96 protein-coding genes and 8 tRNA genes (2 of these 104 only partly in view) are annotated in these 115,343 nt (G+C 66.3%); 81 read left to right on the forward strand and 23 right to left on the reverse strand.

Annotation, left to right across the window (positions count from 1 at the left end; translation table 11 throughout):
- The 35 genes from fabG to ASD55_RS10560 form a co-directional block, all read left to right on the forward strand.
- Positions 1-647: the 3' portion of a 3-oxoacyl-ACP reductase FabG gene (gene fabG, locus ASD55_RS10390; RefSeq protein WP_056765913.1), read on the forward strand. 97 nt of this gene lie to the left of the window's left edge; only the last 647 of its 744 coding nucleotides appear in the window; the start codon falls outside the window, past its left edge; its stop codon occupies positions 645-647.
- Positions 648-844: 197 nt separating this feature from the next.
- The gene (gene acpP, locus ASD55_RS10395; protein WP_007805185.1) at positions 845-1,084 is read left to right on the forward strand and encodes an acyl carrier protein; all 240 of its coding nucleotides are present in this window, start codon (positions 845-847) and stop codon (positions 1,082-1,084) included.
- 242 nt (positions 1,085-1,326) lie between these two features.
- A complete protein-coding gene (fabF, locus tag ASD55_RS10400) occupies positions 1,327-2,565 on the forward strand; it encodes a beta-ketoacyl-ACP synthase II (RefSeq protein WP_007805186.1) in 1,239 nt (412 codons plus the stop codon).
- A 10-nt stretch (positions 2,566-2,575) separates the two neighbouring features.
- Entirely contained in the window at positions 2,576-3,922 is a 1,347-nt protein-coding gene (locus ASD55_RS10405) for an aminodeoxychorismate synthase component I (RefSeq protein ID WP_056765915.1), read from the forward strand.
- A complete protein-coding gene (gene pabC / locus ASD55_RS10410) occupies positions 3,922-4,749 on the forward strand; it encodes an aminodeoxychorismate lyase (RefSeq protein ID WP_056765916.1) in 828 nt (275 codons plus the stop codon). The genes ASD55_RS10405 and pabC overlap by 1 nt, the downstream gene beginning before the upstream one ends.
- Positions 4,746-5,780: an endolytic transglycosylase MltG gene (mltG, locus tag ASD55_RS10415; protein WP_056718833.1), complete on the forward strand. Its 1,035-nt coding sequence runs from the start codon at positions 4,746-4,748 to the stop codon at positions 5,778-5,780. Before pabC ends, mltG begins: the two co-directional genes overlap by 4 nt.
- Entirely contained in the window at positions 5,777-6,415 is a 639-nt protein-coding gene (gene tmk / locus ASD55_RS10420; RefSeq protein ID WP_056765918.1) for a dTMP kinase, read from the forward strand. Before mltG ends, tmk begins: the two co-directional genes overlap by 4 nt.
- A complete protein-coding gene (gene holB / locus ASD55_RS10425; RefSeq protein ID WP_056765920.1) occupies positions 6,412-7,347 on the forward strand; it encodes a DNA polymerase III subunit delta' in 936 nt (311 codons plus the stop codon). The genes tmk and holB overlap by 4 nt, the downstream gene beginning before the upstream one ends.
- Positions 7,344-8,297 (forward strand): PIG-L family deacetylase, encoded by a 954-nt coding sequence (locus ASD55_RS10430; RefSeq protein WP_056765922.1) that lies wholly within the window; start codon positions 7,344-7,346, stop codon positions 8,295-8,297. The genes holB and ASD55_RS10430 overlap by 4 nt, the downstream gene beginning before the upstream one ends.
- Positions 8,298-8,488: 191 nt before the next feature.
- Positions 8,489-11,338, forward strand: coding sequence for an EAL domain-containing protein (locus ASD55_RS10435; RefSeq protein ID WP_056765924.1), 2,850 nt, complete (start codon positions 8,489-8,491; stop codon positions 11,336-11,338).
- Between the two features lie 84 nt (positions 11,339-11,422).
- Positions 11,423-11,776 (forward strand): PilZ domain-containing protein, encoded by a 354-nt coding sequence (locus ASD55_RS10440; RefSeq protein ID WP_007805201.1) that lies wholly within the window; start codon positions 11,423-11,425, stop codon positions 11,774-11,776.
- 285 nt (positions 11,777-12,061) lie between these two features.
- A complete protein-coding gene (locus ASD55_RS10445; RefSeq protein WP_007805203.1) occupies positions 12,062-12,418 on the forward strand; it encodes an NADH-quinone oxidoreductase subunit A in 357 nt (118 codons plus the stop codon).
- Positions 12,409-12,966, forward strand: a complete 558-nt coding sequence (locus ASD55_RS10450; protein WP_007805204.1) for an NADH-quinone oxidoreductase subunit B — start codon at positions 12,409-12,411, stop codon at positions 12,964-12,966. The genes ASD55_RS10445 and ASD55_RS10450 overlap by 10 nt, the downstream gene beginning before the upstream one ends.
- Positions 12,967-12,989: 23 nt before the next feature.
- Positions 12,990-13,718, forward strand: coding sequence for an NADH-quinone oxidoreductase subunit C (locus tag ASD55_RS10455; protein WP_056718838.1), 729 nt, complete (start codon positions 12,990-12,992; stop codon positions 13,716-13,718).
- A 2-nt stretch (positions 13,719-13,720) separates the two neighbouring features.
- Complete coding sequence (locus ASD55_RS10460) at positions 13,721-14,974, forward strand: NADH-quinone oxidoreductase subunit D (protein ID WP_056718839.1); 1,254 nt, start codon at positions 13,721-13,723, stop codon at positions 14,972-14,974.
- 21 nt (positions 14,975-14,995) lie between these two features.
- On the forward strand, positions 14,996-15,565 hold the full coding sequence (nuoE, locus tag ASD55_RS10465) for an NADH-quinone oxidoreductase subunit NuoE (protein ID WP_007805207.1): 570 nt from the start codon (positions 14,996-14,998) through the stop codon (positions 15,563-15,565).
- Positions 15,565-16,890 (forward strand): NADH-quinone oxidoreductase subunit NuoF, encoded by a 1,326-nt coding sequence (nuoF, locus tag ASD55_RS10470; RefSeq protein ID WP_056765926.1) that lies wholly within the window; start codon positions 15,565-15,567, stop codon positions 16,888-16,890. The genes nuoE and nuoF overlap by 1 nt, the downstream gene beginning before the upstream one ends.
- A gap of 265 nt (positions 16,891-17,155) precedes the next feature.
- Entirely contained in the window at positions 17,156-19,477 is a 2,322-nt protein-coding gene (gene nuoG, locus ASD55_RS10475) for an NADH-quinone oxidoreductase subunit NuoG (protein ID WP_056765929.1), read from the forward strand.
- A 4-nt stretch (positions 19,478-19,481) separates the two neighbouring features.
- Positions 19,482-20,510, forward strand: a complete 1,029-nt coding sequence (gene nuoH / locus ASD55_RS10480) for an NADH-quinone oxidoreductase subunit NuoH (protein WP_056765931.1) — start codon at positions 19,482-19,484, stop codon at positions 20,508-20,510.
- A 7-nt stretch (positions 20,511-20,517) separates the two neighbouring features.
- Positions 20,518-21,009, forward strand: a complete 492-nt coding sequence (nuoI, locus tag ASD55_RS10485; protein ID WP_007805211.1) for an NADH-quinone oxidoreductase subunit NuoI — start codon at positions 20,518-20,520, stop codon at positions 21,007-21,009.
- Positions 21,010-21,017: 8 nt separating this feature from the next.
- Positions 21,018-21,662, forward strand: coding sequence for an NADH-quinone oxidoreductase subunit J (locus ASD55_RS10490; RefSeq protein ID WP_056765933.1), 645 nt, complete (start codon positions 21,018-21,020; stop codon positions 21,660-21,662).
- Positions 21,659-21,964: an NADH-quinone oxidoreductase subunit NuoK gene (gene nuoK / locus ASD55_RS10495; RefSeq protein ID WP_007805214.1), complete on the forward strand. Its 306-nt coding sequence runs from the start codon at positions 21,659-21,661 to the stop codon at positions 21,962-21,964. Before ASD55_RS10490 ends, nuoK begins: the two co-directional genes overlap by 4 nt.
- A 4-nt stretch (positions 21,965-21,968) precedes the next feature.
- The gene (gene nuoL / locus ASD55_RS10500) at positions 21,969-24,011 is read left to right on the forward strand and encodes an NADH-quinone oxidoreductase subunit L (protein WP_056765935.1); all 2,043 of its coding nucleotides are present in this window, start codon (positions 21,969-21,971) and stop codon (positions 24,009-24,011) included.
- Between the two features lie 13 nt (positions 24,012-24,024).
- On the forward strand, positions 24,025-25,533 hold the full coding sequence (locus ASD55_RS10505) for an NADH-quinone oxidoreductase subunit M (protein ID WP_056765937.1): 1,509 nt from the start codon (positions 24,025-24,027) through the stop codon (positions 25,531-25,533).
- 12 nt (positions 25,534-25,545) lie between these two features.
- Positions 25,546-27,000 carry an NADH-quinone oxidoreductase subunit NuoN gene (gene nuoN, locus ASD55_RS10510; RefSeq protein ID WP_056765939.1) on the forward strand — a complete coding sequence of 485 codons (1,455 nt, stop codon included), beginning with the start codon at positions 25,546-25,548 and terminating at the stop codon, positions 26,998-27,000.
- Positions 27,001-27,077: 77 nt separating this feature from the next.
- Positions 27,078-27,154: transfer RNA gene (locus tag ASD55_RS10515), tRNA-Met, on the forward strand.
- 197 nt (positions 27,155-27,351) lie between these two features.
- Positions 27,352-27,882, forward strand: a complete 531-nt coding sequence (gene rimP / locus ASD55_RS10520) for a ribosome maturation factor RimP (RefSeq protein ID WP_056718847.1) — start codon at positions 27,352-27,354, stop codon at positions 27,880-27,882.
- Between the two features lie 118 nt (positions 27,883-28,000).
- A complete protein-coding gene (gene nusA / locus ASD55_RS10525; RefSeq protein ID WP_007805223.1) occupies positions 28,001-29,506 on the forward strand; it encodes a transcription termination factor NusA in 1,506 nt (501 codons plus the stop codon).
- 131 nt (positions 29,507-29,637) lie between these two features.
- On the forward strand, positions 29,638-32,451 hold the full coding sequence (gene infB, locus ASD55_RS10530) for a translation initiation factor IF-2 (protein ID WP_056765940.1): 2,814 nt from the start codon (positions 29,638-29,640) through the stop codon (positions 32,449-32,451).
- 148 nt (positions 32,452-32,599) lie between these two features.
- The gene (gene rbfA / locus ASD55_RS10535) at positions 32,600-32,983 is read left to right on the forward strand and encodes a 30S ribosome-binding factor RbfA (RefSeq protein ID WP_056765942.1); all 384 of its coding nucleotides are present in this window, start codon (positions 32,600-32,602) and stop codon (positions 32,981-32,983) included.
- A gap of 27 nt (positions 32,984-33,010) precedes the next feature.
- A complete protein-coding gene (gene truB / locus ASD55_RS10540) occupies positions 33,011-33,937 on the forward strand; it encodes a tRNA pseudouridine(55) synthase TruB (protein ID WP_056765945.1) in 927 nt (308 codons plus the stop codon).
- A 167-nt stretch (positions 33,938-34,104) separates the two neighbouring features.
- Positions 34,105-34,374, forward strand: a complete 270-nt coding sequence (gene rpsO / locus ASD55_RS10545) for a 30S ribosomal protein S15 (protein ID WP_007513234.1) — start codon at positions 34,105-34,107, stop codon at positions 34,372-34,374.
- Positions 34,375-34,457: 83 nt separating this feature from the next.
- Positions 34,458-36,566 (forward strand): polyribonucleotide nucleotidyltransferase, encoded by a 2,109-nt coding sequence (gene pnp, locus ASD55_RS10550; protein WP_056718851.1) that lies wholly within the window; start codon positions 34,458-34,460, stop codon positions 36,564-36,566.
- Positions 36,567-36,663: 97 nt separating this feature from the next.
- Positions 36,664-37,752, forward strand: a complete 1,089-nt coding sequence (locus tag ASD55_RS10555) for a poly(R)-hydroxyalkanoic acid synthase subunit PhaE (protein ID WP_235577780.1) — start codon at positions 36,664-36,666, stop codon at positions 37,750-37,752.
- A gap of 12 nt (positions 37,753-37,764) precedes the next feature.
- Positions 37,765-38,835 (forward strand): class III poly(R)-hydroxyalkanoic acid synthase subunit PhaC, encoded by a 1,071-nt coding sequence (locus ASD55_RS10560; protein WP_056765946.1) that lies wholly within the window; start codon positions 37,765-37,767, stop codon positions 38,833-38,835.
- A gap of 162 nt (positions 38,836-38,997) precedes the next feature.
- On the opposite strand, the gene ASD55_RS10565 is transcribed toward ASD55_RS10560, so the two are convergent.
- On the reverse strand, positions 38,998-39,957 hold the full coding sequence (locus ASD55_RS10565) for a PD40 domain-containing protein (RefSeq protein WP_082542742.1): 960 nt from the start codon (positions 39,955-39,957) through the stop codon (positions 38,998-39,000).
- 109 nt (positions 39,958-40,066) lie between these two features.
- On the opposite strand from ASD55_RS10565, the gene mtnA reads away from it, so the two are divergent.
- The gene (gene mtnA / locus ASD55_RS10570) at positions 40,067-41,092 is read left to right on the forward strand and encodes an S-methyl-5-thioribose-1-phosphate isomerase (RefSeq protein ID WP_056718854.1); all 1,026 of its coding nucleotides are present in this window, start codon (positions 40,067-40,069) and stop codon (positions 41,090-41,092) included.
- A gap of 302 nt (positions 41,093-41,394) precedes the next feature.
- Positions 41,395-44,007 carry a DNA gyrase subunit A gene (gyrA, locus tag ASD55_RS10575; protein WP_056765948.1) on the forward strand — a complete coding sequence of 871 codons (2,613 nt, stop codon included), beginning with the start codon at positions 41,395-41,397 and terminating at the stop codon, positions 44,005-44,007.
- Between the two features lie 74 nt (positions 44,008-44,081).
- Here gyrA and ASD55_RS10580 read toward each other — a convergent pair whose 3' ends face one another.
- Positions 44,082-44,570, reverse strand: a complete 489-nt coding sequence (locus ASD55_RS10580) for a peroxiredoxin (protein WP_056765949.1) — start codon at positions 44,568-44,570, stop codon at positions 44,082-44,084.
- A gap of 136 nt (positions 44,571-44,706) precedes the next feature.
- On the opposite strand from ASD55_RS10580, the gene ASD55_RS10585 reads away from it, so the two are divergent.
- Together ASD55_RS10585 and ASD55_RS10590 are read left to right on the forward strand one after the other, a co-directional pair.
- Positions 44,707-45,159 carry an Hsp20/alpha crystallin family protein gene (locus ASD55_RS10585; RefSeq protein WP_056718857.1) on the forward strand — a complete coding sequence of 151 codons (453 nt, stop codon included), beginning with the start codon at positions 44,707-44,709 and terminating at the stop codon, positions 45,157-45,159.
- Positions 45,160-45,227: 68 nt separating this feature from the next.
- A complete protein-coding gene (locus ASD55_RS10590; RefSeq protein ID WP_056718858.1) occupies positions 45,228-46,127 on the forward strand; it encodes a J domain-containing protein in 900 nt (299 codons plus the stop codon).
- A gap of 69 nt (positions 46,128-46,196) precedes the next feature.
- Here ASD55_RS10590 and pilH read toward each other — a convergent pair whose 3' ends face one another.
- The 9 genes from pilH to ASD55_RS10635 all read right to left on the reverse strand — a co-directional run bounded on the left by pilH (position 46,197) and on the right by ASD55_RS10635 (position 57,293).
- Positions 46,197-46,562: a twitching motility response regulator PilH gene (gene pilH / locus ASD55_RS10595; protein WP_056718859.1), complete on the reverse strand. Its 366-nt coding sequence runs from the start codon at positions 46,560-46,562 to the stop codon at positions 46,197-46,199.
- A 69-nt stretch (positions 46,563-46,631) separates the two neighbouring features.
- Positions 46,632-47,630 carry a YhdH/YhfP family quinone oxidoreductase gene (locus ASD55_RS10600; protein WP_056766082.1) on the reverse strand — a complete coding sequence of 333 codons (999 nt, stop codon included), beginning with the start codon at positions 47,628-47,630 and terminating at the stop codon, positions 46,632-46,634.
- Between the two features lie 14 nt (positions 47,631-47,644).
- Positions 47,645-48,241 (reverse strand): TIGR00730 family Rossman fold protein, encoded by a 597-nt coding sequence (locus ASD55_RS10605; protein WP_056765951.1) that lies wholly within the window; start codon positions 48,239-48,241, stop codon positions 47,645-47,647.
- Positions 48,242-48,355: 114 nt separating this feature from the next.
- Positions 48,356-49,780 (reverse strand): dihydrolipoyl dehydrogenase, encoded by a 1,425-nt coding sequence (gene lpdA / locus ASD55_RS10610; RefSeq protein WP_056765953.1) that lies wholly within the window; start codon positions 49,778-49,780, stop codon positions 48,356-48,358.
- Positions 49,781-49,897: 117 nt separating this feature from the next.
- Positions 49,898-51,103, reverse strand: a complete 1,206-nt coding sequence (gene odhB, locus ASD55_RS10615) for a 2-oxoglutarate dehydrogenase complex dihydrolipoyllysine-residue succinyltransferase (protein ID WP_056765955.1) — start codon at positions 51,101-51,103, stop codon at positions 49,898-49,900.
- A gap of 83 nt (positions 51,104-51,186) precedes the next feature.
- On the reverse strand, positions 51,187-54,027 hold the full coding sequence (locus tag ASD55_RS10620; RefSeq protein WP_056765956.1) for a 2-oxoglutarate dehydrogenase E1 component: 2,841 nt from the start codon (positions 54,025-54,027) through the stop codon (positions 51,187-51,189).
- Between the two features lie 325 nt (positions 54,028-54,352).
- Positions 54,353-55,303, reverse strand: a complete 951-nt coding sequence (locus tag ASD55_RS10625) for a GNAT family N-acetyltransferase (protein ID WP_056765958.1) — start codon at positions 55,301-55,303, stop codon at positions 54,353-54,355.
- Between the two features lie 10 nt (positions 55,304-55,313).
- Complete coding sequence (locus ASD55_RS10630; RefSeq protein ID WP_056765960.1) at positions 55,314-56,510, reverse strand: cupin domain-containing protein; 1,197 nt, start codon at positions 56,508-56,510, stop codon at positions 55,314-55,316.
- A 30-nt stretch (positions 56,511-56,540) separates the two neighbouring features.
- Positions 56,541-57,293 (reverse strand): sulfite exporter TauE/SafE family protein, encoded by a 753-nt coding sequence (locus tag ASD55_RS10635; RefSeq protein ID WP_056765961.1) that lies wholly within the window; start codon positions 57,291-57,293, stop codon positions 56,541-56,543.
- A 159-nt stretch (positions 57,294-57,452) separates the two neighbouring features.
- On the opposite strand from ASD55_RS10635, the gene ASD55_RS10640 reads away from it, so the two are divergent.
- The 4 genes from ASD55_RS10640 to ASD55_RS10655 are packed head-to-tail and all read left to right on the forward strand — an operon-like array spanning position 57,453 to position 63,602.
- Positions 57,453-59,306 carry an assimilatory sulfite reductase (NADPH) flavoprotein subunit gene (locus ASD55_RS10640; RefSeq protein ID WP_056765962.1) on the forward strand — a complete coding sequence of 618 codons (1,854 nt, stop codon included), beginning with the start codon at positions 57,453-57,455 and terminating at the stop codon, positions 59,304-59,306.
- A 23-nt stretch (positions 59,307-59,329) separates the two neighbouring features.
- A complete protein-coding gene (cysI, locus tag ASD55_RS10645; RefSeq protein WP_255357477.1) occupies positions 59,330-61,069 on the forward strand; it encodes an assimilatory sulfite reductase (NADPH) hemoprotein subunit in 1,740 nt (579 codons plus the stop codon).
- Positions 61,066-61,788 carry a phosphoadenylyl-sulfate reductase gene (locus ASD55_RS10650; RefSeq protein ID WP_056765966.1) on the forward strand — a complete coding sequence of 241 codons (723 nt, stop codon included), beginning with the start codon at positions 61,066-61,068 and terminating at the stop codon, positions 61,786-61,788. Before cysI ends, ASD55_RS10650 begins: the two co-directional genes overlap by 4 nt.
- A gap of 56 nt (positions 61,789-61,844) precedes the next feature.
- Entirely contained in the window at positions 61,845-63,602 is a 1,758-nt protein-coding gene (locus tag ASD55_RS10655; RefSeq protein ID WP_056766084.1) for a bifunctional sulfate adenylyltransferase/adenylylsulfate kinase, read from the forward strand.
- A 39-nt stretch (positions 63,603-63,641) separates the two neighbouring features.
- On the opposite strand, the gene ASD55_RS10660 is transcribed toward ASD55_RS10655, so the two are convergent.
- Positions 63,642-64,631: a LysR substrate-binding domain-containing protein gene (locus ASD55_RS10660; RefSeq protein WP_056765968.1), complete on the reverse strand. Its 990-nt coding sequence runs from the start codon at positions 64,629-64,631 to the stop codon at positions 63,642-63,644.
- Positions 64,632-64,938: 307 nt separating this feature from the next.
- Here ASD55_RS10660 and cysG point away from each other — a divergent pair, with 307 nt between their 5' ends.
- The 12 genes from cysG (at position 64,939) to ASD55_RS10720 (ending at position 77,537) form a co-directional block, all read left to right on the forward strand.
- Positions 64,939-66,420 (forward strand): siroheme synthase CysG, encoded by a 1,482-nt coding sequence (gene cysG / locus ASD55_RS10665; protein WP_056765970.1) that lies wholly within the window; start codon positions 64,939-64,941, stop codon positions 66,418-66,420.
- Positions 66,421-66,481: 61 nt separating this feature from the next.
- Complete coding sequence (gene cysK, locus ASD55_RS10670; protein WP_056718873.1) at positions 66,482-67,423, forward strand: cysteine synthase A; 942 nt, start codon at positions 66,482-66,484, stop codon at positions 67,421-67,423.
- 173 nt (positions 67,424-67,596) lie between these two features.
- The gene (gstA, locus tag ASD55_RS10675; RefSeq protein ID WP_056765973.1) at positions 67,597-68,214 is read left to right on the forward strand and encodes a glutathione transferase GstA; all 618 of its coding nucleotides are present in this window, start codon (positions 67,597-67,599) and stop codon (positions 68,212-68,214) included.
- 293 nt (positions 68,215-68,507) lie between these two features.
- Positions 68,508-68,592: transfer RNA gene (locus ASD55_RS10680), tRNA-Leu, on the forward strand.
- A 90-nt stretch (positions 68,593-68,682) separates the two neighbouring features.
- Positions 68,683-69,975: a trigger factor gene (gene tig / locus ASD55_RS10685; protein WP_056765975.1), complete on the forward strand. Its 1,293-nt coding sequence runs from the start codon at positions 68,683-68,685 to the stop codon at positions 69,973-69,975.
- 68 nt (positions 69,976-70,043) lie between these two features.
- Positions 70,044-70,667, forward strand: coding sequence for an ATP-dependent Clp endopeptidase proteolytic subunit ClpP (gene clpP / locus ASD55_RS10690; protein ID WP_200946149.1), 624 nt, complete (start codon positions 70,044-70,046; stop codon positions 70,665-70,667).
- A 109-nt stretch (positions 70,668-70,776) separates the two neighbouring features.
- The gene (gene clpX, locus ASD55_RS10695; protein ID WP_007805279.1) at positions 70,777-72,069 is read left to right on the forward strand and encodes an ATP-dependent Clp protease ATP-binding subunit ClpX; all 1,293 of its coding nucleotides are present in this window, start codon (positions 70,777-70,779) and stop codon (positions 72,067-72,069) included.
- A 169-nt stretch (positions 72,070-72,238) separates the two neighbouring features.
- Positions 72,239-74,710: an endopeptidase La gene (lon, locus tag ASD55_RS10700; RefSeq protein ID WP_056718879.1), complete on the forward strand. Its 2,472-nt coding sequence runs from the start codon at positions 72,239-72,241 to the stop codon at positions 74,708-74,710.
- A 332-nt stretch (positions 74,711-75,042) separates the two neighbouring features.
- A complete protein-coding gene (locus ASD55_RS10705; protein WP_007511239.1) occupies positions 75,043-75,315 on the forward strand; it encodes an HU family DNA-binding protein in 273 nt (90 codons plus the stop codon).
- Between the two features lie 19 nt (positions 75,316-75,334).
- Positions 75,335-75,409 (forward strand) — tRNA-Val (locus ASD55_RS10710).
- A 10-nt stretch (positions 75,410-75,419) separates the two neighbouring features.
- Positions 75,420-75,496, forward strand: a tRNA-Asp gene (locus tag ASD55_RS10715).
- 139 nt (positions 75,497-75,635) lie between these two features.
- Positions 75,636-77,537 (forward strand): SurA N-terminal domain-containing protein, encoded by a 1,902-nt coding sequence (locus ASD55_RS10720; protein ID WP_056718881.1) that lies wholly within the window; start codon positions 75,636-75,638, stop codon positions 77,535-77,537.
- Positions 77,538-77,642: 105 nt separating this feature from the next.
- Here the strand turns inward: ASD55_RS10720 and ASD55_RS10725 are convergent, their stop codons facing one another.
- Positions 77,643-78,638, reverse strand: a complete 996-nt coding sequence (locus ASD55_RS10725) for a transglycosylase SLT domain-containing protein (RefSeq protein ID WP_056765978.1) — start codon at positions 78,636-78,638, stop codon at positions 77,643-77,645.
- A 200-nt stretch (positions 78,639-78,838) separates the two neighbouring features.
- Positions 78,839-79,603: a hydroxyacylglutathione hydrolase gene (gene gloB / locus ASD55_RS10730; protein ID WP_056765980.1), complete on the reverse strand. Its 765-nt coding sequence runs from the start codon at positions 79,601-79,603 to the stop codon at positions 78,839-78,841.
- A 249-nt stretch (positions 79,604-79,852) separates the two neighbouring features.
- On the opposite strand from gloB, the gene ASD55_RS10735 reads away from it, so the two are divergent.
- From ASD55_RS10735 to dnaQ, 3 genes are read left to right on the forward strand one after another with little or no spacing between them, the layout of a single operon-like run.
- Positions 79,853-80,572 (forward strand): methyltransferase domain-containing protein, encoded by a 720-nt coding sequence (locus ASD55_RS10735; protein ID WP_056765982.1) that lies wholly within the window; start codon positions 79,853-79,855, stop codon positions 80,570-80,572.
- Positions 80,565-81,008: a ribonuclease HI gene (rnhA, locus tag ASD55_RS10740; RefSeq protein ID WP_056718888.1), complete on the forward strand. Its 444-nt coding sequence runs from the start codon at positions 80,565-80,567 to the stop codon at positions 81,006-81,008. The genes ASD55_RS10735 and rnhA overlap by 8 nt, the downstream gene beginning before the upstream one ends.
- A complete protein-coding gene (gene dnaQ / locus ASD55_RS10745; protein WP_056765983.1) occupies positions 81,005-81,709 on the forward strand; it encodes a DNA polymerase III subunit epsilon in 705 nt (234 codons plus the stop codon). Before rnhA ends, dnaQ begins: the two co-directional genes overlap by 4 nt.
- A gap of 344 nt (positions 81,710-82,053) precedes the next feature.
- Here the strand turns inward: dnaQ and ASD55_RS10750 are convergent.
- Positions 82,054-82,143 (reverse strand) — tRNA-Ser (locus ASD55_RS10750).
- Positions 82,144-82,254: 111 nt separating this feature from the next.
- Here ASD55_RS10750 and ASD55_RS10755 point away from each other — a divergent pair.
- Complete coding sequence (locus ASD55_RS10755; RefSeq protein WP_056765985.1) at positions 82,255-82,956, forward strand: protein phosphatase 2C domain-containing protein; 702 nt, start codon at positions 82,255-82,257, stop codon at positions 82,954-82,956.
- 68 nt (positions 82,957-83,024) lie between these two features.
- Here the strand turns inward: ASD55_RS10755 and ASD55_RS10760 are convergent, their stop codons facing one another.
- From ASD55_RS10760 to ppsA, 3 genes are all read right to left on the reverse strand, one after another.
- Positions 83,025-84,413: an outer membrane protein transport protein gene (locus ASD55_RS10760; RefSeq protein ID WP_056718895.1), complete on the reverse strand. Its 1,389-nt coding sequence runs from the start codon at positions 84,411-84,413 to the stop codon at positions 83,025-83,027.
- Between the two features lie 116 nt (positions 84,414-84,529).
- Positions 84,530-85,588, reverse strand: coding sequence for a TetR family transcriptional regulator (locus tag ASD55_RS10765; RefSeq protein WP_235577781.1), 1,059 nt, complete (start codon positions 85,586-85,588; stop codon positions 84,530-84,532).
- Between the two features lie 39 nt (positions 85,589-85,627).
- Complete coding sequence (gene ppsA, locus ASD55_RS10770; protein WP_056718899.1) at positions 85,628-88,000, reverse strand: phosphoenolpyruvate synthase; 2,373 nt, start codon at positions 87,998-88,000, stop codon at positions 85,628-85,630.
- A gap of 303 nt (positions 88,001-88,303) precedes the next feature.
- Between ppsA and ASD55_RS10775 the strand changes: the two genes are divergently transcribed.
- Both ASD55_RS10775 and ASD55_RS10780 read left to right on the forward strand, forming a co-directional pair.
- Positions 88,304-89,119, forward strand: a complete 816-nt coding sequence (locus ASD55_RS10775) for a pyruvate, water dikinase regulatory protein (RefSeq protein WP_056765987.1) — start codon at positions 88,304-88,306, stop codon at positions 89,117-89,119.
- A gap of 37 nt (positions 89,120-89,156) precedes the next feature.
- A complete protein-coding gene (locus ASD55_RS10780) occupies positions 89,157-89,642 on the forward strand; it encodes a DUF1249 domain-containing protein (RefSeq protein ID WP_056765988.1) in 486 nt (161 codons plus the stop codon).
- 106 nt (positions 89,643-89,748) lie between these two features.
- Here the strand turns inward: ASD55_RS10780 and ASD55_RS10785 are convergent.
- The 3 genes from ASD55_RS10785 to ASD55_RS10795 form a co-directional block, all read right to left on the reverse strand.
- Positions 89,749-89,825: transfer RNA gene (locus tag ASD55_RS10785), tRNA-Asp, on the reverse strand.
- Between the two features lie 36 nt (positions 89,826-89,861).
- Positions 89,862-89,937 (reverse strand) — tRNA-Glu (locus ASD55_RS10790).
- A 9-nt stretch (positions 89,938-89,946) separates the two neighbouring features.
- Positions 89,947-90,022, reverse strand: a tRNA-Ala gene (locus tag ASD55_RS10795).
- A gap of 170 nt (positions 90,023-90,192) precedes the next feature.
- Here ASD55_RS10795 and ASD55_RS10800 point away from each other — a divergent pair.
- From ASD55_RS10800 to ASD55_RS10820, 5 genes are all read left to right on the forward strand, one after another.
- A complete protein-coding gene (locus ASD55_RS10800) occupies positions 90,193-91,941 on the forward strand; it encodes a cation:proton antiporter (RefSeq protein WP_056765990.1) in 1,749 nt (582 codons plus the stop codon).
- A 192-nt stretch (positions 91,942-92,133) separates the two neighbouring features.
- Positions 92,134-92,883, forward strand: a complete 750-nt coding sequence (locus ASD55_RS10805; RefSeq protein WP_056718905.1) for an FKBP-type peptidyl-prolyl cis-trans isomerase — start codon at positions 92,134-92,136, stop codon at positions 92,881-92,883.
- Between the two features lie 166 nt (positions 92,884-93,049).
- Complete coding sequence (locus tag ASD55_RS10810; RefSeq protein WP_056766085.1) at positions 93,050-94,393, forward strand: UDP-glucose/GDP-mannose dehydrogenase family protein; 1,344 nt, start codon at positions 93,050-93,052, stop codon at positions 94,391-94,393.
- Positions 94,390-94,614, forward strand: coding sequence for a SlyX family protein (locus ASD55_RS10815; RefSeq protein WP_007805312.1), 225 nt, complete (start codon positions 94,390-94,392; stop codon positions 94,612-94,614). The genes ASD55_RS10810 and ASD55_RS10815 overlap by 4 nt, the downstream gene beginning before the upstream one ends.
- A gap of 36 nt (positions 94,615-94,650) precedes the next feature.
- Positions 94,651-95,247: a DUF2058 family protein gene (locus ASD55_RS10820; protein WP_056765992.1), complete on the forward strand. Its 597-nt coding sequence runs from the start codon at positions 94,651-94,653 to the stop codon at positions 95,245-95,247.
- A 65-nt stretch (positions 95,248-95,312) separates the two neighbouring features.
- On the opposite strand, the gene ASD55_RS10825 is transcribed toward ASD55_RS10820, so the two are convergent.
- Positions 95,313-97,400 carry a 3-hydroxyacyl-CoA dehydrogenase NAD-binding domain-containing protein gene (locus ASD55_RS10825; RefSeq protein WP_056765994.1) on the reverse strand — a complete coding sequence of 696 codons (2,088 nt, stop codon included), beginning with the start codon at positions 97,398-97,400 and terminating at the stop codon, positions 95,313-95,315.
- A gap of 303 nt (positions 97,401-97,703) precedes the next feature.
- Between ASD55_RS10825 and ASD55_RS10830 the strand changes: the two genes are divergently transcribed.
- The 11 genes from ASD55_RS10830 to recO all read left to right on the forward strand — a co-directional run bounded on the left by ASD55_RS10830 (position 97,704) and on the right by recO (position 110,029).
- A complete protein-coding gene (locus ASD55_RS10830) occupies positions 97,704-98,198 on the forward strand; it encodes a hypothetical protein (RefSeq protein WP_056718912.1) in 495 nt (164 codons plus the stop codon).
- Between the two features lie 12 nt (positions 98,199-98,210).
- Positions 98,211-100,781 carry a bifunctional diguanylate cyclase/phosphodiesterase gene (locus ASD55_RS10835; RefSeq protein ID WP_056765996.1) on the forward strand — a complete coding sequence of 857 codons (2,571 nt, stop codon included), beginning with the start codon at positions 98,211-98,213 and terminating at the stop codon, positions 100,779-100,781.
- A 215-nt stretch (positions 100,782-100,996) separates the two neighbouring features.
- Positions 100,997-101,590, forward strand: a complete 594-nt coding sequence (gene rpoE, locus ASD55_RS10840; RefSeq protein WP_007805322.1) for an RNA polymerase sigma factor RpoE — start codon at positions 100,997-100,999, stop codon at positions 101,588-101,590.
- Positions 101,587-102,279, forward strand: coding sequence for a sigma-E factor negative regulatory protein (locus tag ASD55_RS10845; protein WP_056765998.1), 693 nt, complete (start codon positions 101,587-101,589; stop codon positions 102,277-102,279). The genes rpoE and ASD55_RS10845 overlap by 4 nt, the downstream gene beginning before the upstream one ends.
- Before the next feature lie 191 nt (positions 102,280-102,470).
- Positions 102,471-103,946, forward strand: a complete 1,476-nt coding sequence (locus ASD55_RS10850; protein WP_056766000.1) for a Do family serine endopeptidase — start codon at positions 102,471-102,473, stop codon at positions 103,944-103,946.
- A gap of 199 nt (positions 103,947-104,145) precedes the next feature.
- Positions 104,146-105,939 carry a translation elongation factor 4 gene (gene lepA, locus ASD55_RS10855; protein WP_056719174.1) on the forward strand — a complete coding sequence of 598 codons (1,794 nt, stop codon included), beginning with the start codon at positions 104,146-104,148 and terminating at the stop codon, positions 105,937-105,939.
- 44 nt (positions 105,940-105,983) lie between these two features.
- A complete protein-coding gene (gene lepB / locus ASD55_RS10860) occupies positions 105,984-106,880 on the forward strand; it encodes a signal peptidase I (protein WP_056718921.1) in 897 nt (298 codons plus the stop codon).
- 186 nt (positions 106,881-107,066) lie between these two features.
- A complete protein-coding gene (locus ASD55_RS10865; protein WP_056718923.1) occupies positions 107,067-107,450 on the forward strand; it encodes a DUF4845 domain-containing protein in 384 nt (127 codons plus the stop codon).
- A 3-nt stretch (positions 107,451-107,453) separates the two neighbouring features.
- Positions 107,454-108,113, forward strand: coding sequence for a ribonuclease III (gene rnc, locus ASD55_RS10870; protein ID WP_056718925.1), 660 nt, complete (start codon positions 107,454-107,456; stop codon positions 108,111-108,113).
- A gap of 126 nt (positions 108,114-108,239) precedes the next feature.
- Positions 108,240-109,172: a GTPase Era gene (era, locus tag ASD55_RS10875; protein ID WP_056718927.1), complete on the forward strand. Its 933-nt coding sequence runs from the start codon at positions 108,240-108,242 to the stop codon at positions 109,170-109,172.
- Between the two features lie 107 nt (positions 109,173-109,279).
- The gene (gene recO, locus ASD55_RS10880; RefSeq protein ID WP_056766002.1) at positions 109,280-110,029 is read left to right on the forward strand and encodes a DNA repair protein RecO; all 750 of its coding nucleotides are present in this window, start codon (positions 109,280-109,282) and stop codon (positions 110,027-110,029) included.
- Here recO and ASD55_RS10885 read toward each other — a convergent pair.
- A complete protein-coding gene (locus ASD55_RS10885; protein WP_343123500.1) occupies positions 110,026-110,772 on the reverse strand; it encodes a response regulator in 747 nt (248 codons plus the stop codon). The two genes, recO and ASD55_RS10885, sit on opposite strands and share 4 nt — an antisense overlap.
- A gap of 45 nt (positions 110,773-110,817) precedes the next feature.
- Between ASD55_RS10885 and ASD55_RS10890 the strand changes: the two genes are divergently transcribed.
- The 4 genes from ASD55_RS10890 to ASD55_RS10905 form a co-directional block, all read left to right on the forward strand.
- Positions 110,818-112,839 (forward strand): hypothetical protein, encoded by a 2,022-nt coding sequence (locus ASD55_RS10890; RefSeq protein ID WP_056766004.1) that lies wholly within the window; start codon positions 110,818-110,820, stop codon positions 112,837-112,839.
- A 49-nt stretch (positions 112,840-112,888) separates the two neighbouring features.
- Positions 112,889-113,488, forward strand: a complete 600-nt coding sequence (locus ASD55_RS10895) for a YdbL family protein (RefSeq protein WP_056766005.1) — start codon at positions 112,889-112,891, stop codon at positions 113,486-113,488.
- Positions 113,489-113,564: 76 nt separating this feature from the next.
- Positions 113,565-114,908, forward strand: a complete 1,344-nt coding sequence (rlmD, locus tag ASD55_RS10900; protein ID WP_056766007.1) for a 23S rRNA (uracil(1939)-C(5))-methyltransferase RlmD — start codon at positions 113,565-113,567, stop codon at positions 114,906-114,908.
- Between the two features lie 93 nt (positions 114,909-115,001).
- Positions 115,002-115,343: the 5' portion of a CYTH domain-containing protein gene (locus ASD55_RS10905; protein ID WP_056766009.1), read on the forward strand. Its footprint extends 180 nt past the window's final position; 342 of the gene's 522 nt are visible here — the first part of the coding sequence; its start codon is at positions 115,002-115,004; its stop codon lies off the right edge, out of view.

Genomic DNA, 115,343 nt, shown 5'->3' on the forward strand with positions numbered 1-115,343 from the left:
CCGTCATCGGCACGGCCACCAGCGACGGCGGTGCCGCCGCCATCGGCGAGCGCATGGCCGCCCACGGCGGTCACGGCCGCAAGCTGGACGTCACCGACGGCGCGGCCGTCGAGGGCCTGGTCGAGGCGATCGCGAAGGAGTTCGGCACGGTCTCGATCCTGGTCAACAACGCGGGCATCACCCGCGACCAGTTGTTGATGCGCATGAAGGAAGAGGACTGGCAGGCGATCATCGACACCAACCTCACCTCGGTCTACCGCACCTCGAAGGCGGTGATGCGCGGCATGATGAAGGCGAAGAAGGGTCGCATCATCTCGATCGCCTCGGTGATCGGCCTCACCGGCAATCCGGGGCAGGCCAATTACGCGGCGGCCAAGGCGGGCATCATCGCGTTCTCCAAGTCGCTGGCCCGCGAGATCGGCAGCCGCGGCATCACCGTCAACGTGGTGGCGCCCGGCTTCATCGATACCGACATGACCCGGGCACTGCCCGAGGACGCCAAACAGGCGATGCTGGGGCAGATCGCGCTGGGGCGGCTGGGCGAGGCGCAGGACATCGCCAGCGCGGTGGGCTTCCTGGCCTCGCCGGCGGCCGCCTACATCACCGGAGAGACACTGCACGTCAACGGCGGCATGTACATGCCGTAGCGTGGGTTGACGCAGTTGTCGCCAGCAGCTTCGTTTTAGGCGACAATTGCGCTTTCGTGCCGGTCAGCGGGGGTCTCTTCCCCGTGATGCCGGCCCATCGTGGCAGCCTTGCGGTTTAGCCACTACAATGCGCCGGCCTTTTGCAGGCTTTGAGCCGGCACAGACAAATCAATTACTCCTTGAGAGGTATGGGCAACATGAGCACCATCGAAGAGCGCGTCAAGAAAATCGTCATCGAGCAGTTGGGCGTGAAGGAAGATGAAGTCACGGCGAACGCTTCGTTCGTTGACGACCTGGGCGCAGATTCGCTGGACACGGTGGAACTGGTGATGGCACTCGAAGAAGAATTCGAGACCGAGATTCCGGATGAAGATGCCGAGAAGATCACCACCGTGCAGCAGGCCGTCGATTACATCAAGGCCCACTCCAAGGATTGATCGGCAGTGAATTGACCGCCGTTGAGCGGATGGGCTCGCCTGGTGCGGGCCGGTTCGTTCACACGGCGGTACCGAAGGCTGCGCCATCTTGGCGCAGTTTTCGTTTCTGCATTTTGTAACGTCCGATCCCGTATGGTCGTCGGGGAATCCGGCGGCCCGGATGAGTCGCGGACCGGACGAGTCAGGGCTTTACCTGCGCTGTCGGCAGCGGCAGATCCGCGCAATCACGTAAGGAAATCAGCATGAGCAAGCGACGTGTGGTAGTGACCGGCATGGGCATCATCTCGCCGGTCGGCAACGACATCGCCAGCGCCTGGGATCGCGTCGTCCAGGGTGTCAGCGGGATCGGCCCGGTCACGCATTTCGACACCTCCGCTTATTCCACGCGCATTGCCGGCCAGGTCAGCGGCTTCGATCCGGCTGACTGGATGGCGGCGAAAGACGTCAAGAAGATGGACCCGTTCATCCACTATGGCGTGGCTGCCGGCACCCAGGCCCTGCGCGATTCCGGGCTGGAAGTGACCGAGGCGAATGCGCCGCGCATCGGCGTGGCGGTGGGCGCCGGCATCGGCGGCCTGTACACGATCGAGGCGACCGCACTGGAGCTGGCCGCCAAGGGCCCGCGCCGCGTCTCGCCGTTCTACGTGCCCAGCTCGATCATCAACATGGTCTCGGGCCAGCTGTCGATCATGTTCGGCCTGAAAGGCCCGAACATCGCCTGCGTGACGGCGTGCACCACCGGCACCCACAACATCGGCCTGGCCGCGCGGATGATCCAGTACGGCGATGCCGACGCGATGATCGCCGGCGGCGCCGAGTTCGCCACCACCGGCACCGCGATGGCCGGCTTCTGCTCGGCCAAGGCGATGTCCACCCGCAACGACGAGCCGACCAGGGCCAGCCGTCCGTGGGACAAGGACCGCGACGGCTTCGTGCTGTCCGACGGTTCCGGCGTGCTGATGCTGGAAGAGTACGAACACGCCAAGGCCCGCGGCGCCCGCATCTACGCCGAGCTGGTCGGTTTCGGCATGAGTGGCGACGCGTACCACATGACCGCACCCAGCGAGGGCGGCGAAGGCGCGGCGCGCTGCATGCAGACGGCGCTGGACGATGCACGCCTGAACCCCGCCGAAGTGCAGTACGTCAATGCGCATGGCACCTCCACGCCGCTGGGCGACCTGGGCGAGGTGATGGCGGCGAAGAAGGTGTTCGGCGACCACGCCTACAAGCTGGCGATGAGCTCGACCAAGTCGACCACCGGCCACCTGCTGGGTGCGGCCGGCGGCGTCGAGGCGATCTTCACCATCCTGGCGCTGCGCGACCAGGTGCTGCCGCCCACGATCAACCTGGACAATCCCGGCGAAGGTTGCGATCTCGACTTCGTGCCGAACACCGCGCGCGAGGCGAAGTTCGACGTGGCGATCTCCAACTCGTTCGGCTTTGGCGGCACCAACGGCACGCTGGCCTTCCGTCGCGTCTGACGCGCCACGCGTGACCTGCCATCGCCGCATCCTGGCCGGCCGGCGCGACCTGCTCGCGCCGGCCGCTTCATTTCCCGCGCGCTATCCCTGCCTGCTGGAAAGCGTGGTGCATGGCACCGCGCAGTCGCGCTACGACATCCTGTTCGGATTTCCCGAAGACTCGCTGAGCCTGCACGCGGACGGGAGCCTGCGCGACCACGACGGACGGCAGCGGGAAGGGCGCTTCCTCGACGCGCTGGATGAGGACTGGCGCGCCGCCCGCCTGCCGCCCGCGGACGACGACCTGCCGTTCCATGGCGGCTGGGTGCTGCTGCTGGCCTATGAACTGGCCGGCGAAATCGAGCCGGGCCTGCGCCTGCGCCCGCCCGCCGAGCTGCCCCTGGCGCTGGCGCTGCGCTGCCCGGCGGCGGTGATCGTCGACCATGCACGTGACTGCACGATCCTGGTCGCCGAGGCGTGGCGGGAGGATCTTCTCGACCGGCTCGAAGCGGATCTTTGCGCGGAATCCTCGATCCCGCCGCTGGCCGGACCGTGCGGTTGGGACGAGGACGCGCCGGAACATTTCCTCGAAGGCGTGGCGCGCATCCACGAGCATCTCCATGCCGGCGACATCTTCCAGGTGAACCTGTCGCGCGCCTGGCGCGCCCGTTATGCGCAGCCGCCCACCGCGGCCTCGCTCTACGCGGTATTGCGCCGTGCCAACCCGGCGCCGTTTGCGGGCCTGCTGCAGCAGCCGGGCTGGGCGGTGGTGAGCTCGTCGCCGGAACGGCTGGTCGAAGTGCGCGGCGGCGTGGCGCAGACCCGGCCGATCGCCGGCACCCGTCCACGCGTGCCCGGTGACGACGATGCGGCGCGCATCCGCGAGCTCAGCGCGCATCCGAAGGAGCGCGCCGAGCACGTGATGCTGATCGACCTGGAGCGCAACGACCTGGGTCGGGTCTGCGTGCCGGGCACGGTCGCGGTCGACGAGCTGATGGTGGTGGAGAGTTACGCCCACGTTCACCACATCGTCTCCAATGTACGCGGGCGACTGCGCAGCGAGGTGACGCCCGGCGAGGTGATTGCCGCGACCTTCCCGGGCGGCACCATCACCGGTTGTCCCAAGGTGCGCTGCATGGAAATCATCGCGGCGCTGGAAGACGCGCCACGCGGCGCCTATACCGGCGCGCTGGGTTATCTCGATCGCAACGGTGAGCTCGACTTGAACATCCTGATCCGCACGCTGACCCTGCTGGGCAACGAAGTGAGCCTGCGCGCCGGCGCCGGCATCGTGGCCGATTCGGTGGCAGCCAGCGAGCTGGCGGAAACCCGTGCCAAGGCGCGCGGGCTGCTGCGCGCGCTGGGAGTGCCGGACTGATGCCTGCGCGCATCCTGGTCGACGGCGCAGCGGCGCAGCAGGTTTCGGTGCTGGATCGTGGCCTGGCCTACGGTGACGGCCTGTTCGAAAGCATTCGCCTGGTCGGCGGCGTCGCGCCCCTGTGGTCGCGTCACATGCAACGACTGGCCGATGGCTGCGCGCGCCTGCGGATTCCCGCGGCTGACCCGCAGCAACTTTGGCGCGAGGCGTTGCAGGTCAGCGCCGGCATGCCGCAGTCGGTGGTCCGCATCACGCTCAGCCGCGGCCAGGGTGAGCGCGGCTACGCGCTGCCGGTCCACGCGCAACCCACCCGCGTGGTGGCTGCATTCGCACCACCGCAAGTGGACCGGGACGTGTATGCGCAAGGCGTGCGCATGCGCGTCTGCGCCATCCGCCTGGCGGAACAGCCCCTGCTGGCCGGCATCAAGCATCTGAACCGGCTGGAGCAGGTCATGGCGCGGGCCGAGTGGGATGATCCGGCGATCGCCGAAGGCGTCCTGCTGGATAGCCACGAGCGGGTGATTTCGGCGACCATGGCCAATCTGTTTGCGGTGATCGATGGTCAGTTGCTGACGCCATCGCTGGACCGTTGCGGCGTGGCCGGGGTGGCGCGAGCCGAGGTGCTGGCGTGCTGTCCCGCGGCGCGAGTGGGTGACATGACGCTGGCGATGCTGCATGCGGCGGACGAGTTGTTCCTCAGTTCGAGTGTGCGCGGCATCGTGCCGGTGCGTTCGCTCGATGGGCGCGACCATCGGCCCGGTGCACTCACGCGCCGGTTGCAGCAGCATTGGCAGGATCTGGGTTTCACGATGGAGCAGGCTGGATGAGTGACAAACGGGTGCGCGGCCGCGCATGGCTCAAGCTGCTGGTGCTCCTGTTGCTGGCGGCGGCCGGCGCCGTGTTCTATCTCGGCAACGCCTATACGCGGTTCAATTCGACGCCGCTGAACGTGGCGGCCGGCGGTGGCAGCATCGAGGTGGCCCGGGGCAGCAGCTTCAGGGACATCGTCGCCGACCTGCGCCGGCAGGGCCTGAGCACGGCCAACCCGCTGTACTGGCGGGCGCTGGCGGCGCAGATGCGAGTGGCCGGCAAGCTGCATGCCGGCGAGTACGCGCTCGAGCCGGGCATCACGCCGCGCCAGCTGCTGGCCAACATGGCGGCAGGCAGGGTGCTGCAGCGCAATTTCACCATCGTCGACGGCTGGACCTTCGCCGAGCTGCGCCAGGCGCTGGCCAGGGCGGAGAAGCTGCAGCACGACAGCGCCAACCTGGATGACGCTGCCCTGATGCAGAAGATCGGTGCGGGCGGCGAGGCGCCGGAAGGGCGTTTCCTGCCCGAGACCTATGCCTATGTGAAGGGCGACAGCGATCTGGACATCCTGCGCCGTGCGCACGCCGCGATGGTGAAGACGCTGGATGAATTGTGGCCGGGCCGCGCGCCGGACCTGCCGCTGGCCACGCCGTACGAGGCGCTGATCCTGGCCTCGATCGTGGAAAAGGAAACCGGCCTTCCCGTCGAGCGGGCGCAGATCGCCGGGGTGTTCGTGCGGCGGCTGCAGAACCACATGCTGCTGCAGACCGACCCCAGCGTGATCTACGGCATGGGTGCGAACTACGCCGGCAATATCCGCAAGAGCGACCTGACCACCGACACGCCGTTCAACACCTATACCCGGGCCGGCCTGCCGCCGACGCCGATCGCCTTGCCCGGCAGGCCCGCGCTGGTCGCGGCCCTGCATCCGGCCGCCGGCGACGCGCTGTATTTCGTGGCGCGTGGCGATGGCGGCCATGTGTTTGCGCGCTCGCTGGAAGAACACAATCGCAATGTCGACTGCTACCAGCGGAAGCGTTGCCGATGATCGCGCGAGGGAAGTTCATCAGCCTCGAAGGCGGCGAGGGCGCGGGCAAGAGCACCTTGCTGGCCGGCCTGCGCGAACACATCGAACGAAACGGCGTGTCGCTGGTGCAGACGCGCGAACCCGGCGGAACCACCGTGGGCGAGGCCGTGCGTGCCATCGTGCTCGATCCGGCCCAGCGCGGCATGGCCGCGGAAACCGAACTGCTGCTGATGTTCGCCGCGCGTGCGCAACTGGTGCGCGAGGTGATCGAGCCGGCCCTGGCGGCGGGGCGCTGGGTACTGTGTGACCGCTACGCCGATGCCAGCCATGCCTACCAGGGTGGCGGTCGCGGCCAGCCGACCGAACGCATCGCGGAGCTGGAACGCTGGGCCTGCATGGGCGTGCAGCCGGACCTGACCCTGCTGCTCGACTTGCCGGTAGCCACCGGGCGGGCGCGCGCCGCCGGACGCGGCGACGCCGACCGCATCGAAGTCGAGGCGGATGCCTTCTTCGAACGCGTGCGTGCCCGTTATCGCGAGCGTGCCGCGGCCGAACCCGAACGTTTCCGGACGCTCGACGCCGGCCAGTCGCCGGCCCAGGTGCTGGCTGCCGCCACGATGGCAGTGGAAGACCTGCTGGCCGGGGCGCGGGCATGAGCGTGTTGCCCTGGCAGGTTCCGCACTGGGCGCGGCTGCAGGCGAGTCGCCAGCGCGGGGCACTGGCGCACGCCCTGCTGGTCTGCGGCGCCGCCGGCCTGGGCAAGCGCGCGTTCGTCCAGCATTTCATGCAGGGCCTGCTGTGCAGTGAGCCGGTGGACGGCGAGCCCTGCGGCCATTGCCGCAGCTGCCTGCTGATCGCCGCCGGTTCCCATCCGGACCTGGTCACCTTGAGTTTCGGGCTGCGCAAGGACGGCGTGCAGCGCAGCGAGATCGTGGTCGACCAGATCCGCGAACTGTCCGCGCGGCTGGCGATGAACAGCCAGTTTGGCGGCTGGCAGGTGGCGGTCATCGACCCTGCCGACGCGATGAACGCGGCTGCCGCCAATGCGCTGCTGAAGACGCTGGAGGAGCCGGCCGCGCAGACCATGCTGATCCTGCTGGCCGATGCGCCCTGGCGCCTGCCGCAGACGATTCGCAGTCGCTGCCAGCGGGTCGAGTTCCAGCTTCCGGCCGAAGCCGATGCGCTGGCCTGGCTGCAGGACGAAGGCGTGCGCCACCCCGCGGAGGCGCTGGCGGCGGCTGCCGGCAATCCCGGCCTGGCCCGGGCCTGGGCCGGCGAGGGCGCGCTGGAGCGCCGGCAGGAAGTACGCAAGGACCTGGCTGCGCTGGCGGCCGGCCGCGGCCAGCCGACCGAAGTGGTCAAGCGCTGGCTGGACAACGAGCCGGCGCAGCGGCTGTGGTTCGCCGCCCAGGCCACCGCGGACGAGATCCGTGCGCGTTCATCAGCCAGCGCCGCGCCGTTGGCCAGCGCCATGGACGTCGAGGCGCTGGCGCACTGGTATGACGCGGTCAATCGTACCCGCGAGGCCTTGCGCGGGCCGCTGCGTGGCGACCTGTTGCTGCTCGAACTGCTCGCGCAGTGGCGATGACCCCGGCTGGCGGCATCTCGCTGACGTCGGCGGCGATGGATGGCCTGCCGGAGTTTTCCGGGCAGACCCGGTTGCTGGTGGTCGCGCCGCATCCGGATGACGAAACCATCGCCACCGGCCTGCTGATCCAGCGGGTGCGTGCGGCGGGCGGCGAGGTGCGCATCCTGCTGCTCACGGCCGGCGACAACAATCCCTGGCCGCAGCGCTGGCTGGAGCGGCGCATCCGCATCGGCGCCGACGATCGCAGGCGCTGGGGCCAGCGCCGTCGTGGCGAAATGTTGCAGGCGCTGCAGCAGCTTGGCCTGGCTGATTCGAGCCTGCAGTCGCTGGGCTGGCCGGACATGGGACTGACCGAGCTGCTGTTGCAGTCGCCCGAGGCCTCCGTGGCGACGCTGGCGGCGGCCATCGATGCGTTTCGCCCCAGCCTGGTGCTGGCGCCGGCGCTGTCCGACCATCATCCGGATCATGGCTCGGCGCATGTGCTGGTGCGCCTGGCCCTGGCCGGGCAGGCCGACCCGCCGCCCCTGCTGGGCTACCTGGTGCACGGGGAGCGTGGCGACGAGTCCTTCGAAGTGGCCGGCAGCACCTTGCAGCTCGCCCGCAAGCTCGCGGCGCTGGAGGCGCATCGCAGCCAGATGGCACTCAGCGGCACGCGCATGCGGCATCTGGCTGGCCGGCCGGAGTGCTGGGCCTGGCCAGCCCCGCCACTGGCGGCCTTGCCCTGGCGGCCGCCAGCCTGGTTGAACCCGTGGCTGCGGCTCAGCGTGGTCAGTGCAGCGGGGGTGGAACGCTGGCGCTGGGCACAGGCCCCGCTGCAACGCGACGATACCGGAAGCTGGCGCCTGCTGCCCTCCGCCGTGGCACGGCCGGCGCCGGTCTTCGCGCGCCTGACCCTGGCCTTGCCCACGCCGTGGATTTTCGACCACTGGGGCTGGTGCGAACTTTCCTGATCGGCTGCCCGTACAGGACGGCTCTTGCGCGCCCCGGTTGACCGGGCTAGCTTGAGGCAGGGGGAAGATGACGGTGGCCTGGTCCGTCATCACGTCCGGTCACGCAATCCGGTGACGGCAATTCCAGTGGTTCCAGCAGCTGCCTGGAAGGGCAGACGTCATCGCAGCCGGCCCATCCGGCGGACATCCGAATGCACATATCGGAGCAGGACTCGACGCAGGTGGCAGCCGATGCCGCGTCAGGCGAGAGTTTCCATGCCGCGTTGTCCGAGATCGGGCAGCTGCTGGTGCGTGCGCTGGAGCCGGCAGTCCTGTACGAGGCGGTGATCGAGGTCCTGCAGCGCCGGATCGGCGCGCGGCTGGTGATGGTGGGCGAACTGGACCACCGCAGCGGCTGGCTGCAGCGCATCGCGCCCGCCGACGTGGCTGCCGGGATGGCCGACATCTACCCCGAACGCATCCCGTTTTCGGCGGCGCAGCCCGCGTTCTGGCGCGGCGAGCCGCAACTCGAAGCCGACATCCGCCACAGCGAGGCCCTGCAGATGTTCCGGCCCGCCTACGCAAGGCACGAGGTAGGTGCCGCGCTGGCCGTGCCGGTGCTGAAGTTTGGCGAAGTCTGCGCGGCGCTGATGATACGGGCCGCGCACGCCGACTATTTCTCGCCGCGGATGATCGAGCTGCTGCAGCAGGCGGCGATCAGCATCGGGTTCGGTCTCGAAGCGCACGAGCAACGCACGCGGCTGCTGCTTTCGGTGCAGGACGAGGCGCGGCAGCGGCGTGCGCTGCGCCTGCTCAGTGAGATGATCAAGCTGGTCACCCACAGCGAAAGCGAACCGTCGCTGTTGTCCGGCGCCTGTCGCGTGCTGCGTGCCACCGGTGGTTACAGCGCTGCCTGGATCGGCCTGCTCGAAGCCGGTGATCCAGGTCGCCTGCTGCAGCAGGCGCACGAAGGGCTGGACGCCGGCTTGCTGCAGGACCTCCAGTCGAGCCCGCTCGATCGCACGCCTGCGGGCGTCATGGTGGCCAGGGCGCTTGCACTGGGTCAGCCTCAGTCGAGCCATCGAGGCGCGGCGCAGTCCAGGTGTGCAGACGTGCAGTCGCTGCTGGCCTTGCCGCTGCGTGTGGCCGGGGCGATCGCCGGTTGCCTGGTCGTCGGCGCGGCCACTGCGGATGCCTTCGGCGACATCGAGATCCAGGCCTTCGCCGAGATGGCGGTGGAGCTGGGGCTGGGTATCCAGGTGCAGCGCGCCCAAACGGCCAGGCTGGCGGCGGAACAGGAACTGCGCTTCAACCTGCAGTATTTCCGCACGGTGCTGTCCACCCAGCATGCCGGCATCCTGGTGGTGTCCGAGGACGATCGCGTGGGGTTTGCCAACGAGGCCTTCTGCACCCTGTTCGGCCTGCCCGAATCGCCCGCCGAGCTGGAGGGCAGGGCGGCGGACTGGCTCTACGCACGACTGCTTTCAACTTATGCCGATCCGGCATCCGCCGAGCGGCGAATCGGCCAGATCCTGCAGCAGGACCTGCCCGTCAAGGGCGATGAAGTGACCATGGGCGACGGGCGCATCTTCCTGCGCGACTTCACCCCGGTGCGGGTCGGCGAGGTTGCCAGTGGACGCCTCTGGCATCACCGCGACATCACCCGGCAGAAGATGCACGAGGCACGTGTCGAGCGGCTGGCCTTCTATGACGTGGTGACCGGATTGCCGAACCGCCGCCTACTGTTCGAGCTACTGGAACAGGCTCGTACCCGCGCCGGCACGCAAGGCAGCCTGCTGGCCGTGGGCGTGCTGGACCTGGATCGCTTCAAGAGCGTCAACGACACGATCGGCCATGGTGGCGGCGACCATGTGCTGGCGGAGGCCTCGGCGCGGGTCGTGGGCATGTTGCGCGAGGCGGACGTGCTGGCCCGCTTCGGCGGCGACGAGTTCGCCCTGGTCATCCCGGGGCTGGACAGCCGCGAGCAGCTCGACGTGATCAGCCGCTGCATCCTCCAGGTCCTGCGCGCGCCATTCAACCTGATGGGCGAGCAACTGTACCTGTCGGCCAGCATCGGCTGGACCCTGTTTCCGCTGGACGAATCGGATGCGGAGGGCCTGGTACGTCATGCCGACCTGGCGATGTATCAGGCCAAGGACGAGGGCAAGGATCGCGGCATGTTGTACGAGCCGGCGATGGAGCTCGAGCAGGTCCGCCTGCAGGCGATGCGCGAGCGGATCGCGCAGGCCCTGCAGCAGGATCAGCTGCTGCTGCTGTTCCAGCCGATCGTCTATATCGACGGCCTGCCGGGCCTGCACGGCGTGGCCGGCATGGAAGCCCTGCTGCGACTGAGCGACAGCGATCCGCTGGTCGAGCCGGGCAATTTCATGCACGTGCTGGACGACCCGCAACTGGCTCGCCCGATCGGCCGCTACGTGCTGGAAGAGGCGCTGCGCTGCTGCCAGTCGTGGATCCGCGCGGGCGTTTCGATCCCGGTGTCGGTCAACATCAGCACCCGCCACCTGCTGCATCCGGCCTTCTTCACCGACATCGACGCCGTGCTGGAGAATTATCCCGACGTGATGGACGTGGGCTTCGGCATCGAGGTGACCGAGACCGGGCCGAGCATGGACCACGCCCGCGCCAAGGAGGTGATCGAGGAATGCCGCCGCCGCGGCATCCGCGTGGGCCTGGACGACTTCGGCACCGGCAGCGCCTCGCTGAGCCACATCCAGAAGCTCGACATCGAACACATCAAGCTGGACCAGAGCTTCGTGCGCGACATCATCAGCAACGACCGGAACATGGCGATCGCCGCGGGGGTGATCACCACGGCGCGCATGCTGGCCAAGGCGGTGATCGCCGAGGGCGTGGAAACCTCCGATCAGGGCGACCTGCTGGCCTCGCTCGGCTGCCATCAGTTGCAGGGCTTCTGGATATCCCGGCCCATGCCGGCCGCGCAGGTGCCGGGCTGGGTTGCCGGCTGGGTTCCGCCGGGGTCCTGGGGCAGCCTGGTGAACGAGCGCCAGTCGCTGCTGGCGAGCCAGCAGGGCATTGCGTGACGACGCCCGGTGGTATGCGCCGCTGACAGCCTCTAAGATCCGTCCCATCGACCGGAGGTGTCACACGTCCGGCAGGAGCCAAGCATGAAACCCATGGGCGCCCGGCAGGGCATCATCTCGCTGAAAATCAAGGATGCGGCGTCGCTGTACAACGCGTACATGCCGTTCCTCAAGCACGGCGGCCTGTTTGCCGCCACCGCGCAGTCCTATTCGCTGGGCGACGAGGTGGTCCTGCTGGTGACCCTGGCGGAGGAAACCGAGCGCATCTCGGTGGTCGGCAAGGTGGTCTGGGTCAGCCCGGTCGGTGCCCAGGGCAATCGCACTGCCGGCATCGGCATCCACTTCAACGAGTCGGGCGATGCGGAAGCCGCCCGCAGCCGGATCGAGAACATCCTGGCCGGCACCCTCAACTCCGAGCGCCCCACGCATACGATGTGATGCGTGGGCGTCGCCGCGTCCGTACTTTGTGACGGGCATGTGTGGTGCGGTTAGTCGGCACGCAATCAGCCGTCAAGGCTTGTTGTACCCCTTCGCACTGATACAATGGCGGGATTCGCGAAATCTTTTCGCGAGACGTCGGACGTCCATGGCAGCAACGCCTGCGGACGGGGCTGGAAAGCCCAGGGTCCCAGCGGCCTGCCGAATCGAAATCGCCGGACCGTGAGTTGCCCGATCACACCCACGGTCACTGATGCGCCCAACGGCGCGGAGGTAAGTTGCATCGTGCTTGCCGAATACTGGCCTGTCCTGTTGTTCATCGGCGTCGCTGCCGGCCTTGGCGTGGTGCTGCTGGCCATTGGCCTGCTGGCAGGCCCGCGTCGTCCCGAGGCGGAGAAGCTGGCGCCGTACGAGTGCGGCTTCGAGGCGTTCGAGGACGCCCGCATGCGCTTCGACGTGCGCTACTACCTGCTTGCCATCTTGTTCATCATCTTCGATCTGGAAATCGCCTTCCTGTTTCCGTGGGCGGTGGTCTTCCAGCAGCTCGGCGTGATCGCGCTGATCGAGATGGGCCTGTTCCTGCTGTTGCTGGTCATCGGTTTCGCCTACGTGTGGAAGAAGGGAGCACTCGAATGGGAGTGATGGATTCCGTCAGCCGGGTGATGCACAACCCGGAGCCGTTGAACCTGGTCGACGACATCCTGCTGCCCGCCGGCGACAATCCGGTGGTGCAGCGTGGCTTCGCCACCACCAGCATCGACGCGCTGATGAACTGGGCGCGCACCGGCTCGATGTGGCCGATGACGTTCGGCCTGGCCTGCTGCGCGGTGGAGATGATGCATGCCGGCATGTCGCGACTGGACCTGGACCGCTACGGCGTGATCTTCCGTCCCAGCCCGCGCCAGTCCGACGTGATGATCGTGGCCGGCACCCTGGTCAACAAGATGGCCCCGGCGCTGCGCAAGGTCTACGACCAGATGCCCGAGCCGAAGTGGGTGATCTCGATGGGCAGCTGCGCCAACGGCGGCGGCTATTACCACTACTCCTATTCCGTGGTGCGTGGTTGCGACCGCATCGTGCCGGTGGACATCTACGTGCCAGGCTGCCCGCCCACGGCCGAAGCGCTGATCCACGGCATCCTGCAGTTGCAGAAGAAGATCCGCCGCACCAGCACCATCGCGCGCTCTTGAGCGGCACATCCGAAGGCGCAGCCATGACCGATACCCCCAAGACCTCGCTGGCCACCCAGCTGATCGCGCGATTCGGCGACACGCTGAGCATCAGCACGGTTCGCAATGAAACCGTCGCCGAACTCGCAGCGGCCGACCTGATCGCCGTGGCCACCGCGCTGCGCGACGAGCCGGCGTTCCGCTTCAGCGAACTGATCGACCTGTGCGGCATCGACTATCTCGGCTACGGCCAGACCGAGTGGGATACTGATACCGTCTCCGGCACCGGCTTTTCCCGCGGTGTGGAAGGCGAAGCCCAGGGTCGCTTCGACTGGGCCGGACGTCCCCGCGGCGGAAGCCAGCCGCGCCGGTTCGCCGCGGTGATCCAGTTGCTCTCGCTCGAACACAACCGGCGCCTGCGACTGCGCGTGTTCTGCGCGGACGACAGCCTGCCGGTGGTGCCTTCGCTGACCCTGGTGTGGCCGGGCGTGAACTGGTTCGAGCGCGAGGCGTTCGACCTGTACGGCATCATCTTCGATGGCCATCCCGACCTGCGCCGCATCCTCACCGACTATGGCTTCGTCGGCCATCCGTTCCGCAAGGACTTCCCGCTGATCGGCAACGTCGAAGTGCGCTACGACCCGCTGCAGAAGCGGGTGATCTACGAGCCGGTGTCGATCGAACCGCGCGTGCTGGTTCCACGCACCATTCGCGACGATGCCGACCTGATGCAGGCCAAGGCCGAAGCCGCCGATCACTGGCGGGAGAATTGAGCATGCAAGAGATCCGCAACTACACGATGAATTTCGGCCCGCAGCATCCGGCCGCCCATGGCGTGCTGCGCCTGATCATGGAGATGGACGGCGAGACCATCGTCCGCGCCGATCCCCACGTGGGCCTGCTGCATCGCGGTACCGAAAAGCTCGCCGAGTCCAAGCCTTTCAACCAGTCGATCGGCTACATGGACCGGCTCGACTACGTGTCGATGATGTGCAACGAGCACGCCTACGTGCGCTCGATCGAGACCCTGCTGGGGATCGCGGCGCCGGAGCGTGCGCAGTACATCCGCACCATGTTCGACGAGATCACCCGCATCCTGAACCACCTGATGTGGATCGGCTCGAACGCGCTCGACCTGGGCGCGATGGCGGTGATCCTGTACGCGTTCCGCGAACGCGAGGAACTGATGGACGTCTACGAGGCGGTGTCGGGCGCGCGCATGCACGCCACGTACTATCGCCCCGGCGGCGTCTACCGCGACCTGCCCGAACAGATGTCGAAGTACCGCGAGTCGCCGTGGCACAAGGGTGCCGACCTGAAGCGCATCAACAGCTGGCGCGAAGGGTCGATGCTCGACTACCTCGAGGCGTTCACTGCCGACTTCCCGTCCAAGGTGGACGAGTACGAGGAACTGCTCACCACCAACCGCATCTGGAAACAGCGCACCGTCGGCATCGGCGTGATCAGCCCGGAACTGGCCCAGCAATGGGGCATGACCGGCGCGATGCTGCGCGGCTCGGGCGTCGAGTGGGACCTGCGCAAGAAGCAGCCGTACGCGAAGTACGCCGAGATGGACTTCGACATCCCGGTCGGCGTCAACGGCGACTGCTACGACCGTTACCTGGTGCGCGTGGAAGAGATGCGCCAGTCGAACCGGATCATCCGGCAGTGCGTGCAGTGGCTGAAGGCCAACCCCGGCCCGGTGATGGTGAAGAACTTCAAGGTCGCCCCGCCGTCGCGGGTCGAGATGAAGGAGGACATGGAAGCCATGATCCATCACTTCAAGCTGTTCACCGAAGGCTATTGCGTGCCGGCCGGCGAGACCTATTGCGCGGTCGAGGCGCCCAAGGGCGAGTTCGGCTGCTACCTGGTTTCCGACGGCGCCAACAAGCCGTTCCGCGTGCACCTGCGCGCACCGGGCTTCGCCCACCTGTCATCCATGGACACCATCGTGCGCGGCCACATGCTCGCCGACGTGGTGGCCATGATCGGTACCTATGACCTCGTGTTCGGCGAAGTGGATCGCTGAGCCGGCACGACGGAGAAACCCATGAAAGCCACCGGACATTTCGAGCAGGTCAGGAACGTCGACCCGTTCGCCGTACTCACCGAACACACCCGCCGGCACATCGATGCCTGGGCGGCCAAGTTCCCGCCGGACCGCAAGCGCTCGGCGCTGATCCAGGCGCTGTTTGGCGCGCAGGAGCAGAACCATGGCTACCTCACCGACGAGCTGATCACCGCGGTGGCCAAGTATCTCGAGCTGCCGGCGATCTGGGCGTACGAGGTGGCCAGCTTCTACTCGATGCTGGAAACCAGGCCGGTCGGCCGCAACAACGTGGCGATCTGCACCAACATCTCGTGCTGGCTCAACGGCGCGGAAGACCTGCTGCGCCACTGCGAGACCAAACTCGGCATCAAGGCGGGCGAAAGCACGCCCGATGGCCGGATCTATCTGAAACTGGAAGAAGAATGCATCGCGGCGTGCGTCTACGCACCGGCGATGACGGTGAACGGTCATTACCATGAGCGCCTGACCGTCGAGAAGATCGACGCGATCCTCGATGGCCTGAGCATGGATGGCCCTGCGCACGGCCACGACGCCGAGGGGAACCACTGATGGCTGTCGGACCCGCACCCCAGGACCACCAGGTCGTCTACACCACGCTGCATTTCAACAAGCCGTGGTCGATGGAAAGCTACGAGAAGGTCGATGGCTACAAGGCGTGGAAGAAGATCCTCGCCGAAAAGCCCGATCCGGCCTCGCTGATCGACGAGATCAAGAAGAGCAGCCTGCGCGGCCGTGGCGGCGCGGGCTTCCCGACCGGCCTGAAGTGGTCCTTCATGCCCAAGGGCGACATGCAGAAGTACATCCTGTGCAACTCGGACGAGTCCGAGCCGGGCACGGCGAAGGACCGCGACATCCTGCGTTACAACCCGCATGGGGTGATCGAGGGCCTGGCCATCGCCTGCTATTGCACCGGTTCCACCGTGGCCTACAACTACCTGCGCGGCGAATTCCATCACGAGCCCTACGAGCACATCGAGGAGGCGCTGAAGGAAGCCTACGCCGCCGGCCTGCTCGGCAAGAACGTGCAGGGCAGTGGCATCGACGTGGACATCTACAACGCGCTCGGCGCGGGCGCCTATATCTGCGGCGAAGAAACCGCGCTGATGGAGTCGCTGGAAGGCAAGAAGGGCCAGCCGCGCTTCAAGCCGCCGTTCCCGGCCGGTTTCGGCCTGTATGGCAAGCCGACCACGATCAACAACACCGAGACCTATGCCTCGGTGCCGGCGATCCTGCGCAACGGCGCCGACTGGTTCCTCAATATCGGCAAGCCGAACAACGGCGGCCCGAAGATCTTTTCCGTCTCCGGCCACGTCAACAACCCCGGCAATTTCGAGATCCGCCTGGGCACGCCGTTCTCCGAGCTGCTGGCGATGGCCGGCGGCGTGCGCAACGGCCACAAGCTCAAGGCGGTGATCCCCGGCGGCTCGTCGATGAAGGTGCTGCCGGCCGACGTCATGCTCGACAGCACGATGGACTACGACTGCCTGCAGAAGGCCGGTTCGGGCCTGGGTTCCGGCGCGGTGATCGTGATGGACGAGACCACCTGCATGGTCAGGGTCTGCCACCGCATCTCGCGCTTCTACAAGGCCGAGTCGTGTGGCCAGTGCACGCCGTGCCGCGAGGGCACCGGCTGGATGCACCGTGTGCTGACCCGCATCGTCGAGGGCAGGGGCACCGAGGAAGACCTGCATCGGCTGAAGGCGATCGCCGGCCAGATCGAGGGCCACACCATCTGCGCCTTCGGCGAAGCCGCCGCGTGGCCGGTGCAGGGCTTCCTGGCCCGCTTCTGGAATGAATTCGAATACTTCGTGCAGCACGGTCGCTCGATGGTCGAGGACAAGCTTGCACAAGCCAACTCTGGAGTTGCTGCATGAGTGCGCAGCCGAGGAGCCAGAATTCATACGCCGAGCACCTCGCGTTGCGCCTGAGCGGTCGTCAGGTGGTAGCGCGTGGCGCAGTGCCAGACTGGGTGTCTGGCCAAGCCGCGGGCTGCCGCATGGCGGCCGCTCAGGCGCAACCCTCCGGGCCGGGTCTGTTTGCCCGCAATCCTGCGTCATTGCTCAGTCATGTATCGACATACAATCCTTCGCGCTTCCTTGTCTTGCGCGCAAACAGCTCCCGGCGCGAGGTGCTCGGCGTATGAATTCTGGCTCTAACACCGCGCCGGACCTGATCAACATCGAGGTCGACGGCAAGCCGACGCAGATCCGCAAGGGCGCGATGATCATCGAGGCGGCCGACGCGATCGGCGTATCGATCCCGCGTTTCTGCTATCACCGCAAGCTGCCGATCGCCGCCAACTGCCGCATGTGCCTGGTCGACGTGGAGATGGGCGGCAAGCTGATGCCCAAGCCGCAGCCGGCGTGCGCCACTCCGGTGGCCGAAGGCATGAAGGTGATGACGCGCTCGGACAAGGCGCTGAAATTCCAGAAAGACGTGATGGAATTCCTGCTGATCAACCATCCGCTGGACTGCCCGGTCTGCGACCAGGGCGGCGAGTGCGAATTGCAGGACGTGGCGCTGGGTTATGGCCGCAGTGTGTCGCGCTACACCGAGCGCAAGCGCGCCGTGGCCGACGAGAACATCGGGCCGCTGGTCGCCACCGAGATGACCCGCTGCATTCACTGCACCCGCTGCGTGCGTTTCACCAGCGAGATCGCCGGCAGCTATGAGCTCGGCGGCATGGGGCGTACCGAAGACCTGCAGATCGGCACCTATATCGGCAAGACGATCGAGACCGAGCTGTCCGGCAACATCATCGATGTCTGCCCGGTCGGCGCGCTGACCAACAAGCCGTTCCAGTTCAAGGCACGTGCCTGGGAGCTGGTCGCCAAGCCGTCCGTCGGCTACCACGATGCACTGGGTTCCAACCTGTGGCTGCACGTGCGCCGTGGCGAGGTGCTGCGCACCGTGCCTCGCGACAACGAGGCGGTCAACGAGTGCTGGCTGTCCGATCGCGACCGCTACAGCCACCAGGGCATGTATGCCGACGACCGCATCGGCAAGCCGGAGATCAAGCGCAACGGCCAGTGGCAGGTGGTTGGCTGGGAAGAGGCGCTGGAATTTGCCGGCGAGGCACTGAAGAAGGCGCCGGGCAGCGAGCTGGGCATGCTGGTTCATCCGGCCAGCTCGAACGAGGAAGGCGATCTGCTGATGCGGCTGGCCCGCGGCCTGGGCAGCGCCCACGTCGATCATCGCCTGCGCCAGCTCGATTTCGCCGACAACGCCGTGGCGCGCCCGTTCGGCTTGCCGGTGGCGGAAGTCGGCCAGGTCCGCGCAGCGCTGCTGGTCGGTTCGGACCTGCGCCACGAGATGCCGCTGCTCAACCACCGCATCCACCAGGCGACCAAGAAGGGCGCCAGGATCTACGCGATCAATCCGGCGCGTTTCGATTTCAATTACAAGCTGGCCGGTGAGGCGATCGTTGCCCCGTCGGCCATGGTCGACGCCCTGATGACGCTGGCCAGGGCGGCAGTCGCCGCGGGCGCTTCGGCGCCGGCGGCGCTGGCCGACGCCATTGCTGCGGTAGCGGGCGACGACGCCGGCAACGACACGATCGCGGCGCTGAAGTCGGGCCCGGCGGTGGTGATCCTGGGCGAGGCGGCGGTAACCCATCCGCAGGCGTCCTGGTTGCGTGCCATCGCCCGTTTCATTGCCGACGCCACGGGCGCCGGCTACGACGAGTTGCCGGTGGGCGCCAATGCGGTGGGCCTGGCCCAGCTCGGCGTGGTGCCGGGCAATGGCGGGCTGGACGCGCAGGCGATGCTGGCGCAGCCGCGCAAGAGCTATGTGTTGTACGGTGTCGAGCCGCCGCACGATTTCGCCGATGGCGCAGCGGCCCTGAACGCCTTGCGCGCGGCCGAGCAGGTGGTGGCGTTCAGCGCCTACGCCAGCCCGGCGCTGCGCGAGGTAGCCGACGTGATCCTGCCGATCGCCTTGCTGCCGGAAAGCGAGGCCACCCTGGTCAACGTCGACGGCCTGGCCCAGGGCGTGGCTGCCGGCGCGAAGGCGCCGGGAGAGGCCCGGCCGGGCTGGAAGGTGCTGCGTGCGCTGGGCGGCGCGCTGCAACTGGCCGGTTTCGAATTCGACGATCTTGCCGGTCTGCGCGAAGGTATCGCCGGGCGGGCGGTTTCCGGACGCCAGGGTCTGGCGGCGCGCGCCACGACGGGCGGCCTGAGCCGTCTGGCGACCTGGCCGATCTATCGCATGGATGCCGTGCTGCGTCGTGCCACGGCGCTGAATGCGCATCCGCTCAATCGTGCCCCGGCGGCGCGGATGAATGCCGCCGAGGCGACCCGCCAGGGCCTTGCCGCTGGCGACACCGTACGTGTGGCCGAGGCCTCGTTGCCGCTGGTGATCGATGCGGCCGTGCCTGATGGCGCGGTCTGGATCGAGGCTGCGCATGACCTCACCGCCACGCTGCCGCCGTACGGCGCGTCCATCACCCTGAGCAAGGCTTAAGCAGATGCTTGATCAACTCATCCATCAGCTCGTCGTGCCGGTCCTGTACATCCTGGCGATCGTGTTGCCGCTGGTGCTGGCGGTGGCGATGTTCGTCTACTGGGAGCGCAAGGTTCTCGGCTGGATGCACGTGCGCATGGGACCGAACAAGATCGGCCCGTTCGGCGTGCTGCAGGCCTTCGCCGACGTGGTGAAGCTGCTGATCAAGGAAGTGATCCTGCCGACCAAGGCGAATCGCTTCCTCTACTACATGGCGCCGATGATCGCCCTGGTGCCCGCGCTGGCGGTGTGGGCGGTGGTGCCGTTCAGCAGCTCGATGGTGCTGTCCAACGCGAACGCCGGCGTGCTGTACCTGCTGGCGATGACCTCGATGGGCGTGTACGGCATCATCATCGCCGGCTGGGCGTCCAACTCGCGCTATGCGTTGCTCGGCGCGATGCGTTCGGCCGCGCAGGTGATCTCCTATGAGCTGGCGATGGGCCTGTGCCTGGTCTGCGTGCTGGTATTGGCCGGTTCGCTGAACCTCACCGAGATCGTCAACGCGCAGGCTGGCAGCAAGGGCATCCTCGACTGGTTCTGGCTGCCTCTGCTGCCGGTGTTCGTGATCTATTTCATCTCCGGCGTGGCCGAGACCAACCGCGCCCCGTTCGACGTGGCCGAAGGCGAGTCGGAGATCGTGGCCGGCTTCCACGTGGAGTACTCCGGCTCGGCGTTCGCGCTGTTCTTCCTGGCCGAATACGCCAGCATGATCCTGGTCAGCTTCCTGGCCGCGATCCTGTTCATGGGCGGCTGGCTGTCGCCGTTCCCGGCCTCGTGGGGCTTCATCGGACACGGCGGTTTTCCGTGGCTGCTGCTCAAGGCCTTCCTGTTCTCCTTCATGTTCCTGTGGTTCCGCGCCACCTTCCCGCGCTATCGCTATGACCAGATCATGCGGCTGGGCTGGAAGGTGTTCATTCCCATCGCCATCGCGTGGGTTTTCGTGGCGGGCCTGATGAAGTACTACGGCCTGGTCAGCATCGGCACGGGGGCCTGAGGATCCAATGAATCGCATTTCCGCCTATTTCAAGAGCCTGCTGCTGATCGAGCTGCTGCAGGGCATGGCGCTGACCATGCGCTACATGTTCAAGCCCAAGTACACGATGCGCTACCCGATGGAGCACATCCCCAAGTCGAACCGCTTCCGCGGCCTGCACGCGCTGCGCCGCTACGCGAACGGCGAGGAACGCTGCATTGCCTGCAAGTTGTGCGAGGCGGTGTGCCCGGCGCTGGCGATCACGATCGACTCGGCGCCCCGCGAGAGCGACGGCCAGCGTCGCACCACGCGCTACGAGATCGACCTGTTCAAGTGCATCTTCTGCGGCTTCTGCGAAGAAAGCTGCCCGGTGGACTCGATCGTCGAGACCTCGATCCACGAGTACCACTTCGAGAACCGCGGCGAGAACGTGGTGGACAAGCAGAAGCTGCTTGCCATCGGCGACCGCTTCGAACAGCAGATCGCCGCCGACCGCGCACAAGACGCGGCGTACCGCTGAGGCCCACGATGAATCCCCAACTGCTTCAACTCATCTGCTTCTACGCCTTCGGCTTCGTCACCGTGGCCGCCGCGCTGTCGGTGATCACGCTGAAGAATTCGGTGCACGCGGTGCTGGCGCTGGTGCTGACCTTCTTCAGCGCCGCCTGCCTGTGGCTGCTGCTGGAGGCCGAGTTCCTCGCCCTGGCGCTGATCGTGGTCTACGTCGGCGCCGTGATGGTGCTGTTCCTGTTCGTGGTGATGATGCTCGACATCGACCAGGAGAAAATGCGCGAGGGCTTCGTGAAGTTCCTGCCGATCGGCCTGTTCGTGGCCGCGATCATGCTGGCGGAAATGCTGGGCCTGATCGGCGTGCGCGCGATGCAGGCGCACGTGATGGGCGCCGATCCGGCGGTGGCCGCCGGTGTGTCCAACACCGCCTGGCTGGGCCGCGCGCTGTACACGAGCTTCCTGCTGCCGTTCGAGATTGCGGCGCTGATCCTCACCGTGGGTATCGTGGCCGCCGTGGCGCTGACCCTGCGCGAGCGTCGCGACGCCCGCTACGAGTCGGCCAGCCAGCAGGTCAGGGCGGACCCGAACCGTCGCGTGCGCATCGTGAAGATGGCCGCTGTCCGTCCCGACGAATCGACCGAATCACAGGAGCCGCAGCCATGATCACGCTTGCGCACTACATCGTGCTGGGCGCGGTGCTGTTCTGCATCGCCGTCGCCGGCCTGTTCATCAACCGCAAGAACGTGATCGTGCTGCTGATGTCGATCGAGTTGATGCTGCTTGCCGTGAACATGAACTTCGTGGCGTTCTCGCGCTTCCTCGGCGACGTGTCGGGGCAGGTGTTCGTGTTCTTCATCCTCACCGTGGCCGCGGCAGAAGCTGCCATCGGCCTGGCGATCCTGGTGCTGCTGTTCCGTACGCGCAGCACGATCAATATCGCCGACATCGACAGCATGAAGGGTTGATCCGATGCAGCTTTCAACATCCATCCTGCTGACGATTGCGCTGGCGCCACTGGTCGGCTGCCTGCTGGCCGGCTTCTTCGCCCGCTTCATCGGCCGTGCCGGTTCGCACAGCGTGACCATCCTGGGTCTGCTGGTGTCCTGCGCGCTGTCGTTCTACGTCCTGTACCAGCTCACCCTGGGCGGCGCGGCCGAGTACAACCAGAACCTCTACACCTGGTTCCAGATCGGTCCGTTCAATGCCAGCGTCGGCTTCATGGTCGACCGCCTGACCGCGATGATGCTGGTGGTGGTGAGCTTCGTGTCGCTGCTGGTGCATGTCTACACCATCGGCTACATGCGCGACGATCCGGGCTATACCCGCTTCTTCAGCTACATCTCGCTGTTCACCTTCTCGATGTTCATGCTGGTCATGAGCAACAACTTCATGCAGCTGTTCTTCGGCTGGGAAGCGGTGGGCCTGGTGTCGTACCTGCTGATCGGCTTCTGGTACAAGCGGCCGACCGCGATCTTCGCCAACCTCAAGGCGTTCCTGGTCAACCGCGTGGGCGATTTCGGCTTCCTGCTCGGCATCGCCGCGGTGCTGTATTTCCTGGGCACGCTTGATTACGCCACCGCGTTCAACGCGGCGCCGGGGCTGGTCGGCAAGACCCTGCAGATCACCGCGCACACGCAGTGGGATGCGGCCACGGTGATCTGCATCTGCCTGTTCGTCGGCGCGATGGGCAAGTCGGCCCAGGTGCCGCTGCACGTGTGGCTGCCCGACTCGATGGAAGGCCCGACCCCGATCTCCGCGCTGATCCATGCGGCGACCATGGTCACCGCCGGCATCTTCATGGTGGCGCGCATGTCGCCGCTGTTCGAGCTGTCGTCGACGGCGCTGAGCTTCGTGCTGGTGATGGGCGCGACCACGGCGCTGTTCACTGGCTTGATCGGCATCGTGCAGAACGACATCAAGCGGGTGATCGCGTACTCCACGCTGTCGCAGCTGGGCTACATGACGGTGGCGCTGGGCGTGTCGATGTATTCGGGCGCGGTGTTCCACCTGATGACCCACGCGTTCTTCAAGGCGCTGCTGTTCCTCGGCGCCGGCTCGGTGATCATCGCGATGCACCACGAGCAGGACATGCGCTACATGGGCGGCCTGCGCAAGTACATGCCGATCACCTGGATCACCATGTGGATCGGTTCGCTGGCGCTGGTGGCGATTCCGTTCACCTCGGGCTTCTACTCCAAGGACGCGATCATCGAGGCGGTCGGCGAGTCGCATCGCTGGGGCGCGCATTACGCCTACTTCTGCGTGATGGCCGGCGCACTGGTGACGGGGCTGTACACGTTCCGCCAGATGTACCTGACCTTCCACGGCAAGGAGCGCTTCACCGTGGCCGACCATCACGGTCATGGCCACGACGGGCATGACGATCATGGCCATCACGAGCCGGGCGTGCTGGCGCATGCGCCGCACGAGTCTCCGTGGGTGGTGACCCTGCCGTTGGTGCTGCTGGCGATTCCGTCGCTGCTGGTGGGCTTCTTCACGGTCGGCCCGATGCTGTTCGGCAACTGGTTCGGCAACGCGATCCACGTGGAAGAGGCCAACAACGTGCTGGCCGAACTCGGTCACGAGTTCCACGGTGCGGCGGCGATGGCCCTGCATGGCTTCACCCAGCTGCCGTTCCTGCTGGTGGTGATCGCGTTCGTGACCTGCACGTACATCTACCTGTTCAATCCCGCGCTGGCCGGCCGGATCAAGTCCGCGCTGAAGCCGCTGTGGACGGTGCTCGATCGCAAGTACTGGGTCGACAACGTGTACTTCGCGCTGTTCGCCCGCGGTGGCGTGATGCTGGGCCGGGTGTTCTGGAAGGCCGGCGAGACGGCGGTGATCGATGGCGCGATGGTCAATGGCTCGGTGGGCCTGGTGCACCGTATCGCTGCCACGACGCGCCGGCTGCAGTCGGGTTACCTCTATCACTACGCGTTCGCGATGATTCTCGGCCTGATCCTGCTGCTTGGCGGGTACTGGTTCATCGGCTCCGTGCCGGTCGGGCAATAAGGGAAACAGATCCATGTTCAATCATTTGCTCAGCCTGTTGATCTGGCTTCCCGTCATCGGCGCCATCCCGGTGCTGCTTGCCGGCTCGGCCCGTCCGAACCTGGCCCGCTGGCTGTCGCTGCTGGTGGCGGTGCTGACCTTCGTGGTCAGCCTGTTCCTGCTGGTGCAGTACGACCCTGCCGGCAATGCCATGCAGCTGGTCGAAAGCCATCTGTGGATCGCCTCGTGGGGCGTCCATTACGGACTGGCGGTCGACGGCATCTCGGTGGCGCTGATCGTGATGACCACCTTCGTCGGCATCCTGGTGATCGTGGGCGCCTGGGAAGTCATCCAGGACAAGCCGCACCAGTACATGGCCGCGATGCTGATGCTGGAAGGCCTGCTGATCGGCGTGTTCTGCGCCACCGACGCGCTGCTGTTCTATGCGCTGTTCGAGGCCATCCTGATCCCGATGTTCATCCTGATCGGCATCTGGGGTGGTCCGCGCCGCGTGTATGCCACGCTGAAGTTCTTCATCTACACGTTCTTCGGCTCGGTCTTCATGCTGATCGCGCTGCTGTACCTGTACCAGAAGGCGCACACGTTCGACCTGGCCACGCTGGCGGCGCTGCCACTGACGTTCAAGGAGCAGGCCTGGATCTTCTTCGCGTTCCTGATCGCGTTCGCGATCAAGGTACCGATGGTGCCGGTGCACACCTGGTTGCCGGACGCCCACGTCGAGGCGCCCACCGGCGGCTCGGTGGTGCTGGCGGCGGTGATGCTGAAGGTGGGCACGTACGGCATGTTGCGCTTCATCCTGCCGATCGTGCCGGACGCGGGCGCGCATTTCGCGTGGATCATCATCGTGCTGAGCCTGGTCGCGGTGGTCTACATCGGCTATGTCGCACTGGTGCAGGAAGACATGAAGAAGCTGGTGGCGTATTCGTCCGTGGCGCACATGGGCTTCGTCACGCTGGGCATCTTCATCGCGTTCGCGCTGGTGCGCGAGCAGGGCAATACCGACATGGCGCTGCTCGGCATGCAGGGCGCGATGATCCAGATGATTTCGCACGGCTTCGTCTCCGGCGCCATGTTCACCTGCATCGGCGTGATGTACGACCGCCTGCATACCCGGGCGATCAAGGATTACGGCGGCGTGATCAACGTGATGCCGTGGTTCGGCTTCTTCTACGTGCTGTTTGCCATGGCCAACTGCGGCCTGCCGGGCACCAGCGGTTTCGTCGGCGAGTTCATGGTGATCCTGGCCAGCTTCAGCGCCAATCCGTGGATTGCGCTGTTTGCCGCCTTCACCCTGATCATCGGCGCGGGCTACACGCTGTGGCTGGTCAAGCGCGTGCTGTGGGGCGAGATCACCAACCCGCACGTGGCCGAGATGAAGGAAATCAACGGCCGCGAAACCTTCGTGCTGGCGTCCTTCGCCGCCGCCGTGCTGGCGCTGGGCATCTGGCCGCAGCCGCTGGTCCACCTGATGGATGGCTCGGTGGCGCAGCTGGTGCAGCAACTCGCCATTCACAAGATTTGATCGGGACCGAACATGCCAACACTGAATGACATCCTGATCCTGCTGCCGGAGTTCTACCTGGTCGCAGCGGCGTGCCTGCTGTTGCTGCTGGACGCCTTCATGAAGCCCGCGCAGCGCCCGCTGCTGCACTGGCTGTCGATCGCCGTGCTGCTGGTGGCGATCTACCTGGTGATCGCCGGTCAACCCACGGAGGCGAGGAGCGCCTTCGGCGGCATGTTCCTGCGCGACGACGTGGCCGAGATCCTGAAGGTGTTCGCGCTGGCCACCACCGCGCTGGTCTTCGTCTACGCCCGCCCGTACCTGATCGACCGCAAGCTGCTGGGCGGCGAGTTCTACACGCTGATGATCTTCGCGGTGATCGGCATCATGCTGCTGGTCTCGGCCGGCAACCTGGTCACGATCTATCTGGGACTGGAGCTGCTGTCGCTGTCGTCCTACGCGCTGGTGGCGCTGAACCGCGACGCGAAGCTGCCGCCGGAGGCGGCGATCAAGTACTTCGTGCTGGGCGCACTGGCCTCGGGCATGCTGTTGTACGGCATGTCGATGGTCTATGGCGCTTCCGGCATGGGCGGCACGCCGACGCTGGACCTGGCCCAGTTGCACAACGTGATGAGCTACACCACGGCACCGACGCTGCTGCTGTTCGGCCTGATCTTCATGATCGTCGGCATCGGCTTCAAGCTGGGTGCGGCGCCGTTCCACATGTGGATTCCGGACGTCTACCAGGGCGCGCCCACGCCGGTCACCACCTTCATCGCCTCGGGTTCGAAGCTGGCCGCATTCGGCATGGCCTGGCGCCTGCTCGATGGCGGCATGGGCGACCTGTCGCAGCACTGGCAGCTGATGCTGGCGGTGCTGGCGGTGTTGTCGCTGGCGATCGGCAACCTGGTCGCCATCGTGCAGACCAACCTCAAGCGCATGTTGGCGTATTCGACCATCTCGCACATGGGCTACCTGCTGCTGGGCTTGGCGGCTGCCGGCCCGGAAGGCTATGCGGCGGCGATGTTCTACGCGATCTGCTATGCGCTGATGGGCGTGGCCGCGTTCGGCGTGATGCTGGCGATGAGCCGGGCAGGGTTCGAGTGCGAGGAAATCGCCGACCTGAAGGGCCTCAACCAGAAGTCGTCGTGGATGGCCTTCCTGATGCTGCTGGCGATGTTCTCGCTGGCCGGCGTGCCGCCGCTGTTCGGCTTCTGGGCCAAGGTGCTGGTGCTGGAAGCGGCGATCCACGCGGACATGCTGTGGCTGGCGATCGTCGGCATCGTGTTCGCGATCATCGGCCTCTACTACTACCTGCACGTGGTCAAGGTGATGTACTTCGACAAGCCGGCCGAAGGCAGCCAGTTGCAGGCGCAGGCGGACAAGCCGCTGCGCGTGGTGCTGTCGATCAATGCGCTGTCGTTGCTGGCGCTGGGCCTGTACTGGGGCCCGCTGCTGGGATGGTGCCGTCGCGCATTCGGTTTGTGAATCGTCGATGGATGCCGTTGCCGAACGATTGAGGCTTGCAAGAAACCGGCCACCCCGGTAAACTCTTCGGACTCTGATGCGGGGTGGAGCAGTCTGGCAGCTCGTCGGGCTCATAACCCGAAGGTCGCAGGTTCGAATCCTGCCCCCGCTACCAGATCTTTCTTGATGCAAGAAAGCCTCCTCGTGAGGCTTTTTTGTTGGGCGCACGGATGCGTCGTGCCTGGCGGCTCCGGCTGTCGAGCGCACCGGAAAGAGCTGCACGAGGAGGACATCGGCGTGATAAGGAAATGGGCCGTTGGAGCCCATTTTTTGTTTCTGCCGTTCTGACGGCAGTGAGTCGGGAAGACGATCATGGATACACAGGCACTGGCACAACGCTTCACCGAGGTACTGGCCGATCTGGGCCTGGAATGCCTTGGCGTGGAGTTCAATCCGTCGCATGGGCAGAGTACCCTTCGCGTCTACCTGGACCTGCTGGACAAGACGACCGGCGACGGCGAACGCCGCGAAGTGGGTATCGAGGATTGCGAATCCGCCAGTCGTGAATTGTCCGCCATGCTCGACGTGGAAGATCCGATTCCGGGCCATTACGTGCTGGAGGTTTCCTCGCCGGGTCTGGATCGTCCGCTGTTCACCGCGGAACAGTTTGCGCGGGTCGACGGACAGGAAGTGAAGTTGCTGCTGAAGGCGCCGCTGGAAGGGCGTCGCCGCTTGCGCGGCAAGCTGGTTTCGGTGGAAGGCGAGCACATCGTGCTGGAAGCCGAAGGCAAGACATTCGAATTCGATCACGCGCTGGTGGAAAGTGCGCGTGTGGTGCCGGACTGGGTGGCGCTCGGTTATGCGCCGCAGCCCAAGCGCGGCGGCAAGAAACCGGCCGGTTGAGGCCAGTCGGAAACAAATTGAGAGTGCGGCCATGGACGGCCGCTTTTTGATCCTGGCGTTCAGGGATGAACGCAAAAGTTAACCTTCGGGTGCCGTCGGCATCTATGGAGCAGCTGCAATGAGCAAAGAACTTTTGCTGGTCGTCGACGCGGTCGCCAATGAAAAGGGCGTGCCGGAAGAAGTGATTTTCGAGGCGATGGAGGCCGCGCTGGCCTCGGCCGCGAAGAAGCGCTATCCCGACGAGGAGCCTGATGTTCGGGTGTCGATCAATCACGACACCGGCGAGTACGAGACCTTTCGTCGCTGGGAAGTGATTGCCGACGATGGCGAGATGGAATCGCCGTCCTACCAGCTGCGCCTGATGGATGCGCTGGACGAGCGCGCCGATGCCCAGGTGGGTGAATACATCGAGCAGCAGGTCGAGAACGCCGAATTCGGCCGCATCGCGGCGCAGGCCGCCAAGCAGGTGATCGTGCAGCGCGTGCGCGAGGCCGAGCGCCAGCAGGTGGTCGATGCCTTCGCCGATCGCGTCGGCGAGCTGGTCACCGGCATCGTCAAGCGCGTCGAGCGCGGCAACATCTACCTCGACCTGGGCAGCAACGCCGAGGCGTTCATCCCGCGCGACAAGACGATTCCCCGTGAATCGGCCCGCGTCGGCGATCGCGTGCGCGGCTACCTTTACGAAGTGAAGTCCGAAGCCCGCGGCCCGCAGCTGTTCGTGTCGCGCGCGGCACCGGAATTCATGATCGAGCTGTTCAAGCTGGAAGTGCCGGAAGTCGGCCAGGGCCTGGTGGAGATCAAGGGCTGCGCCCGCGATCCGGGTGACCGCGCCAAGATCGCCGTGCTGGCCCACGACAGCCGCACCGATCCGATCGGCGCCTGCATCGGCATGCGCGGTTCGCGCGTGCAGGCGGTGTCGAATGACCTCAACGGCGAGCGCGTCGACATCATCCTGTGGCACGAGAACCAGGCGCAGTTCGTCATCAACGCGATGGCGCCGGCCGAAGTGCAGTCCATCATCATGGACGAGGAAAAGCACTCGATGGACATCGCGGTGGCCGAGGACAAGCTGTCCCAGGCGATCGGCCGTGGCGGCCAGAACGTGCGCCTTGCCAGCAAGCTGACCGGTTGGCAGCTCAACGTGATGACCCAGGACCAGGTCACCGCCAAGAGCGAATCCGAGCAGGAGGCTGCACGCACCCTGTTCATGGACAAGCTCGAAGTCGACCAGGAAATCGCGGTCATCCTGGTGCAGGAAGGTTTTTCCAGCATCGAGGAAATCGCCTACGTGCCCAGCGCCGAGCTGCTGGCGGTCGAGGGCTTCGACGAGGACATCGTCGAGGAACTGCGCGCCCGCGCCCGCGATGCGTTGCTGACCGAGGCACTGGCGGTGGAGGAGGGCGTGGAAGAGCATCAGCCTTCCGACGAGCTGCTGGCGCTCGACGGCATGGACGAGGCCACCGCTTATGCGCTGGCCGCGCGTGAAGTGGCCACGGTCGACGACCTGGCCGACCTGGCGGTGGATGACCTGATCGATATCGAAGGCATGGACGAGGATCGCGCGGCAGCGCTGATCATGGCTGCCCGGGCACCCATGATTGCGCGACTGGAGAAAGGCGGCTAACCGCGGACGGCAACACCCCGGATGGGTGTGCCGCGAAAGGCTTCTCGCAAGCCTTTCACCACGGATGGAGGTGGCGGTGGCGACAATGCCGCACAGACGATAAGCGCGGGAACGGCGGAGCAAAGAACACGATGTCGGACGTCACGATCAAACAACTCGCCCAGGTACTGGGCATGCCGGTCGACAAGCTGCTGACGCAGCTTGGCGAGGCGGGCATGAAATTCTCCGACCAGGAGCAGGTCATCAGCAGCACCGAGAAGGTGAAGCTGCTTGGCTTCCTGCGCCGCACGCATGGCAAGAGCGAGGCGGTGGCCGAGGTCGATGACAGCGCTCCTCGCCAGATCACCCTCAAGCGACGCACGGTCGGCGAGCTCAAGGTCGCCACGCCCGGCGGGCGCGGCGCCGCCGCCACGGCCAAGACGGTCAACGTCGAAGTGCGCGCCAAGCGCACCTACGTCAAGCGCAGCGTGATCGCCGAGGAAGCCAGCGCCGAGCCCGAGCGCGAGGATGCCGTGCGCAAGCTGCAGGAATCGCAGCAGCAGCGCGAGCAGGAAGAGCGCGAGCGCATCGAGGCCGAACAGCGTCGGCAGGCGGAAGCGCAGCAGCGTGCCCTGGACGACCAGCAGCGCAAGGCCGAACAGGAGCAGCGCGAGGCGGAAGCCGCTGTTCCCGAGGTCGAGCCTGTCACGTCCGGAAAGGTCGAGGCGGCAGCCGAGCCGGAATCCGCCCCCGAGGCGCCGTCCGCGGTGGCTGCGGCCGACGATGCGTCGGTCGTGCAGCGCATCGATCAGCGCGAGCTGGGCATGATCCTGCCGCGCATCCACGAGCCGCGCAAACGCGAAAAGCTGGTCAAGCCGGCCGCGGCACCTGCCGCGCCGGCCGCTGCCGCGGCAACGCCAGCCCGTGCCACGACGGCAGCAACGCCGGCGACGGCGGCCAGCGATGCCGCCCGCGGCAAACCCAAGCACTCGCGCGAGCGCGCCGAACTACCGGGCAACAAGGAAGATCGCGAGGCAGGCAAGCGTTTTGCCGGTGGCCAGATGCATCTGAGCGAAGCCGACCGTGCCCGCCGTTCCTCCTCCAGCGGCAAGCGTGGCAAGCCCGGCCGCAGCGGCGGCCGCGAGATGTCGCGCAGCAGCGCGCCGAGCGGTCCGCACGGGTTCTCGCGTCCCACCGCACCGGTGGTGCGCGAAGTGGTCATCAGTGACAGCAACGTCGTCGCCGACCTGGCCCAGAAGATGGCGGTCAAGGGTTCCGAGGTGGTCAAGGCGCTGTTCAAGATGGGCGTGATGGCGACCATCAACCAGACCGTAGACCACGACACCGCCGTGCTGGTGGTCGAGGAGCTCGGCCACACGCCGGTCGCCGACAACCAGAACAACGCCGAGGAAACGCTGGCGGCGCACACCCAGAACGTCGAACTGGAAGGCGAGAAGATCACGCGCCCGCCGGTGGTCACGATCATGGGTCACGTCGATCACGGCAAGACCTCGCTGCTCGATTACATCCGCCGCACCAAGGTTGCCTCCGGCGAAGCCGGCGGCATCACCCAGCACATCGGCGCGTACCACGTGGAAACGTCGAAGGGCGTGATCACCTTCCTGGACACCCCGGGCCACGCGGCGTTCACCTCGATGCGTGCCCGTGGCGCGCAGTCGACCGACATCGTGATCCTGGTGGTGGCGGCCGATGACGGCGTGATGCCGCAGACCGTGGAAGCGGTGAAGCATGCGCGCGCCGCCAAGGTGCCGCTGATCGTCGCGGTCAACAAGATGGACAAGGACGGCGCCAACCCCGACAACGTCAAGCAGGGCCTGGTGCAGTACGAAGTGGTGCCGGAAGACTGGGGCGGCGACGTCCAGTTCATCCCGGTGTCGGCCAAGACCGGTGCCGGCGTCGAGGATCTGCTCGATGCGATCTCGGTGCAGGCCGAGGTGATGGAATTGAAGGCCGTTGCCGATGGCCGCGCCTCCGGCGTGGTGATCGAGTCCAGCCTGGACCGCGGTCGTGGTCCGGTGGCGACCGTGCTGGTGCAGCAGGGCACGTTGCGCAAGGGCGACTTCGTGGTCTGCGGCGTCGAATACGGCCGCATGCGCGCGCTGATCGACGAAACCGGCAAGCAGGTGACCGAAGCCGGTCCGTCGATTCCGGTGCAGGTGCTGGGTCTGTCCGGCGTGCCGGAGACCGGTGACGACTTCGTCGCCGTCGAGGACGAGCGTCTGGCTCGCGAGGTCGCCGAGGAGCGTCAGCAGAAGCGCCGCGAGACGCGCATGGTCAGCAAGAGCAACCGGCTCGAGGACATCATCGCCAAGATGGGCCAGGGCGTGGAGCAGCAGACGCTCAACATCCTGGTCAAGGGCGACGTGCAGGGCTCGGTCGAAGCCTTGCGCGAGTCGCTGACCCAGATCGGCAACGATCGGGTGCGGGTCAACGTGGTGGCCTCCGGCGTGGGCGGCATCACCGAGTCTGACGCCACCCTGGCGGCCGCGTCCAAGGCGTTGATCATCGGTTTCAACGTCCGCGCCGACGCGTCGGCGCGCAAGGTGATCGAGACCAGCGGCCTGGACGTGCGCTACTTCTCGATCATCTACGACGTGATCGACCAGGTGACCCAGGCAGCCACCGGCCTGCTCGGCATGGAAGTGCGCGAGGACATCATCGGCACCGCCGAAGTCCGCGACGTGTTCCGCAGCTCCAAGTTCGGCGCCGTGGCCGGTTGCATGGTCACCGAAGGCACGGTCAAGCGCAGCAAGCCGATCCGCGTGCTGCGCGACAACGTGGTGATCTTCGAGGGCGAGCTGGAATCGCTGCGCCGCTTCAAGGAACTGGTCGACGAAGTGCGCAACGGCATGGAGTGCGGCATCGCCGTCAAGCAGTACAACGACGTCAAGCCGGGCGACCAGATCGAGTGCTTCGAGCGCACCGAGGTGGCACGCACGCTTTGACCTTGAGCCCCTCTCCCCTTGGGAGAGGGGTTGGGGTGAGGGTCCACGACCTGCGTGAAGTTTCATACAGGGTCGTGAACCCTCATCCGCCCCTCGCGGGGCACCTTCTCCCAAGGGGAGAAGGGATATCGTCCTTCGGAGTTTTCCTATGCCTTCCCGCGACTTCAAACGTACTGACCGCATCGGCGCCGAATTGCGTCGCGAGCTGGGCTTGCTGGTGCACGCGGCCGTGCGCGATCACGGCTTGCCGTCGGTCAGCGTGTCGGACGTGGAGATCACCCGCGACCTGGACTGGGCGACGGTGTGGGTCACCGCGATGCTGCCCGAGCAGGGTCTGCCCGCGGTGAAGGCGCTCAATGCCATCAGCCATGAGATCCGTCATTCGCTGGCGCACAGCGGCATGCGCATGCGCCGGGTGCCGGAGCTGAAGTTCAAGTACGACGATTCGGTCGACAAGGGCGAGCGGATCGAGTCGCTGCTGCGCGAGCAGGCCCGCACCATCGCGCCGCCGGACAGCGACGCCGAGGACTGAGCGGTTGCAAGGATCGTCGCTGAATCCATGAGTCGCCAGTCCCGCATCCAGTTCCGTGACCTGCACGGGATCGTCCTGCTCGACAAGCCGCTGGGTCTGAGTTCCAACCAGGCGCTGCAGGCCGTGCGTCGCCTGCTGCGTGCGTCCAAGGGCGGCCACACCGGTGCGCTTGATCCGCTGGCCACCGGACTGTTGCCGCTGTGTTTCGGCGAGGCCACCAAGCTGGCCGGCAGCCTGCTCGGCGCGCGCAAGGCGTATCTGGCCGAATGCCGGCTGGGCATCACCACCGATACGGCTGACAGCGAAGGCGAGATCGTTCGCCAGTTGCCGGTGCCGCCGCTCGACGCTGCGGCGATCGAGACGGCGCTGGCCAGGCTTCGCGGCCGCATCCTGCAGGTGCCGCCGATGTATTCGGCGCTGAAGCACGACGGCGAGCGGCTTTACGCCAAGGCGCGCCGGGGCGAGGTAGTCGACGTGCCCGCGCGTGAAGTGGACGTGCACCGCCTGGAATTGCTCGAGCGCGACGGGGAAACCCTGCGCCTGCTGGTGGAATGCGGTTCGGGCACCTATGTCCGCTCGTTGGCGGTCGATCTGGGCGAGGATATCGGCTGCGGCGCCCACCTGACCGCACTGCGGCGGATCTGGGTCGAGCCGTTCCGCGAGCCGCAGATGGTGACCCTGGCGCAGCTCGAGCAGGCCGCGGAGCAGGGTGACGAAGCGCTGCTGGCATGGCTGCTGCCGGTATCGGCGGGCCTGTCGGATCTGCCGGTCCTGCACCTGGACGAAGCGCAGAGCATGGCGGTTTCACGTGGTCAGCAGATCAGCCTGCCGGGGTTGCCGGAAGCCGGTCGCTGCGCGGCCTACGCCAGCGACGGTGCGCTGCTGGCGCTGCTGGAAAGCGATGCGGAAGGACGTGCTCGCGTCATTCGCGGCTTCAACTTGCCGCCGGACTGACCGATTTGCCCGCAAAACGCCTTGCGCACTTGTTGTAATAGCACTCCCATCAGTAGAATAGACAAGTTATTTCAACGCTTTCACTCAACTAGGCGAAGCTTGCGCTTGCGTCATCGCCGATGATGCAAGCGCAAGCTTCGCATCGCCTTATCAAGGAAACGTACTCCATGTCCCTTACCGCAGAACAGACCGGCAAGATCATCGCTGATTTCGGCCGCGTGCCGAACGACACCGGTTCGACCGAAGTCCAGGTGGCGCTGTTGTCCGCCCGCATCGACCACCTCACCGGCCACTTCAAGGAACACAAGCAGGATCACCACTCCCGCCGTGGCCTGCTGAAGCTGGTCAATCAGCGCAAGCGCCTGCTCAGCTATCTGAAGGATCGCGATCTTGCGCGCTATCAGACCCTGATCGAACGCCTCGGCCTGCGCCGGTAATTTCGTGCGTTCCACCGTGAACGCAAAGATCAAGAGGCGCCCATCCGTGGGCGCACTTCTCAATCAGATCAGGAATTAAGCACGTGGCAAAAGTAACCAAGTCATTCCAGTACGGTAATCACGAAGTCACACTGGAGACGGGCGAAATTGCCCGCCAGGCGTCCGGTGCGGTCATGGCCAGCATGGGCGGCACCGTGGTGCTGGTCACCGCTGTCGCTGCGACCAAGCAGAAGGAAGGCCAGGATTTCTTCCCGCTCACCGTCGACTACGTCGAGAAGTTCTATTCCGCCGGCCGCATCCCCGGCGGCTTCTTCAAGCGCGAAGGCCGTCCGACCGAGAAGGAGACGCTGACCTCGCGCCTGATCGATCGCCCGGTGCGCCCGCTGTTCCCGGAAGATTTCAAGAACGAAGTGCAGGTCATCGCGCAGGTCGTCTCGCTGAACCCGGAAGTCGACGGTGACATCGTGGCCTTGCTCGGCGCCTCTGCCGCGCTGAGCCTGGCCGGCATCCCGTTCAAGGGCCCGATCGGCGCCGCCCGCGTCGGCTACGCCAATGGCAAGTACCTGCTGAACCCGTCGCAGACCGAGCTGAAGACTTCGCAGCTGGACCTGGTCGTCGCCGGTACCGCGGGCGCCGTGCTGATGGTGGAATCCGAAGCGCAGCTGCTGTCCGAGGACGTGATGCTCGGCGCGGTGATGTTCGGTCACCAGCAGATGCAGACCGCGATCCGCGCGATCGCCGAACTGGCCACCGAGGCCGGCAAGCCGTCGTGGGACTGGAAGGCTCCGGCCCGCAACGAGTCGCTGGTTGCCGCCGTCAAGGGCGCGGTCGGCGATCAGCTGGCTGCAGCGTTCCAGGTGCGCGACAAGCTGGAGCGTCGCGACGCGATCTCCGCGATCAAGGCCGACGTGCTGGCTGGCCTCAAGGCGCAGGCCGAAGAGAACGGCTGGTCCACCGGCGCGATGGCCAAGGAATTCGAGGAACTCGAATACCACACCATGCGCGACAGCGTGCTGAAGACCAAGGTGCGCATCGACGGCCGCCAGCTGGACGACGTGCGCGCGATCACCGCCCGCGTCGGCGTGCTGCCCCGCACCCACGGTTCGGCGCTGTTCACCCGCGGCGAGACCCAGGCGCTGGTCGTCATCACGCTGGGCACCACGCGTGATGCGCAGATCATCGACGCGCCCGGCGGCGAGTCGAAGGACCCGTTCCTGTTCCACTACAACTTCCCTCCGTTCTCGGTGGGTGAAGCCGGTCGTTTCGGCGCGCCGAAGCGTCGCGAGATCGGTCATGGCCGCCTCGCCAAGCGTGGCGTGCAGGCGGTCAAGCCGAGCATCGAGGAATTCCCGTACGTGGTGCGCGTGGTCTCGGAAATCACCGAGTCCAACGGTTCCTCGTCGATGGCCTCGGTGTGCGGTTCCTCGCTGGCGATGATGGATGCCGGCGTGCCGCTGAAGGCACCGGTCGCCGGTATCGCCATGGGCCTGGTCAAGGAAGGCAACGACTTCGTCGTGCTGTCCGACATCCTGGGCGACGAGGATCACCTCGGCGACATGGACTTCAAGGTGGCCGGCAGTGCCGAAGGCATCTCCGCGCTGCAGATGGACATCAAGATCGACGGCATCACCGAAGAGATCATGAAGGTGGCGCTGGCCCAGGCCAAGCAGGGTCGCCTGCACATCCTCGGCGAAATGGGCAAGGCGCTGACCACCGCCCGCACCGAAATGAGCGAGTTCGCCCCGCGCCTGATCACCATCAAGATCCACCCGGACAAGATCCGCGAAGTGATCGGCAAGGGCGGCGCCACGATCCGCTCGATCACCGAAGAGACCGGCACCACGATCGACATCAGCGACGACGGCACCATCATCGTCGGCTCGGTCAATCGCGAGGCGGGCGAAGCGGCGAAGAAGCGCATCGAGCAGATCACCTCCGACGTCGAGCCGGGCCGCATCTACGAGGGCAAGGTCGCCAAGCTGATGGACTTCGGCGCGTTCGTGACGATCATGCCGGGCAAGGATGGTCTGGTCCACGTGTCGCAGATCTCCGACGAGCGCGTCGAGAAGGTCTCCGACAAGCTGAAGGAAGGCGACATCGTCAAGGTCAAGGTGCTGGAAGTCGACAAGCAGGGCCGCATCCGCCTGTCGATGAAGGCCGTGACGGAAGACGAGCGCGCAGCAAGCGTCTGAGTTTTCGCTTCGTCAGCAGTAACATGAAGAAGGCCCGGCTCACGCCGGGCCTTCTTCGTTGCGGGCCGATGATCCGCTGTCATGACCTTTTGCTAGGATGGCGAGAACCGTTGACGAGGACGCACCGATGGCCGATCCGGCGAATGATTTCATGAAGGACTATCAGGCGCTGGCGCAGCAGTCATGGGACTCCTGGACGAGGCAATTCCAGCAGCCATCCGCGGCCAACCCGTTTGCGCCCCCACCGTCGCAGGCGACGGGCACCGACACGTTGGAACGCACCCTGTCCGGCCTGAAAGGCTATTTCGACTGGATGCAGAATGCTGCCAGCGGAGGCGTGACTCAGCGGCCATCCAGTGACTGGCAGCAGCAATTGCAACAGATGTTCGGGACCGGCAACCCGCCCTTTGCGCAGGCCTTCGGTGGCATCGACAGTGCCGGTGCCGAGAGTTTTGCGCGGCAGTGGCAGTCCTGGTCGCAGGCGGCCCAACGCATGGGCCTGGGCGACATGCCGGGTGCGCATGGTCCGACGCCGGCATTCGGCCTCAATCGCGAACAGCAGATGCAGCAGCAGGAACTGGGCATGGCCTTGCTGGCGTCCTTGCAGGCGTCCGCCAGATACCAGGAGCTGATCCAGAAGGCCAACACGCAAGGCATGCAGCGCCTGCAGGAAAAGTTGACCGCACACGCCGCGCCGGGGCGCCAGGTCGATTCCCTGAAGGGCCTGTACGACTTGTGGGTGGACGCTTCCGAGGAGGCCTACGCCGACATCGCGCTTTCCGTGGAATTCCGCGACGCTTATGGCGAAATGGTCAACACGCAGATGCGCGTGCGCCAGTTGCAGCAGCGACAGACCGAGCAGATGTGCCAGCAGCTCGGCGTGCCGACTCGCAGCGAGGTGTCGAGCCTGGGCCAGCGATTGCAGGCCTTGCGCCGCGAGTTCCGTGCCAGCCAGGCTGGCGCTTCCGGCGGTCGTGCCGACGAGCTCGTCGCCTTGCGCCGCGAAGTGGCTGCATTGAAGCGTCAGCTGGGTGATCGCCCGGCCACGAAGCCCGCGGCGGGAAAGACGGCTGCGGCGAAACCGTCGGCCGCCGTGAAGAACTCTGCAGCGACGAAGAAGCCAGCGGCAAAGGGCACGCGCAAGCCTGCCACCACGTCCACGGCCAGCGCGCGCAAGCGCAAGTAAGGGAGCGTTGTCATGCAGAGTCCATTGCACATCGATCCGACCAAGGCATTGGCCGACATGTCGGCGTTCCAGCGCAAGCTGGCGGCAGGCATGGCCAACCTGCGCAACATGCGCGAACCCGAATACGCGAATACGCCGCGCGAGCTGGTCTACAGCGAGGACAAGCTCAAGGTCTGGCACTTCACCGGCCACGGCAAGGCCACCTCGAAGACACCACTGCTGATCGTCTACGCGCTGGTCAACACGGTGTGGATGACCGACCTGCAGGCTGACCGCTCGATGGTGCGCAACCTGCTGGAGCAGGGCGAGGACGTCTACCTGATCGACTGGGGTTATCCCGACGGTGCCGACCGCTGGCTGACCCTGGACGACTACATCAACGGCTACCTCGATCGTTGCGTCGACGTGGTGCGTGCGCGCCACGATCTGGACGCGATCAACCTGCTCGGCATCTGCCAGGGCGGCGCGTTTTCGCTGTGCTACACCGCGCTGCACCCGGACAAGGTGAAGAACCTGATCACCATGGTCACGCCGGTGGACTTCCACACGCCGGACAACATGCTGTCCAGCTGGTGCCGCAGCATGGACGTGGACCTGTTCGTCGACACCATGGGCAACATCCCCGCGGGCCTGATGAACTACGTTTACCTCACCCTGAAGCCGGTGCGGCTGAACCAGCAGAAGTACATCGGCATGGTCGACATCCTCGACAACCCGAACGAGCTGGAGAACTTCCTGCGCATGGAGCGCTGGATCTTCGATTCGCCGGACCAGGCCGGGGAGGCGTTCCGCCAGTTCATCAAGGATTTCTACCAGGGCAACAAGCTGGTCAAGGGCACGCTGGAGATCGGCGGCAAACCCGTAGATCTTGGCATGGTGACGCAGCCGGTGCTGAACATCTTCGCCGAGCAGGATCACCTGGTGCCGCCGGACGCTTCGCGCGCGCTTGGCAGGCATGTCGGCACCACCGACTACACCCAGCTCGCGTTCAAGGGCGGCCACATCGGCATCTACGTTTCCGGCCGTGCCCAGCGCGAGGTGCCGCCGGCGATCCACCACTGGCTGGCGGAGCGCTCCCGCTGAATTCAGTGCGATAGAGATGGAGGCAGTTTGCCGCTTGTCGCGGGATGGCATGCAGCACCGATCTCATGGGCGATGGCCAGTTCCGCGTTGAAGAGCGATTCCTTTCTTCGCAGGAATCACGAAACCAAGGAACTGGCACAGCTGCCCATCGCTCCACCAGCGTCATTCCTGCGAAGGCAGGAACCGCATTTCCGTACGAGGCATCGCCATCGACGGGCGACCCATGGTCGGGCACGCCGGCGGCCACGCTTCGGCACCATCCGGCTGCCAGACATAGAACTCGCCGGAGCGTGGCCCCTTGGTATCGCGCGCGAACAGCAGGGATTTTCCGCTCGGTGAAAATGCCGCGCCGATTTCGCTGCCATTGACGTTCACCGCCGGCCCGAGGCTGCGGCGCTCGCTCCAGCCATCCTGCCGGCGCTCGCTCTGGTACAGGCCGCCATCGGCCATCACGATCAGCCGCCGGCCGTCCGGTGAAGGCAGCGGTTCGTACTCATCGCCCGGCGTATTGATCGCCTTGCCCAGGTTCTCCACCCGCCAGTGGCCCGAGTTGTCTTCGCGGGCACGCCAGATGTCGGTCTTGCCGAAGCCGCCCGGGCGATCGGAACCGAAATACAGCCAGCCGTCTGGCGCCGGGCGCGGGAACCACTCCTGGCCGCGCGAATTGACCGGCGGTGGCAATCGTCGAGGCTCGCCCCAGCCACCCCCATCGCGGCGGTCGACCTCCCAGATGTCGAGGTCCTGGTGTTTCTGGCCGTCCGTCGAACGAGTGGAGATGAAGTACAGGTGCTTCCCGTCCGAGGTGATGAATGGATCGGCCTCCACGCCGTCGCCTGCGAAGCTGGCATCGGCAGGCGTGCCCCAGCCGTCGGCGTTGCAGTGGCTGACCATGATTCGCCAGCCGCGGAAACTCGGCGAGCTGCGCACGAAGTAGAAGTCGCCATGTCCCGGATCGAAGGCGCCGTGCGACTCGAACAACTCCGACGAGATTCGTGGTGGCGCCCACGGTGCGGTGGCCGGTGCCGCGTTCGCACACAGGATCGTGCTTGCGCCGAGCAGGCCAAGGGCGAGCGAAAGATGCCAGCCGGTTGCGCGCTTCGGGTGACGATTGCCGTTCGTCATGCGTGTACTCCCTCGTGTCGTCGGTACGACTATAAGACGGCGGCGGATCGGCCGGGCCCGCCCGGGCGCATGCTACGCTTTCCTTTTCCTTGCATGCGGTCCGAGAGCAATGACGATTTCGCCGACGCCAACCCGCGAACACGATTCCATCCGTGCCGTGCAGTGGCAGGGCGATCATTTGCGCCTGCTCGATCAGCGCCTGCTGCCGGCCGAAGAGCACTGGATCGATTGCCGCGATGCGGAGCAGGTCACCCAGGCGATCCGCGATCTGGTGGTGCGCGGAGCGCCGGCCATCGGCATTGCTGCGGCCTGGGGCGTGGCGATGGCTGCGCTGCAGGGCGCGACGCTGGAGCCGGTATTGGCGACCTTGCGTGCCGCCCGCCCCACGGCGGTGAACCTGATGTGGGCACTGGATCGGATGAAGAAGCGCATCGCCGCCGGTGCCGATGCCGACGCACTGGTGCGCGAGGCGCAGGCGATCCAGGATGAAGACTTGGCCGCCAATCGGCACATGGGCGAGCTGGGGGCATCGCTGATCACGGCCGGTTCGGGAGTGTTGACACATTGCAACACCGGCTCGCTGGCCACCGCCGGTTACGGCACGGCGCTGGGCGTGATCCGCGCCGGCGTCGCGGCGGGGCGGATCGCGCGGGTCTATGCCGGCGAAACCCGGCCATGGCAGCAAGGTGCCAGGTTGACCATGTGGGAACTGATGCGCGACGGCGTCCCGGCCCAGCTGATCGCCGATTCCGCCGCCGCCCACCTGATGAAATCCGGTGCGGTGCAATGGGTGATCGTGGGTGCCGACCGGATCGCCGCCAACGGCGACACCGCGAACAAGATCGGTACCTACCAGCTGGCCATCGCCGCGAAATACCACGGCGTGAAGTTCATGGTGGTGGCGCCGTCCTCCACGGTCGACATGGCCACGGGCACGGGCGAGGAAATCGAGATCGAACTGCGTGATGCGGCCGAGTTGCTGAGCACCGCCGGCCGCCGCACGGTGGTCGAGGGCGCACAGGCGTGGAATCCGGTATTCGATGTGGCGCCCGCCGAACTCATCGATGCGATCGTCACCGAGCGCGGCGTGATCGAGCGGCCGAACAGCCTCGCCATGCAGGCGATGTTCGGCTGAAAAGTGCCTGGCCGGGTACTTTCCGGGAGGTCCCTGGCCACCTTCGGCCGGACCCGCGTGGCCGCTTGCGCGCACCTGTCGCAGCGGCTTCGGCGGCCTTGCTGCTGATCAATATGTAAGCAGTCTGCGGAGCGCTTTGCACAAGCTGTGAGGCTCGGCTGCAAGCTATTGATTTTGAAAGGCTAAATCCTGTCGTTTTGGGGCTGCTTGTGCTAAAATCGACGGGTTGATTTCGGGTCGCTTGCGCATGCGCCGGAGGCGCGGCACCAGCGTCCTTTTTTTGTCATCAAGGAAGCCGATTCATGGCAGAACTCGCCAAAGAAATCATTCGCGTCAACATCGAAGACGAGATGCGCCAGAGCTACCTCGATTACGCCATGAGCGTGATCGTGGGGCGCGCTCTTCCCGATGTGCGCGATGGTCTGAAACCCGTGCATCGCCGCGTGCTGTTCGCGATGAGCGAGCTGGGCAACGTGTGGAACAAGCCGTACAAGAAATCGGCGCGCGTGGTCGGTGACGTGATCGGTAAGTACCATCCGCATGGCGACCAGTCGGTCTACGACGCGATCGTGCGCATGGCGCAACCGTTCTCGCTGCGCTACATGCTGGTCGACGGCCAGGGCAACTTCGGCTCGGTCGACGGCGACAACGCCGCGGCGATGCGATACACCGAAGTGCGCATGTCGCGGCTCACCCACGAGCTGCTGGCCGACATCGACAAGGACACCGTCGACTTCGGGCCGAACTACGACGAGAGCGAGCACGAGCCGCTCGTGCTGCCGTCGCGCGTGCCGACCCTGCTGGTGAACGGTTCGGCCGGCATCGCGGTCGGCATGGCCACCAACATCCCGCCGCACAATCTCAACGAAGTCATTGCCGCGACGATCGCGCTGATCGATGAGCCGGCGCTGTCGATCGACCAGCTGATGCATTACGTGCCGGGTCCGGATTTTCCGACCAGCGGCATCATCAACGGCTCGTCCGGCATCATCGAGGCCTACCGCACCGGCCGCGGCCGCATCCTGGTGCGGGCCAGGGCGGAGATCGAAACCGAGGCCAACGGCCGCGAGACGATCATCATCCACGAGCTGCCCTACCAGGTGAACAAGGCGCGGCTGATCGAGAAGATCGCCGAGCTGGTCAAGGAAAAGAAGCTCGAAGGCATCAGCGAGCTGCGCGACGAGTCCGACAAGGACGGCATGCGCGTCGTCATCGAGATCCGCAAGGACGCGATGGGCGACGTGGTGCTGAACAACCTGTTCCAGCAGACCCAGCTGCAGGTCACCTTCGGCATCAACATGGTGGCCCTGCTGGACGGCCAGCCGAAGCTGCTGAACCTCAAGGACATCCTCGAGGCGTTCATTCGCCACCGTCGCGAAGTGGTCACCCGCCGCACCATTTTCGAGCTGCGCAAGGCACGCGCCCGCGCGCACATCCTCGAAGGCCTCACCGTGGCGCTGGCCAACATCGACGAGATGATCGATCTGATCAAGACCTCGTCATCGCCGGCCGAAGCACGCGAGCGCATGCTGGCACGCAAGTGGCAGCCGGGCATGGTCGGCGCCTTGCTCTCCGCCGCCGGTGCCGATGCATCGCGACCGGAGGACATGGACCCGCGCGAAGGCCTGAAGGCCGACGGTTACCAGCTGTCCGAGATCCAGGCCCAGGAAATCCTGGCGATGCGCCTGCATCGCCTGACCGGGCTGGAGCAGGAAAAGCTTTCCGACGAATACCGCCAGATCCTCGAGGCGATCCGCGCCCTGATCGAGATCCTCGAAAACCCCGATCGCCTGCTCGAGGTGATCCGCGAGGAACTCGAGGCGATCAAGGCCGAGTTCGGCGATGCCCGTCGCACCGAGATCCAGCATTCGCAGGAAGATCTGAACGTGCTCGACCTGATCGCGCCGGAAGACGTCGTGGTCACGCTGTCGCATACCGGCTACATCAAGCGCCAGCCGGCCAGCACTTATCGCGCGCAGAAACGCGGCGGCAAGGGGCGTTCGGCTTCCGCGCTGAAGGACGAGGATTTCGTCGAGCAGCTGTGGGTGGTCAACACGCACGACACCTTGCTGGCCTTCACCAGCACCGGTCGGGTCTACTGGCAGAAGGTCTACCAGATTCCCGAGTCGGGCCCGGGTGCGCGCGGCAAGCCGATCATCAACCTGCTGCCGCTGGGCGAGGGCGAGAAGGTGCAGGCGGTGCTGCCGATCCGCGAGTATGCGGAAGATCGTTTCGTGTTCTTCGCCACCAGGCACGGCACGGTCAAGAAGACCCCGCTGTCCGAGTTCGCCTTCCAGCTGCAGAAGGGCAAGCTGGCGATCAAGCTGCATGACGACGACGCCCTGGTCAACGTGGAACTGACCGACGGCAACAGCGACATCCTGCTGTTCGCCTCCAACGGCAAGGTCAATCGTTTCGACGAGAACACCGTGCGCTCGATGGGCCGCACCGCTTCCGGCGTGCGTGGCATGAAGCTGGTCGGTGGCGCCGAGGTGGTGTCGCTGATCGTGGCGGCCGAAGGCGACATCCTCACCGCCACCGCGCGCGGCTACGGCAAGCGCACCGAACTGGCCGAGTTCACCAAGAAGGGCCGTGGCACCCAGGGCGTGATCGGCATCCAGTGCTCCGAGCGCAACGGTGCGCTGGTGGGCGCGGTGCAGGTCACCGAGGCGCACGAGCTGATGCTGATCTCCGACCAGGGCACGCTAGTGCGTACCCGCGTGGCGGAAGTTTCGCAGCTCGGTCGCAATACCCAGGGCGTCACCCTGATCAAGCTGCCGGCCGACGAAACCCTGGTCAGCGTGATGCGGCTGGATGCGGAAGAGGACAACGGCGAGGATGCCGAAATCATCGGCGCAGACGTGCCCGGTGGTGGCGACGATGCGGCGACCGAGCCGGCGGCCGGCGAAGAGTAGGCCGCCCTCCTGGCGACACGAGAAACCCCGGCATCGCCGGGGTTTTTTTTGAGTGCGTGGCGGGCGTGGCGGATTCAGCGCAGGCTGTCGACCGCCGCCAGCATCGCCTCGGCGCTGGAAACGCGCAGTTCACCGGGTGCCTCCACCTGCACCAGGCGCGCCACCCCATCCTCCGCATACAGCGCAAAACGACGCGTGCGCAGGCCCATGCCGAAGGCGCTGCCATCCAGCTCCAGCCCCAGGGCGCGGGTGAAACTGGCGTTGCCGTCGGCGAGCATCAACAGGCCGGCCGGAACCTGCTGCGAGGCGGCCCAGGCCTGCATCACGTAGCCATCGTTCACCGCCAGGCACATCACGTCGATGCCACGCTGCCGGAACTCGGCAAAATGCGCCGAGTAGCCAGGCAGGTGCCGGTTCGAGCAGGTCGGGGTGAACGCGCCGGGCACGCCGAACAGCAGCACCTTGCGTCCAGCGAACAGGGCGGCGGTCTGCGCTGGCTGGATGTCGCCGTCGATGCACTGGACGGCAGTGTCGGGAATCGTGTCGCCGGGCTGGATGCTCATGCGGGTCTCGGGTCGGGGAGGGGATCGCGCCATGCTAAACGTGCCGCGGCGGGCTGTCGCCTTGAATCGTCCGCGGCCGCACCTATTTTCTGTCTCAGGCGGTAATCGACCGCAAACCAATGCAAGGAGACAAACAATGAACCTGGGTCGTCATGGCATCTGGAACGCGGGCAACGGCCTGCCCGAAGAGATCCGTCAGGCGTTCGACCGCTTCCTGCAACCGGAAGACGGCGATGCCTCCAACGTGGTCACCAGCCAGTGGGCGCCACGCGTCGACATTCGCGAGGACGAGCAGCGCTTCGTGATCCTGGCCGACATCCCCGGCGTGGACCCGGCGCAGATCGAGGTGAGCATGGACAAGGGCATCCTCACCATCAAGGGCGAGCGTGATGCCGTTGCCGCGGAAAAGGACGGCAAGTTCACCCGGGTCGAACGTGCGCGCGGCGCCTTCCATCGCCGCTTCGCCCTGCCGGACAGCGCCGATGCCGAGGGTGTGACGGCGACAGGCAAGTTCGGCGTGCTGGAGATCGTGATACCGAAGAAGGCGCAGGCGACGCCGCGGCGCATTACCATCAACGTGAACCACTGAGGATCGGGTGGCTGATCCCGCGGCGGCGTCGACCCGCCGCGGGTTTTGCGTGAGTCGGGGAGCGGTGAGTGGAATTCAAAGACTATTACGAGATCCTGGGTGTGAAGCCCGATGCCAGCGAGGCCGAGATCAAGTCGGCCTATCGCAAGCTCGCGCGCAAGTACCACCCGGACAAGAACAAGGAAGCCGGCGCCGAAGAGAAGTTCAAGGCGGTCAATGAAGCCAACGAGGTACTCAAGGATGCCGAGAAGCGGCGTTCCTACGACCAGTTGCGCGCCGGCGGCTACCGGCAGGGCGAGCAGTTCAGGCCGCCGCCCGGCTGGCAGGGCCAGCACGGCTTCGGTGGCGGTGACGATAGTGACTTCAGCGACTTCTTCGAGAGCCTGTTCGGGCGCGGCGGTGCCGCGGGTGGTGGCCACCGCGGCCAGCCGCGTCCGCGTCGCGGCCAGGATGTGCAGGCTTCGGTGCAGATCGACCTGCAGACGGCGTTCGACGGCGGTCGCACGCGGCTGGCGATGCACGATCCGGCTGGCGGCGAGCGCGTGCTGGAAGTGAAGATTCCGGCGGGCATCCAGCCCGGCCAGGTGATCCGCCTGTCCGGCCAGGGCCAGCCCGGCATGGCCGGTGGGCCGAACGGCGACCTGCTGCTGGAGGTGGGCATCCGTGATGACGCGCGTTTCCGGCTGGACGGCCGCAACGTGGTGCACGTGCTGCCGATCACGCCGTGGGAGGCGGCACTGGGCGCGGCGGTGCCGGTGCCGACCCTGGCCGGAACGGTCGACCTGCGCATCCCGGCGGGTTCGCAATCGGGGCGCAAGCTGCGGCTGAAGGGCCGTGGCATGCCTGGTGCCCATCCCGGCGACCAGCTGGTGGAGCTGTCCATCCGCACGCCACCGGCGGACACCGACGAGCAGCGTGCCGCCTACGATGCGCTGCAGGCGGCGTTCGGCGACTTCACCCCGCGGTAACGTTTGACGGGTGCGCAGACAGAAGAACGGCGCCCTGGGGCGCCGTTTCTCGTTGCATCCGGTGATTGTTCAGCCCGGCAGGAATTCTTCCAGGGCCTTGACCAGCTCTTCCTCGCGGATCGGCTTGGTCACATAGGCCTTGGCACCCTGGCGCATGCCCCAGACCTTGTCGGTTTCCTGATCCTTGGTGGTGACCAGGATGATCGGGATGTGCGCCGTGTCGGCGTTCTTGCTGATCGTGCGGGTCGCCTGGAAGCCGTTGAGGTTGGGCATGACCACGTCCATCAGGATCAGGTCCGGCTTTTCGGCCTTGGCCACTTCCACGCCGGCGGCACCGTCTTCGGCGGAAAGGGTTTCATGCCCGAGTTTTTCGACGATGCGCTTGATGCCAAGCAGCTGTGAAGGGGAGTCGTCGACGATCAGGATGCGTGCCATAGAAAAATAATCCCCTGCGAGTTTCGTTGATTCTAAGCCGTGGTGATGGTACTTCCAAGCGCAGTTTCTTCAAACCGTGCTGTCGATGCGCACCAGGGTACGTCCGAAGGATTCGCCTGCGAGCATACGCGCAAACACGCCCGGCAGCTCGTCCAGCCCTGCTTCGAGGGTGACGATGCGTTCCAGCTGCCGGGGTTTCCAGTCGCTGGCCAGATGCTGCCAGACGCTGTCGCGCAGGTCGCGGGCGGTGCCCGCCGAGGCGATCCCGAGCAGGCTGGCGCCGCGGATGATGAACGGCATGACGGTGCTGTCGAAGGCGATGCCGCCGGCGTTGCCGCAGATCGCCACGTTGCCGTACGGGCTGATCAGGGGCAACAGGCCGCCCAGCATCGCGCCGCCGACGTTGTCCAGCGCGCCGCCGAAGCGGGCGGAGTCCATCGGCTTGCCGCTGAAGGCGAGCTGGTGGCGATCGACGCATTCGCGGGCACCGAGCGCGCGCAGCGCATCGAAGTGTTCCGCCTTGCCGCTGATGGCGTGCACTTCGTAGCCGGCACGGCTGAAGATATCGATCGCCAGCTGGCCCACGCCGCCGCTGGCACCGGTCACCGCGATCGGGCCCAGGGCCGGCGTCTGCCGATTGTCCTGCATGCGCAGCAGCGCGAGCGCCGCGGTGAAACCGGCGGTGCCGATGATCATGCTTTCGCGCAGGCTTAGCCCGGCAGGCAGCGGAATCGTCCAGCGCGCGTCGAGCCGGGCGTATTCGCCATAACCGCCGTCGCGTGTCTCGGACAGGCCGCTGCCGGTGCACAGCACGGCGTCGCCCTCCCTGAACGCGGGGTCGGTGGAGGTCACCACCCGACCGGCCACGTCGATCCCGCCGTTCAGCGGGTAGCTGCGCAGGATGCGCCCCTTGCCGGTGCCGGCCAGGGCGTCCTTGTAGTTCACCGACGAGTAGGCGACCTTGATCAGGACTTCACCCGGGGACAGCGCGTCGGGGATCATGTTCTCGATGCCGGCACGATGGCCGGCGTCGTCGTGGTGGATGCGGAAAGCGCGGAAACTGTTCATGGCGGTGCCTCCGGTCAGGCGTCGACGCTGCGGGTGTCGATCCATTTCGGCACGTAGCTGCCTTGGTAAGCGGCCATCCAGTCGAACAGCTCCGCCATGCTGTCGCCGAACCAGATGCCATCGCGCTGTTCGGCCCGCACGAAGTTTTCCTGGACCATGTGCTGCATCATCTGGCGCAGGTCGCGATAGTAGCCGCGCACGTCGAGGAAGGCGCAGGGGTACCGATGCAGGCCGAGCTGGGCCCAGGTCAGCATCTCGAACATCTCGTCCATGGTGCCGAAGCCCCCAGGCAGGGCGACGAAGGCATCGGACAACTCGTACATGCGCGTCTTGCGCTGATGCATGGTCTCGACCACCACCAGCTCGCTCAGGCCCGGGTGCGCCACTTCCAGCTCCACCAGCTGGCGCGGAATCACCCCGATCACCTTGCCGCCACCGGCGAGCACGGCATCGGCCACCACGCCCATCAGGCCGACCTTGCCGCCGCCATAGACCAGCGCGATGCCGCGGCGTGCCATTTCGGTGCCGAAGGCATGGGCCTGTTCGGCGTATTCGGGATGGCGGCCAGAGCTGGAGCCGCAGTAGACGCAGAGGGCGGTGGGTTGGGTCATGTAGAGGGACTCGTATTCTTTCTCGTCATTCCGGCGCTGAAAGTTCCGGAAATTCAAACGACGCAGCCCGCCCATGTCGCCACGAGCGGGCCGCTTTGTCGTCGTGCCGGGCGATCAATTGCCCTTGTGGATGGCGCGCTTGTCGACCGACAGGGCGGCTTCGTGCACGGCTTCGGACAGCGTCGGATGCGCGTGGACGATGCGTGCCAGATCCTCGGACGAGCCCTTGAATTCCATCGCCACCACGCACTCGGCGATCAGCTCGGAGACGCCCGGGCCGACCATGTGCACGCCCAGGATGCGGTCGGTTTCGGCGTGGGCGATCATCTTCACCTGGCCGATGGCCTCGTTCATCGCCACGGCGCGGCCGATGGCGGCGAACGGGAAGCTGCCGACCTTGTACGGCACGCCGGCGTCCTTCAGTTCCTTCTCGGTCTTGCCGGCCCAGGCCACTTCCGGCTCGGTGTAGATCACGAACGGGATGGTGTCGTAGTTGACGTGGCCGGCCTTGCCGGCGATCCACTCGGCCACCGCCACGCCTTCCTCGGAGCCCTTGTGCGCCAGCATCGGGCCGCGTACCGCGTCGCCGATCGCCCACACGCCGTCCACGCCGGTGTGGCAGTGTTCGTCGACAAGAATGCGGCCGCGCTCGTCCAGCTTCACGCCGGCGTCGTCGGCCAGCAGGTTCTGCGTGTAGGCGCGGCGGCCGACGGCCACCAGCAGTTTGTCGACGACGAGCTTCTGCTCGCCGCTCTTGTCGGTGTAGGTGAGATGCACGCCGTCCTTCTTCACCTCGGCCTTGTTGAGCTTGGCGTCGAGCTTGATGTCCAGGCCCTGCTTGGCGAACTCCTTGGCGGCAACCTTGGCGATGTCGGCATCGGCCACCGAAAGGAAATCGGGCAGCGCTTCGATGATGGTCACTTCCGCGCCCATGCGGCGCCACACGCTGCCCAGCTCCAGGCCGATCACGCCGGCGCCGATCACGCCCAGGCGCTTCGGCACCTCGGTGAAGTCCAGCGCACCGGCGTTGTCGACGATCGCCTTGCCGTCGAACTTGGCGAACGGCAGCTCGATCGGAATGGAACCGGAGGCCAGGATCACGTTGGTCGCGCTGATCGTCTGCTTGCTGCCATCGGCGGCGGTGATCTCGACCGAGTTGCCCTTCAACAGCTTGCCGGTACCGAAGAACGGGGTGACCTTGTTCGCCTTGAACAGCTGGGCGATGCCACCGGTGAACTGCTTGACGATCTTGTCCTTGCGGCCGATGAACGTGCCCATGTCGACCTTGGCATCGCCCACGCTGATGCCGTGCACCGGCAGGTTGTGCGCGATGTTCCAGAACTGGCGCGAGGAGTCGAGCAGCGCCTTGGACGGGATGCAGCCCACGTTGAGGCAGGTGCCGCCCAGCGCGGGCTTGCCGTCCTTGCCGGTGAACGCGTCGACGCAGGCCGTCTTCAGGCCCAGCTGCGCGGCGCGGATCGCGGCCACGTAGCCGGCCGGGCCGGCGCCAATGACGATGACATCGAATTTTTCGCTCATTTTATTCACTCAGGGGAATAGGGAATGGGGAATCGGGAATCGTTGGAGCAGGGCGGGCTTCGCTTTGACGATTCCCGATTCTCCATTCCCGATTCCCGGCCTTTGATCGCATCGCAATCAAAGGCCCAGCAACATCCTTTGCGGATTCTCCAGCTGGTTCTTGATGTCGACCAGGAACAGCACCGCGTCCTTGCCGTCGATGATGCGATGGTCGTAGGACAGCGCGATGTACATCATCGGGGCGGCGATGATCTGGCCGTTCTCGACGATGGCGCGCTCCTTGATCGTGTGCATGCCCAGGATCGCGCTCTGCGGCGGGTTGACGATCGGGGTGGACAGCAGCGAGCCGAAGGTGCCGCCATTGGTGATGGTGAACGTGCCGCCCTGCAGGTCGTCCAGCGACAGCTTGTTGGCGCGCGCCTTGGTGGCGTAGTCGGCGATGCCCTTCTCGACGTCGGCGAAGCTCATGTCCTGCACGTCGCGCAGCACCGGCGTGACCAGGCCCTTGTCGGTGGACACCGCGATCGAGATGTCCTGGTAACCGTGATAGATCACGTCGTTGCCGTCGACCGAGGCGTTGACGAACGGGTAGCGCTTCAGCGCCTCGGCGGCGGCCTTGACGAAGAAGCTCATGAAGCCGAGCTTGATACCGTGTTCCTTCTGGAACGCCTCGCCCAGCGTCTTGCGCATCTTCGTCACTTCGCTCAGGTTCACCTCGTTGAACGAGGTGAGCATGGCGATCGAGTTCTTCGACTGCATCAGGCGTTCGGCGATGCGCGCGCGCATGCGGGTCATCGGCACGCGTTCTTCCGGACGCGAACCCGGAGTCGGCTTCGCCGCCGGCGCAGCGGGAGCCGCGGCAGGACGCGAGCCGGCGTTGACCACGTCTTCCTTGATGATGCGGCCGTCGCGGCCGGTGCCGGCGATGGCGGAGGTGTCGACCTTGTTCTCGGTGGCGACGCGCTGGGCGGCGGGCGAAAGCTCGGCGGAGGCCTTCGACGCGGCGGGGGCGGGTGCCGCGGCGGCGGGCGCCGGAGCAGCAGCAGCGGGGGCTGCGGCTGCCGGTGCCGGTGCGGCGGCGGCTGCACCTTCCTCGATGATCGCGATGATCTGCTCGCTGTTCACCGTGTCGCCGACGTCGTGACGGATTTCCTTCAGCACGCCGTCAACCGGCGAGGGCACTTCCAGCACCACCTTGTCGGTTTCGAGGTCGACCAGGTTCTCGTCGCGCTTCACCGCGTCGCCGGCTTTCTTGTGCCAGGTGGCAATGGTGGCGTCGGAGACCGACTCGGGCAGGACGGGGACTTTGAGTTCGATGGACATGTGAATCCTTGAGTTAGTGCGCTCATCCATGATCGCGAAGATCAAGAAGCGGCCGTCCTGGCCGCACTGTTCGGAAAAGCCGCTTATTCTGCAGAGTGATCGGTGCCGACCGGCGCGACCAGCGCCTGTTCGACGAGTGCCGCCTGTTCGGCGACGTGTGTGTTGTGGTGGCCAGCCGCCGGTGCCGGCGAACGGGCGCGACCGGCGTACGACAGGCTGTGCTTGACGCCGGTGCAGGCCTGCAGGTGATGGCGGATCTGGAACCACGCGCCCTGGTTCATCGGCTCTTCCTGGCACCAGATCACTTCCTTGGCGGAAGGGTACTTGTCCAGTTCGGCGGTGACCTCGACGCGCGGGAACGGATACAGCTGCTCGACGCGCACGATCGCCACGTCCTTCAGTTCGCGCTTCTCGGCTTCTTCCAGCAGGTCGTAGTAGACCTTGCCCGAGCACAGCACCACGCGCTTGACCTTCTTCGCGGCCAGCTCGCGATGCTCGCCGATCACCAACTGGAAGCTGCCGTTGGCCAGCTCGTCCAGGGTGGACACCGCCAGCTTGTGGCGCAGCAGCGATTTCGGCGTCATCACGATCAGCGGCTTGCGCACCGGGCGCAGCATCTGCCGGCGGATCATGTGGAAATCCTGCGCCGGCGTGGTCGGCACGCAGACCTGCATGTTGTCGAACGCGCACAGCTGCAGGAAGCGTTCCAGACGCGCGGAGGAATGTTCCGGGCCCTGGCCTTCATAGCCGTGCGGCAGGAACAGCGCCAGGCCGCACAGGCGGTTCCACTTTGCTTCGCCGGAGCTGATGAACTGGTCGATCACCACCTGGGCGCCGTTGGCGAAATCGCCGAACTGGCCTTCCCAGATGTTCAGCGTGTCCGGGTCGGTGGTGGAGTGGCCGTACTCGAACGCCATCACCGCTTCTTCGCTGAGCAGCGAGTCGATCACCTCGACGTCGGCGCTGGCGCGCACGTTGGCCAGCGGCATGTAGGTGTGGCCGTCCTTCTGGTCATGCAGCACCGCATGGCGGTGGAAGAAGGTGCCGCGGCCGGAATCCTGGCCGACCAGGCGCATGTCGTAGCCGGCATCGACCAGGGTGGCGTAGGCGAGATTTTCGGCGAAGCCCCAGTCGGCCGGCTGCTCGCCGGCGGCCATCTTGCGGCGGTCGTCGTAGATCTTCGCCACGCGCGCCTGCAGGGTGAGGTCGGCGGGCAGGGTGAGGATCTTGCTGGAGAGCTCCTGCAGCTTCTGCCGGGGCACGCCGGTGTCGACCGGGGTCGACAGCTTGCCGCCGATGAACTTCGCCCAGTCGACGTGGCCGTCGCGCACCGGCGACGGGTCGAGGTCGGTCATCGGCGCGCCCGCTTCCAGACGTGCGCGATAGGCTTCGAACTGCTTCTGCGCTTCGCCGTCGGCCAGCACGCCCTGCTTGACCAGCTGCTGCTGGTAGAGGTCGCGCGTGGTCGGGCGCTTGCGGATGATCTGGTACATCACCGGCTGCGTCGCGGCCGGTTCATCGGCCTCGTTGTGGCCGTGGCGACGGTAGCAGACCAGGTCGATCACCACGTCGCGGCGGAACTGCTTGCGGAAATCGTAGGCGATCCGGGTCACCAGGATCACCGCTTCGGGGTCGTCGCCGTTCACGTGCAGCACCGGCGCGTTGACCATCTTGGCCAGGTCGGTGCAGTACATGGTGGAGCGCGCGTCCTGCGGATTGGAGGTGGTGAAGCCGACCTGGTTGTTGATCACGATGTGCAGGCTGCCGCCGATGCGGAAACCACGGGCCTGCGACATGTTCAGCAGCTCCATGTTCACGCCCTGGCCGGCGAACGCGGCGTCGCCGTGGATCAGCACGGCCATCGACTGCGTGTGCGCGGTGTCGCGGCGGCGGGTCTGGCGCGCGTGGACCGAACCGGTCACCACCGGGTTGACGATCTCCAGGTGCGACGGATTGAACGCCAGCGCCACGTGCACGCCGCCCTTGGGCGTCTTGACGTCGGCGGAGAAGCCCATGTGGTACTTCACATCGCCCGAGTGGGCCGGATCGTCGGGGTGGTCGAACTTGCCCTCGAACTCGTCGAACAGGGTCTTCGGCGGCTTGCCGAGGATGTTGACCAGCACGTTGAGGCGGCCGCGATGGGCCATGCCGATGACCAGTTCCTTGATGCCGTTGTCGCCGGCTTCGCGCACCACGTCGTCGAGCATCGGGATCAGGCTGTCGCCGCCTTCCAGCGAGAAGCGCTTCTGGCCGACGTACTTGGTGTGGAGGTAGCGCTCCAGGCCCTCGGCGGCGGTGAGGCCATCCAGCACGCGCTGCTGGCCGGCCTTGTCCAGGCCGCTCTGGCCGGCAGCCTGTTCCAGCCGGCTGTAGATCCAGTTGCGCTGCTCGTGGTTGCTGATGTGCATGAACTCGGCGCCGATCGTGCTGGCGTAGGTCTTCTGCAGGCGGGCCAGCAGGTCGCGCAGCTTCAGGCGCAGGCCGCCGCCGGCGTAGTTGCCGGTGTCGAATTCGGTGTCGAGGTCGGCATCGGACAGGCCGTGGAAGGCCAGGCCCAGGTCGGGCGCCGTCATCTTCTCGGTCAGGCCGAGCGGATCGAGGTCGGCGGCAAGATGGCCGCGCGAACGGTAGGCGGTGAGCAGGCGCAGCACGCCGGCCTGCTTGCGCGCGTGTTCATCGCTGACCGGTGCGGCCGTGGCGCCGTTGTGGCGCTGCTTCTGTGCCGCTTCGATGCGGGCGATGGCCGCGGTGTGGGAGACGTCGCCGGACTCGCGACCCTTGAACGATGAGAAATACGTGGCCCATTCGGCGGGAACCGACGAGGCGTCGGCCAGCCAGGCGTCATACAGCGATTCGACGTAATCGGCGTTGCCGCCTGCGAGTTGGGAAGATTCGAAGAACTCGCTGATCAGGTTTGTAGTCACGTCACCACCGGCAGGAAGGGATGCTTGAGCTCATCCGTGTCACGTTGAAGTCGCGGTTACCGGTCGGTTTTCAAGCCCGACAGGCCGCTGATACGGATGACTGGGGAGAATCCCCATGATTATAGCCTTTGGGTGCTGCGACGCGGCAAGCTGCGGGCGGCCTGGAACGGCCCGTGCGGGGGCTTCTCAGACCAAGGTCGTAGCCCGGTTCCGGCGCGGCCAGCGGTTTCATGCGGTTTGCGTCGCGTCGCGGCTGGCCAGGCAGGGCGATCCCGGGCCAGCTGCGGCTCAGTCCGTCTGGCCCAGTCCGATTGAGCCAGTCCGCTCAGATATTCAGCGACTGCAGCTCGCTGGCCCGTTCGGCACGCTCCCACACTTCGTCGAAGTGCTGCTGCAGCGGCGCCTGGCTGGCACGGTCGTGGCGGGCGGCGCGGCCCTGGGGGCGCGCGGCCTCGGGCAGGAACAGGTAGCCGCCGGCATCGTTGAGCAGATAGGACGCGAGGTAGGCCAGGTCGACCTCATCGACCGGCATGCGGATCTGGATCGCGCTGGGCAGGCGTTGCGCCAGGGCGATCAGTCGATGGTCACCGCGCAGCGCGGCGGCCGGATCGTGCAGCAGGATGCGGATCTGCGCGCCGCGGCCGGAGATCGCGATGCGTCGCAGCTCGGCCAGTTCGTCCGGGCTGGCGTAGGCATCGCTGCCCAGCAGGGGCAGGTGGATGTCCAGCCGATGGCGGGCATCGGCCAACAGTTGCAGGCGCGTCGCCGCGGTCTCGCCGCGCGTGCCGGCAGCGAGCGTGCCGATGTCGGGCAGTGCTGCCGGTACGTCGTCCGCTGCAGGCAGGGCCAGGCGCATCGCCTGATGGGGCAGGCCGGCGTCCTCGAAGGTCTCGCCGAAAGCCGCGAAGCCTTCGCGCTCGTAGAAACCCTGGGCGCTGACCTGGGCATCCAGCTTCACCTCCGGCCAGCCCTGGCTGCGGGCCCGGGAAATCATCTCGCGCAACAGCGCCTGGCCGACGCCACGACCGCGCCAGTCACGCAGCACGGCCATGCGACCGATCTTGTGCTGCGGGGTGAGCCGGCCGCAGCCGATCGGCTGGCCATGCTCGTCGCGCGCCAGCAGGTGCCAGCAGTCCACATCGAGTCCGTCGCGCTCGCGCTGCTCGGGCACGCCCTGTTCGTGGATGAACACGGTTTCGCGCAGGCCGAGCAGGGCGGTTTGCTGGTCGGGGTTCGACCAGTCGGCGATCTCGATGTGGAAGTCCTGCAGTTTCATCAGTGCGTGCTCAGCGACGTTGGCGGGATTTGCGCACGATCAGGTGACCATCGTTGACCAGCGCCAACAGCAGCTTGCGTTCGGCGGCGCTGATCTTCCTGGCGGGGGTATGGCTGCGCTGCTCGCACAATGCCTGCGCCAGCGCCGGCGTGGCCGGGTAGGCGGCGCCGCTGACATACAGCGTGCAGGTCGACTTGTCGCGGTGCCAGGCCAGCCGCGACCACGGGTGACGCAGCAGTTGCGCGCCGCCTTCGAGTTGCTTGAGGAAGGCCTCGACGCTCAATGGCTTGTCCAGCGGCGCCGGGATCTGCGCGTTGCGGTAGCGCGTGATGAAACGGCCGAACCAGTCGTGCAGCAGATCGTCGCGCAGGGCCGCGGCGAACGGCAGCGTGCTCTTCAGGCGCTCCAGCGCGGCGCGGTCGATCTCGCCGGTGGCCCTGGCCGGTTTCAGGTCCGGGTCGGCGTAGCGCAGCTCGTCCGGCAACTGTTCGGCGATGTAGTCGGCCAGGTCGCCGGTCAGCTCCGCCTGCGACGGCGCGCGCATGCCTACCGAAAACGTCATGCACGGACCGCCGAACGCCACGCCGTCGTGCGGCACGCCCGGCGGCAGGTACAGGATGTCGCCGGCGTCGAGCAGCCATTCGTGGGTCGGTTCGAACTGCGCCAGCTGCTTCAGTTCCACGTCGGGGCGGAAGGCCTTCGGCGCCAGCGGATCATCGCTGATCGCCCAGTGGCGCTGGCCCAGGCCCTGGATCAGGAACACGTCGTACTGGTCGACGTGCGCGCCGACGCCGCCGCCGGGCTCGGCATAGGACACCATCACGTCGTCCATCCGCCAGCTGGGCAGGAAGCTGAAGTGCTGCAGCAGGCCGGCCACGTCCGCGTCCCACTTGTCGACATCCTGCACCAGCAACGTCCAGTTGCTGTCGGGAGTATTCGCGAAATCCGCTTCGCCGAGCGGACCGGGATGGACGTGCCATTGGTCGCGTTTTTCGTCATGCACGATCAACCGGGCCAGGGCGGCAGGCTCGCAAGCCAGGCCAGCCAGATCGTCCGGCTGCAGCGGCGGCTGGAAATCGGGAAACGCCTGGCGGATCAGTAGCGGACGCTTCTGCCAGTAGTCGCGGAGGAAACGGGCAGGCGACATGCCCAGTGGCTGCCGGGCTGAGCCGCGGACTTCGATGGGGAAAACGGTGGGCTTGGTCATGCCGCCATTGTAGCCGCGGGCGAGGGTGGATCAGCGCAGGGCCTGGGCCACGCCATGCAGTCCCAGTCCCAGCACGGCGGTCGCCGCCAGCAGGGTCGCCGCCCGTGGCGGCAGACGCCGGGTGAGCACGGCGCCCAGCGGCGCGGCGGCGACGCCGCCCACGATCAGCCCGAGCACCGCGACGCCATGGCTGGCACCGACATGCCACAGGAAGCTGACGCTGGCCGCGGCGCTGACCGCGCACTTGGCCAGGTGCACCGTGCCGATCACCATGCGCGGGGTGGCGCCCCGGGCGACCAGGGCGGTCACCGTGATCGCGCTCCAGCCGCCGCCGGCGACGGCGTCGGCAAAGCCCGCGACCAGGCCCAGCGGTCGCGTCGCCGACGGGATGCGGTCATCGTGCTCGCCCGGTGCTCGCCCGCCGCGCAGCAACAGGCACAGGCCCATGCCGAGCAGGTAGGGCGTCAGCGCCATCCGCATCCATGCTGCCGGCACGTGGCTGAGCACCAGCGCGCCGATCACCGCGCCAGCCACGCCCGGTAGCGCCAGGGCCCAGAACAGCCTTCGTCGCACGTTGCCCGCAGCCAGATGGCTGAGGCCCGAAGCGCCACAGGTGAAGGTCTCCGCGTAATGCACGCTGGCGCTGGCCACCACCGGCGGCAGGCCGAGGCCCAGCAGCATGCTTGCCGCCGTGATGCCGTAGGCCATGCCCAGGGCGCCGTCGATCAGCTGGGCCAGCGCGCCCACGGCGGCAAAGGTGATGAATTCGGAGAATGCTGGCATGTGTCCGGGGCGCCTGGCGGTTCGGAGAAGTATTGGCGGCGGCCGTCAGGCGCGGAAATAAGGCGTCGGCATATGTACATGGCAAGGCATCCTTTCACGGTTATGCGATGAGGCAATACTTTGGATGTCCAGACGTATGGACGTCCAAACGAGATTGTCGTGAATTCAGTCGTCGCCAGAAACATTGCCGATGCGGAGCCGCCCGCGGACAGGCTTGACCTGCTGACCAGGGGCCTGGAAGGACTGGGCGCGGCCCAGCTGTACTGGGTGGCCGCCTGGGCGGCCGCGCAGGCAGGAAAGCTCCAGCGCCACGGCGCAGCGACGCCCGTCCCGGCGGCGCAGGCGAGGGAGCGGCTGACCATCCTCTACGGCAGCCAGACCGGCAACGCCCGCCGCATCGCCACCGCGCTGGCCAGTCGCAGCGAGGCGCTGGGCCTGCCGGTGCGGCTGCTGCGCGCCGACGCCTACCCGCAGCGCGAACTGGCGCAGGAGCGTCACCTGCTGGTGGTGGTCAGCACCCAGGGCGACGGCGAGCCGCCGGATGACACGCGTGGCCTGTTCGAGTTCATCACCGGCAAGCGGGCGCCGAAATTGCCGGCGCTGCAGTTCGCCGTGCTGGGGCTGGGCGACTCCAGCTATCCGCAGTTCTGCACGGTCGGGCGCCAGCTGGACGAGCGGCTGGCAGCACTGGGCGCCGTTCGCCTGCATCCCTTCGGCGAAGCCGACCTGGAGTTCGAACTGGTCGCCGAACCCTGGTCGGAGCAGGTGGTGGAGCGCGCCCGTGATGTGCTCAAGCAGATCACGGCACCCGGGCGGGTAACGCCGTTGCATGTGGTGCCGCCAACCAGCGCGCATTCCCGCGAACAACCGTTCAGCGCGGTGGTGCTGGCCAACCAGCGCATCGTCAGCCGGGACAGCACTCGCGACATCCGCCATCTGGAGCTGTCGCTGGAAGGTTCCGGCCTGCGCTACCAACCGGGTGATGCACTGGGCGTGTGGCCGCGCAATCCGCCGGCGCTGGTGGCGCAATGGCTCGACCTCCTGCAGCTCGATGGCGCGGGCGAAGTTAGCTGGAAGCATCGCCGTCAGCCGTTGCGGCAATGGCTGGAGCGCGATTGCGAACTCACCCGCCTGCATCGCGGCTTCATCACGGCGCTGGCCGCGGCCGGCGGGCACGCCGAACTGGCCGGGCTGCTGCGGCCGGAAAACGCGGCCCGGCTGGCCGCGGTGCTGGCCGACGACCAGCCCATCGACCTGTTGCGCCGCCATCCCGCGACCTGGCAACCCGAAGCCCTGCTGGCGGCGCTGCGGCCGCTGGCGCCGCGGCTGTACTCGATCGCCTCCAGCCCGGCGGCCGTGGGCGAGGAGGTGCACCTGACCGTGGCCGTGGTCGATTACGAAGCCGATGGCCATGCCCACTGGGGCGCAGCCTCCAGCCTGCTGGCCGCCAGCGGCGAGGACACCCGGCTGGAGGTCTTCATCGAGCCGAACGAGCGCTTCCGGCTGCCGGCCGACGACGCGCGCGACATCATCATGATCGGCCCCGGTACCGGCGTGGCCCCGTTCCGCGCCTTCGTGCAGGAACGCCGCGAGCGCGGGGGCAGTGGCCGCAACTGGCTGTTCTTCGGCAACCGTCATTTCGCCAGCGACTTCCTCTATCAGGTGGAATGGCAGCAGGCGTTGACGGATGGCGCGCTGCACCGGCTCGACCTGGCGTTCTCGCGGGATGACGCTCTTCCTGAAAGTCCGCACAAGGATGTGCGGGGTGTTGCGAGGGATTCGCATAAAACCTACGTGCAGGATCGTCTGCGCCAGCGTGGCGCCGATCTGTACGCCTGGCTCGATGGCGGCGCACATCTCTATGTCTGCGGCGACGCGAAACACATGGCGCGCGACGTGCACGCCGCCCTGATCGAGGTGGCCGTGGCCCACGGCGGTCATTCCGCCGAATCCGCCGAGGCCTGGCTGAGCGAGCTGCTGCAGCAGGGCCGCTACGCCCGTGACGTCTATTAGTTGATGCGCTCGCCCCTGGAAGCTTGAGTCAGGAAACGGCCGGCCATGGCCGCACTCTTCAGAAAAAGAATGTTCCGATGCTTTCCCATCTCGAAAAAATCAAGGCTGAAAGCCGCTTCCTGCGGGGCGGCATCGCCGAGGGCCTGGCCGATCCGGTCACCGGTGCGATCAGCGACGACGACACCAAGCTGCTGAAATTCCACGGCAGCTACCAGCAGGACGACCGCGACCTGCGCGAGGAGCGTCGCCGGCAGAAGCTGGAGCCGGCCTACGCCTTCATGTTGCGCGCGCGCCTGCCCAGCGGCGTGGTGACGCCGGCGCAGTGGCTGGTATTTGATCGCATCGCCCGCGAGTACGCCAGCGGCTCGCTGCGCATCACCACGCGGCAGACCTTCCAGTGGCACGGCATCATCAAGCGCCAGCTGAAGCCGACCATCGCCGCGATCCACGCGGCGCTGGCCAGCACCATCGCCGCCTGCGGCGACGTGGTGCGCAACGTGGTCAGCACGGCCAACCCGGTCGAGTCCGCCGCGCACGCCGAGGCGTACGCCTGGGCCACGCGGCTGTCCGCCGAGCTGGCGCCGAAGACGCGGGCGTATCACGAGATCTGGCTGGACGGCGAGCAGCTGGCAGGCGCTCCGGAGGTCGAGCCGCTGTACGGCGCGACCTATCTGCCGCGCAAATTCAAGATCGGCCTGGCGATCCCGCCGCTCAACGACATCGACGTGTTCGCCCAGGACCTGGGCCTGATCGCGATCATCGAGCAGGGCGTGTTGCGCGGCTTCAACATCGCCATCGGCGGCGGCATGGGCGCCACCCACGGTGACGCCAGCACCTATCCGCGGCTGGCCAGCGTGATCGGCTTCGTCGCGCCGGAGCAGTTGTTCGAGGTCGCCGAGACGGTGATCGGCGTGCAGCGTGACTGGGGCGACCGCGCCGAGCGCAAGCATGCACGACTGAAATACACGCTGGACCGGCACGGCCTGGACACGTTCACGGCGGAACTGGCATCGCGGCTGGGTTATGCGCTGGCTCCGCCGCGCGAGCACCGCTTCGAGCACAACGGCGACCGCTATGGCTGGGTCGAGGGACACGATGGCCGCTGGCATCTCACCTTGCACATCGAGTCCGGCCGGCTTGCCGACACCGGCGACCGGCGCTGGCTCAGCGGCCTGCGCGAACTGGCGAAGGTGCACGCGGGCGACTTCCGCCTGACCTGCAACCAGAACGTGATCATCGCCAACGTGCCGGCCGCCGAGCGTTCGCGCATCGATGCGATCGTGCACGCGCATGGCCTTGGCGAATACCGGGCGCAGAGCGGCATCCGCCGTCATGCGATCGCCTGCGTGGCCTTGCCCACCTGCGGCCTGGCGATGGCCGAGAGCGAACGCTACCTGCCGGCGTTGCTGCCGAAGCTGGAATTGCTGCTGGCCCGCCACGGCCTGGCTGACGCGCCGATCCTGCTGCGCCTGTCCGGCTGCCCCAACGGTTGCTCGCGGCCTTACCTGGGCGAGATCGCCCTGGTCGGGCGCGGGCCGGGTCGCTACGACCTGCGGCTGGCTGCCGACTTCAGTGGCCAGCGCCTGAACCAGGTGTATCGGGAGAATATCGACGAGGCGACGATCCTCGACGCGCTCGATCCGCTGTTTGCGCGCTACGCGAATGAACGGGGCGAGGGCGAGGGTTTCGGCGATTTCCTGCTGCGCGCCGGCATCGTGGCGGCGGTGAAGCCACGGCATATTCCGCTGGCGGTGCTGGCATGAGCGCGGTGCTGGCCGCGGCCGTGTCGCCCGAACCGCAGGCATTGGCGGAACTGAATGCGCGGTTCGCCACGCTCGACGCCGAGCAGCGCGTGGCGTGGGTGTTCGAACACATTCCGGGTGAACACGTGCTGTCGTCGAGCTTCGGCGCACAGGCGGCGGTGTCGCTGCACCTGCTGACCCGCCAGCGCGCCCGCCTGCCGGTGGTGCTGATCGACACCGGCTACCTGTTTCCCGAGACCTACCGCTTCGTCGACGAGTTGACCGAACGGCTCGCGCTGAACCTCAGGGTCTATCGCGCGCCGCTCAGCCCGGCCTGGATGGAGGCGCGCCACGGGCGGTTGTGGGAGCAGGGCGTGCCCGGGCTGGACCAGTACAACCGCTTGCGCAAGGTCGAGCCGATGCAGCGGGCGCTGGCCGAACTGGGTGCGACCGGCTGGTTTGCCGGCCTGCGCCGGGGACAGTCGCGCAGCCGCCGGGCGATCGACTTCGTCGAGCATCGCCAGGGCCGCTGGAAGTTCCACCCGCTGGCGGACTGGAGCGACCGCGACATCGGCCAGTACCTGGCGCGCCACCAGCTGCCTTACCACCCGTTGTGGCAGCGCGGCTACGTCTCCATAGGCGACACCCACACCAGTCATCGCTGGGAGCCCGGCATGGACGCCGAGGACACCCGCTTCTTCGGCCTCAAGCGCGAATGCGGACTGCACGGCATCGCGTAAGCCACTTGCCGTCGCCTCGCGACGGCCTTCTCGCCACCTACTGGAAACTCGCCAACATGAGCCACTCCGCGCTTGCGCCCACTCCTGAAGCCGCTCCCGACGACGCCCTGATCGCCCCCCATGGCGGCGCGCTGAAGGAGCTTTATCTACCGCCAGCCGAAGCCGAAGCGCTGAAGCAGCGCAGCACGCAATTGCCCGGCGTCGACCTGGACACGCGCCAGTTGTGCGATCTCGAATTGCTGCTCAGCGGCGCGTTTTCGCCGCTGGAAGGTTTCCTCGGCCGCCGCGACTACGATCGCGTGGTGGAGGAACTGCGCCTGGAAGACGGCACCTTGTGGCCGATCCCGATCACCCTCGATGTGGGCGAGGAGTTCGCGGCCGACCTGGTGGTCGGCGACGAGGTCGCGCTGCGCGACAGCCAGGGCGTGCCGCTGGCGGTGCTGGAGGTGAGCGATATCTACTGGCCCGATCGCCTGCACGAGGCGAAGCAGGTATTCGGCAGCACCGATCGGCTGCATCCGGGCGTCGCCGAACTGCTGGAACGCACCCGGCCGGTCGCACTGGGCGGCCGCCTGCGCGGCATCCAGCGTCCTGCGCACCACGATTTCGGCGAACTGCGCGACACCCCGCGCAGCTTGCGCGCGTGGTTCGCCGAGCATGGTTGGAGCCGCATCGTGGCGTTCCAGACCCGCAACCCGATGCATCGCGCCCATCGCGAACTGACCCTGCGCGCCGCGCAGCAGGTCGGCGCGAAGTTGCTGATCCAGCCCTCGGTCGGCCGCACCAAGCCGGGCGACGTCGATCACTACACCCGCGTGCGCTGCATCCGCGCCTTGCTGCCGCACTACCCGGCCGACAGCGTGAAGTTGTCGCTGCTGCCGTTGGCGATGCGCATGGGTGGCCCGCGCGAGGCGCTGTGGCACGCGATCATCCGCAAGAACTACGGCGCCAGTCATTTCATCGTGGGCCGCGATCATGCCGGTCCCGGCAAGGATTCGAATGGACGTCCGTTCTACGGTCCGTTCGAGGCGCAGCAGTTGCTGGAGCGGCACCAGGAGGAACTGGGCATCCGCATCGTGGCGTTCCCCGCGATGGTCTATGCGGCCAACCGCGATACCTACCTGCCGTCCACCGAAGTCGCCGAAGCCGACGAGGTGCGCGACATCTCCGGCACCGAATTGCGCAGGCACCTGCATGAAGGCAGCGAGATCCCCGCGTGGTTCAGCTTCCCCGAGGTGGTGAAGATCCTGCGCGAACGTCATCCGGTGCACCAGCCGCGCGGCTTCGCGCTGTTCTTCACCGGGCTGTCCGGCGCCGGCAAGTCGACCATTGCCCAGGCGGTGATCGCCCAGTTGCTGGAGCACACCAGCCGCCCGGTCACCGTGCTCGACGGCGACGAGGTGCGCAAGCACCTGTCGCGCGGGCTGGGCTTCTCGCGCGAGGATCGCGCCGCCAACGTCACCCGCATCGGCTACGTGGCCAGCGAGATCGTGCGTCACGGCGGCATCGCGGTATGCGCACCGATCGCGCCGTATGCCGATGCGCGGGCCGAGTCGCGGGCGCTGGTCGAGGCGCATGGCGACTTCATCGAGATCCACGTCGCCACTGCGCTGGAGGTGTGCGAGGCGCGCGATCGCAAGGGACTCTACGCCCAGGCACGCGCAGGCAAGATCGCCAGCTTCACCGGCATCAGCGACCCGTATGAGGTGCCCGAGCAGCCGGAGTTGCGCATCGATGGCCACGCCGCCGAGCCGGCAGCGCTGGCCCGCCAGGTGCTGGCCCTGTTGCGCAACAAGGGCCTGCTCGACGATTGATGACGCCTTGCGGGGCGGGCGTCGCCCGCCAGCGAGGCCTCAGGCGGCGAGCGCGGCCTGCCGGCGCTCCCGCCAGTGCGGCACCCCGGTCCATTCGCCGGCGGCGGTGTCGCCGGCCATCACCCGCGCCACGTCGCGGCGGTCGAGATGCGGCGCGAACTGCGTGACGAACTCCAGCACGTACTCGCGCAGCACGCTCTCGCGACGCAGCACGATCCAGGTCGTGCATTGCGGAAACAGGTGATCGGCCGGCAGCACGGCCAGGTCGGTGTCGGCCGGCAGCATCGCCATCTCGGCCAGCACGCCGATGCCGAGCCCGGTGCGCACGTAGGTCTTGATCAGGTCGGCATCGCCGGCGGTCATCGCGACATGCGGCTTCAGCTGGCGCGCCTCGAACGCGCGGCGCAGCGAGGAGTCGGCCTTGACGGAAGAGTCGTAGCTGACCAGCGGCAGTTTCGCCAGCGCGTCCAGCGAAGGCGGCTGGCCGCTGGTGGCCAGCGGATGCTCCCGCGGCGCAAGGATCACCCGGTGCCAGCGGTAGGCCGGCAGCGCGATGCCGCTGCCGGGCGGCGCGCCGGCCGTGCTGATCACCGCCAGATCGACCCGGCCGGCTTCCAGTTGCGCCAGCACCTCGCTGTCGCGGCCCGGCTGCAGGTGCACGCTGACTCGCGGATAGCTCTGGCTGAGCATGCCGATCGCGGCGGGCAGGGCGAAGCGGGCCTGGGTGTGGGTGGTGGCGATGCGCAGCTCGCCGTGCGCCTCGTTGCGCAGGTTGGCGGCGATCGCGCGGATGTTGGCCGCTTCGGCCAGGATCGTGCGCGCGCGCTCCAGCACCTGCCGGCCGGCATGGGTCACCGTGTCCAGGCTCTTGCCCTTGCGCACGAACAGCTGGAAACCCAGCTCGTCCTCAAGCTGCCGCAGCTGCTTGCTCAGGCCGGGCTGGGTGGCGTGCACGCGTTCCGCGGCCAGGGTGATGTTCAGGCCGGAGTCGGCGATGGCTACCAGGTAGCGCAGTTGGGTCAGGGTCATGGCGAAGTTCTCGTGTACGGTCGGGATCGTGGAGGCGAGGCGCGAACGAAACACGGATACATCGCGTGGCAGCCGGCGTGGTCGGGGTGGGCACAAGGCCGCGGGCCGCCACCGGGGGCAGGGCTTCAGGGGATGCGTGGCCTGGACGTGATTTCATGATCAGACGTCTATACGTCCATTTGATGGATTGGTCAAGTTTTCGGCAACATGCCGTGGCGGCATATGCGTGGTGGCGCAAATCATTTGTCGTCGCCGCCGGCGCCCGGATAGCGTGGTCGCATCGCCATACCTGCACCGGACGCATCGCATGAAGTTGTATCCCCTGTTCGCCGATCTGTCCCGCCGCGCCGTGCTGGTGGTCGGCGGTGGCCCGGTGGCCGAACGCAAGGTGGCGGCCCTGCTCGGCGCGCAGGCGCAGGTCACGGTGAATGCGCCCACGCTGACGCCGCAGCTGCGGCGGTGGGTGGCCGATGGCCGCGTGGCCCACCGCCACGAATCGTTCCGCGAAAGCTGGCTGGATCGCGTCTGGCTGGTGGTGGCGGCGACCTCGGATGTCGAGCTGAACCGCCTGATCGCGACCTTTGCCGAGTTGCGGCGGATCTTCGTCAACGTGGTGGACGACGCGGCTCTGTCGAGTTTTCACGTGCCGGCCGTGGTCGACCGGTCGCCGCTGACCATCGCCATCTCCAGCGGCGGCGAGGCGCCGATGCTGGCCCGACTGGTGCGCGAGCGGCTGGAGGGCTTGCTGGATCATTCGCTGGGCGCGCTGGCCACGCTGGCGGCCGGCCTGCGCAACCGCATCCGGGCGCGGCATCCGGACATGGCTGCGCGCCGGCGCTTCTACGAGGACCTGTTCACCGGTCCGGTGGCGGGCCTGCTGCGGCAGGGCCGGCCGGAAGCCGCCCGCCAGGCGGTGGAAGCGACGCTGCTGGCGCCGCCGGAGGCCCCGAGCGGTTCGGTGGTGCTGGTGGGCGCCGGTCCCGGCGATCCGGGCCTGCTGACCTTGCGGGCGCTGCGCGCGCTGAACGAGGCGGACGTGATCCTGCACGACCGGCTGGTCAGCGCCGAGGTGCTGGAACTGGCCCGGCGCGACGCCGAGCGGATCGAGGTCGGCAAGCAGGCGGGCCGCCATCACACCAGCCAGGACGCCATCCACGACCTGCTGCTGCAGCACGCGCGGGCGGGGCGGCGGGTGGTGCGGCTGAAGGGCGGCGACCCCTTCGTGTTCGGTCGCGGCGGCGAGGAACTGGAATTCCTGCGCGCTCATGCCATTCCCTATGAAGTCGTGCCCGGCATCACCGCCGCTGTGGCCTGCGCGGCTTACGCGGGCGTGCCGCTGACCCACCGCCATCACGCGCAATCGGTGCGCCTGGTCACCGCGCATGGCCAGTCGCCGGACCAGTCGCCGGACCAGTCGCCGGACTGGGCGCTGCTGGCCCAGGAACGGCAGACCCTGGCGGTGTACATGGGCGTGGCCGAACTGGGCGCGCTGCAGGCGGGCCTGCTCGCCCACGGCCGGGCGCCGACCACGCCGTTCGCGCTGATCGAGAATGGCTCGCGCCCGGAGCAGCGCGTGGTCACCGGCACCCTGGCCAACCTGGTCGAGCGTGCGACGTTCCATGCGGTGCGCTCGCCGGCCTTGCTGATCGTGGGCGAAGTGGCTGCGCTGGCGCCTTCGCTGGCCTGGTTCGGCCAGCCGCCACTGGGAGCCACGGTGCATGCCATCCGCACGCAGGAGCGCCCGCCGGCGGCACCCGACGTGCTGGCCGCGCTGCATCGCGCCGGATGAACATTTTTGCCGCGACGGGCGCATGATGCTCGTCGACTTTCCTGCCTTTCGGAGTCTTGCCATGATCCACAACAGCATTCTCGACACCATCGGCAACACGCCGATCGTCCGCCTCCACCGACTGGCGCCAAAACACGTCGAACTCTATGTGAAGGTGGAGGCCTTCAATCCGGCCGGTTCGGTCAAGGATCGACTGGCGCTGGCGATCATCCTGGACGCCGAACAGCGCGGCGTGCTGAAGCCGGGGCAGACCGTGGTCGAGGCCACTTCGGGCAATACCGGCGTGGCACTGGCCGCGATCTGCGCGGCCCGTGGCTACCCGTTCGTGGCGGTGATGGCCGAGACGTTCTCGATCGAGCGGCGCAAGCTGATCCGCGCCTACGGCGGCAAGGTCGTGCTGACGCCTGCGGCTGCACGGGGCACCGGCATGGTCGACAAGGCGCTGGAGCTGGCACAGAAGCATGGCTGGTTCTTCACCAACCAGTTCGAGAACCCGGCCAACCCGGCCTACCACCGGCAGACCACGGCGCCGGAAATCCTGCGTGACTTCGCCGGGCGCCGGCTGGACTACTTCGTCAGCGGCTGGGGTACCGGCGGCACGCTGACCGGCGTGGGCGAGGTGCTGAAAGTGGCGCGACCGGACGTGCAGGTGGTCGCCACCGAGCCGACCGTGGCTGCCCTGCTGTCAGGCAAGGAATGGCAGCCGCACAAGATCCAGGGCTGGACCCCGGACTTCGTGCCGGCGGTGCTGAATCCGAAGGTGGTGGATCGCATCGTGCTGATCGACGACGTGCTGGCCCGCGACACCTCCCGCGAGCTGGCCCAGCGCGAAGGCATCTTTGCCGGCATTTCCTCGGGCGCCACGCTGGCCGCTGCGCTGGAAGTGGCGAAGGGTGCGCCGGAAGGTTCGGTGCTGCTGGCGATGCTGCCCGATACCGGCGAACGCTACCTGTCGACCTTCCTGTTCGAAGGCGTCAACGAGGGTTCGGACGAGGTCGGGTGATCGGCGGCCGAATCACCCGGGCAGCAGGTTCCATGGCGCGGTGATGCCGCGTGCGGGGCTGGCCGGCGGTGACCTCGTATCCAGTGGCAACCATGGCGACTAACATGAAGGTTCGTCGCGCGCTCGCTACCCGTGCTGCGCGACGCCCCTCGTGTCCCCCATGGAGAAACCGGATGAAGCTGTATTACATGCCTGGCGCCTGCTCGCTCTCGCCGCACATCGTGGCGCTGGAAGCCGGCCTGCCATTGCAACTGGTCAAGGTCGACGGCAAGACCAAGCGCACCGAGAGCGGCGACGACTTCCTGCAGGTCAACCCGAAAGGCTACGTGCCGACGCTGCAGCTGGACGGCGGCGAAGTGCTGACCGAAGGTCCGGCGATCGTGCAGTATCTGGCCGACCAGAACCCGGCCAGCGGGCTGGCGCCGGCCAACGGCACGCTGCCGCGCTACCACCTGCAGGAGATGCTCGGCTACATCAACTCCGAGCTGCACAAGACCTACAGCCCGCTGTTCAACCCGGCCACGCCGGAGCCGACGCGGCAGGAACGCAAGGAGTATCTGCGCAAACGTTACGCAACGCTCGATGCCCTGCTGGCGAAGCAGGAGTGGCTGCTGGGCGGGCAATTCACCGCCGCCGACGCCTATCTGTTCACCGTCACCAACTGGGCGAAGCACGTGGACCTGGACCTGTCGGAATTCAGGTCGCTGACCGCGTTCCAGCAACGCGTGGCGGTGCGGCCGATGGTGCAGGCGGCGATGGAAGCCGAGGGTCTGCTCAAGAAGTCGGCGTAACCGGACCACATCCGCAAGGGCCGGCGCCGCGAGGTGCCGGCGTTTTGCATGCGGCAGGTGTCCATGCGCGGCGAATCCGGCGATCGCCGGGCGCCTGCCGGCGGGTAGCGCCAATTGCCGGCGATGGCTTGTGCTACCGCACGGCGCAACCGTAAAATGGTCCGCTTTCGTATAAGGTAATCATCGACTTAGGCGATCACGCCGGTTGATCTGGGGGCGACGGCGGGCCGCGCAGGCGGCTCGCATTGGCTTTGCATATCAGTTGGTTAGGGTCGTTTGACGAGGGTGGCAAGGCGAGAGTGGCGGAATTGGTAGACGCACCAGATTTAGGTTCTGGCGGTTAACCCCGTGGGGGTTCGAGTCCCCCCTTTCGCACCATGCCCCGTTGATTTCCCTTGATTTCCGGGCGACACAGCCGCCATGGCGCCGGTGCGGGCCCACAACATTCAGGTAGTACCAGGAGACGTCATGCAGGTTTCGGTTGAGAACATCGGCTCGCTCGAGCGCAAGCTCACGGTGAAATTTCCGGCGGAGCGGTTTGAGACGCAGGTCAGCGCACGCATCGCGGAAATGGGTCGCACGGTTCGCCTGAAGGGCTTCCGTCCGGGCAAGGTGCCCACCACGGTGATCAAGCAGCGTTTCGGCGACCAGGTTCGCGGCGAGGTTCTGTCCGACCTGATCGGCAGCACGCTGCGTGAAGCCGTGCAGCAGGAAAAGCTGCAGCCGATCGCGAACCCGTCGATCGACACCACGGGCAAGCCGGAAAACGGCGAGATCGCCTACACCGCCACCTTCGAGATCATGCCGGAGTTCCCCCAGGTCGACGTCGCCGCGCTCGAGATCAAGCGCCCCGTGGCCGAGGTCAGCGACGCGGACATCGACAAGATGCTGGAGACCCTGCGCCAGCAGCGTCGCAGTTTCGACGAAGTCGAGCGCGCCTCGGCCGATGGCGACTTCGTGATGTTCGAATATTCCGCCAGCGCGGACGACTACCGTTTCCCTGCCGAAGGCCAGGAACGCGCCGGCAGCGTGCTCGGTTCGGGCACCCTGTTCAAGGCGCTGGACGAAGCGCTGACCGGCCGCAAGAGCGGTGAAAGCTTCGAGACCGACGTGCTGTTCCCGGAGGATTTCCGCAACGAGCAGCTGGCCGGGAAGAATGCGAAGGTCAGCTTCAGCATCATCAAGGTGCAGGAACCGAAGCTGCCCGAGATCGACGCCGAGTTCGCCAAGCTGTTCGGCATTGCCGACGGCGATCTGGAAACCTTCCGCAAGGAAGTGCGGGCCAACCTGGAGCGCGAACTGAAGGCCGCGCTGATGGGCCGCCTGAAGTCCGAAGTGGCCGAGAAGCTGGCGGTGACCCACGCCGAGCTGGACGTGCCGAAGCTGATGGTGCAGTCCGAGGCGCGCAACATGGCCGCCGGCAGCGTGCCCCAGGGCCAGCAGCCGCCGCCCCAGCTGATCGAGGCCGCCATGCCGGTGGCTCGCCAGCGGGTGATCGCCGGTCTGCTGATGGGCGAAATCGCCCGCAAGCAGGAGATCAAGATCGATCGCAAGCGCGTGGCCGAGCAACTGGCCGCGATTGCCTCGACCTATGAAGAACCGGAAAAGGTCATTGAACTGTACAACGGCGACCCCCAGTTGATGTCCGGGCTGCAGAATCGCGTGATGGAAGATCAGGTGGCGGAGTGGGTGGCGGAACACGCCACGACCACCCAGCTGGATCTCACGTTCGACGAGGTGATGCGTCCAGTCAGCGCCTGAGCAACCAGGCTGGAAAACCGGCCCGGGCAACCACCCGGGCTCATCAACGGAGAGCTGCAGACATGGCCATGGATACTATCCAGAACCTCAATTTGGTCCCGATGGTCGTCGAGCAGACCGCTCGCGGCGAGCGCTCCTACGACATCTATTCGCGCCTGCTGAAAGAGCGCGTGATCTTCCTGGTGGGCGAGGTCAACGACCAGGTCGCGAACCTGATCGTGGCGCAGATGCTGTTCCTGGAGTCGGAAAATCCGGACAAGGACATCAATTTCTACATCAACAGCCCGGGCGGTGCCGTCACCGCCGGTCTGGCGATCTACGACACCATGCAGTTCATCAAGCCGAACGTCAGCACGATGTGCATCGGCCAGGCCTGCAGCATGGGCTCGTTCCTGCTGATGGCCGGCGCCAAGGGCAAGCGTTTCGCGCTGCCGAACTCGCGCATCATGATCCATCAGCCCTCCGGCGGCGCGCAGGGCCAGGCCACCGACATCGAGATCCAGGCCCGCGAGATCCTTTACATCCGCGAGCGCCTGAACAAGTTGTACGTCGAACACACCGGCCAGCCGCTCGAGAAGATCGAGCTGGACATGGAGCGCGATCGCTTCATGAACGCGGTGGACGCGAAGACGTATGGCCTGATCGACGAGGTGCTCGACAAGCGCGCTGGCGAAACGGTGAAATCGGCCTGAGTTCCGGTTTCCACACCACGGTCACGAGAGGGGCTCCGCGTCTGCAGGCAGACGCGGAGCCCTGTGTTATTCTCGCGGCGCATCCAGATTTACCAGCGGGACCGAGAGTATGAGTGACGACCGTCAGGGGCGATCCAGCGACAGCGGCAAGATTCTCTATTGCTCTTTCTGTGGCAAGAGCCAGCATGAAGTGCGCAAGCTGATCGCGGGCCCGTCCGTGTTCATCTGCGACGAATGCGTCGAGCTCTGCAACGACATCATCCGCGAGGAACTGGAGGAGAAGGCCGCTTCGGGCCGGACCCAGTTGCCGAAGCCGCGCGAGATCCGCGAATCGCTGGATCAGTACGTGGTCGGCCAGAGCCGCGCCAAGAAGGCGCTCGCCGTTGCGGTGTACAACCATTACAAGCGGATCGAGTCGCGCCAGAAGAGCGACGACATCGAGCTGGGCAAGTCCAACATCCTGCTGATCGGCCCGACCGGTTCGGGCAAGACGCTGCTGGCCGAAACGCTGGCGCGCCTGCTCAACGTGCCGTTCACGATCGCCGACGCGACCACGCTGACCGAAGCCGGCTACGTGGGCGAGGATGTCGAGAACATCATCCAGAAGCTGCTGCAGAAGTGCGACTATGACGTCGAGAAGGCGCAGTCGGGCATCGTCTACATCGACGAGATCGACAAGATTTCGCGCAAGAGCGAGAACCCGTCGATCACCCGCGACGTTTCCGGCGAAGGCGTGCAGCAGGCATTGCTGAAGCTGATCGAGGGCACCCTGGCCTCGGTGCCGCCGCAGGGCGGTCGCAAACATCCGCAGCAGGAATTCCTGCAGGTCGACACCAAGAACATCCTGTTCATCTGCGGTGGCGCGTTCTCCGGCCTGGACAAGGTCATCCAGCAGCGCTCCGAGACCACCGGCATCGGTTTTTCCGCCGAAGTGCGCTCCAAGGAGCGCACCGAGAACCTCGGCAAGGTGCTGGCCGAAGTCGAGCCGGCCGATCTGGTGCGCTTCGGCCTGATTCCGGAGTTCGTCGGACGCCTGCCCGTGGTGGCCACGCTGGACGAGCTGGACGAAGCGGCGCTGGTGAAGATCCTCACCGAGCCGAAGAACGCAGTGACCAAGCAGTTCAGGAAGCTGTTCGAGATGGAAGAGGTGGAGCTCGAGTTCCGCCCCGAAGCGTTGCAGGCCATTGCCCGCAAGGCGCTCAAGCGCAAGACCGGCGCCCGCGGCCTGCGCACCATCCTGGAGCAGGTGTTGCTGGACACGATGTACGAGCTGCCGTCGCTGGAACACGTCAGCAAGGTGGTGGTGGACGACGCCGTGATCGAAGGGCAGGCCGAGCCCTACCTGATCTACCGCGGCAACCTGCAGCAGCGCGTGGCGGGCGAGGGCGGCGACGCCGCCTGATTCTTCGCGCCCCTGCATCGACGACGGCTCCGGTGGATCTTCCCGGAGCCGTTTCTTTTTCGGCCGACCGCCGACCTTGACTAGGTTGGCCGTCGCCTCCACTTGACGAGTTGGGATGCCCGGCGCAGTGTCGGGTTGAACGCACAATCGACCGAGGGACCCCTCTTTCATGGCCAAGAACGCCCCCCTTCCTGCTGCGCTGGACGCTCTGCCGGTATTGCCGTTGCGTGATGTCGTGGTTTACCCGCACATGGTGATCCCGCTGTTTGTCGGTCGCGACAAATCCATGCGTGCGCTGGAGCGCGCCATGGAGGGCGAACGGCAGATCCTGCTGGTTGCGCAGAAGAGCCCGGACATCGACGACCCGGAAATTTCCGACCTGCACCAGATCGGCACGCTGGCCGGCGTGCTGCAACTGCTGAAGCTGCCCGATGGCACGGTGAAGGTGCTGGTCGAAGGCCAGTCGCGCGTGTCGGTCGAGGACTTCAAGGAACGGGACGGCATGCTGACCGCGCGTTCGCGCGTGATCGAGCCGGTCTACAACGCGAAGGAGCGCGAGCTCGACGTGGTTTCGCGCACGCTGATCTCGCTGTTCGAGCAACTGGTCAAGCAAAGCCGCAAGTTGCCGCCGGAAGTGCTGGCCAGCCTGTCCGGCGTCGACGATCCCTCGCGGGTCGCCGATTCCATCGCCGCGCACCTGTCCGTGCGCATGGCGGACAAGCAGAAGGTGCTGGAGACCGCGGACGTCGGTCAGCGGCTGGAGCTGCTGATCGGCCTGGTCGACGGCGAGATGGACCTGCAGCAGGTGGAAAAGCGCATCCGCGGCCGCGTGAAGTCGCAGATGGAGAAGAGCCAGCGCGAGTACTACCTCAACGAGCAGATGAAGGCGATCCAGAAGGAGCTGGGCGACAGCGAGGATGGCCCCAACGAAGTCGAGGAGCTGCAGAAGAAGATCGAGGGCTCGGGCATGCCCAAGCCGGTGCTGGCCAAGGCGCGGCAGGAGTTCAACAAGCTCAAGCAGATGTCGCCGATGTCGGCCGAGGCCACCGTGGTGCGCAACTACCTCGACTGGCTGGTCGGCGTGCCGTGGAAGAAGCGCAGCAAGGTGCGCAAGGACCTGCAGCTGGCCCAGGAAGTGCTGGATGCCGATCACTTCGGCCTGGAGAAGGTCAAGGAACGGATCCTCGAATATCTCGCCGTGCAGCAGCGCGTGTCGGTCATGAAGGGGCCGATCCTGTGCCTGGTCGGACCGCCGGGCGTGGGCAAGACGTCGCTGGGCCAGTCGATCGCCAAGGCCACCAACCGGAAGTTCGTCCGCATGAGCCTGGGCGGCGTTCGTGACGAGGCCGAGATCCGCGGGCACCGGCGCACCTATATCGGCTCGATGCCCGGCCGCATCGTGCAGAACATCAACAAGGTCGGCGCGAAGAACCCGCTGTTCGTGCTGGACGAGATCGACAAGATGTCGATGGATTTCCGTGGCGATCCGTCCTCGGCGCTGCTCGAGGTGCTCGACCCGGAACAGAACCACGCGTTCAACGACCACTATCTCGAAGTGGACCTGGACCTGTCCGAGGTGATGTGGATCGCCACCGCCAATTCGCTGAACATTCCAGGCCCCCTGCTGGATCGCATGGAGGTCATTCGCATCCCCGGTTATACCGAGGACGAGAAGCTCGGCATCGCGCAGAAGTACCTGCTGGCCAAGCAGTTGAAGGCGAACGGCCTGAAGCCCGAGGAACTCAGCGTCACCGAGGAAGCGCTGCGCGACATCGTGCGCTACTACACGCGCGAGTCGGGCGTGCGCAACCTGGAGCGCGAGGTTTCCAAGATCTGCCGCAAGGTGGTCAAGGAACTGACTCTGGGGCAGGTCAGGAAAGCCAAGGGCAAGCCTGCGGCCAAGACCGCCAAGGGCAAGGCGAAGGCTGCTCCGGACAAGGTCAAGGTGACATCGGAAAACCTCGACCACTACCTGGGCGTGCGCCGGTTCGATTTCGGTCGCAAGGAATTGCAGAACGAAGTGGGGCTGGTCACCGGCCTGGCCTGGACCCAGGTCGGTGGCGAGCTGCTCAGCATCGAAGCCTCGGTGGTGGCGGGCAAGGGCCGGCTGGTGCATACCGGCCAGCTCGGCGACGTCATGAAGGAGTCGATCCAGGCGGCCTTGTCCGTGGTGCGCGCCCGCGCCGACCAGCTCGGCATCGACCCGGAGTTCCACCAGAAGCTCGACGTGCACATCCACGTGCCGGAAGGCGCCACGCCGAAGGACGGTCCCAGCGCGGGCATCGCGATGTGCACGGCACTGGTGTCGGTGTTGACCCGGGTGCCAGTGCGCTCCGAAGTCGCGATGACCGGCGAGATCACCTTGCGTGGCCGGGTGCTGCCGATCGGCGGGCTGAAGGAGAAGCTGCTCGCGGCGCACCGTGGCGGCATCACCACGGTGATCATCCCCGAGGACAACAAGAAGGATCTTGCCGACATGCCGGCCAACATCACCTCGTCCATGCAGATCCATCCGGTGCGCTGGATCGACGAGGTGCTCGACATCGCGCTGGAGCGCCCGTTGCAGCCAAGCACGGCAAAGGCTGATGCTCCCGCAGCCGTTTCCGGTGATTCGACGGAAGCCCATTCGCTGACGCATTAGGTTTCTGCGTCGGCCGGTTGAGGAACGCCACGCTCGCGCGTGGCGTTCTTTTGCGTGTTCGCCACCGTTCGGCGAAGTTCGCCCTAGTCGTTCGGTACTTGTTTTGCAAGCGGATCGACAACGGCCAGATCTGGCGAAAACGTTGCTGTGGCTTGTGTTGCGCCTTCCTGCAACGCACTGGTATAAAGGCGCTACCGCAGTCCCGGCGTTGTTCATCAGCGCAGCGATGCGGGGTTGCGTCATGGCATCCTGCGAGCCAACCATCCATGCCGGCGCTGTCGGGTTCTCCGGAACGACCGCGCCGACGAAATCCGAACGAGGGAGTTTTCTCAATGAATAAAACCGATCTGATCAATGCCATTGCCGAGAAGGCCGAGTTGACCAAGGCCGACGCTGGCCGCGCTCTGGAAGCCTTTTTCGAGACCGTGCAAAAGTCGTTGAAGAAGGGTGAGGACGTTTCGGTTGTCGGCTTTGGCACGTTCACCGTGCGCAAGCGCGCTGCCCGCACCGGCCGCAACCCGCGCACCAACGAAGCGATCAAGATCAAGGCGTCGAAAGTGCCCGCGTTCAAGGCTGGCAAGACCTTGAAGGATGCCCTAAACTAAGCGGCTGACGCTTGGTTTCGGGTGCTTAGCTCAGCGGTAGAGCGTCGCCCTTACAAGGCGGTGGTCGTAGGTTCGATCCCTACAGCACCCACCAGAAAAAATGCGGAGTGGTAGTTCAGTTGGTTAGAATGCTGGCCTGTCACGCCGGAGGTCGCGGGTTCGAGTCCCGTCCACTCCGCCACAGTTCGCAAGGGCGCCCGTGTGGCGCCCTTGTCATTTGAGCGGTTCGTTCGCGTCCGGCAACATCGGGCGGCGCGGGCCGGTTTGCTGACCTGAGCCATGCGCGTCATGCGCTTTCACCATCTTGCGGGAAGATTTCGATGCTGCAGGCAATGCGTAACAAGATGCATGGATGGCCGTCCATCATCCTTCTGGGGGTTTGCGTCTTTGCGATGTCGCTGTTCGGCATGGAGAGTTACTTCATGTCGCACGACGAAGCCTACGTGGCCAAGGTCGGCAAGCACGAGATCGACCAGCGCGCGTTCCAGGACCGCGTGAACCAGGTGCGTCAGCAGCAGGTCGCCCAGCAGGGCGAGCAATTCGATTCCAGCTCGTTCGAGAAGCCCGAGACCAAGTTGCGCATCCTCGACGGCATGGTCGACGAACAGCTGTTGCAGCAGGCCAATGAGGATTGGGGGCTGCGGGTATCCGACCTGGCGATGCGCGACTACATCGCTTCCATTCCCGCATTCCAGGTCAACGGCAAGTTCGACGGAACCAGCTATCAGGCCTGGCTGACCAGCCAGTACAAGACGCCGGAAATGTTCGAGCGGGAAATTCGTTCGTCGCTGGCGATCCAGTTGCTGCCCTCGGCGATCAACGCCAGCACCATCGTCAGCGATGCCCGCCTCGACCAGTTCCTGAAGCTGCAGGCCCAGCGACGTGACCTGCGTTACTTCGTGTTGCAGCGCCCGACGCTGGAAAACAGCACGGTGAGCGACGCCGAGATCGAGGCCTGGTACAAGTCGCACCAGGCCGATTACATGAAGCCCGAGACGGTCTCGGTGAAGTACATCGAAGTGGTCGGTGCCGACCTGCCTCTGATCGCCGAGCCCAGCGATGAGGATCTGCGCAAGCGCTATGCCAGCGAGAAGCAGCGTTTCGTGCAGCCGGAACAGCGCCTGGTTTCCCATATCCTGATCAACGTGCCGGCCAACGCCACGCCGGAGCAGCAGAAGGAAGCGCTGGCCAAGGCCGACAAGATCGCCGCGGAAGCGACCCCCGCCGATTTTGCCAAGCTGGCCCAGCAGGATTCGCAGGATCTGGGTTCGCGCCGTCTGGGTGGTGATCTGGGCTGGCTCGAGAAGGGCGTCACCAACGAAGCCTTCGATTCGGCGTTGTTCGCATTGCAGAAGGGGCAGATTTCCAAGCCGGTGCTGTCGACCGACGGTTACCACATCATCTGGTTGCGCGATGTTCGCAGCGGCCAGTCGAAGCCGTTCGAGGAAGTGCGCGACCAGCTGGTCAAGGAAGCGACGGCGGCCGATCGCGACCGCAACTACAACGACGTCGCGGGCAAGATGTCCGACAACACCTACCAGAATCCCTCTTCGCTGGAGCCTGCCTCGGTGGCGCTGAAGCTGCCGATCAAGACCACGGCGCTGTTTTCGCGCCAGGGCGGCGAAGGCGTGACGGCGAATCCGAAGGTGATCGCCGCGGCCTTCAGTGACGACGTGCTGGTGCAGGGAAACAATTCGGCCCTGATCGATCTGGGCAACAACCATTCCCTGGTGTTGCATGTCGACCAGCACGTTCCGGCCGCGGCCAAGCCGCTGGCCGAAGTGCGCGCCGATGTGCAGCAGAAGATTCTCGATGAGCGCATGGCTGCGGTCGAGAAGAAGCAGGCCGACGAGGCCCTGGCGCGCCTGCACAAGGGCGAGGCGATGGATGCGGTGGCCAAGTCGCTTGGCGCGACCGTCACGACGGTGAGCGAGGCGGTTCGGCATGCCCAGGTGCCTGCGCCCCTGCTGACCCGGGCCTTCCTGATGCCGCATCCGGTGGACAACAAGCCGCAGTTTGCCGCGGTCGACATGCTGGACGGCAACTATGCCCTGCTGGCGGTGGACAAGGTGCAGGACGGCGATCTGACCAAGCTGCTGCCGGAGCAGCGCGAGTCGCTGCGCCAGCAGATGGCGCAGGCTTATGGTTACGAGGCCGCCCGCGAACTGATTGACCACCTCAAGGCGAAAACCGAGATCAAGATCAACAAGCAGAGGCTGTAGGCACCGGCGGTCCTGCATCGCTTGAAAGAAAAGGACGACCTCGGTCGTCCTTTTCTTGTTCCGGCCGAGGTGGTCCCTGCCCAGGCAGGCCGGTCCGCGATGGCGTCAGTTCGGTGCGCTGATCTGCAGCGTCTGACCGGGCTTCAGCGAGTGCTTGCCGAGATGGTTCCAGCGCTTGAGCTGATCCACGCTGACCGCGTAGGTGCGGGCGATCTGCCACAGGCTGTCGCCGCGCTTGACGGTATGTATCCGGCGCTCGCTTTGGTCGCTGGTGGAGCTGATCGCCGGGGCATCGGCTGCCGTCGCCTGCAGCAGGCCGTTGTCGTCGTTGCTGTCGGCAAGCTCGGGCAGGGCGTCGCTGAACCGGCGGGCGTGTGCCGCGGGCATCATGAGGTATGAGGCGGCTGCGGTGTCGATCGTGTTGCTGCCAAACGCCCCGTTCAGTCGCTTCAGTGCGTCCAGCGTCATGCCGGCGCGATCGGCGGCCTGCGCCATCGACATCGCGTGCGGCACATCGGCCTGTACCAGATGCTGCTCGCCGGGCAAGGTCGGCAAGCTGACGTTGAAACGGTCCGGCTCGCGCACGACGCAGGCGATCGCCAGCAATTTGGTCAGGTGTTCGCGGGTCACCTTGCGCACGGGCAGCGTGGGAATGGTCGGCTGGTCGGGTGGTGCGCCATGCAGCCTGATGGCCTTGCGGATGGCGAACTCGCCCGCGTTGTAGGCATAGTCGACCGTCCGCCAGTCACCGAACTGCTTGTGATACTGCTCCAGCAGTTTCATCACGGCATTGGCCGAGGCCGGCACGTCGAGGCGGCCATCGTAGTGGCGGTCCACGCGCAGCCCCAGTGATCCGGCGGTGACCGGCATCAGTTGCCACATGCCGGCGGGCCGGTGCTTGCGCGCGGCGATCGGCCGGAAATGGCTTTCCACCCATGGCAGCAACACGAACTCGCCGGCCACGTCATAGTCTTCGGCAACTTTCTGCACGTAGACCAGGCGTGGCAACACCGCTTGCAATTGGCTCTCGAATTGCTTCGGATGGCGCGTGTATCGCCTGGCCCATCCCAGCACGGCCGGGTCGGCGTCGCAGCCCGGCATCGCAAAACTCCCGCGCAGTCGCGTCCAGACATCGGTGCCCGCCGTCTGTGCAGCGGGTGATTCGATGTCTGGTACCGGTGCCACCGGTGCAGGCACGGGGGAGGGGATTTCGACGGGTGCAGTGGTCGGCTGCAGCGGTGCGTTGGCACATGCCGCCAACAATGCGCAGAGGGCCGCCGGCAGGATTCGGATGGCCAGCTTCATGCGCGAAAATCGTCCTTGGCGCGACGCAGGGCGGCGAAACGCGCCACGCGATCTTCCCCGCTGCCTTGCTGCCGTGCCCAGTCGACGACACCGGCGGTGTCGACGCGCAGAAAGGGGTTGCAGGCCAGTTCGTTGCCCAGCGGAACCGGCAGGGTGGGACGGGAGCTTTCGCGCAGACTGGCCACGTCCCGCAGTCGCCTGGCCAGGTCCGCGTTGGCGGGCTCGACGGTCGATGCGAATCGCCCGTTCGCCGCGGTGTATTCGTGCCCGGCACAGACCAGCGTGTCGGCGGGCAGTTGCGCCAGGCGATCCAGCGAGGCAAGCATCTGCGCCGGCGTGCCCTCGAACAGGCGGCCGCAGCCCATGCTGAACATGGTGTCGCCGCAAAACAGCAGGCCGGCTCCCACGAAGGCGATATGGCTGAGGGTATGGCCCGGAACCGCGATGACGTCGAAATGGATGGATGGCGCGGCCAGTTCGATGCGATCGCCATCGACCGCCGGCTGGAAAGGCTGCCCGATATCCGGGTGGACCGGTGCGTGGACAGGCACTTCGTGACGTGCACGCAGGGCGGACATCCCACCGATGTGGTCGGGGTGATGATGGGTGAGCAAGATGGCGCGCAGCCGCAGCCCTCGCGCCGCCAGCGCCTGTTCCACGACGGCTGCATCGCCCGGGTCGACGACGACGGCGTTCCCGTCGTCGTCATGCAACAGCCAGATGTAGTTGTCGGCCAGGGCCGGTAACGGAAGGAGATGCACGAAGGGGATCCGCTGCGTTGGGAAAGTCCCCAAGGCGCGGGGACTTGCTGTGGAACGACAGACGCGGCCATCCCGGGCGCGCTTGAGGCGGTCGACTATAAATTGACGCTACGGCGAACTCGTTAGGCTGGCGTTAAATGCCCGGTCGACCGTTCAGCTGTGTGCGGCAGTTCCGCTCGATGAGTGACCTGCTGAGTCATGGCAGCAACCGTTACACTGTGAAGAGCAATAGATGCCGGACCGGTTTGCATGCAGCATCGCGATGACGAGGTCTACTCCAGCCCACCCATGCTTCGTTTGCTGGACGAGCAAAGCCAGGCATTGAAGCCCGGGCTGCGGCGTTGTGTCGGCACGCATGGCCTGCTGCTGGATGCATCCCCACGGTATCCCCGACCGGACTTGCCGTTGCTGGGTTGCTGGACCTCGCTGGCCGTGAGCGACGGTGGCTACGACGGCGATCTGCGCGTCAGGGCGGACGAACCGCTGCCCTTCGTCGACGATGCGTTCGAACTGGTATTGGTGCGGCAGGCGCTGGAACTGGCATCGCAACCCGCCGCGTTGCTCGACGAACTCATTCGGGTGCTGGCGCCCGGCGGCACGCTGGCGTTGACCGGCGTGCACCCGCTGGGTTGCTGGTCGGCATGGCTGCATTGGCGCGCCCGCGGCAGGTCGCTGGCGCTGCAGATGCCGTGGCGCCTGCGCCACCGCCTTGAGCGCGAAGGTCTGCTGGTCGAGCGGGTGCTGCGGATCGGCAGCGCCTGGCCGGGCGCCGCCGTGGCGCGGCGCAGCCCCGCCAGCGTGTTCGGCGGAGGTTACCTGCTGCTGGCGCGAAAGCACCGGCGACCGGTCACGCTGCTGCGCTCGCGCCCGCAACAGGTGCGGGTGCCAGCCAGCGGCCAGCTTTCCCCGGCGGCGCGCCGTGGCGCGTCGCTCCAGATTTTTTCAGGAACTGCAAAAGACGATGAGTGAAGTGGAAGCCTTTACCGATGGTGCTTGTCTGGGCAACCCCGGACCCGGTGGCTGGGCCGCCCTGCTGCGTGCCAAGGGCAGCGAGCGCATGGTTGCCGGCGGCGAGCCGGCCACCACCAACAACCGGATGGAATTGATGGCGGCGATTGGCGCGCTGGAGACCCTGACCCGGCCCTGCCAGGTCATCCTGACCACCGATTCGCGTTACGTGATGCAGGGCATCGAACAATGGATGCCGAAGTGGCGTGCCAATGGCTGGCGCACCGCGGACAGGAAGCCGGTGAAGAACCAGGATCTGTGGCAACGCCTGTCCGATGCCGTCGGCGCCCATCAGGTGCGCTGGAAATGGGTGAAGGGCCACAACGGCCACGCCGAGAACGAACGGGTCGACCAGGCCGCGCGCGAGCAGGCCGAGTCGATGAAGGGCCGGGCATGAGGCAGATCGTCCTCGACACCGAAACGACCGGCCTCGAAGTCCGCCAGGGACACCGGCTGGTGGAAATCGCCTGTGTGGAAATGGTCGAGCGCCGGCTCACCGGCCGGCACTACCAGACGTACCTCAATCCGGATCGGGCCATCGACGAAGGCGCCCGCCTGGTCACCGGCATCGAGGACGAATTCCTGCTCGACAAGCCGCGTTTCCCCGAGGTGGTGGAGGAGTTCCTGGCCTTCATCGATGGCGCCGAACTGATCATCCACAACGCCAGTTTCGATATCGGCTTTCTCGATGCCGAACTTGCCCGACTGGACAACGGCGCCGGCAGGATCGGCGACCGTTGCACGGTGCTGGATACGCTGGCGATGGCCCGCGAGCGCTACCCCGGCCAGCGCAACAGCCTCGATGCATTGTGCAAGCGCCTGGGCGTCGACAACTCCCGCCGCGACCTACACGGCGGCCTGATCGACGCCCAGTTGCTGGCCGACGTCTATCTGGCGATGACATCCGGACAGGTGGCGTTCGACCTGGGTTTCGAGGGCGCCGCCGAGCAGCATGACGTGATGGTTGTGGCGCCGGTGGTGCTGCATGCGCGGCCACGGGTCCTGCACGCATCGCCGGAAGAACTGGTCCTGCACGAGCAGAGGCTGGATGCGCTGGACAAGAGTGCGGGTGGGGTGAGTGTTTGGCGGGGAGCTTGATTGGTTGGCGGGGTAAGGGGTGTACCGGTTAACCCTGGTCTTGTGTCTGCACCGGAAAAGCAAAACGTGTGCGAAGGAAGGGGCGGGGATGTTGGTGGGATTGTTCGGCCCTTCCTTGGGCCGAACCCCTTCGCGCTGCGCGCTACGGGGCCAGCCTGCGGCTGTCCAAATTCGTTCCAGACGAATTTGTCGACGACGAAGGCAGGATGCCGTAGTCGAACATCGGCGTAGCCGATGGCCCGCAGGGCGAGGCGCAGGATGCGCCGAGTAACCCGGGTGGGTTCTCACCTCAGCCGTCACCATCAGAAAAGCAAAACGCCCCACGAGGGGGCGTTTTGCTTTTCTGGCGGAGAGGGTGGGATTCGAACCCACGGTACGCTTACACGTACGCCTGATTTCGAGTCAGGTACATTCGACCACTCTGCCACCTCTCCGGTGCGTTGCATGGTGGCTCATGCGAGCCGGGAATCATACGCGAGCGAACTTGCCGTGACAACAACCTTGTCTTCCGGCATGCTGCTACGGCTCGCCTCCATTGAATACCCATGATCGAATTCGGACACGGAACGCACGTCGGCCTGCGTCGCACGCGCAATGAAGACACTTATTACGCCGATGCTTCACTGGGCCTGTTCCTGGTGGCCGATGGCATGGGTGGCCATCAGCACGGTGAAGTGGCTTCGGCGCTGGTGCGTGATCAGGTCGTGCAGCAGGTCAGGGAGGGGAGCAGCCTGCTGGAGGCTGTGCGTGGCGCGGCCGGGAGCCTGCTCGAGCACGCCCGCGACAGCTTCGACATCCTGCCCATGGGCACCACCATTGCCGCACTCCGGGTGGATGGTGACAGCCACGAAGTGGCCTGGGTCGGCGACAGCCGGATCTACCAGTGGAAGCAGGGCTTGCGGCAGGTCAGCCATGATCATTCCCTGGTTCAGGCGCTGGTCGAGGCGGGACAGCTGGACCCGGCGCAGGCGGCGGAACATCCGCAGCGCAACGTGCTCACCCAGGCGCTGGGTGTCACTGCCATGGAACAGCTGCACATCGGCATGGCGCGAGGCAAGCTTGAACCTGGCATGAGCTTCCTGCTGTGCAGCGACGGCCTGACCGAAGGCGTCAGCGACACGACCATCGCGCAGAAGATGGCCCGCGCCGACCTCTCGGCGCAGGAGTGCGTCGACCAGCTGTTGCTGTGCGCACTGGACAGTGGCGGCGACGACAACGTCACGATACTGATCGTGCGTTCGCGCTGAAGCGCGGACTGGTTGCTACAAAAAAAAGGGCCGCTTTCGCGGCCCCTTTTTCTTGCTGGGCAACGTGATCAGAAACGATACGTGCCGGTGAGGCTGACGACGTCACCGTGGTCCTTGAACTTGCCGTCCATGGTGCCGTAGCCCAGGGCAGCCTGGTTGGTCTGCTTGACGCGGGCATCGCTGACGAACTGGTGCTGATAGCCGAAGTCCACGGCGAACTTGTCGGTGGCCTGGTAACCGAGGCCGAAGCCCAGCAGGCGACGGGAGCCATCGGGGATGCGCGGATCGCGGCTGATGATGTTGGACGGGCTCTCGTCGTAGCCCACGCCGGCGCGCAGCGTCCACTGCGAATTCAGCTTGTAGTCGCCGCCGATCGAGTAGACCCAGACGTCCTTGTAGGCCTGTGGCAGGCTGACCAGGGTCTGGCCGTTGGACTTCAGCGTCAGCTGCTTGAAGTTGGACCAGTCGGTCCACTTCACGCCGGCGGCAACACTGAAGTTGTCGTTGAACGCGTGCAGCCAGTCCAGGCTGGCAAATGCCGGCATGTTGAATTCGGCGCTGGCCTTGTCGCCATTGCCGTTGAGCGCGGGCAGGCCGGCGTTGGGGAAAACCACCGGAGCCAGCGCGATCAGATCCTTGGCGGCCTGGCTGCCGTACATGGCGTAGTCGCCGCTCAGGGTCTGCTTGATCTCGGAGTGATAGCTGAAGCCGATGCTGTCACGCGTGGTCGGCTTGAATTCGAAACCGGCGAAATAGCCGAAGGCGAACTTCTTCTTCACGTCCACGTTGAGCTGGACGTCATCACTCTGCGGGGCGCCCAGGATGGGCGCGCCCAGCAGGCCGGCGGCGGAACCGTAGGGATCGAGCATGGTGTTGAGCTGCGCCTTGGTGCGCTGACCGACAATGCCCGCACCGATCGAGAACTGGTCGTTGACCTTGAAGCCGGCCGAGAAGCTCAGCGCGATGGACTGCACGCTGGTCTTGGTGCCGAAGTAGCGGCCCTGCCAGGTCGGGTTGTATTCGCTGACCAGGCCGTAGGGCACGGTGACGCTGGCGCCGAGCGCCAGGCGGTCATTGACCTTGGTGGCAAATGCCATGTTCGGGAACGGAATGAACTTGCCGAAGCCATCCGGGTTGTTGCCGGTGGTCGGGTTGCCCTGCTGGTCCTGGAACGAGCCTTCGAACTTGGCGCTGGGACGAATGCCGGTGCCGGTCAGCTGGACCAGGGTGCCGTCGAAGAACGCCATGGCGGCCGGATTGTTGTAGACCGCCGTCGGGTCGTTCGCGAACAGCGAGCCGCCCGCATTGGCGCGCGCCCAGCCAGCGGCGTTGTCGGTGGGCAGCTGGAAGGAACCGGCCTGCGCGCCCAGCGGCATGGCGAGTGCACCGGCAACGGCCAGGGCGAGGCTGGCCTTGGTGCCGAGACGGGAGAGGTTTTGCAAGGTTTGACGGTCCACGTGGGTTCTCCTGTGACAAAAAGATCCGGGATGGGGTGCATCCGCGGCGATGATTTCTGATTTTGTGTTGTGACGATGGGGCAGCACGTATCGGAAGGTGGTGCGGTATCGCTTGGTCAGGACGCAGGCCTCCCGTCCTGAATCCAGAGAGTGGATGGCGGAATGCCCTGGCGCCGTGAATCCGTATCGGCGGCCGGTGGTGTCGTGCGGGTGGCTTCGGCTGTCACTTGGTCCTGTTGCAACACCTGCTCGATCAATTTGATCTGCTCCGTGTTTCCAGACGGGGCGGTGAGAATGGGGGACACCAGCGAGATCAGGCGCGCCAGCAATTCGGTGTCGTTGATGGCCTCGCCCTTGCTGATGCTGGCGATCAGTTGCTGCATGTCTTCCCCGGCCAGCATGCCGGACAGCGCCTTGAGGGCGAAATGCAGGCGCAGCCCGAGCTCGCCCCGGGGCAGCGAGGGCAGGGCGCGCGCGAACGCCTCGAAGAAGCGCCCGGAAATCGATCGGTAATGCTGTTGCAGAAAATCCTGGATGAACGGCGAGGGGTCGCTGTAGACCCGACCCAGCAGGCGCATGAAGGCCGGCCCCGAGGCGCTGCCGTGGCTGAGCCGGAAAGCCGGCACGAACAGCATGGCCAGCACGGCGCGGGCGTCCAGCCCCTCCGGTCGCTGGCGTTCGCACGCACTCAGCAACTGCAGCCGCTCGCGGTTGAGTCGATCCAGTCGTTGCGACAACAGCTCCTGGACCAGCGCCTCCTTGCTGCCGAAGTGGTAGTTCACCGCGGCCAGGTTCGCGCCAGCCCTGGCGGTGATGTGGCGCAGCGACATCGCTTCGTAGCCGCCCTCGATGAACAGCCACTCGGTGGCCTCAAGCAGCCGCTTGCGGGTGTCACTGGGATTGGTTCGCTGCGTCGGACTCAAGAAGCTTGCCCCGTGATGGCCCAGCCAGGTAGCTGACACCTGCTTCAAATCAAGGATTGAAACACGTGTATGGAAGCTACCGGTGGGCCGCAGGGCGGGCAAGCTGCAGTGCACGATGCCAAAGAGACGGCTGCGGGAAGAGGGAGTTGGAGCTGGCGATCCTTGCGGGCCATGCGCGGGCTTGATCCGGCGTAGCAAATCGGGAGCGCCAGACAGCAAAAGGGCCGGATGAATCCGGCCCTTTTGCTGCACTGCATGGCAAATCACGTTAGCGGATGGCCGACATCGTTCTCAGTCTGCCTTCTTCTTGGCCAGGCGCAGCCAGGTGTCGACGACCGTGTCCGGATTCAGCGACAACGATTCGATGCCCTGTTCCATCAGCCATTCGGCCAGGTCCGGGTGGTCGGACGGGCCCTGACCGCAGATGCCGATGTACTTGCCCTTGGCGCGCGCGGTCTTGATCGCCATCGCCAGCAGCTTCTTCACCGCCGGGTCGCGCTCGTCGAACAGGCTGGCGACGATGGACGAATCGCGGTCCAGACCCAAAGTGAGCTGGGTGAGATCGTTGGAGCCGATCGAGAAGCCGTCGAAGATGTCGAGAAACTCGTCGGCGAGCAGGGCGTTGGACGGCACTTCGCACATCATGATCACTTTCAGATCGTGCTCACCCTGCTTGAGGCCGTTCTTCGCCAGCACGTCGATGACCTTGCGGCCTTCGCCGAGCGTGCGTACGAACGGGATCATCACCCACACGTTGGCAAGGCCCATCACTTCGCGCACGCGCTTGACCGCCTTGCACTCCAGTCCGAACGCCTCGGAGAAGCTCGGGTCGACGTAGCGGCTGGCGCCACGGAAGCCGATCATCGGGTTCTCTTCGTGCGGCTCGTAGCGCGAGCCGCCGAGCAGGCCGGCGTATTCGTTCGACTTGAAGTCCGACAGGCGCACGATCACCGGCTTCGGATAGACCGAGGCGGCGATGGTGGCGATGCCTTCGGCCAGGCGGTCGACGTAGAACTCGACCGGACCGGCATAGCCGGCGATGCGCTCGTCGATCTTCGCCTTGGTCTCGGCGTCCTGCTTGGCGTATTCCAGCAGCGCCTTCGGATGCACGCCGATGTGGCTGGCGATGATCATTTCCAGGCGGGCCAGGCCGATGCCGGCGTTCGGCAACTGGCCGAAGTCGAACGCGCGCTCGGGGTTGGCCACGTTCATCATGATCTTCAGCGGCGCCTCGGGCATGTCACCCAGGTCGGCGGTGATCCGCTCGAACTTCAGGATGCCTTCGTAGATCGTGCCGGTGTCGCCTTCGGCGCAGGACACGGTGACGTCGGCGCCATCGGGGATCAGTTCCAGCGCATTGCCGGTGCCGACCACGGCGGGCACGCCCAGCTCGCGGGCGATGATCGCCGCGTGGCAGGTACGGCCGCCGCGGTTGGTCACGATCGCCGAGGCGCGCTTCATCACCGGCTCCCAGTCGGGATCGGTCATGTCGGCGATCAGCACGTCACCGGCCTGCACCTTGTTCATGTCGGACAGCGAACGGATCACCCGCGCCTTGCCGGCGCCGATCTTCTGACCGATCGAGCGGCCTTCGGCCAGCACCTTGCCCTTCTCGCTGAGATGGAAGCGCTCGAGCTGGGTGGCGTGCGAACGGGACTTCACCGTCTCCGGGCGTGCCTGCACGATGTAGATCTTGCCGGTGTGACCGTCCTTCGCCCACTCGATGTCCATCGGGCGGTCGTAATGCTTCTCGATGATCAGCGACTGGCGGGCCAGCTCCTGCACGTCCTCGTCGCTGATGCAGAACTTGTTGCGCAGGTCGGTCGGCGTGTCTTCGGTCTTGACCCGTTCGCCCGGGGCGCTGGAGTAGACCATGCGCAACTGCTTCGCACCGAGGTTGCGGCGCAGCACCGCCGGCTTGCCTTCACGCAGCGTGGGCTTGAACACGTAGAACTCGTCCGGATTGACCGCGCCCTGCACGACCATCTCGCCGAGGCCATACGAACCCGTGACGAACACCACGTCGCGGAAACCGGACTCGGTGTCCAGCGTGAACAGCACGCCGGAGGCACCCACGTCCGAGCGCACCATCAGCTGCACACCGGCAGAGAGGAACACGTCCTCGTGCTTGAAGCCCTGGTGCACCCGATAGGCGATCGCGCGATCGTTGTACAGCGAGGCGAAGACTTCCTTGACCTTGTGCAGCACGTCGTCGATGCCGACGACGTTGAGGAAGGTTTCCTGCTGTCCGGCGAACGAGGCGTCAGGCAGGTCCTCGGCGGTGGCCGACGAACGCACGGCAACAGCAATATCGTCGGCGCCGGCATCCTTGCACAGCTTGATATAGGCCGCGCGGATCGCCTGCTCGAGTTCGGCGGGCAGCGCGGTGTCGACGATCCAGCCGCGAATTTCCTTGCCCGCCGCGACCAGGGTGTCGACGTCGTCGACGTCGAGCGGAGCCAGCCGCTCCTGGATGCGTTTGGCCAGGCCGCTCTTTTCCAGATACTGCTGGAACGCGTCGGCGGTGGTGGCGAAACCGCCCGGCACGGAGACACCCAGTTTGGCCAGGTTGCCGATCATCTCGCCCAGCGAGGCGTTCTTGCCGCCAACCTTGCCCAGGTCAGTCATGCGCAGTTGGTCGAGCCAAAGCACCAGATCGTTCAAGGGTGTCTCCTTCTGAGGAAGCGTTGCAAAGAGTGGAATGGACGCGACATGCAGGCCCGAAGCGGGTTGCAAAGAACTGGTATTGTCCGCTGCGGATGGTGCGCAGCACAAGAAGACCATTGCGCGCAGATGCCATTCCAACCCGATACCAGTCAGCTGGCGGTAGATTTTGGCGGCCGGGTCGGCGACTGCGATCGGACCGATGCCGTGCCGATTCGCCGGGTTGCCGACGCCTCAGAATGCACGCCACAACCTGCTAAGGTGCGGCCAGACGCCATCCGCCATCTGCCATCAGGGCCACGCATGCATCGAACCGTATTCTTCATTTCGGACTCCACCGGGATTACCGCGGAGACCATCGGCAACAGCATCCTGGCGCAGTTCGAAGGCGTGCAGTTCGACAAGCATCGCTTGCCTTTCACCGACAACGCGCACAAGGCGGAGGCTGCCGCACTGCGCATCAAGACCAATTATGCGCAGACCGGCCAGCGCCCGATCGTGGTCAACACCATGGCCGAACGCGCCCTGTGCGAGATCGTCGCCGCCAGCGGTGCGCTGATGCTGGACGTGTTTGCACCGTTTATCGGCCCGCTCGAGGAAGAGCTGTCCACCAAGCGCTCGGGTGCGGTCAACCGGTCGCATGGCATGGTCGATTTCGACAAGTACGAGGCGCGCATCAACGCGACCAACTACGCGCTGTCGCACGACGACGGCATCGACGTGAACTATGCCGAGGCGGACCTGATCCTGGTCGGCGTGTCGCGCTCGGGCAAGACGCCGACCTGTCTCTACATGGCCTTGCATTACGGCGTCAGCGCCGCCAACTATCCGCTGACCGACGAGGACCTCGAGAAGCTCGAATTGCCGGCGCGTCTGCGTCCGTACAAGGATCGGCTGTATGGCCTCACCATCGATCCGGTGCGCCTGGCGCAGATCCGCGAACAGCGCCGAGCCGGCAGCCGCTACGCCACCTTGCAGCAATGCCGCTGGGAGCTGGAGCAGGCCGATCGCCTGATGCGCCAGGCCGGCATTCCCAGCCTCAACACCACCCATGTGTCGATCGAGGAAATCGCCAGCAAGATCTTCGATCGCTTCGGCATCGAGCGAACCATGTTCTGAAAACCCTGGCCCGCCCACTGGAGTTCGTACATCCCCGATGAGTGCCGTACTGGACAACCGCCGCAGCCTGCTACCGGGACGATTCGAGTTCCTGATGGGGCTGTACGCCGAGAATTACCATCGCCTGACGCGACTGTTCCAGCCACAGCAGCTGGCGCCGGGGCGTTACGTGTCGAACGTGGACGACGGTCTCGACGTCCACCTGTCCGTGCAGGAGCGTCATCCGTACACCCTGGAACTGGAACTTACCTACGATTTCGTCGACATCGATACCGGCACGCGTGCGCCGTCGGCACAGTTGCGCATGTATACCGACGCGCATGTGGCCGAGGCGCTGCATTGCCATCCCGGGCGGCACCTGTGGCAGGTGCTGGGTCCGTTTCCGCCGGCGCATTCGGTGTTTCAGCACCGCTTGCGGATGAACGGATTCCTGTCGCGCTGGCTGGAATACCTCGTCGAGCAAGGCCATTCCGTCGGCACCCTGGAGCCGCAGCCGGAGTCGAGCGAGGGCAGTCGGAAATAGGGCTTCATAAACGTGTGCCGCTTCCTGGTTCCTGCACACACGGAGCAGTGCGCAAAATCACCACGCAGCAAAAAGCCCGCGCTAGGCGGGCTTCTTGTTTGAATAGTGGCGGAGTGGACGGGACTCGAACCCGCGACCTCCGGCGTGACAGGCCAGCATTCTAACCAACTGAACTACCACTCCGCATTGTGTTGCTTCTTCCAGCTGTGCGAGCCAACTTGGCGTCCCCACGGGGATTCGAACCCCGGTGTCCACCGTGAAAGGGTGGTGTCCTAGGCCTCTAGACGATGGGGACAATTCAAGTTGGTGGAGCCAGGCGGGATCGAACCGCCGACCTCCTGCATGCCATGCAGGCGCTCTCCCAGCTGAGCTATGGCCCCGCCGCTGGAAGCCGAGAAGAATAGGTGCGCTCCGGAATTCCGTCAAGCTTTTTTTCACACTTTCGATCACGAAGTGCTGGCGTGTCGACGACGCACTCGTGCGCGCAGGCGAGTGCCGCCTTTCCTTCGTTTAAGCTGGAGCGATCCCTCGGGTTCCAGAGAGTTGATGAATGCACGAAATCGGCTTCATTCGTGATCTTGCCATCGTGATGATCGTGGCGGGCGCCACCACGATCGTGTTCCAGAGGATGCGGCAACCGGTGCTGCTGGGCTACATCCTGGCTGGCGTGCTGATCGGGCCGCATACGCCGGGCGTGCTGGTGGGCGATGCGCGCGCCATCGACGACATTTCCAATCTCGGCGTGGTCCTGCTGATGTTCACCCTGGGCCTGGAATTCAGCGTGCGCAAGTTGCGCGAGGTCGGCATCGGCGTGCTGGCCGTGGCGGTCGCGGAAGTGGGGCTGATGTTGTGGATCGGCTATGGCATCGGCGGTCTGTTCGGCTGGTCCGGCACGGACGCGCTGTTTCTCGGCGCGATCATTTCGTTGTCCTCGACGATGGTGGCCACGCGCACGCTGGCCGAGTCGGGGCAGCGCCAGCAGAAGTTCGCGCAACTGGTGACGGGCCTGCTGGTGGCCGAGGACATGCTGACCATCGTGATGCTGACCCTGCTCACGGCGGTGGCGATCGGTGGGTCGGTGCAGGCCGACACGGCGCTGGCCCTGGTGGGTCACCTGGGCCTGTTCGTGATCGTGGGGATGATCCTGGGTCTGCTGCTGCTGCCTCGCCTGGTGGATTACGTGGCGAGCTTCGATCGCGACGAGACCTTGCTGGTCAGCGTGCTGGGCATCTGCTTCGGCGCCAGCCTGTTCGCGGTGTGGATGGGTTTCAGTGTCGCGCTGGGTGCCTTCCTGGCCGGCGCGGTGGTGGCCGAGTCGCGCAGCGTGGGGCGGGTGCTGCATCTGGTGGAGCCGTTGCGCGACATGTTCGCGGCGCTGTTCTTCGTGGCGATCGGCTTGAAGATCGATCCCTCGATGCTGCTGCAGTACGCCTTGCCGGCCCTGCTCATCGCGGCCGTGGTGATCGTCGGCAAGACCCTGGCCTGCAGCCTGGGCATCTTCATCGTGGGCCATGATCCGCGCACGGCGCTGCGCTCGGGCCTGGGCATGGCGCAGATCGGCGAATTCTCGTTCGTCATCGCCACGCTAGGTCTGTCGCTGGGCGTGGTCAGCGATTTCATCTATCCGATCGCGGTGGCCGTGTCGGTGCTGTGCATGGCAGCGTCGCCGTACCTGAACCGGTCCGCCGAGAGCCTGGCCAATGGCTTGCGGCGGGTGACGCCGCGCTCGCTGATCCTGCTGGCCAGCAGCTACAACGGCTGGCTGGAGAACCTCAAGCCGGTCAACGAGAATGCGGCCATCGCGGCCATCTTCCGGCGCCTGCTCTGGCACATCGGCATCAACGTACTGCTGGTGGTGGCGCTGTTCATCGTCGGCGCCTACGTCAATGCGCACAACTGGAGCTGGTTCTCGATGCTCGGCATCGATCGGGAACTGCGCCACACCCTGATATGGGCCTGCGCATTGTTCCTGTCGCTGCCCATGCTGATCGCCGTGTACCGCAAGGCGGAGGCGCTGGGCATGGTGCTGGCGGAAATCGGCATCCGCGAGCGGTTTGCGGGTTCGTACACCCAGGCGATCCGCAACGTGCTGGCGCGGGTCATTCCGCTGGTCACGCTGCTGGCGCTGGCGCTGCTGGTCAGCGGGCTCAGTTCGGCGATCCTGCCGCCGCGCGGGATCGCCTTGTCGCTGGTGGTGCTGGTGGTGGTGGTGGCGGTGGTGCTGTGGCGAGGTCTGGTGAGAATGCATGCGCGGCTGCAGGCCGCCCTGAAGGAAACCCTCGAAAAGCCCGGCCCGTGAGGGCGTGGCAGCTTCCCGCCGGGCCTGGCGAGGGTCCCCGAGCGGGGCGCCGGAATGAACCTTTATCGCGAATGACGGTCTGATCGCCCGATCGTTGCCAAGATCTGACAAGCACCGCACAATGCGAGGCCTGCCTCCATCGGGGGGGCCCGGCCGGCAGTGTCGGCACATCCATACATGAGGGAGTTACGAATGAAGCACTTTCTGCGTCCCACGCTGACGGCGGCCGCGATGGCCGTTGCGCTGGGCATGACGGCCTCCGTTGCCGCCCAGACGACTGGCGCTGCCGGCACCGTCGACAAGGCCAAGGCCAGCTACGTTGTGGGTTGGGAAATTGCTTCCCAGGTTCCGCCGATCATGCGCGACGAACTGGATCCGACCGCCGTGGCCAACGCGGTGAAGGCGGCGCTGTCCGGCCAGAAGCCGACCATGAGCGATACCGAAGCCAAGCAGGTGCACGACGCCTTCATGGCCAAGATCCAGGCCAAGTACCAGGCCGAGATGACCAAGCTGGCGGCCAAGAACAAGGCCGAAGGCGACGCCTTCCTGGCCAAGAACAAGAGCGCGCCGGGCGTGAAGACGACCGCGTCGGGCCTGCAGTACCAGGTGATCAGCCAGGGCACGGGCGCTCGCCCGGGTCCGAACGACACGGTCGAGATCAACTACACCGGTACCTTCATCAACGGCCAGGTGTTCGATGCCTCGGCCAAGCACAACCCGCCGGGCGCAGCCAAGATTCCGCTGGCTGGCGTGATCCCGGGCTTCCGCGAGGGCCTGCAGCTGATGCAGACCGGTGGTCATTACAAGCTGTTCATCCCGTCCTCGCTGGCTTACGGCGCCGAGCCGCAGCCGCCGATGCCGCCGAACGCCACGCTGATCTTCGACGTGACCCTGGTCAAGACGGGTCCGACGCCGGCAGGCGCCGCTCCGGGCGGCAAGTAAGCATCACGAAGCAGTTGCCGGAGGCGACTCCGGCGCAAGTTTCACGAAGGGGCGCGAAGCGATTCGCGCCCCTTCGCGTTTGCGGGAATCGCGGTGACCGGATCGAAGCGGTCGCGGCGGCGGTTAGAATGGACGTCCAACTTTTGCGGGAATCGTCACCACGATGATGAATGTCACTATCTTCGGTACCGGCTATGTCGGCCTGGTCACCGGTGCCTGCCTGGCGGAAATGGGCAACAAGGTGGTTTGCGTGGATATCGATGCGGGCAAGGTCGAGCGCCTGAAGCACGGCGAGATCCCGATCTTCGAACCCGGACTCGAGGCGATCGTGCGCCGCAACCATGCCGGCGGCCGGCTCGATTTCACCACCGACGCGGCGCCGGCGATCGCGCATGCCGAATTGATCTTCATCGCCGTGGGCACGCCGCCGGACGAGGATGGCAGCGCCGACCTGCAATACGTGCAGGCCGTGGCCCGCACCATTGGCCGCCACCTGGATCACTACGCCGTGGTGGTGAACAAGTCGACCGTGCCGGTCGGCACCGCCGATCGGGTGCGCGAGGCGGTGGCTGGTGAATTGAAGGCGCGCAACGCGACGGTGGAATTCGACGTGGTCTCCAACCCGGAGTTCCTCAAGGAAGGCGCCGCGGTGGAAGACTGCCTGCGCCCGGACCGCATCGTGGTGGGCACGTCCAGTGCACGGGCGGTGGCGGTGTTGCGCAAGCTGTACGCGCCGTTCAATCGCAACCACGATCGCATGGTGGTGATGGACGAGCGGTCGGCCGAGCTGACCAAGTATGCCGCCAACGCGATGCTGGCCACCAAGATCAGTTTCATGAACGAGATCGCGAACATCGCCGAGCGGGTGGGCGCCGACGTGGAACTGGTGCGCCAGGGCATCGGCTCGGACCCGCGCATCGGTTACAGCTTCATCTACCCGGGCGCCGGCTACGGCGGTTCGTGTTTTCCCAAGGACGTGCAGGCGCTGGAGCGCACCGCCCATGCCTACGGCTATGACGCCCGGCTGCTGGGCGCGGTCGAGGCGGTCAACCGGCAGCAGAAGGGCAAGCTGTTCGAGCTGATCTCGCGCCACTTCGACGGCCAGTTGGCCGGTCGCACGATCGCGCTGTGGGGGCTGGCGTTCAAACCCAACACCGACGACATGCGCGAGGCGTCCAGCCGGCGACTGATGGAGTTGCTGTGGGAAGCCGGCGCCAGCGTGCGTGCGTTCGATCCGGAAGCGCGCGCGGAAACGCAGCGCCTGTACGGCGATCGCGCGGACCTGGTGTTGTGCGGCGACGCCATGGAAGCCGTGCAGGGTGCCGACGTGCTGGCCGTGGTCACCGAGTGGAAGGCGTTCCGCAGCCCGGACTTCGCCGCCATCCGCGGGGCGCTGGCCGAACCGGCGATCTTCGACGGCCGCAATCTGTACGATCCGGCGGTGGTGGAGGAGGCTGGGCTGGCCTATTACGGCATCGGGCGCGGGCGCAGCCTGCAGTCATCGCCATGAACGACCAGCGTGCGATGTTCGAGCAGCGGCTGGACGAGATGGAGGTCAAGCTGACCTTCATCGACGAAGCCGTCCAGGCATTGACCACGGCGGACGCTGACCAGTCGCAGCGGATCGCTGCGCTGGAGCGCGCGTTGCGCGATCTGCGCGGCGAAATGGCATCGATGCGGGTCGCCCAGGGCAGCGACGCGCACGACGAACCGCCGCCGCCGCATTACTGACCGAAAACTTGTATCCAACGATCACGGAATAACCGCATGGCCGATTCCCTGCGCGATCAGCTGCTCAAGAGCGGCATCGTCAAACAGGTTCAACCCGAACGCCCCCGCGAGCCGAAGCGGGCGCCGTCGCCCGGCAAGCCGGCGCGCCACGGCGGCAAGCCCGGTGGCAAGCCTGGCGCCAAGCCCGGTGCCAAGCCGCAGCCGCCTGCGGCCGGCCGCAGCCAGCAGGACATCGACCTGGCCAGGGCTTATGCGTTGCGCGCGCAAACCGAGACGCGGGAGCGCAAGCAGATCGAGCAGGAGGCGGCCGAACAGGCCCGGCTGCGCCGCGAGCGCAAGCAGAAGATCCAGCAGTTGCTGGATGGCAAGGCGCTGAACAAGGCCGATGCCGACCAGCCGCGCAATTTCGAGTACGGCGGCAAGATCCGCCGGGTGCATGTGGATGCCCCGCAGCTTGCCGCGCTGAATGCCGGCGAGCTGGGCGTGGTCCAGCACGGTGGTCGTTATCTGCTGGTGGCGCGCGAGATTGCCGAGCAGGTCCGCGCCATCGACGCACACCAGCTGGCCTTGCTGGTCGACCCGGCGGCGTCCGGCATCGGTGACGATGGCGTACCGGACGACCTGATGTGGTGATGGCGGCATGAGCTCATGAAGAGAGCCCGGCATGCCGGGCTCTCTTGTGAACGTGATGCGGTATCTCAGGTTGAGTGGCTGGGAGAAGCCGGCAGTTCGAAGCCGCCTTGCGCCAGCGTCGGATCGTCCCAGCCCTTCTTCGGCTTGAAGCGGTCGCCATGGCGCTGCGCCAGCTCCTCTAGCCTTGCCTTGAGCTTGTCGGCGCCTTCGCTGCGCGTGTACTGGATCGGGCCGCCCCGGAACGGCGCGAAACCGGTGCCGAAGATCACGCCGGCATCCAGCAGGTCGGCATCATCCACCACGCCATCGGCAAGGCAGGCGATCGCCTCGTTGACCATCGGCAGGATCATCCGGTCGGCCAGGTCGGGTGGCGTCACGTAATCCTGGGGTACTTCGGGTTTCTGCGGCTTGCCGTCCTGCCAGACATACAGGCCCTGGCCATCCTTCTTGCCGCGCTTGCCGGCCTCCAGCTTGTCGTCCAGCCCCGGCGGCAACTCCAGCCCGAGGAACGGCGCCAGTTCGCGGCCGACCGATGCGCATACGTCCAGGCCGACGGTGTCGGCCAGTTCGATCGGCCCCATCGGCATGCCGAACTTCTTCGCCACGCGGTCCAGCACCGGGCCGGGCACGCCTTCGCTGTACAGGCGCAGCGCTTCCAGCAGGTAGGGCATCAGGATGCGGTTGACCAGGAACCCCGGCGTGCCCTTGACCGCCACCGGCAACTTGCCGATGGCCTTGCAGAATGCCAGCGCGCGTTTCTCGATCAGCGGATCGAGCCGGTCATGCCGCACCACTTCCACCAGCGGCATCTGCGCCACCGGATTGAAGAAGTGCAGGCCCAGGAAGCGCTGCGGCGCGGCCAGGTTCTTGCGCAGTTCGTCCAGCGGGATGCTGGAGGTGTTGCTGGCGAGAATCTCGTCCGCCTGGAACTGGGGCTCGATGGTGGCGTACAACGCCTCCTTGGCCTCGGCGTTCTCGTAGATCGCCTCGATGGCCAGGTCGGCCGCCTCCACGCCGCTGCCGTCGACATCGGCGCGCAGGCGCTGCATCGCCGCCTCGACCTTGTCGGCGGACTTCAGCTTCTTCTCGTACAGGGTGCGGGCACGATCCAGCGCCGGCTGGATGAACTTCATCTCGCGATCCTGCAGGGTCACCTCGAAGCCCTTGAACGCAGCCCAGGCGGCAATGTCGCCGCCCATCACGCCGGCACCGACCACATGCACGTGCCTGATCTGCGCGTCGGCGCCGGCGCCCTGGCCCTTCAGGCGTTCCTGCAGGAAGAAAATCCGGATCAGGTTCTGCGCCGTCGGCGTGGTCGCCAGCTTCGCCACCGAGCGTGCCTCGAGTTTCAGCCGCTGGCTGATGCCGGAACCGCCACGCTTCCACACCTCGATCATCGCGAACGGCGCGGGGTAGTGCTCCTTGCGCACCTTGGCCGCAGTCTGCTTCAGCACGATCGGCGCCAGGATCTGCCGGGCCAGCCAGGTATTGGTGGCCCAGGCCCTGGCGCGGCGGGCGAACGGCCGCGTCGCGGGACGGCGCAGCAGCAGGCGTGCCTCGCTCAGCAGCTCGTCCGGACGTGCCAGCCGGTCGACCACGCCCAGGCCCAGGGCGCGCTTTGCCGACAGTGCCTTGCCGGTCAGCATCACCGGCAGCGCCTCGGTGGCGCCGATCAGGCGCGGCAGGCGCGCGGTGCCGCCCCAGCCCGGGTGGATGCCCAGCATCACTTCGGGCAGGGCGATCCGCGTTTTCTCGTCGTCGACGGCGATGCGCTGGCGGCAGGCCAGGATCAGCTCGGTGCCGCCGCCCATGCAGGCGCCGTGCACGGCAGCCACGGTGGGACAGGGCAGGCGGGCCAATGCCTCGTAGACGCGCTGGCCGTGCTCGATGTTCTCCAGCACCGTGTCGTGTTTCGCGTACTCGACGAATTCCTTGATGTCGGCGCCCACGGCAAACCCCGAGGCCTTGGCCGAGTGGATCACCACACCGGCCGGCTTCTCGATGGCCAGGCGCTCGACGATCTGCTCCAGTTCGTCCAGCACCGCGCGGGAAATCGCGTTGACGCTGCTGTTGGCGCGATCCAGGGTCAGCGTGACGATGCCATCCTCGCTTTCGCTGGTCTTCCAGTGGTTGAAGCGCAGTCCTTCGAACATGGGTCGATACGGTGTGGTGGAGGAGGCCTGAACCATACCGTCCCGACGCCATGATTGCGAGATGTGACACATCTGCTTGACCGTGCGCCGGTGCCGGTGTGAAATCGGCCATCATCCGTTGGCACCGAGGTTGCTACGGGCTACGGCGGTGCAGGTCACGGGACGACCGGCGAATGGGCAGGGACAGGGATGATCCGACGCACTCCGGTCAACGTGGCAACCAGCGGGCTCGTTCCCATCATTCATCCAGGCAGTCGCGGGTTGGCTGACTCCATGGCTTCACCGCCGCCGCACGGGGACGCAATGAATTCGACAATCGCCTCCGTTCCCGTGCAAGCCGGCAACGAGATCTTCGAACGCATCCTGGCCGCACCCAGCGGCCTGGTGGTGCTGGACAGCCAGGACGTGCACGCCCTGATCGATCAGTTTCGCGCGATCGCGCGGCATACCGGCCAGGCCGTCTACCTGTGGCAGCCCGATACCGGACTGGGCAGCCTGCGCGACGCCCACGTGCGCGTGCCGGATTGCCAGCGGCTGGGCAATGCGCTGCGCTACATGCAGCAGAGCATGCATTTCGGCGTGTACTTCCTGCTCGGACTCGAGCTGCCGCTGTCGGCGATGGACGGCACCCTGCTGCGCCAGCTGGCGCGCGCCCCCAAGGGGCATCTGCGCCGGGTGGTCCTGATCGACGCGCCCGCCGCGCTGACCGAGCACCTGGGCGATCTGGCCACGCACATCGGCAGCCAGGACAGCCAGCCCCGGCGCCTGCGCCTGCGTGACGGCCGCTGGCTGGTCTGAGGCGAGGACACGATGAACTCCGGCATCCTGGTGGTCGCAGCGCAGCGCGAACTGCGGCGCAACCTGTTCGACGCACTCGACCAGGCGGGTTACCCGCAGATCTACAGTGCGCGCGATGTCCCGCACGCGGCGATCCTGCTCGAGGGGCGGCCGCCGTTGCCGCCCCTGCAGTTGCTGGTGATCGTGCTGGCCGGCGACGCGCAGCAGGCACGCCACGCCTGCGAACAACTGCGACACCTGCCCGGTGCGGCCGAAACGCCGTTGATCGTGGTGCTGGCGGACGAGGCGACCTTCGGGCCGGCGGACCTTCCGCCCGGCATCGCCGACTGGCTTTCCGCCTGGAACATCTCCGACGAACTCATTCCCCGCTGGCGGCGTTCGCTGGCGCCGGAAGGCATGCGTGCGCGTGTGCTGCCGCCTGTGCCCGAAGCGATGGTCGAGCCCGATGGCTACCGTTTCACCTTCGAGGAAGGCGAAGGCGAATGGCTGATCGTCGACGCGCAGAGCGGCCGCTTGCTTGAAGTCAGTCCCACCGTGGGCAGGCACAGCCGCATCCACGTCGACCAGTGGCAGGGCCTGTCGCTGGCCCAGGTGTTGCGCTTCGAAGGCATCGCGATCAGCCAGGTGCTGACCGAGGCCAACCGCAACTGGTACCCGTGCCAGCGCAAGTCGGCGCAAGGCGCGGACACCGGCCAGGCCAGCGTGCGGCGCATCCGGCATGCCGGGCGTGACGCGCTGGCGCTGATGTTCCGCAGCGATCGCGCCGACCTCCGGGCCGAGGCGGCGTTGTCATTGCTGTCGCGCATTTTTGCCTCGACCAGCGGCGTCGACGCCCAGAGCGCTGCCGGACGCCTGCTGTTCGACGAGCTGGGGCTGGACTACCTGGCTGTCTGGTCGGCCCGGCACGAAGGGGCGGAAGCGCCCAACCAGATGCTGCAGTTGTGGAGTGGCGAGGATGTGGCCTGGCCGCCGGCGCAATTGCAGAGTTCGCTGCAACTGGTGCTGGCCGGGAAGTCGATCCTGTACCGGACCGATGCCAAGCGCCTGGCGCCGATCGACCCGCTGCTGCAACAGCTCGAACTGGCCGGCTTCGCCGGACTGCCGCTGTACGACGAAAGGCATACCGTGCTGGGCGCGATGCTCGCGGGCACGCGCCGCGGCTTCGGCGAGATGAGCATCATCGAACCGGTGTTGCGCTGCGCGGTCGCGCGCTTCGCCCAGATGCTGGAGCTGGGCCGCACCCGCGAGCAGGGCCGCGCCGAAGGCCTCGTCGACGCCCTGACCGGCCTGCCCAACCGCCTGCTGTTCAACGATCGACTGGAAACGATCATCCGCGAGGCCACCCGCAACGGCGAGTGCTTCGCCGTGCTGTTCGTCGACCTCGACCGCTTCAAGGCGATCAACGACACCTACGGCCACGCGGCCGGCGACCAGGTATTGCGCACGGTCACCCAGCGCCTGTGCGGCAGCATCCGCGCCTCCGATACGGTGGCGCGCTACGCCGGCGACGAGTTCACCATCGTGCTGCGGCACATCGTCAAGAACGACGACGTGATGCGGGTGGCCGAGAAGATCGTGCAGGTGATGGAGACGCCGCTGTACCTGGAGGACGGCACCGAGCTGCAGGTGACCGCGTCGATGGGGCTGAGCTTCTTCCCGGACGACGCCGGCGACGCGGCGACCCTGCTCAAGCACGCGGACGAGGCGATGTACGCGGCCAAGCACCAGGGCCGCAACACCTTCCAGATCTACGAGATCAGCCCGGAATATGCCCAGCAGCATGGCATGGCGCTGAAGACCCGCCTGCGCCACGCCGAGGGCAATGGCGAACTGCGCGTGGTCTACCAGCCGCAGGTCAATACCGAGACCGAGGACATCGTGGGGATGGAGGCGCTGGTGCGCTGGGAACATCCCGAACTGGGCATGATCAGCCCGGCGGTGTTCATCCCGCTGGCCGAGGAGACCGGCCTGATCGTCTCGATCGGCGAATGGGTGATGCGCACGGCCTGCCGCCAGGCGAAAGAGTGGGAGCAGCGTTACGGTCTGCGCCTGCGCCTGGGGGTGAACCTGTCGGCGGTGCAGTTGATGGAGCCGCACCTGCTGGACACGGTCGCGGCCGTGCTGCGCGATACCGGGCTGGACCCGACCCTGCTGGAAATGGAAGTCACCGAAAGCATCAGCATCAAGGAGGCGCCCAACCTGGTCGAGAACCTCAACGCGCTGCACCGGCTGGGCTGCCATATCGCGATCGACGATTTCGGCACCGGCGCCGCGTCGCTGGATTACCTGCGCCGGCTGCCCGCCGACCGCATCAAGATCGACCAGAGCTTCGTGCGCAACATCGGGGTGGACCCGGATGACGAGGCGATCGTGCGGGCCACCATCGAGATGGCGCATCGGCTGAACCGGGCGGTGGTGGCCGAGGGCGTGGAGATCGAGCAGCACCTGCAGTTCCTGCGCACGAACGGCTGCGACGAGCTGCAGGGTTACCTGTTCTGCCGCCCGCTGCCGCCGATCAGCTTCGACAAGCTGCTGGCCGAGCGGCAGCGCCTGCTGGAAGGGCGCGCGGCCGAGCTGGCTTGAGTGGACTGCCAGCGCCCCCATTACTGACCGATACCCGTCACGGGTCGGGGTGGCGCATCCGGCATGACAACCAGCCAACGGGCTGTGCGTTAAGGTGGGGCCTGCTACTTCATGTTCTAGGTGAACTAGGGCGCCGGGCCGTGGTCTGAGCGCCGCGTTCAGTTCAAAACAAGCTCCCGCAGCGGATGACGGCATTGACGACGGATACGGCCCGGATGGGCGAAAACGAACTGGATCGCGCGCTGGTCGAGCGTGTCCAGCAGGGAGACAGGCGGGCCTTCGACCTGCTGGTGCGCAAGTACCAGCACAAGGTGATCGGGCTGGTCTCGCGCTACGTGCGCAGCCATGCCGAATGCGAGGACATCGCCCAGGAGTCCTTCATCCGCGCCTGGCGGGCCATCGGCTCGTTCCGGGGCGACAGCGCGTTCTACACCTGGCTGTACAAGATCGCGGTGAACACCGCCAAGAATCATCTGGTGGCGATGGGGCGTCGGCCGCCTTCGGGCGACATCGACGCCGACGACGCCGAGTTCATGGCCGGCGCCGAGCGCATGCACGACAGCGCCACGCCCGAGCGCGAGCTGATGCGCCAGGAAATTGAACAATCCGTGTTTTCCACTGTCCAAGCGTTGCCCGAAGAACTGCGGACCGCCATCACGCTGCGCGAAGTGGATGGTCTCAGCTACGATGAAATCGCCGAAGCGATGGGCTGCCCGATCGGTACGGTGCGTTCGCGCATCTTTCGGGCACGCGAGGCGATCGACGAAAAACTGCGGCCACTTTTGTCGGACCGCGAGGATCAGACATGAATCAGGCAGGCATGAATCAGGACACCCGGGAGAGTCTTTCCGCGGGCATCGATGGCGAGTTGTCGAAGGAGCAGCTGCGGTTCCTGCTGCGCCGTCTCGACCACGATGCCTCCCTGCAGGCCGCCTGGTCTCCCTACCATGTGGCGCGCGACAGCCTGCGCCGGGAATTCCCGGCCGTGGCCAGCGTCGACTTTGCCGACCGCGTGATGCGCGCGATCGAGCAGGAAGCGGCCGCGGTCACCGCGACTCCCGCCCGGCGCCATCACTGGTTGCGCTGGTCCGCGGGTGGGGCGATCGCCGCCAGCGTGGCTGCGGCCGCGTTGATGGTCGGCCAGCCGCGCTCGAGCGGTGAGCTGGAACAGGTCACCGCCTCGGCCAATACCAGTCAGACCAGCAGCGTCACCAGCCTGGCCGCGGCTGCCAAGCCGACCGCGCCCGCGGCCGTGCCGCCGTGGCTCAGCGGCAATTCGGCTGGCCTGCTCAGCCAGCAGGCCTCGGCCACGCTGGGCTCGCCGTTCGGGCAGAGCCCGTCGAACTATGCAAGGCGGCTGTCGGGCTACCCGTCGATGCCGCGTTACCGCACGCTGGAAAACAACGACGGCAGCTACCTGTTGCTGCTCGATCCGGAGCAGCAGCGGATCTCCGCGCCGGACGACGCGTCGCGCAGGGCATCCGCCGTCGCGCAATAGCTCGGGTCCGCGTGTCGTTCCCGCGGCCCGTTTTCGATGCACGCCACCACCCGGGTTCCGCAAGGGCCGGCCGCTGCCGTGCGCGGGATGGCCTGCGGAATGCGCGGGCCTCGGTGGCTTGCCGGGAATCATTTCGGAACCATCCAGTCCATTTCAGGCCGGTCCGGCTTGAGTCAACCTGAGGAGGAGCCATGAATCATTCCATCCTGCGCAGCCTGGCGTGCTGCGCCTTGCTGGGCGTCGCCAGTGTCGGCGTGGTGCAGGCGCAGGCACCGGGCGGCGCGGCGGCCTTGCCGGATTTCACCGGCATCGTGCAGAAGAACGCGCCGGCCGTCGTCCACGTGGAAGCGAAGTACACCGGCGAACAACCCGACAGTTATGGCGGGCGCGGTCCGCGGATGATGCCCGGCCAGGGCGGGCCCGATGATCCGCAAGCCGAGATCCTGCGCCGCTTCTTCGGCATGCCGATGATGCCCTCGCCGCAGCAGCAGAAGCACACCTCGCTGGGTTCGGGCTTCATCATTTCCCGTGACGGCTACATCCTCACCAACAACCACGTGGTCGATCACGCGGACAAGGTCACCGTGCGCCTGCAGGACCGGCGCACGCTGACCGCGAAAGTGATCGGCACCGACCCGACCTACGACATCGCCCTGCTCAAGGTCGATGCCGGTGGCGACCTGCCGGCGGTGGAGCTGGGCGATTCGCGCAGCCTGAAGCCGGGCCAGTGGGTGCTGGCGATCGGTTCGCCGTTCGGCTTCGACTACACGGTGACCCAGGGCATCGTCAGCGCCGTGGGGCGCAATCTGGGCCAGCGTGACCAGCCGTATACCTCCTTCATCCAGACCGACGTGCCGATCAACCGGGGCAATTCCGGCGGTCCGCTGTTCGATCTGCAGGGCCGCGTGGTGGGCGTCAACTCGCAGATCTATTCCAACACCGGCGATTACCTCGGCGTGTCGTTCTCGATTCCCATCGATGTGGCGATGAGCGCCGTGCAGCAGCTCAAGTCCAAGGGTTACGTCTCGCGCGGCATGCTGGGCGTGACCATGCAACCGGTCAATGACGACATCATCAAGGCGTTCAAGCTCGACAATGGCGCGGGTGCCGCGGTGGTCGACGTCAGTCCGGACAGTGGCGCGGCCAAGGCCGGCATCCAGCCTGGCGACATCATCCTGAGCTACAACGGCCAGCCACTGCAGCAGGCGTCGGACCTGCCGCCGCTGGTCGGCATGACCAAGCCGGGCAGCAAGGTGCCGGTGGAAATCCTGCGCAACGGCAAGAAGCAGACGCTCGACGTGACCATCAGCGAGGCCAAGCGTGATCGCAACGCGGTCAACAACCTCGCTTCGGCGCCGTCGTCCAGCCAGGCCGGTTCGGCCGCGCTGGGGCTGACCGTGCAATCGATCGACAGCGACACGCGCAGTCAGCTGGGACTGAAGGCGGGGCAGGGCGTGGTGATCGACGACATCACCGGCCCGGTCGCGGCGCAGGCCGGTTTGCGTGCCGGCGACGTGATCACCATGGTCAACCAGCAGAAGGTCGGCAGCGTGGCCGAGTTCGAGGCCGCCACGAAGAGCGTGAAGCCGGGCAGCACGGTGCTGTTGCTGGTGCGCCGGGGCGAGCAGAGCAATTTCGTGGGGCTCACGGTGCCGGCGGATCATTGATGTACCGGTGGCCGGTTCGGCGGGCACGGACCGGCCACCATCGACCAGCGTCATCCCGGGGCGGGGTGACGCCGCTTGCCCGATCGCCTGATGGCGGCGATCCCATGCGATAATGCCGGGTTAGCGTTGCCTCGCGGCAGCGCCGCCACGCCATCGCGTGGTGCCCAGCCCCAGCTCGACCACAGGCCGCCTGCGCTCCATGGAATTGATCCGCAACTTCTCCATCATTGCCCATATCGATCACGGCAAGTCCACCCTGGCCGATCGCATCATCCAGATCTGTGGCGGCCTGGCCGACCGCGAGATGGAAGCGCAGGTGCTGGACAACAATCCGATCGAGCGCGAACGCGGCATCACGATCAAGGCGCAGTCGGTGTCGCTGCCGTACAAGGCGCGCAACGGCAAGACCTATCAGCTGAACTTCATCGACACTCCCGGACACGTGGACTTCTCCTATGAGGTCAGTCGTTCGCTGGCGGCCTGCGAGGGCGCGCTGCTGGTGGTGGACGCCGCCCAGGGTGTCGAGGCGCAGTCGGTGGCCAACTGCTACACCGCGGTGGAGATGGGCCTGGAAGTGGTGCCGGTGCTGAACAAGATCGACCTGCCGACCGCCGACGTCGAAAAAGTGAAGCTGGAGATCGAGGCGGTGATCGGCGTGGACGCCACCGACGCGGTGGCGATCAGCGCCAAGACCGGGCTGAACGTGGTCGAGGTGCTGGAAGCTATCGTCGCCCGCATCCCACCGCCGCAGCCGCGCGACACCGACAGGCTGCAGGCGCTGATCATCGACTCCTGGTTCGACAACTACCTGGGCGTGGTGTCGCTGGTGCGCGTGATGCAGGGCGAGATCAAGTCCGGCGACAAGCTGCTGGTGATGTCCACCGGGCGCACCCACGAAGTGGGCGACGTCGGCGTGTTCACCCCCAAGCGCAAGAAGCTGGACAAGCTCGGCGCGGGCGAGGTGGGCTGGATCAACGCCTCGATCAAGGACGTGCACGGCGCGCCGGTCGGCGACACGCTGACCCATGCCGGCAAGCCGGCCGACAAGGCGCTGCCCGGCTTCCAGCACATGCAGCCGCGGGTGTTCGCCGGCCTGTTCCCGGTGTCGTCGGACGATTACCCGGCCATGCGCGAGGCGCTGGACAAGCTGCGCCTCAACGACGCCGCGCTGTTCTTCGAGCCGGAGTCGTCCGAGGCGATGGGCTTCGGCTTCCGCTGCGGCTTCCTCGGCATGCTGCACATGGAGATCGTGCAGGAGCGGCTGGAGCGCGAATACGACCTCGACCTGATCACCACCGCGCCCACCGTGGTCTACGAGATCCTGAAAAGCGACGGCACCACCATGTTGCTGGACAACCCGGCCAAGCTGCCGACCAACACCAGCCTGGTGGCGGAGATCCGCGAGCCGATCATCATCGCGAACATCCTCACGCCGCCGGACTACATCGGCAACGTGATCACCCTGTGCGAGGAAAAGCGTGGCGTGCAGCGCTCGATCCAGTACCTGGCCAGCCAGGTGCAGATCAGCTACGAGATGCCGCTGGCCGAGGTGGTGATGGACTTCTTCGACCGCCTGAAATCCGTCTCGCGCGGCTACGCCTCGATGGACTACCACTTCGACCGCTTCGAGGCCGGCCCGTTCGTGCGCACCGACGTGCTGATCAACGGCGATCGCGTCGACGCGCTGAGCCTGATCGTGCACCGCAGCCATGCCGACCGCCGCGGCCGCGACCTGGTCGAGCGGATGAAGGACCTGATCCCGCGCCAGCAGTTCGACGTGGCGATCCAGGCCGCGATCGGCGCGCAGATCATCGCCCGTTCCACCGTCAAGGCGTTGCGCAAGAACGTCCTGGCCAAGTGCTACGGTGGCGACGTCAGCCGCAAGAAGAAGTTGCTGGAGAAGCAGAAGGAAGGCAAGAAGCGCATGAAACAGGTGGGCCGGGTGGAAATCCCCCAGGAAGCCTTCCTCGCCGTACTCAGAGTGGATAAATGATTTCGGCCGGGAATCGGGAATTCCCGGCTCCATAGGAGCCCCACATGGATTTTGATTTTTCGGCGATTCTGCTTGGCCTGACCGTGCTGTTCGGCGTGGTCTGGGGGCTGGACCGCCTGTTCCTGTACAAGAAGCGCAAGGCGCATCTGGACGCGGCGGGCGAGGAGTACCACGAGCCGGCGGTGGTGGACTGGTCGCGCTCGCTGTTCCCGGTGGTGCTGGTGGTGCTGGTGCTGCGCTCGTTCGTGGCCGAGCCGTTCCGGATTCCGTCCGGCTCGATGATGCCGACCCTCGACGTGGGCGACTTCATCCTGGTCAACAAGTTCGCCTACGGCCTGCGCATGCCGGCGTTCAACGACAAGTTCGTGAGCCTGGGCGAGCCGAAGCGGGGCGACGTGGTGGTGTTCCGCTTTCCGGGCTACCTGTGCCGGGATGGCGGCAAGCTGGTGCGCAGCGGTGACATGAGCTGCGCCGATCCGCATGCCAAGGTGCCGTCGCAGAACTGGATCAAGCGCGTCATCGGCCTGCCCGGCGACAGCATCGAGGTGCATGGCGACGAGCTGCTGGTGAACGGCCAGCGCGTCACGGCGGACGAGATCGGCCCCTACGTGGGCAATCCCCAGCGCACCGTCGACGAGACCATGCTGAACATGGGCGCCACGGTGTGGACCGAGCACTTGGGCAAGCTCAACCACATGATCGCGCGCATGCCCGCCTACAACACGCCCAATTCCATCCCCAACGACCGCGTGCCGTCCAAGGTGCCCGCCGGTTGCTACCTGGTGATGGGCGACAACCGCAACGACAGCCTGGACAGCCGCTGGTGGGGCTGCATGCCGGAGCAGAACCTGGCCGGCAAGGCGTTCCTGATCTGGATGAGCTGGAAGGGCTGGGGCACCGGCGGGGTGGATTTCTCGCGGATCGGCACGGTCATCCATTGATGCGACCGGCCGGCGGAGTCCGGCCGGCCAAAGCGTGACCGGATCGAAGCCCTGCACATGCCATCGTCACCGGCACGCGAATCTGCAGGCATAATCGGCACGCCGGCGCGGGGCGGCCGGACTTCCATCCAGCTCATCACCATCCATTGCAAGGCAAGCCGTTCGAAGCGGCGTAGCGAGGGGACTATGAAATCGAAGCAGACCGGCGTCACCCTGATCGGATTCCTGTTCATTCTGGCCGTGTTCGGTTTCCTGGCCTACATGGCGATGAAACTGGTGCCGTCGTATTCCGAGTACGGTGGCGTGGTCAAGGCGATGGAGCAGCTCGCCAGCGAGGGGACCAACGGCAAGTCGCTGGACGGCATCCGTCGCGACCTGCTGCGCAAGATGGATTTCCAGTACGTCGACGATGCCGTGGTGCGCCCGGAAGACATCACCATCAAGAAGGACGCCGGTGGTGCCAGCCAGCTGCGGGTCGCCTACGACAAGGAGATCCCGTTCATGTACAACATCTCCTTCCTGCTGCACTTCGACAAGAGCATTGCGCTGCAGGGCAATGTGGGCGAGTAACTTTTGGAACTGAACTACCGTTTCCGTGATCCGGCGCTGGCCAGGCTGGCGCTGACCCACCGCAGCATCGGCAAACCGAACAACGAGCGGCTGGAATTTCTCGGCGATGCGCTGCTCGGCGCGATCATCGCCGAGATGCTGTACGAGGCGCACCCCAAGGCCAGCGAGGGCGAGCTGTCGCGTCTTCGCGCCCAACTGGTCAATGGCCAGGCGCTGGCCGTGGTGGCTCGTGAGCTGGAGCTGGGCGAAGGCCTGCAACTGGGTCCGGGCGAGCTGAAGAGCGGTGGTTTCCGCCGTGAATCGATCCTCGCCGATGCGTTCGAGGCGACCATCGCCGCGGTCTACCTCGATGGCGGTTTCGATGCCTGCCGCGACGCCGTGCGTGGCCTGTTCGCCGAACGCATCGCCGCGCTGCGGCGTTCATCGAAAGACGCCAAGACGCGGCTGCAGGAATGGCTGCAGGCCAAGGGCCTGCCGTTGCCGCACTACGAACTGGTGGCCAGCCACGGCGAGGACCACGCCAAGACCTTCGACGTCAGCTGCGCGATCACCGAGCCGATGGCCTTCGTCGCCGAAGCGCATGGCGGCAACCGCCGCGCCGCTGAACAGGACGCGGCCGAACTGGTGCTGAGCCAGTTGCTGGAGCAGCAGCGCTCCTCCTGAATCCGACGCTTCGCGGTGCCGGAAACCGGGCACCGCCAGAGTGACCGTCCCGGCCTGCGCCAGTCGCCACGTGCCGGTGGCGGCGAAGCACTACACTTGCCATCCGACTTGCCGAGTACCTCAGTCATGAAACTCCCACTGGACCCCACCGACGGCAGCCTGCCGCACGACGACTTCCGCTGCGGCACGGTGGCGCTGGCCGGGCGTCCCAACGTGGGCAAGTCGACCCTGCTCAACGCATTGATCGGCTTTCGCCTGTCGATCATCAGCCCGCGCCCGCAGACCACCCGCCACCGCATCCTGGGCATCAACACCAGCGAGGCCGGGCAGATCATGTACGTCGACACGCCGGGCCTGCATCGCGGCGCCAAGCGGGCGATGAACCGCAGCCTCAACCGCGCCGCGCGCTCGGCGATCAGCGACGTCGACCTGGTGGTGCAGGTGATCGAGGCCGGCCGCTTCACCGACGAGGACGAGGCGCTCTACGCCGCGCTGGTCGAGCAATCCTCGCCGCGCCTGCTGGTGATCAACAAGGTCGACCTCAACAAGGACAAGACGGTGATGCTGCCGTTCGTGTCCGAGCTGGTGGCCACCCACAGCTACGACGAGATCCACTACATCAGTGCGCTGAAGAAGCAGGGGCTGAAGGAACTGGAGCAGGCGATCCTCAAGCGCCTGCCGGTGCAGCCACCGGTATTCGGCGAAGACGAAATTACCGACCGCAGCGAACGCTTCCTGGCCGCCGAAATGGTCCGCGAGCAGCTGATGCTGCGGCTGGACCAGGAGCTGCCCTACGCCACCACGGTGGAGATCGAGCAATTCAGCGACCGCCCCGACGGCATCGCCGAGATCCACGCCATCATCTGGGTCGAGCGCGATGGCCAGAAGGCGATCGTGATCGGCAACGGCGGCGTCCAGCTCAAGGCGATCGGCAGCGCGGCCCGCCGCCACATGGAGCGCATGTTCGAGCGCAAGGTGTTCCTCAAGCTGTGGGTGAAGGTGCGCGAGGGCTGGGTCGACGACGAGAACATGCTGAAGAAATTCGGGTATACCGACTAGGGCGAGGAGTGAGAAACGAGGAGTGAGAAGTGAGAGAAGGCGGGAAGCGAGTGGCAGTTGCTGCCTCTCTCACTTCTCACTTCTCTCCTCTCACTTCTGATTTTTCCATGCGCATCGAACAGCAACCGGCTTACGTCCTGCACGCGCGGCCTTACCGCGAGACGTCGCTGTTGCTGGAGTGCCTGAGCCGCGAGCATGGCCGGCTGGGCGTGGTGGCGCGCGGGGTGCGCGGCGAGCGTGCGCGGTTGCGCCGGGCCCAGCTGGAACCGTTCCAGGCGTTGCGCATGGATCTGCTGCTGCGGGGCGAGATGGCCACGCTGACGGCGGTCGAGACGGTGGGAACGCCGACGCGGCTGGGCGGCGATGCCGGGCTGGCCGGGCTGTATCTCAACGAACTGGTGGTGCGCCTCACCGGGCGGCAGGACCCTTCGCCGCCGCTGTTCGATGCCTATGCGCTGACCCTGCAGCGACTCGCCGCCGAGCCGTCGCTGGCGTGGACATTGCGCCGGTTCGAGCGCGACCTGCTGGAAGCGACCGGCTACGGCCTGCAGCTGGCGCACGATGCGGATACGGGTGAGTTTCTGGAGCCCCAGGCGAGCTATCGCTACGAGGTCGAGCAGGGCGCCGTGCGGTGCGCGGCCAGCAGCCCGCACGCCATCCTCGGCCGCGACCTGCTGGCCCTGGAACAGGACCGCATGCCCGACGCCGCCGGCCTCAAGGCATTGCGCGACATGATCCGCCGGGTGATCCGCTTCCATCTGGGTGGCGCCGAATTGCGCGCCTGGCGGGTGCTGGCGATGGCGGTGTCGCGAAACCGGCCGGATTCCGCCGCGCCTCCTGCCGAACGGCTCGACTAGCCGAGCGCCTGCAGGGTCGCAAGCAAGGTGCGGCGGAAGCGGGTCAGCGCGGCTGCGCTGACGCCCCGTCGCGGCAGCTGTTGCTGCAGCAGCATGGTCTGCCGGGACAGGGCACTGGCACCGCAGAATCCGCACGAAGAGCGCAATCGATGCAGGCGGTCGCTGAAGTTGTCGCGGTCGAGGCTCAGCGCGTCCAGTTCCCGCGACAGCAGCGCCAGCTCGTCGCGCAGCAGCAGGCGCAGGGCGTGCATGGTGGAGGCGTCGCCGGTGGTGCTCAGCGCAGCCTGGTCGTCCAGCACGCTGGCGCTGCGGTCGTCCATCGGCATCAGCGCCAGCACCTGGCGCAGTTCGGTCAACCCGCAGGGTTTCAGCAGCACCTCGCTGAAACCGGCGTCCAGCAGCGACTGGCGATCACCGGGCGCCAGCTCGGCGCTGGTGGCCACCGCGATGCTGTCGGCCGAGCGTGCCTGCACGTCGTCGCGCAGCGTCTGCAGGATCTGCAGTGCGCCGGAGCCGGGCATGCGGCAGTCCAGCAGCAGCAGGTCGAACGATTCGGTAGCGGCCCGCGCCAGCGCTGCCTGGCCATCCATGCAGGCTTCCGCATCGGCGCCCATCGAGGCCAGTCCATCGCAGAGGAAGCGGCAACTGCCGGGATCGTCATCGGCCACCAGCACGCGCGGGCGGGGCAGCGGGCGGGACAGATTGGCGGGTTCGCAAACGGTGTCGGCAAGGCGGCTGGGCATGACGAATTCCATATCGTTCATCTTGATTTGGCAGAATGGCCCGACATGCGTCCGACTTCAAGCCATCTGCTGATCTATTGCTGCCTGCTGCTGGGACTCGGCTGGGCCTTGCCTGCGCAGGCCGACGTGCTGCTGAGCGCGAAGTCGATCACCGCCCCGGGCATCCACCTGCAGGCAGTGACGCTGCGCATCGGCGAGGACGCCGACGGCGGCCTGCATCTGCAGCTGGACGCGGCCCAGGCCGACATTCCCGCGATGGGCTGGCGCCGGCTGGGCCTGAGCGTGGACGGCAACCTGCAACGCGACGTCCGCCTGCGCTGGACGCTGGACGGCAAGCTGCGCCTGGCCGGCGCCCCCGGCGGGGCGCTCGGCGACGCACAGTTCAACGTGCAGCTCAGCGAGGCGGCCAACACCTTGCTGGTCGACATCCAGCAGGGCAAGGCGAATGCCAGCGCATGGCTGCCGCTGGACCAGCCCACCCATGCCCAGATCAGCGTGGACAACCTGCCCACCGGATGGTTGCAGGGCCTGCTCGGCACGGTGTGGTCGGGGCAGACCACCGCGGGTCGCCTCAAGGCGGAACTGGCGCTGGACCTGCGCGGCCAGGGCCTGCAGTCGTCCGGCGAGTTCACCCTCACCGATACGGGTTTTGACACTCCCGCCGGCACGCTGGCCGGGCAGGGGCTCAATGGCAGCGGCCGCTTCAGCCTGGACACCACCAACGGTCCGGCCAGCATCGATCTGGATGCCAGCCTGCGCGGCGGCGAGCTGTTGCTGGGGCCGCTCTACGCGAAGCTGCCGGATCATCCGGTGCAGCTGGGTCTGCACGCGGACGCCCAGCGCGGCGGGTTCGAACTGAGCCGGCTGCGGGTGAACGATGCCGACGCGCTGCAGCTCGACGGCGCGCTGGCCTTCGACGCCAGGGGCGAGTTGAAGAGCTTGCGGCTGGATCGCCTGCACGCGAATTTCCCGGCCGCCTACCAGCGTTATGGCCAGGCCTGGCTCGGTACCCTGGGCCTGCGTGACATGCGCATCGACGGGCAGCTGAATGCCAGCCTCGATCTGCGGGCGGACGGCCCGCAGGCGTTTGCCTTCAGCACCGACGGCGTCAGCCTTGCCGATGCGGATGGCCGCCTGGCGGTCGATGGCCTGCAGGGCGGGCTGGACTGGGCGCGCGATGGCGAACGCCCGGCCACCACGCTGGCCTGGCGCAGCCTGCAGTTCTATCAGGTGGCCAACGGCGCCGCCCATTCGCGCTGGCAGAGCAGCGGCGGCACGCTCGCCCTGCAGCAACCGCTGCAGATCCCGGTGTTCCATGGGCAGTGGCAGATCAGCCAGCTGGACTGGCGTCCGGCCGCGGCGCAGGGCCAGCGCCTGGCCGCGTCGATGACGGTGACCGGCGTCGACATGGCCGCCTTCAGCCAGGCGATGGGTTGGCCGGCCTTCCCCGGCACGCTGGCTGGCGCGATTCCCTCGCTGCGCTGGGTCGACGACCGTTTCGAGTTGGGGGGCGGCCTGTCGGCCAGCCTGTTCGGCGGCTTCGTCGACATCACCCGCCTGTCGTTGCAGCAGCCGTTCGGCACCACGCCGGTACTGACCGGCGACATCGCGCTGAAGCAACTGGACCTGGCCGCGATCACCAGCGTGTTCGACTTCGGCAGCATCACCGGCCCGCTGGATGGCTCGATCAACGACCTGCGCCTGGTCAACTGGAGCCCGGTGGCCTTCAACGCCAGCCTGCTGGCCGGCGAAGGCGGCCGGATCAGCCAGCGTGCGGTGAACAACCTCACCTCCGTCGGCGGCGGTGGCATCGCCGCCGGCCTGCAGGGGGCCATGCTGAAACTGTTCAAGACCTTCGGCTACAAGCGCATCGGCCTCAATTGCACGTTGCAGGGCACGGTCTGCCGGATGAGCGGGCTGGAAGCCAACGACGGCGGCTACACTATCGTCGAAGGCAGCGGCCTGCCGCGGCTGCAGGTGATCGGCCACCAGACCCAGGTCGACTGGCCGACCCTGGTGCAGCGGCTGCACGACGCGGTCCACGGGGAAACCCCGCAAATCCGCTGAGCGACGTGCTCCGCCGCCTCATCCATCCATCTCACTGCGGGAGTTCCCCATGCGCAAGCGCCTCTACGTCATCCTGACCGCCCTGGCCGTGACGCTGGTCGGCTGCGTCACGATCAACGTCTACTTCCCCGAAGCGGCCGCGCAGAAGGCCGCCGACCAGTTCATCGGCAACGTGCTGGACCAGGCGACCCCCGCCGCGCCCGCGCCGAAGACGCCCAAGCCGGCAGCCGATGGTGCCCAGCCGTCGGCGATGCTGCTCGACCTGCTGATCCCGGCCGCGCAGGCCGCCGACGTGCCCGACATCCGCATCCAGACCAGCGCCACCGAGGCGATCCGCGCCCGCATGCATGCGCGCTTCCAGGGCACCCTGGGTTCGCTGCTCGACAGCGGAGCGGTGGGCTTCACCCGCGACGGCATGGTCGCCATGCGCGATGCCGCCAAGGTGCCGCTGAGCGCCCGCGCCCAGGCCAACGCCACGGTGGCCGATGAGAACCGCGACCGCACCGCGCTGTACCGCGAAATCGCCAATGCCAACAATCATCCGGAGTGGGAGTCGCAGATCCGCGCCACCTTCGCCAAGAGCTGGATCGAGAAGGCGCGCGCCGGCTGGTATTACCAGGACGCTGCCGGCGCCTGGCAGAAAAAATGAGCCGGGCAGGGCATCGCGGGGCGTGAGGCTGGCTGATCTGGGATAATCGCCGGTCAGCCATCAGCCATGCGATCCCATGTCCCGATCCAACTCCGTTTCTCCCAAGCCTTTCGAAGCCCAGATCACCGACCTCGGCCATGACGGCCGGGGCGTGGCGCGGATCGACGGCAAGACGGTCTTCGTCAGCGGCGGCCTGCTTGGCGAAACGGTGATTGCGAAGCTGCGCAAGCGTCATCGGCATTTCGACGAAGCCGAAGTGGTCGAGGTGATCACCGCCTCGCCGCACCGGGTCGAGCCGCGCTGCCAGCACTTCGCACTGTGCAGCGGCTGTTCGCTGCAGCACCTCGATGCGTCCTCGCAGATCGCCGCCAAGCAGCGCGTGCTGGCCGAGAATTTCGAGCGCATCGGCAAGGTCACGCCGCAGTCGTGGCTGCCGCCGCTGACCGCCGAGCCGTGGGGCTACCGGCGCAAGGGTCGGTTGTCGGTGCGCAACGTGGCCAAGAAGGGCAGCGTGCTGGTCGGCTTCCGCGAAGAGCAGAACCCGCGCTTCGTGACCCCGATCCAGCGCTGCGAAGTGATGCATCCGTCGCTCGGCCCCAAGGTGGGCCTGCTGGCCGAACTGCTGGGCACGATGGACGCCGTCGACACCATCGCGCAGATCGAGTTCGCCGCCGGCGACGACCTGATGGCGCTGGTGTTCCGTCACCTGCAGCCGCTCAGCGAGCGCGACCTGGCGGCGCTCACCGCCTTCGGCCAGCAGCACGGCTTTGCGATCTACCTGCAGCCCGGCGGCGTCAGCAGCGTGCATCCGCTGTGGCCGGAAAATCCGCGGCTGGCCTTCCGCATCGCCAGCGATGATCCGCGTTTCGCCGACGTGGAGCTGGAATTCCAGCCGCTGGATTTCGTGCAGGTCAACGCCGGCATGAACCAGCTGATGATGGCCCGCGCGATGGAGCTGCTCGATCCGCAGCCGACCGATCGCGTGCTCGACCTGTTCTGTGGCCTGGGCAACTTCACCCTGCCGATCGCGCGCCGGGTGGCCGAGGTGGTGGGCGTGGAAGGCGAGCACGGCCTGGTCGAACGCGCCGCGCAGAACGCCGCGCGCAACGGCATCGACAATGCGAAGTTCCACGTGGCCAACCTGTTCGAGGACCAGCGCCACACCGACTGGGCGAAGCAGCCGTGGGACAAGCTGCTGCTCGACCCGCCCCGCGCCGGCGCCGACAAGGTGCTGGAGTACCTGCCGCGCAAGCAGACAAATCGCATCGTCTACGTCTCCTGCCATCCCGCTTCGCTGGCGCGCGACGCCGGCATCCTGGTCAACCAGCACGGTTTCCGGCTGACCTCGGCCGGCGTGATGGACATGTTCCCGCATACCGCGCATGTCGAATCCATAGCGGTATTTGAGCGGTATTCCTGACCGCGAAAGTCAAACGGGCGGCCATCCATGGCCGCACTCCTCAATAAAAGCCGTTTCATTGCAGGCGTTGTCGCTGGTTGAAATCCGGATTCCATGGCTATCGAGATCGAACGCAAATTCCTGTTGGCCAACGACAGCTGGCGCGAAGGCATCGAGCGCAGCGAGCCGATGGCCCAAGGCTATCTGGTCGGGGCGCAGGCGCTGCGCGAGGGTCATGCCCGCGCTTCGGTGCGCGCCCGCCTCGCCGGCGACACGGCCTGGCTCAACATCAAGGCGGCCACGCCCGGCATCGCGCGGGCCGAGTTCGAGTACCCGATACCGGTGGACGATGCGCGCGCGCTGCTGGCCAGCCTGTGCGACGGCGTGCTGGAGAAGGTTCGCCACCATGTCCGCGTCGATGGCGTACTGTTCGAGATCGATGAATTCCATGGCGAC

The sequence above is a fragment of the Rhodanobacter sp. Root561 genome (assembly GCF_001427365.1).
Lineage (GTDB): Bacteria > Pseudomonadota > Gammaproteobacteria > Xanthomonadales > Rhodanobacteraceae > Rhodanobacter.

Bases quoted from the DNA above. Each gene is read 5' to 3' on its own strand.
- acpP (WP_007805185.1), top strand. From the start codon at position 845: ATGAGCACCATCGAAGAGCGCGTCAAGAAAATCGTCATCGAGCAGTTG.
- fabF (WP_007805186.1), top strand. From the start codon at position 1,327: ATGAGCAAGCGACGTGTGGTAGTGACCGGCATGGGCATCATCTCGCCG.
- pabC (WP_056765916.1), top strand. From the start codon at position 3,922: ATGCCTGCGCGCATCCTGGTCGACGGCGCAGCGGCGCAGCAGGTTTCG.
- mltG (WP_056718833.1), top strand. From the start codon at position 4,746: ATGAGTGACAAACGGGTGCGCGGCCGCGCATGGCTCAAGCTGCTGGTG.
- tmk (WP_056765918.1), top strand. From the start codon at position 5,777: ATGATCGCGCGAGGGAAGTTCATCAGCCTCGAAGGCGGCGAGGGCGCG.
- holB (WP_056765920.1), top strand. From the start codon at position 6,412: ATGAGCGTGTTGCCCTGGCAGGTTCCGCACTGGGCGCGGCTGCAGGCG.
- ASD55_RS10430 (WP_056765922.1), top strand. From the start codon at position 7,344: ATGACCCCGGCTGGCGGCATCTCGCTGACGTCGGCGGCGATGGATGGC.
- ASD55_RS10435 (WP_056765924.1), top strand. From the start codon at position 8,489: ATGCACATATCGGAGCAGGACTCGACGCAGGTGGCAGCCGATGCCGCG.
- ASD55_RS10440 (WP_007805201.1), top strand. From the start codon at position 11,423: ATGAAACCCATGGGCGCCCGGCAGGGCATCATCTCGCTGAAAATCAAG.
- ASD55_RS10450 (WP_007805204.1), top strand. From the start codon at position 12,409: ATGGGAGTGATGGATTCCGTCAGCCGGGTGATGCACAACCCGGAGCCG.
- ASD55_RS10455 (WP_056718838.1), top strand. From the start codon at position 12,990: ATGACCGATACCCCCAAGACCTCGCTGGCCACCCAGCTGATCGCGCGA.
- ASD55_RS10460 (WP_056718839.1), top strand. From the start codon at position 13,721: ATGCAAGAGATCCGCAACTACACGATGAATTTCGGCCCGCAGCATCCG.
- nuoE (WP_007805207.1), top strand. From the start codon at position 14,996: ATGAAAGCCACCGGACATTTCGAGCAGGTCAGGAACGTCGACCCGTTC.
- nuoF (WP_056765926.1), top strand. From the start codon at position 15,565: ATGGCTGTCGGACCCGCACCCCAGGACCACCAGGTCGTCTACACCACG.
- nuoG (WP_056765929.1), top strand. From the start codon at position 17,156: ATGAATTCTGGCTCTAACACCGCGCCGGACCTGATCAACATCGAGGTC.
- nuoH (WP_056765931.1), top strand. From the start codon at position 19,482: ATGCTTGATCAACTCATCCATCAGCTCGTCGTGCCGGTCCTGTACATC.
- nuoI (WP_007805211.1), top strand. From the start codon at position 20,518: ATGAATCGCATTTCCGCCTATTTCAAGAGCCTGCTGCTGATCGAGCTG.
- ASD55_RS10490 (WP_056765933.1), top strand. From the start codon at position 21,018: ATGAATCCCCAACTGCTTCAACTCATCTGCTTCTACGCCTTCGGCTTC.
- nuoK (WP_007805214.1), top strand. From the start codon at position 21,659: ATGATCACGCTTGCGCACTACATCGTGCTGGGCGCGGTGCTGTTCTGC.
- nuoL (WP_056765935.1), top strand. From the start codon at position 21,969: ATGCAGCTTTCAACATCCATCCTGCTGACGATTGCGCTGGCGCCACTG.
- ASD55_RS10505 (WP_056765937.1), top strand. From the start codon at position 24,025: ATGTTCAATCATTTGCTCAGCCTGTTGATCTGGCTTCCCGTCATCGGC.
- nuoN (WP_056765939.1), top strand. From the start codon at position 25,546: ATGCCAACACTGAATGACATCCTGATCCTGCTGCCGGAGTTCTACCTG.
- rimP (WP_056718847.1), top strand. From the start codon at position 27,352: ATGGATACACAGGCACTGGCACAACGCTTCACCGAGGTACTGGCCGAT.
- nusA (WP_007805223.1), top strand. From the start codon at position 28,001: ATGAGCAAAGAACTTTTGCTGGTCGTCGACGCGGTCGCCAATGAAAAG.
- infB (WP_056765940.1), top strand. From the start codon at position 29,638: ATGTCGGACGTCACGATCAAACAACTCGCCCAGGTACTGGGCATGCCG.
- rbfA (WP_056765942.1), top strand. From the start codon at position 32,600: ATGCCTTCCCGCGACTTCAAACGTACTGACCGCATCGGCGCCGAATTG.
- truB (WP_056765945.1), top strand. From the start codon at position 33,011: ATGAGTCGCCAGTCCCGCATCCAGTTCCGTGACCTGCACGGGATCGTC.
- rpsO (WP_007513234.1), top strand. From the start codon at position 34,105: ATGTCCCTTACCGCAGAACAGACCGGCAAGATCATCGCTGATTTCGGC.
- ASD55_RS10555 (WP_235577780.1), top strand. From the start codon at position 36,664: ATGGCGAGAACCGTTGACGAGGACGCACCGATGGCCGATCCGGCGAAT.
- ASD55_RS10560 (WP_056765946.1), top strand. From the start codon at position 37,765: ATGCAGAGTCCATTGCACATCGATCCGACCAAGGCATTGGCCGACATG.
- ASD55_RS10565 (WP_082542742.1), bottom strand. From the start codon at position 39,957: ATGACGAACGGCAATCGTCACCCGAAGCGCGCAACCGGCTGGCATCTT.
- mtnA (WP_056718854.1), top strand. From the start codon at position 40,067: ATGACGATTTCGCCGACGCCAACCCGCGAACACGATTCCATCCGTGCC.
- gyrA (WP_056765948.1), top strand. From the start codon at position 41,395: ATGGCAGAACTCGCCAAAGAAATCATTCGCGTCAACATCGAAGACGAG.
- ASD55_RS10580 (WP_056765949.1), bottom strand. From the start codon at position 44,570: ATGAGCATCCAGCCCGGCGACACGATTCCCGACACTGCCGTCCAGTGC.
- ASD55_RS10585 (WP_056718857.1), top strand. From the start codon at position 44,707: ATGAACCTGGGTCGTCATGGCATCTGGAACGCGGGCAACGGCCTGCCC.
- pilH (WP_056718859.1), bottom strand. From the start codon at position 46,562: ATGGCACGCATCCTGATCGTCGACGACTCCCCTTCACAGCTGCTTGGC.
- ASD55_RS10600 (WP_056766082.1), bottom strand. From the start codon at position 47,630: ATGAACAGTTTCCGCGCTTTCCGCATCCACCACGACGACGCCGGCCAT.
- ASD55_RS10605 (WP_056765951.1), bottom strand. From the start codon at position 48,241: ATGACCCAACCCACCGCCCTCTGCGTCTACTGCGGCTCCAGCTCTGGC.
- lpdA (WP_056765953.1), bottom strand. From the start codon at position 49,780: ATGAGCGAAAAATTCGATGTCATCGTCATTGGCGCCGGCCCGGCCGGC.
- odhB (WP_056765955.1), bottom strand. From the start codon at position 51,103: ATGTCCATCGAACTCAAAGTCCCCGTCCTGCCCGAGTCGGTCTCCGAC.
- ASD55_RS10625 (WP_056765958.1), bottom strand. From the start codon at position 55,303: ATGAAACTGCAGGACTTCCACATCGAGATCGCCGACTGGTCGAACCCC.
- ASD55_RS10630 (WP_056765960.1), bottom strand. From the start codon at position 56,510: ATGACCAAGCCCACCGTTTTCCCCATCGAAGTCCGCGGCTCAGCCCGG.
- ASD55_RS10635 (WP_056765961.1), bottom strand. From the start codon at position 57,293: ATGCCAGCATTCTCCGAATTCATCACCTTTGCCGCCGTGGGCGCGCTG.
- ASD55_RS10650 (WP_056765966.1), top strand. From the start codon at position 61,066: ATGAGCGCGGTGCTGGCCGCGGCCGTGTCGCCCGAACCGCAGGCATTG.
- ASD55_RS10655 (WP_056766084.1), top strand. From the start codon at position 61,845: ATGAGCCACTCCGCGCTTGCGCCCACTCCTGAAGCCGCTCCCGACGAC.
- ASD55_RS10660 (WP_056765968.1), bottom strand. From the start codon at position 64,631: ATGACCCTGACCCAACTGCGCTACCTGGTAGCCATCGCCGACTCCGGC.
- cysG (WP_056765970.1), top strand. From the start codon at position 64,939: ATGAAGTTGTATCCCCTGTTCGCCGATCTGTCCCGCCGCGCCGTGCTG.
- cysK (WP_056718873.1), top strand. From the start codon at position 66,482: ATGATCCACAACAGCATTCTCGACACCATCGGCAACACGCCGATCGTC.
- gstA (WP_056765973.1), top strand. From the start codon at position 67,597: ATGAAGCTGTATTACATGCCTGGCGCCTGCTCGCTCTCGCCGCACATC.
- tig (WP_056765975.1), top strand. From the start codon at position 68,683: ATGCAGGTTTCGGTTGAGAACATCGGCTCGCTCGAGCGCAAGCTCACG.
- clpP (WP_200946149.1), top strand. From the start codon at position 70,044: ATGGATACTATCCAGAACCTCAATTTGGTCCCGATGGTCGTCGAGCAG.
- clpX (WP_007805279.1), top strand. From the start codon at position 70,777: ATGAGTGACGACCGTCAGGGGCGATCCAGCGACAGCGGCAAGATTCTC.
- lon (WP_056718879.1), top strand. From the start codon at position 72,239: ATGGCCAAGAACGCCCCCCTTCCTGCTGCGCTGGACGCTCTGCCGGTA.
- ASD55_RS10705 (WP_007511239.1), top strand. From the start codon at position 75,043: ATGAATAAAACCGATCTGATCAATGCCATTGCCGAGAAGGCCGAGTTG.
- ASD55_RS10720 (WP_056718881.1), top strand. From the start codon at position 75,636: ATGCTGCAGGCAATGCGTAACAAGATGCATGGATGGCCGTCCATCATC.
- ASD55_RS10725 (WP_056765978.1), bottom strand. From the start codon at position 78,638: ATGCCGGGCTGCGACGCCGACCCGGCCGTGCTGGGATGGGCCAGGCGA.
- ASD55_RS10735 (WP_056765982.1), top strand. From the start codon at position 79,853: ATGCAGCATCGCGATGACGAGGTCTACTCCAGCCCACCCATGCTTCGT.
- rnhA (WP_056718888.1), top strand. From the start codon at position 80,565: ATGAGTGAAGTGGAAGCCTTTACCGATGGTGCTTGTCTGGGCAACCCC.
- dnaQ (WP_056765983.1), top strand. From the start codon at position 81,005: ATGAGGCAGATCGTCCTCGACACCGAAACGACCGGCCTCGAAGTCCGC.
- ASD55_RS10755 (WP_056765985.1), top strand. From the start codon at position 82,255: ATGATCGAATTCGGACACGGAACGCACGTCGGCCTGCGTCGCACGCGC.
- ASD55_RS10775 (WP_056765987.1), top strand. From the start codon at position 88,304: ATGCATCGAACCGTATTCTTCATTTCGGACTCCACCGGGATTACCGCG.
- ASD55_RS10780 (WP_056765988.1), top strand. From the start codon at position 89,157: ATGAGTGCCGTACTGGACAACCGCCGCAGCCTGCTACCGGGACGATTC.
- ASD55_RS10800 (WP_056765990.1), top strand. From the start codon at position 90,193: ATGCACGAAATCGGCTTCATTCGTGATCTTGCCATCGTGATGATCGTG.
- ASD55_RS10805 (WP_056718905.1), top strand. From the start codon at position 92,134: ATGAAGCACTTTCTGCGTCCCACGCTGACGGCGGCCGCGATGGCCGTT.
- ASD55_RS10810 (WP_056766085.1), top strand. From the start codon at position 93,050: ATGAATGTCACTATCTTCGGTACCGGCTATGTCGGCCTGGTCACCGGT.
- ASD55_RS10815 (WP_007805312.1), top strand. From the start codon at position 94,390: ATGAACGACCAGCGTGCGATGTTCGAGCAGCGGCTGGACGAGATGGAG.
- ASD55_RS10820 (WP_056765992.1), top strand. From the start codon at position 94,651: ATGGCCGATTCCCTGCGCGATCAGCTGCTCAAGAGCGGCATCGTCAAA.
- ASD55_RS10825 (WP_056765994.1), bottom strand. From the start codon at position 97,400: ATGTTCGAAGGACTGCGCTTCAACCACTGGAAGACCAGCGAAAGCGAG.
- ASD55_RS10830 (WP_056718912.1), top strand. From the start codon at position 97,704: ATGAATTCGACAATCGCCTCCGTTCCCGTGCAAGCCGGCAACGAGATC.
- ASD55_RS10835 (WP_056765996.1), top strand. From the start codon at position 98,211: ATGAACTCCGGCATCCTGGTGGTCGCAGCGCAGCGCGAACTGCGGCGC.
- rpoE (WP_007805322.1), top strand. From the start codon at position 100,997: ATGGGCGAAAACGAACTGGATCGCGCGCTGGTCGAGCGTGTCCAGCAG.
- ASD55_RS10845 (WP_056765998.1), top strand. From the start codon at position 101,587: ATGAATCAGGCAGGCATGAATCAGGACACCCGGGAGAGTCTTTCCGCG.
- ASD55_RS10850 (WP_056766000.1), top strand. From the start codon at position 102,471: ATGAATCATTCCATCCTGCGCAGCCTGGCGTGCTGCGCCTTGCTGGGC.
- lepA (WP_056719174.1), top strand. From the start codon at position 104,146: ATGGAATTGATCCGCAACTTCTCCATCATTGCCCATATCGATCACGGC.
- lepB (WP_056718921.1), top strand. From the start codon at position 105,984: ATGGATTTTGATTTTTCGGCGATTCTGCTTGGCCTGACCGTGCTGTTC.
- ASD55_RS10865 (WP_056718923.1), top strand. From the start codon at position 107,067: ATGAAATCGAAGCAGACCGGCGTCACCCTGATCGGATTCCTGTTCATT.
- era (WP_056718927.1), top strand. From the start codon at position 108,240: ATGAAACTCCCACTGGACCCCACCGACGGCAGCCTGCCGCACGACGAC.
- recO (WP_056766002.1), top strand. From the start codon at position 109,280: ATGCGCATCGAACAGCAACCGGCTTACGTCCTGCACGCGCGGCCTTAC.
- ASD55_RS10885 (WP_343123500.1), bottom strand. From the start codon at position 110,772: ATGCCCAGCCGCCTTGCCGACACCGTTTGCGAACCCGCCAATCTGTCC.
- ASD55_RS10890 (WP_056766004.1), top strand. From the start codon at position 110,818: ATGCGTCCGACTTCAAGCCATCTGCTGATCTATTGCTGCCTGCTGCTG.
- ASD55_RS10895 (WP_056766005.1), top strand. From the start codon at position 112,889: ATGCGCAAGCGCCTCTACGTCATCCTGACCGCCCTGGCCGTGACGCTG.
- rlmD (WP_056766007.1), top strand. From the start codon at position 113,565: ATGTCCCGATCCAACTCCGTTTCTCCCAAGCCTTTCGAAGCCCAGATC.